Source organism: Variovorax sp. 10N432 (genome assembly GCF_056394465.1).
Map to the genome: position 1 here is coordinate 1 of NZ_JBFTHX010000020.1, position 111,649 is coordinate 111,649.

Below are 111,649 nucleotides of genomic sequence, written 5' to 3' on the forward strand. Positions count from 1 at the left end.
CGGCGGCGCAAGGAGCCGACGGCGGCGCTGCTCGGCATCAGCATGAAGACGCTGTACAACCGGCTCAAGGAGTATCAGTCTTCCTGAACCCGGGCCCGGGCCTCCCGCGCCCGGACCACGGCCTCGAGCACCTTGGCGGTGCTCGCCGGCTTTGTGAGGTGCGCATCGAAGACCTGGGCGCCGTCGTGACGGGTGGCCGCGTCGCCCCATCCGCTGAGGGCGACCAGAGCCATCCGCGCCGCCCAGGCTTGCTCCCGCAGGGCGCGCGCCACGTCGACGCCGTTGATGTCCGGCATGCCGATATCGAGGATCGCCGCATCCGGACGCAGGCGTGCGGCCGTCTCGAGCGCCTGCGTCCCATTCGACACCACCATGGTCTCGTGGCCCGCCAGCTGCAGCAGCCGGCCGAGTGTCCAGCCGGCATCGACGTTGTCGTCGGCCACCAGGATCCGAAGCGGCGTTGGCGACCGCGCCGGTTCCGGCTTCGCGGCTTGGACCGGCTCCGCCACCGGTGCTGCCAGCGGCAGGGTCACGCTGAACCGGCTGCCTCGGCCCAGGCCGTCGCTGAAGGCCTCGATCCGCCCGCCGTGCTGTTCCACGATGCTGCGCACCAGGGCCAGGCCGATGCCGAGCCCTTCGTTGGCGCGGTCCGCCGCGGCGGGGCCCTGGGCATAGAGCTCGAAGATGCGGGCGATGGTTTCGGGCGCCATGCCGACGCCGTTGTCGACCACCGAGATCCGCACCGAATCGGCCTCGGACTGCGCGGTCAGAAGCAGCGCGCCACCCGCGGGCGTGTAGCGCGCCGCGTTGGCGAGCAGGTTCACGAGGGCCTGGCCGATGCGCAAGGGATCGACGTGCACATGGACCGGCGTCGAAGGCAGTTCGATCTTGAGCGTGTGTCCCGCGGCCTCGATCAGCGGGATGGCGGTCTCGACGGCCGCGCCGACGAGGTTCGCGACGGTGACGTCGAGCCGGCGCAGTTCGAGTTGCCCGATCGCCAGGCGAGAGACATCGAGCAGGTCGTCGACAAGCAGTTTCATGCTGCGCACCTGGCGCTGGACCACCTGCGCGGCACGCCGCCGCTCGTCCGCGTTCGCCTGTTCGCCGGTCAGCAGGTCGGAGGCGCTCGCCATGGAGGCCAGCGGATTGCGCAGTTCGTGCGACAGCACGGCGATGAAGCGGTCCTTGGCCGCATCCGCCGATTCGAGCGCGGCCCGCGCTTCCCGCGCCGCGGTCTGGTCGCGCAGGATCTTGACGAAGCCGATCACGCGCCCGCTGCCGTCATGCATGCGCATCAATACGCCGCTGCCCCAGAAGCGGGTGCCGTCCTTGCGTTGGTGATATCGCTCGTCAGCGGCCCGCGCGTTGAAGGTGGCGGTCTCGGCCTCCTGCATCGGCGCATTGGCGGCCCGGTCTTCGGGCGTGAAGATGATGTCGGCCGGAAGGCCCTTGACTTCGGACTCGGCGTAGCCGAGCAGGCGTTCGGCACCGGCATTCCAGCTCGTGATGACCCGGTGGATGTCGGTGGAGAAGATGGCGTAGTCGCGCGCGTTCTCGACCACCAGCCGCAGGTGTTCCTCGCTGCGGCGCAGCGCCTCCTGCGCACGCTTGGCTTCCCCGATGTCGCGCGCGGTCGCCGTGGCGCCGACGACGATGCGGTGGGGATCGACGATCGGCGAGACCGTGAGCGACAGCTCGATCCGGGTCCCGTCCTTCGCGACATACACGGTCTCGAGGTTCTCGACGCTCTGGTTGTGCTTCACGCGCTCGAGGATGCCGAGGCGCTCGAGCGGGTCGCCATCCGGCGCGAGCATCGTGATCGAGCGGCCGACGACCTCTTCGGCCGCATAGCCGAAGATGCGCTGCGCGCCGCTGTTCCAGCTCAGGATCTGGCCTTCGAGCGAGAAGCTGATGATGGCGTCGACCGACGAGGCGACCACCGTCGACAGCCACTGGCTCACCTGCTCGGCCTGCTTGCGCTCGGTGATGTTGATGAACGACAGCACGACACCAGCGATGCGGTCCTCGGTGGTCCGGTAGGGAAGCAGGCGGGCCATGAACCAGCTGCCGTCGTCGCGCCCGACCTCGCGTTCGATGGGAATCAGCTTGTCGAGCACATGGGCCGCGTCGTCGCCCAGCGCGGGGTATTGCAGCTGCGAGGCGAGATCGGACAGCGGGCGGCCGACGTCGCCGGGAATCAGGTTGAACAGGCGCACCGCTGCGGGCGTGTAGCGCGTGATGCGCAAGTCGCGGTCCAGAAACACGGTGGCGATCGCGGTGGCGTTCATGAGGTTCTGCATGTCGCTGTTCGCGTGCGCGAGTTCGTCCACCTTGCACTTGAGTTCGTGGTTGACGGTGGTCAGCTCCTCGTTGATCGACTGCAGCTCTTCGCGGCTGGTCTCCAGTTCTTCGGTGGCCGAGCGCAGCTCCTCGTTGATCGCCTGCAGTTCCTCGTTGCTGGCCTTGAGTTCCTGGGTGGAGTTCTCGTACTGCTCGACCGTGTCCTGCAGGTGGGAGCGCATGCGCTCGAGTTCGTGGTCGAGCTGCTGGACGAGCGGATCGGCATCCACGCGCACCGCCGGCGGCGCATCGGCGTCCGAGGGCGGCCGGGGCGGGGAATCGAAGATGACCAGCGTGAAGTCCAGCCCTCCGTCCCGCACCGGGATCACCCGGAGCGCGATCCGGCGCGCGCTGCCATCGACCGTGACCGCGGTGGGTGGAGACTCGACCGCCAGGCCGGTGCGCGTCGCCTGGTGCAGCGCCGCGCGCAATTCGATGCGCAGGTCGGCCAGAACGAGCCGCAGCAGGTTGCGCGTCGGCTCGCCGGCACCGTACTGCAGGAACCGGCCCGCGCTGGCCGACAGATGGACGATGTCGTCGTTTCGATCGACCAGCAGGGACGGCGCGCAGAGGTGCTCCAGCAGCTTCAGGTGCACGTCGCCCCAGGACGCGTTGCGCCCGTCCGGGCCGGTGCGGCTCGACCCGAGCGCGGCCTGCTGGAAGACATGCCCGGCCACGACCGGGGCTTCGCGCAGGGCACGCCCCACGTCCATCGCGAGGGCCAGGCTGCTGGGCCCAGCCGGCAACGGGATGCCGGCGATCGGGACGTCGCGGCGGGCGTAGATGCGGTGCTTCTTGTCGAGCACGCGGAAATGCGGGTTGCCGTCTTCCACCGATTCGGAGACGCCGAGGAACAGGCGGCCATGAGGCATCAGCGCAAAGCCCAGCACCTCGAACACGCGCGCCTGCGCCAGCGGGTCGAGGTAGATCAGCAGGTTGCGGCAGCTGATCAGGTCCAGCCGCGAGAAGGGCGAATCTCGCAGCAGGTCGTGGGAGGCGAACAGGACCATCTCGCGCACCTCGCGGCGAACGCGATAGCCATCGTGCGACTTGATGAAGTAGCGCCGCAGCCGCTCGGGCGACAGGTCGGCCTCGATGGCCATCGGATAGCGGCCGTCGCGGCCCGCCTGGACGGCGCTCTCGTCGAGGTCCGAAGCGAAGATCTGCAGGGTCGGCGGGGCCTCGAGCGTGCGCGCGTACTCGAGGAGCAGGATCGCGATCGAGTAGGCCTCCTCGCCGGTCGCGCAGGCGGCCACCCAGACGCGCACGACGTCGTTCGGTCCCTTGCCCTCGAACAGCGCCGGAAGGTGGCGATTCAGGGCGTCGAAGCACTCGGCATCACGAAAGAAGTTGGTGACCGAGATCAGCAGGTCCTGCAGCAAAGCCCCGGACTCGCCGGAACGGGTGCGCAGGCAGTCGAGGTACGCCGTCAGGCTGTCGACCCCGTTGACCTGCATGCGGCGCGCGATCCGGCGCACGATGGTGGCGCGCTTGTAGTAGGCGAAGTCGCGGCCGGTGCGTGCGCGCAGGAAGGCCAGGACGTCGCGCAGCGGCGCGTCGTCGGCCTGCGCCGAGGCGGGCGCGACGGCCGGATGCGGGCCCTCTTCCGGCGGCAGGCGCAGGCGCTTCTCGATGCCGTAGTAGTCGAGCAGGCGGGACGAGATCTCGGCGACCGGCAGGATCCAGTCCACCATGCCGGTGGCGATCGCCGCGGCGGGCATGCTGGCATGCTCGGCCTCGGCCGGATCCTGCGCGATGGTAAGGCCGCCGCGTTCCTTGATCCGCTTGATCCCGATGGCGCCGTCGCCGTCGCCCCCCGACAGCACCACCGCGCCGGCATGCGGGCCATGGGTGTCAGCGAGCCCGCGGAAGAACAGGTCGACCGCCACGCGCTTGCCCGGGGCACGGTCGAGGTCGGCCAGCTGCAGATAGCCGTCGGCCGATTTGAGGGCCTTGCCGGGTGGGATGACGTAGACGGTGTCGGGCTGTACCTTCAATGCCTCGTTGACCTGCAGCACGGGCATCGAGGTGCAGCGCTGCAGGATCTCGGCCACCATGCTTTCGCGCTCTGCCGCCAGGTGCAGGACGACCGCGTAGGCGATGCCCGAGTGGGGTGGGAGGCTGCCGAGGAAGGCTTGCAGGGCAGGGATGGCGCCGGCCGAACCACCGATGCCCACCAGCGGCGTCATGGCATAGCCGCGGGTCGGAACGACGTTGTCGATCAGGCTGCCGAGTTCTTCTTCGAGATGGTCCGGGGTCAGGTTCTTCATGGCGTCGGCGGAGCCGGTCACGGCAGTTCCGCGCGAGCCTCATTATGCGATTCGCCGACCGGGCAAAAACAGCGTCCGGATGCAAGGATTGCCGCAAGATCGGCCGGCGCCGCGCGCAACTTGCCGACCCGCGAAAGGGCTGCCGCCAGGCACCGGCCAACGCGCCGAGGATGGCCGGCGGCCGCGGCCTGGAAATCGAACAGGCCCAAGGCTTGCTCTAGCTGCCCCCATGACCACCCCCGACGTCTCGGCCGCCCTCGCTGCGCACTACAGTGCGGCCTGCGCCCTGGGACCGCGGGCGGCGCGGATCGCAAGCAGGTTGCTCGACGACCTGTTCGGCATCCCTGTCGAGTGGCGCTTCTCGTTGCGGGTGGCCTTGGCGCATCGCGAGGCGCAGGGCAACCCCGAGTTGTCCGCGTCGGACCATGCATTGCTGTCGTGGGTTCGGCAGGAAGGCTTCGAGCAGGCCGGAATCCGGGCCGAGACGGACGAGCAGCAGTCCGCGCGCGATTTCGTCCGGCAGGTGATCCATGCCTTGACGGGGCACGGCGACGCCCATGCGCTGCCGCGCGAGCAGGTTCCCAGGATTGCGTCACGTTGACCCAGCCAAGGAGATGACCATGATCCCTCCGCGCGCATCCGAGGCGGCCCCGCGACCGACGCCTTCCGTCGCGGGCTTCGGCAACCTCGTCGATCTGGCGTTGGTCACCGCCACCCACTCGACGGTGGAGGTCTGCGGCCTGTGCAGCACCGCCAACCGGCTCCATTCCAAGGCCTGCAAATGCTGCGGCCATCGCTTCCCGGCCTCCTATGCGTCGGCTCGCCCGGGCGACTCCCGTTGGGCCGCGCGCGTTCTTGGCATCGTCCGGGGCGAGGGCTTCGACGTCGTTGCCTTGTGCCTGGTGATCTATTTGCTGTTGTCGGTCGCCCGCTTCATCCCGGCGGGCTGAGCCGGCCGCTATCGCTGCTGGCCCCAGCGCCGGACCGTCAGGCGCTCCAGGGTCGCGAAGCCGAGCCCTTCCACCAGCAGCCCGATCAGGACCACCATGGCGAGGCCGGCGAACACCCGGTCGGTATAGAGCTCGTTGCGGTTCTGGAAGATGTACCAGCCGAGCCCGCCCTTGCCCGACGAGGCACCGAACACCAGTTCGGCCGCGATCAGCGTGCGCCATGCGAAGGCCCATCCGATCTTCAGCCCCGACAGGATCGCGGGCAATGCGGCCGGCACCAGGATCTGCAGCACGTAGCGCAGGCCGCGCAGGCCATAGTTCCGGCCCGCCATGCGCAAGGTCTCGGGCACCCCCTGGAAGCCGGCATAGGTGTTCAGCGCCAGAGGCCACAGGACCGAATGGATCAGCACGAAGACGAGGCTGCCGCGGCCGAGCCCGAACCACAGCAGCGCCAGCGGCAACAGCGCGATCGCGGGCAGTGGGTTGAACATCGAGGTCAGCGTGTCCAGCAGGTCGCGTCCGAGCTGGGTCGACACCGCGAGGGTGGTCAGGACGAAGGCCAGCAGCACGCCGGCCAGGTAGCCCTGCAGCAGCACGGCAAAGGAAATGCGCACCTTGTCGATCAGCTCGCCGCTCGCGAGCCCGTCCACCAGCGCGCGCGCGGTGGCGCTGAAGGTCGGCAACAGCAGGTCATTGTCCTGCCAGCGCGCCAACAGCTCCCACAGCACGGCGAGCACCGCCAGGATCAGTCCCTTGCGTACCCCGCCTTGCGCCCAGACACGGGTCGCGAAAGGCAGCGCGCGTTCGACCGGCAGCTCGGTGAACGGCTCCAGCCTGCGCTCGTATTCGCCGCGGACCGGCGGATTCAGGAAACCGCTCATGCGACTGCGCCCTCTTCCTCGAACAGCATCCGATGGATGCGCTGCGACGCCGCCTGGAACTCGCTGCCGCCCAGGCTTCCGAGCGTGAAGCCGTGGCTGTTGATCTCGGCACGCATGCGGCCCGGATGGGGCGACAGCAGCGCGATGCGGTTGCCCACCACCAGCGCCTCCTCGATCGAATGGGTGACGAACAGCAGCGTGAAACGCACCTCGTCCCACAGCGCGAGCAGCTCTTCCTGCATCTTGCGGCGCGTGAGCGCGTCCAGGGCGGCGAAGGGCTCGTCCATCAGCAGCACGCGCGGTTGCATCGCCAGCGCGCGGGCGATCGCCACGCGCTGCTTCATGCCGCCGGAGAGCTGGTGCGGATGCACGTCGGCGAACCTGGCCAGCCCCACCTTGTCGAGGTAGTGCAGGGCGCGCTCGGCGGCTTCCTTCCGGCCCAGCGAGCGCGAGGCCAGGAGCGGAAACATCACGTTCTGATGGACCGTCTTCCACGGCGGCAGCTGGTCGAACTCCTGGAACACCACGATCCGGTCGGGCCCCGGCGCGCTCACGCCGCGGCCGTCGAGCCGGATCTCGCCTTCGACCGGCCGGATGAAGCCGCCGATCGCCTTGAGCAGCGTCGACTTGCCGCAGCCCGAAGGGCCGAGCAGCACGAAGCGGTCGGCCTCGTGCAGGTCGAAGCTCACGCGGTGCGTGGCGCGTACCACGCGCTCGCGGGTGCGGTATTCGAGGCTCACGCCGTCGACCTGCAGCAGCGGCGTGCCCACGGCCGCGACCTCCGCGGCGGGCCCGGGCGCCGCGGGCTGCGGCGCGGGCACGGGCCGCGCGAAGGCCGGACCGGCGCGCAGCATCGTCGTCGTCATGCGCTCAGTTCCCCGCCGCGTTCTGGGCGTCGTCGAAGAAGTAGTCCCTCACCGAGGCAGGCTTGTTCTTGATGGCGCCGATCCGGTGCATGAACTCGGCGAGCTGGTAGGTGTTCTGCGGCGTGGTCTTGAACTGGACCTCGGGGTTCTTGATGATCTTGATCAGCAGGTCGCGGTCGATCCTGGCGTTGCTCACCTTGATGTAGATGTCGGCCGCCTTCTCGGGATGGGCCGCGACGAACTGCGCGGCATCGTTCAGCGCCTCGATGAAGGCCTGGTAGGTCTTCGGGTTCTCGGCGCGGAACTTCTCGGTGGCGTACAGCACCGTGGCCGAAGCCGGCCCGCCGAGCACCTGGTAGGAGTCGAGCACGATGTGCGCCTGCGGGTTGCCGGCGAGCTCCTGCTCCTGGAAGGGCGGATTGCCGAAATGGCCGGTGATCTCGGTGCCGCCCTTGATGATCGCCGCGGCTGCATCGGGATGCGGCAGCGCCACGCTGATCTTGTCGAGGCGGGCGAACTCCTTGTCGCCCCACAGCTTGGCCGATGCCAGTTGCAGCACGCGCGACTGCACCGACACGCCTACAGCCGGCAGCGCGATGCGGTCCTTGTCCGTGAAGTCCGCGATGCTCTTCACGGCGGGGTTGTTGCTGACGAGGTAGTACGGGAAGTTGCCGAGCGAGGCCACCCCCTTCACGTTCTGCCGGCCCTTGGTGCGGTCCCAGATCGTGAGCAGCGGACCCACCCCGGCGCCGGCGATCTCGATATTGCCCGAGAGCAGCGCATCGTTCACCGCGGAGCCGCCCGAGAGCTTGACCCACTCCACCTTCGCATCGATGCCGGCGGCCTTGGCGTGTTTCTCGATGAGCTTCTGGTCCTGCGCCACGTTGAGCAGCAGGTAGACGACGCCGAACTGTTCGGCGATGCGGATCTGGCCTTCGGCGCGGGCGGCCAGGCTGCCGGCCAGCAGGCCGAGGCCGGCAAGGACCGCGGCGGTCTTGCGAGTGATGTTCTTCATGGTGCGGATCAGAAAGGCGTGTCGCCCTGGATGGTGGTTCGATAGAGCTTGCGGCGCAGCGCGTCCGGCGTGCCGGCCGCCAGGTGCATGAGCGAGCGGTTGTCCCAGAACACCAGGTCGTGCGGCGCCCACTGGTGGCGGTAGACGAACTCCGGCTTGACGCTGTGGGCGAACAGTTCGCCCAGCAGCGCCTCGCTTTCGTCCTGCGGCAGGCCGACGATGCGGGTCGTGAAATGCTCGCTGACGAAGAGCGCCTTGCGGCCGGTCTCCGGGTGGGTGCGGACCACGGGCTGGATGGCGGGCGCGACCTGGTCGATCTGCGCCTGCGAGAGCTTGGGGCGCCACGGGTTCCTGGCGCGCAGTTCCTCGTACTTGGCGAGATAGCTGTGCTCGGCCTTCAACCCGAGAATGCGCTTCTGCAACGCCGGATCGAGGGCCTCCCACGCCAGGTGCTGGTCGGCGAAGAGCGTGTCGCCGCCTTCGCTCGGCAGTTCCTGCGCATGCAGCAGCGAGCCGAGGCTGGGCTTGTCCTTGTAGGAGATGTCGGAGTGCCAGTAGACGCCCGCGTCGCCGAGCCCGATCGGCTCGCCCTTCTCCTTGATGTTGGAGACGATCAGGATCTCCGGCTGGCCTTGGAGCTGGAACTGGTGAAGCACGTGGATCTCGAGCGGCCCGAAGCGGCGGCTGAAGGCCACGTGGTCCGCCGGCGCCACCCGCTGGTCGCGGAAGACGAGCACGTGGTGGTCGAGGTGGGCGCGGTGGATGCGCGCGAAATCGACCTCGTTGATGGGCTTCGAGATGTCGAGGCCGATGATCTCGGCGCCGACGGGTGCGTCGAAGCGGCGAACCTCGAAAGTCTGGGTGGGTGCCGTGGGGGCTGTTGCGACGGCCATTGGAAGCGACGGGCAAGTGAACAAGTCCGCCACTCTAGGGATCGCGCAAGCAACGGGGAACGACTGATTTCTTGCTTGCTTATGAACAACTCATCTGAAGCGGCGTCCCTGGCCTGGCGGCGCCTCAGATCATTCGCTTATTTGAAATCAACGATTCATTCGTTCGAGATCCAGGGCGGCGATCGCACAATCGGCCGCCGAGTGCCATCGGGCACCACTTTCCTGCTTGCCTGGACGCCATGAATTTCCAACAGTTGCGCTCCGTGCGCGAAGCCGTGCGCTGCGGCTTCAATCTCACCGAAGCAGCCCATGCGCTGCATACCTCGCAGCCGGGCGTCAGCCGCCAGATCCGTGAACTCGAAGACGAACTGGGCGTCGCACTGTTCGCCCGCGTCGGCAAACGGCTGACGGGACTGACGGCCCCCGGGGATCACCTGCTGCCGATCATCGAGCGCATGCTGCTGGAGAGCCACAACCTGCGCCAGGCCGGACTGGAGTTTCTGGCGCAGGACGAAGGCTTGCTGTCCATTGCCGCCACCCATTCGCAGGCCCGCTACGCCTTGCCGGTGGCGGTGCAGGAGTTCAGGGGCAACTTTCCCAATGTGCAGCTTCACCTGCGGCAGGGCTCGCCCAAGCAGGTCGCCCAGATGCTGCTGGACGGCGAGGCCGACGTCGGCATCGCGACCGAGGCACTCAGCGACTATCCGCAACTGGTCGCCCTGCCGAGCTTCCGCTGGACCCATTCGATCATCGCGCCGCCCGGACATCCCTTTCTCGACGGCCCGCTGACCCTGGAGCGGCTGGCGGCCTATCCGCTGGTCACCTACGACAGCGGCTTCACGGGCCGCACGCGCATCGACAAGGCTTTCGCGGCGGCCGGCCTGAAACCCAACCTGGCCATCACCGCCATGGATGCCGATGTCATCAAGACGTACGTGGAACTCGGCCTGGGCATCGGGATCGTCGCCGGCATCGCCTTCGAGACCGAGCGCGACACCCGGTTGCGCGCGGTCGATGCCGGCCGGCTGTTCGGTATCAACCTGACCAAGGTCGCGGTTCGGCGCGGCAGCTACCTGCGCGCCTACGTTTATGCCTTCATCGAAGCCTTCTCCCCCACCCTGTCGCGCGCGGCGGTGGAAGAAGCACTGGGCACCCGTGCGGCCGACGAGGGCGAGGCGGTGCCGGCGTCGGCGATGGAGCAGCTGCTGGCACACGCCCAGCACTGACGCGGCGCCTTGCGAAGTCGATCAGGGCCTCGGCGACGGCCGTCGATCGAGCAGGAACCGTCCGAAGTAGGCAGCCAGGCCGGCATGCGCGTCCAGCGGCAGCACGTTCGCAACGTACTGGTCGGGACGCACGATGACCATCGCACCTTGCGCACGGTCGATGCCGCGGAGATCGAAGATGTCGGGGCCGTGCTTGAGGTCGGGGCAAAAGGCCTTCTCGTAGTCGATGAGACCGAAGCAGCCCTTGCGCGGCAGCAGGATCGACGGGAGCGCCTCCACCTCGAGCTCGAGGTGCCCCTGCTGGAAGACCGCGCGCACGTCGATGACGCTGTCGATGTCGACATCGGTCCCGGTGGGCGTGAAGCGGCGGATCGGCGAGTCCGGCGAATCCGCCAGGAAGGCCATGAGGTCGCGCAGGCGGGTGCCGGCCGCATCGGCGAACGCATAGAGGCGCCAGGCCCCGTCGGCGCGCGCCGCATGGCCGAGCTGGACCGGCTTGGCATCGGCCAAGCGGACGACGGGGCCCGAGTGGAAGCGCATGCCGATCGTGAAACCCTTGGCGAGGTCCTGATGGGTCGACTCGGCCGTCAGCGGGGTCGTTGGCGTGTAGTGCGTCGCGACGCCGGCCGTATAGCGGCCCGACTTGACGAAGTAAGCCTGAAGCTCCTGCGGATCGACGCCGCCGAGTTCCGGATGCTCAGGGTCCCTGGGCGGCGACGCCATGATCTTCGACCACTCCTTGTCGAAGTCGATGAGCCGCTGGGCGATCGCGTGGCGCTCGACGTTGTAGGTGCGCAGCAGTTCAGGGCCGGCACGTCCTTCGAGCACCGATGCAAGCTTCCAGCCCAGGTTGAAGGCGTCCTGCATCGAGACGTTCATGCCCTGGCCGGCCTTCGCGCTGTGGGTGTGGCAGGCATCGCCGGCGATGAAGACCCGCGGCAGGCGCGAGCGAGCCTGGTCCGCGGGGACGTCGTCGAAGCGGTCGGTGACGCGCTGGCCGACCTGGTACACCGCAAACCACACCACCCGCTTGACGTCGAGCGAGTAGGGATGCAGAACGCGCTGGGCGGTGGCGATGACCTTTTCCTGGGTGAAATCCTTGATGGCTTCGCGATGGTTCGGGTCGATGTCGCCGAGGTCGACATAGAGCCGCACCATGTAGCCGCCCTCGCGCGGGATGAGCAGGATATTGCCCTCGTCCGCGGACTGGATGGCGGCCTTGAGCCGGATGTCCGGGAAGTCGGTGACGGCCAGCATGTCGACGACGCCCCAGGCGTGGTTGGCGAAGTCACCCTGCGGCATGGCGCCGATCGATTCGCGCACCCCGCTGCGCGCGCCGTCGCAGCCCACCACGTACTTGGCGCGGACCGTGGTCTCGGAACCCTTGGCCACGTCGCGCAAGGTCACTACGACCGGGTGCTCGCCCTCGGGCTCGACCTTCAGGGTGACGAACTCCAGTCCGTAGTTGGCCTCCAGCCGGGTCGGCGACATGCGCATGTAGTCGAGCAGGTACTGCTGCAGCCGGGCCTGGTTGACGATGAGGTGCGGAAACTCGGACAGGCCGTCCTCGGTGTCCTGGACGCGGCCGGTGCGCTCGATGCGCGTGCGGTCTTTCTTGGACGGCCGCCAGAAGACGGTCTCGTTGACCCAGTAGGCCTCGCGGATGAGCTTCTGCGCCAGGCCGAAGGCCTCGAACATCTCCACCGTGCGGCAGGCGATGCCGTCGGCCTGGCCGACCTTGAGCGGGCCATCGCGGCGCTCGACCAGCCGGGTGCTGACGCTCGGGAAGTTCGACAACTGTGCCGCCAGCAAGGCCCCCGCGGGCCCGCTGCCGACGATGAGGACGTCGACGGTCTCGGGGAGCGCCTCCTTGATGATGTCGGGGTCTCCGGGCGCGTAGCCATTGAGATAGAACTGCATGTTGCCTCCGTGATGACAAGAATACGTTGACCTGCGGCCTGGCTCAGGCGCAGGCGGTGCGGATGAATTCGGGCACGACCACCGCCTTGAGCTTCCCGCTGTCTTCTTTCACGCACAGCGCCCGGGTCTCGCGTCCTTCGCAGATCAGGGTGTCGCCCCGCATCACCCGATGGGTCTGGATGAAGACCTTGCCGCGCCATTCCTCGACGCTGGTGTGAATCCCGATGCGCTCGCCATAGGAGGCCGCCGTGTGGAAACGGGTGTGGATTTCCAGCAGCGGCGCGCCGATGCAGCCCGGCAAGTCCGTCATCGCGCGCCAGGGTGGCAGCCCGCAGGCGGTGAAGTAGTGGTGCGACGCGGCATCCATCCATCGCGAGTAGTTCGGAAAGAAGACAATGCCCGCGGGATCGCAGTCGCCGAACTGCACGTCGACGCCATAGGCGATGGTCTTGGTCATGGGTTTCAAACTGCTCGCTTCGATAGGGATGATTGTTCTTCGCCGTGCACAGGCGCACAGTCGATGTGCCGACACTCGATATAAGGGTTTTCCCTGCATGAAGGCGTTGCGCCCGAGGAGGAACGGATGACCCGCCAGCAACGCGCGCCCGCCATGTCGCTCACGCTCGACGAGTTGCTCGAACAGTCCGCGTGGTTCGTCGAGCTCGACGCGCCCGCGCAGGCGCAGGTTCGCCGCGATGCATCGGAGCGCGCGGTGGCGATGGGCGATTCGCTGGGCCACCACGGCGAGCAGCAGCACGCCTGGTACGGCGTTCTCGAAGGGCTGGTCAAGTGGGCCATCACCGCGCACGATGGGCGGACAGTGTCCCTGGGTGGCCAGTCGGTCGGCAGCTGGTTCGGAGAGGGCACGCTGATCCGCAACACGCCGCGCCAGTCGGACCTGGTGGCGCTGCGCTACAGCAGGGTGGCGCAGATCCCGTTCGACACCTTCGACTGGCTGCGCCGCAACCGACCGACATTCAACGACTTCATCCTGCTGCAGGTGAATGAGCGACTGCACTGGTTCATGGGCAACTACGCGGCGCAGGGCCTGCTGGACACCGACAGTCTGGTGGCCCGCGCACTCATGGGCATGGTGCATCCGCTCGCGAACCCGCGCGGCGAGCGCCATCTTCAGATATCGCAGGAAGAACTCGCCAATCTCGCCGCCGTCTCGCGGCAGAGCTGCAACAGCGCCTTGATGCGATTCAAGAACGCCGGCCTGGTGCGCAGCGAATACGCAGGCATCGTCGTGCTCGACCTTCCCGGCCTGCAACGGCTGGTGCCGTAGCCGACCCAGGGCCCGCACCGCACCTCGGGTTTTCCCTGATTCGAACTGTCGGCCGATCGACTGCGGCAAAACGGGCCGCCCGGAATGATGCGTGCCATGGCATGGCGCCATCACAAGGAGACACGCAATGAACCACGCAGCGTCGGTGGCCCATGGGGTCGCGGACATCCACCCGTCATCGCTCCGATCCGCGGAGGACGGCATCTATCGCAGGATCAGCTGGCGGGTGATGCCGATCGTGCTGGTCGCCTACGTCTTCGCCTTCCTCGACCGCATCAACGTCGGCTACGCCCAGCTCCAGATGAAGCAGGACCTGGCGTTCTCCGATGCGATCTACGGGCTGGGCGCCGGCCTCTTCTTCGTCACCTATCTGCTGTTCGAGGTGCCGAGCAACCTGCTGCTCGAAAAGATCGGTGCCCGCCTGACCTTCCTGCGCATCATGGTGCTGTGGGGCCTGGCCTCCTCGGCCACGGCCTTCGTCACCGAGCCCTGGCAGTTCTACGGCGTGCGGCTGCTGCTGGGCATGTTCGAGGCCGGCTTCTTCCCCGGCATCATCCTGTACCTCACCTACTGGTATCCGAGCCATCGCCGCGGCCGCGTGACCGGGCTGTTCCTCTTCGGCATGCCGATCACCGGCGTTCTCGGCGGGCCGCTGTCGGGAATGATCATGGGCGGCATGGAAGGCATGGCCGGGATGCACGGCTGGCAGTGGCTGTTCATCGTGCAGGGCCTGCCGACCGTCCTGATCGGCTTCCTGCTCTATCGTCTGCTGCCGAACAAGCCGGCGGAGGCCCCCTGGCTGAGCGACGCCGAGAAGGCGCACGTGCAATCGGTGCTCGACGCCGACCACAAAGCCGACGCGAAGTCCGGCCACCGCGGCAAGCTGGCCGCCGCGCTGTCGGACCCGAAGACCTACGTGCTGGCCTTCGTCTATTTCTGCTGCGCCTGCGCGGTCTACACCGTCACCTTCTGGCTGCCGACGATGATCAAGGGCCTGGGCGTTTCCTCGATCGGGGCGATCGGCTGGATCACCGCCATTCCCTATGTCTTCGGCGCGTTCGGCGTGCTGGTGATCAGCCGCAGTTCGGACCGGTTCAAGGAGCGTCGCTGGCATGTCGGCGGAACCCTTGTCGTGGGTGCCGCGGCGCTGTTCGGCACCTCCTTCCTCGGTACGGCCTTCGCGCCGGTGATGCTGCTGCTGTGCTTCGCGGCCTTCTTCATCTTCGGCGGCGGTTCGCTGTTCTGGTCGATTCCGCCGACCTACCTGAGCCGCGATGCGGCCGCCGCCGGCATTGCCGTGATCAGCTCGCTCGGCATCCTGGGGGGCTTCGTGAGTCCCACGGTGATCGGCTGGATCAAGAGCCTCACCGGCAGCATCCAGATGGGCCTGGGCGCCTTGACCGCGCTGGTCATCGTCGGCGGACTCACGATTTTGATCGCCTTGCCGAAGAGCGCGGTGCGCGTCGGCAGCGACGCCTGATTCCCTTCTTCCCTCCCTTCAAGTCCTTTTACCGAGACCCGAGCCATGAGCAAACCCAAAGTCATCGTGACCATCGCCCCGACCGGCGGCATGGCGACCAAGAAGATGAACCCGAACCTGCCGACACAGCCGCAGGAGATCGCCGACGACACCTACCGCTGCTACAACGCCGGCGCCAGCCTGGTGGCGGTGCATGCGCGCCGGCCCGACGACGAGGCGACCTGCGAGCCGTCGATCTACACCCGCATCAACCGGCTGATCCGCGACAAGTGCGACATCATCCTGAACAACTCCACCGGCGGCGGCATCAACGGCGACATGGTGCGCGAACTGCCCAACGGCCTGTGGGAGATCCAGTGGGAGGAGCGCCTGAAGGGCATGCAGGGCGAAGGCGTCGAGATGTGCACGCTCGATGCGCAGACCGTCATCGCCAGCTTCGGCGGCAAGGAAATCCTTGTGGCGACGCCGCCCACGTGGATCCGACAGATCGCAGGGATGATGAAGGAGCGCGGCATCAAGCCCGAGTGGGAGGTGTTCGGCCTGGCGGACATCGTCCAGGACGTCCAGCGCTCGCTCGACGAAGGCCTCGACGACGCGCCTCACTTCATCAACATCGTCATCGGCGCCAACGCCTTCCAGGGCGCCTTGCCCTACACCCCGAAGCTGCTGCAGACCATGGTGGACCACCTGCCGGCGAAGACGGTGTTCAACGTCAGCGCGATCGGCGCGGCGCAGCTGCCGGCGGCGATGAACTCGCTGCTGCTGGGCGGCCATGTGCGTGTCGGGCTCGAGGACAACCTCTACTACGAGCACGGCGTGCTGGCCACCAACGTGCAGCTCGTCGAGCGGCTGGTCCGGCTGATTCGCGAGATGGGCTACGAGCCGGCCACGCCGGCCGAGGCGCGCGAGATCATCGGCCTGCGTCCGCTGCGTTGACGACACCCGGCATCATGAAACCAGAGCACAGCAAGCTGGCGGTGGTCGGCACGGGGGTGATCGGTGCGGGCTGGGCCACGCACTTCCTCGCTCGCGGCTTCGACGTCACGGCGACCGATCCGGCCCCTGGTGCCGAGCAGCGCCTGCGGGGCCTGGTCGACGCCGGCTGGCCCACCGTCGAGGCCCTCGGCCTGGCCGACGGCGCGTCGCGAGACCGGCTGTCTTTCACGACCGATGTGGCGGAAGCCGTCCGGGACGCCACCTTCATCCAGGAGAGCGGCCCCGAAAGGCTGGACGTCAAGCACGAGTTGATCGCGGCCATCGAATCGGCAGCGAAGGCCGATGTCCTCATCGCATCGTCGTCGTCCGGCCTGTCCGCCAGCGAGATCCAGGCGGGCGCCAGGCATCCGGAGCGCATCGTGCTCGGCCACCCCTTCAATCCCACCCACGTCATTCCACTGGTGGAGGTCGGCGGCGGCAAGCTGACGTCGGCCGAGAACGTGGCCAAGGCGATGGCGTTCTACGCGTCGACCGGCAAGAAGCCCATTCGCATCCACAAGGAGGTCAAGGGCCACATCGCCAACCGCCTGCAGGTCGCGCTCTGGCAGGAAGCCATCTCGCTGGTGCAAAGAGGCGTGGCCTCGGTGGAAGACATCGACACCGCGATATCGCACGGTCCCGGGCTGCGATGGGCCCTGCTCGGCCCGTTCATCAACCTGCACGCCTCCGGCGGTCCCGGCGGCATCACCCACCTGCTGCAGCATCTGGGTGCCTCCCAGCGGGAATGGGCACGCGACCTCGGCAAGTATCCGGAAACGGACGACTACATCCAGCAGATTGCGCAGGGCGTCGATGCCGAGCTGGCGGGTCGCGATTTCCCCGGGATGCTCCGCCAGCGCGATGAACTGCTGGTCCAGTTGATCGCGATGAAGGCGGTGCAGGCGCAGATTCCCTAGGGGCGAAAAGGTTTCCACGCAAGCGCCATCGTCGTAGGATGAGACTCGAGCGCCATCGACCGAGCCGGTCGCGTCCACCACGTCGCAAACGGGCTGATCGAAAGCGTTTGGCTATTTCCTGAGGAATGAATGCAAAGCCACTGCGCGCGCCATCCTCAGCATCGGCTGGGCGCAGTTCGGCCAGGTGCGGGCATTCGCCTCATTCGAATCCTGCCCTTCTCAGCCGTCGGTAGAACTCACGGCAATCCTCGATCCGAAAGATTCCGTTCGGCTCGTCTTGCGTGCGCCAGTTGGTCGAGCGCACCCGCATGAGGTCCGGACGCTCTTCGACGCGGTAGAACGTGACGGCGACCAGGTAGGGGCCAGGAAACGTCAGCCTGAAGAACTCATGCTCAATCGTCCGCGCCTCATGGACTTCGAGAATTGGCTTGGGTCGCCAGTGGGCGACCAAGGAACTGGCCATTGCATGGGCGTCGTTCATGCCGGAGGAGCGGGGGTTGCGAACGCGAATATTGCCACGCAGGCGGGAGCAGCGGTGCAGCCCGACGGCGCACTGTTCAAGCTGCCGCAAGGTGGCGATCGATCCCTGATCTCCAACATCGCTACAGCACGGCCTTGTCGGCGGCCGCCACCCTCGCGCTGGCCGCCGGGGCGCTCGGGTCGGCGCCGCCCTGGCCTGCGGACGCGGGCTCGGGCCAGGGCGCCTGCGGTCCGCGCACCGACTCGTAGAAGCGGGCCATCTGCAGCACGCCCAGGTCGTCGAAACGGCGTCCGGCGATCTGCAGGCCGATCGGCAGGCCCGAGGCCGAGTGCCCGCAGTGGATGGATGCCGCCGGCTGGCCGGACTGGTTGAATGGCACCGTGAAATGCGAATCGCGCGTGGACATCTCCGCATCGCTGCCGGTCGACTCCGCAGCGAAGGGCAGCACCGGCGAGACCGGCGCCAGCACGAAGTCATAGGGCCCCGTGGCGGCCGCCGTGGCCGCCTGCATCGACTGCATCCGCGTGAAGGCGCGGAAGCTGTCTTCCGGTGTCAGCGAGGCCGCGAACTCGGCCGCCGCGTGGATGTAGTCCGCCGCCTTCTTCGCCCGCTCGGGTTGCAGGGCGGCCAGGTCGACGCGGCAGCGCATGGTGAAGAAATGCACCAGCCCCAACTGCATCTCGTCCGTGGTCCAGTCCTTCAGCGGCTCGACGATGGCGCCGGCCGCCTCGAAGCAGCGCGCCGCCGCCTGCACCGCGGCGAGGATCTCCGCGTCCACCCGCCAGCCGGAAGCCGACGGTTCGACCCACAGGCCGATGCGCAGTCCGGCGGGCCCGCGCGCCAGGCGCTGCCACGCGATGTCCTGCGGGGGCAGGCCGAGGTAGTCGCGCGGATCGGGACGCGACACGACCTGCATGAGCAGCGCGGCATCGGCCACGGTGCGTGTCATCGGCCCGATCACCCGGGCGGGTGCCGGCGGATCGACCGGCACGCGTCCATGGCTGGGCTTGAGTCCGAACACGCCGCAGAAGCTGGAGGGAATGCGCACCGAGCCGCCAATGTCGGTGCCCAGGTGAAGCGGCCCGTAGCCCGCCGCCGCCGCGGCGCCGGCGCCGGAGCTGGAGCCGCCGGGACTGTGCGCCGTGTTCCAGGGGTTGCGCGTCAGGGGGTGGAAGCTCGACGGCGCGGCGCCCAGGAAGCCGAAGTCCGGCATCGTGGTCTTCGTCACGATCACGGCGCCCGCCTCGCGGACGCGGGCCGCCGCCGGCGCGTCGGCGGCGGCAGGCTTCAGCTCGGTGGCGGCGCTCCCGAGCGGCATGGGCGTACCGCGAGTGGCGATGTTCTCCTTGAGCGTGATCGGCACGCCATCGAGATCGCCTTGCGGCGCGCCCCGTGCCCAGCGCTGCTCGGAAGCCCGGGCGTCCTGCAGCGCGGCCTCGGCGTCGAGTGCGTAGCAGGCGCGGATGCTCGGCTCCCACTGCCCGATGCGGTCGAGCACGGACTGCACGACCTCCACCGGCGACAGGGATCGATCGCGGTAGCGGGCCAGCAGTTCGATGGCGGACAGTTCGAAGAGGCGGGACGAGGACATGAGGGCGGCTCCTTTCTTGCGAAATATCAAGACCGATCGCCACGATAGCGCCCTGGCGCATCGCGATCTTGAGCGATACCGACCCGACGCGCACAATGACCTGACCAACAACGACAGGAGAGTGAGACATGGACAAGCGTTCTTTCCTCGCGTGCGGGCTTCTGGCAGTTCTCGCGACTGCGTGCACCACCACCTCCACCTCCAGCGGCGATCCAGCGGCCAAGCGCAGCAGCATCGACGCCTCGGTCGACAGCGCCATGTCCAAGCTCTATACCCAGGTGCAGGGCTCACGCGAACTGGTCGGCAAGGCCAGGGGCGTGCTGGTGTTCCCCTCGGTGGTTTCGGCCGGGCTGGGCGTTGGCGGCTCCTACGGACAGGGTGCGCTGCGCGTCGGCGGCAAGTCGGTCGGCTACTACAGCACCACCGCCGCCTCGGTCGGCCTGCTGGCCGGGGCCGACTCCAAGGCTGTCTTCCTGCTCTTCATGACCCAGGATGCGCTCGACAAATTCCGCGCGAGCAATGGCTGGACCGCCGGCGCCGATGCCTCGGTCACCATGCTCAAGGTCGGCGCCTCGGCAGGCATCGACACCCAGACCGCTCAACAACCCATCGTGGGCTTCGCCTTGAGCAATGCCGGGCTGATGGCCAACCTGAGTCTCGACGGAACCAAGATCAGCAAGCTCGACCTGTGAGTCCCTGCGCCCCGGGGCGATGGCTGCTGGCGCTGGCGCTGGCGGCCCTGCTGGCTGGATGCTCGCTGCCGCCGCTCGAGGGGCGCAGCGAGTCGCGGGCGTTGTCGGCCGCAGAAGCGCGCGAAACGCCGCTGGGCCGGGCGGTCGGCGACCTGGCGGCGCCGCGTCCGGGACTGACTGGCGTCCATACGCTGGAAGACCCGCGCGAAGCCTTCGCGGCGCGGGTGCAGATGGCGCAACTCGCCGAGCGCACGCTGGACGTGCAGTACTACATCTGGCGCGACGACATCACTGGCCACCTGCTGCTCGAGGCCTTGCGCGCGGCCGCCGATCGCGGGGTGCGCGTGCGCCTGCTGCTGGACGACTACGGCCATGCGGGGCTCGACGAGGAGCTGGCGGCGCTCGACGCGCATCCCGACGTGGAGGTGCGTCTGTTCAATCCCTTCCCGTTCCGTGCATTCAAGCCGCTGGGCTTCATCACCGACTTCTCGCGCGCCAACCGGCGGATGCACAACAAGAGCTTCACGGCCGACAACGCGATCACGATCCTGGGCGGACGCAACGTCGGCGACGAGTATTTCGGCGCCACCGATGGCGTGCTGTTCGCCGACCTCGATGTGTTGGCGATGGGGCCGGCGGTGGCGCAGGTCTCGAGCGCGTTCGACGCCTATTGGGCCAGTGCCTCGTCCTATCCCATCGCCTCTCTGGTGACGCCACCCCCTGCCGAAGTCCTGGCCGCCATCCGGCAGCGGACGGCGCTGGTGGAGCGCTCCGAGCCGGCCGCAACATACAAGCAGGCGGTGCGCGAGCTGCCCTTTTACAGCAGCCTGGTTCGCAAGGACTATTCGCTGGTCTGGGCCCCCGCGCACCTGGTGGTCGACGACCCGTCCAAGGGACTGGCGCTGGCCCAGCCGGAACAGCTGCTGCTGCATCACATGGCCGAGGCGGTCGGGGTGCCGGCGCGCAGCCTCGACCTGGTGTCGCCGTACTTCGTGCCCACCGATGCCGGCACCGACTACTTCGCCGGCCTGGCGCGGGCCGGCGTGCGGGTGCGCATCCTCACCAATTCGCTGGCCGCGACCGACGTCCTGGTGGTGCATTCGGGCTATGCACGCCATCGGCAGCCGCTGCTGGCGGCGGGGGTGGCGCTGTACGAACTCCGGCCCGACCCTCGGGAGCAGGCCGCCAAGGCGGCGCGCCGGGACGAGGGCCCGCGCATGCCCGGCGGATCGGGCAGCTCCGGCTCCAGCCTGCATGCGAAAACCTTCGGCGTGGACATGGAACGCGTCTTCGTCGGTTCTTTCAACTTCGATCCGCGCTCGGCCCGGCTGAACACCGAGCTGGGCCTCGTCATCGACAGCCCGGAGCTTGCCGGCGCGATCGCGCATGTCTTCGAGGTGCGCGCCCCGCGCAGCAGCTGGGAGCTGAGGCTCGACCCCGGGAGCGGGGGCCTGCGCTGGGTGGACGGCAGCGGCCGATCCGTGGCGGTCGAGCCCATGACGAGCTGGTGGCAGCGCGCCGCCGTGCGCTTGCTCGAGCCGCTGCCGATCGACTGGATGCTCTGAGGGCGCAACTTTTTCCGGCGGCAAGGCCTTCAGGAATCGCCGGCGCTGCCGATAGCAGAGGCAGCGCCCGCCTCGAACCCAGGTCTCGAGAGCGTCTTCGATGGCGCGTCGCAAGCTCAACCGGAAAGACCGATGACCGCAACCACTGTGCCTGCAGCCCCGACTCGCAGCGCGACGTCGATGACAGAAGTCTGCACGCCCGAGGAACTGCTGACCCGCCTCGAGGTGCAGGGCCGGATGCCGCTGGTTCGAATCGGGCAGGCGCTGACCTCGCTCGGGATCATCACGGACGCGCAATTGAACGCGGGCCTGGCCGCCCAGCAGCTCGATCGCGCCGTGCCGCTCGGCGAGACACTGGTTCGCATGGGCGCCCTGTCGCGCAGCGACCTGCAATCGGCCCTGGCCCACAAGATGGGCTACCCCCTGGTCGACCTCGACCGGTTCCCGGCCGCGGTGGAGGCGCTCAGGAAAGTCGGCCACGGCGCGGCCCAACGCCTGCAGGTCATGCCGTTGATGGTGTCGAACGGGCGATTGATCGCCGCGCTCGACGATCCGTCGGGTCGCCGTGCCGCCATCGACGAGCTCGAGTTCATCGCCCAGGCGAAGGTGATTCCGGTCCTCGCCCACTGCCGCAATCTGGACCAGGTGCTCAAGAAGGCCTACGAGGCGATCGGCGCGATGGACGCCAAGGCGGCCGCCGACGATCCGTCCAGGCCGATCGAGTTCGACATCGACGCCAGCGAACTGCTCGAGACGCTCGAGAAGGAGGGGCGCGAGCAGACCAGCGAAGAGCTGCCCATCGAGCAGTCGGACAATTCGCTGGTGCGGATGGTGAACCGGATGATCATCGAGGCGCACGCCGAAGGCGTCTCGGACATCCACATCGAGAGCTATCCGGGGCGCGAAAAGATCCGCATCCGCTTTCGCCGCGACGGCCGCCTGTTCACCTATCTCGAGCTGCCGCCGAACTATCGCAATGCCATCATCGCGCGGATCAAGATCATGTGCGACCTCGACATCAGCGAGAAGCGCAAGCCGCAGGACGGCAAGATCATCTTCTCGAAGTTCTCGGCGCAGCATCCGCTGGAGCTTCGCGTGGCGACCATTCCGACCAACAATGGCCTGGAAGACGTGGTGATGCGCCTGCTGGCGTCGGCCAATGCGATCGCCCTGGAAAACCTGGGCCTGTCGCCGCGCAATCTCCAGAAGCTGCGCGAAGCCGTCGAGCGGCCGTACGGACTGGTGCTGTGCGTCGGCCCCACCGGCTCGGGCAAGACGACGACACTGCATTCGGCGCTGATGCACATCAACACCCCTGATCGCAAGATCTGGACCGCCGAGGACCCGGTCGAGATCACGCAGCCCGGGCTGCGGCAGGTCCAGGTGAACCCGCGCATCGACTGGACCTTCGCGAAAGCCCTGCGCGCTTTCCTGCGCGCCGATCCGGACGTGGTGATGGTGGGCGAGATCCGCGACGAGGAAACCGCGAAGATGGCTATCGAGGCTTCGCTCACCGGCCACCTGGTGCTGTCGACGCTGCACACCAACAGCGCCGCCGAGACCGTGACCCGGCTGCTCGACATGGGCCTGGACGCCTTCAACTTCGCCGATTCCCTGCTGGCCATCCAGGCGCAGCGATTGGTGCGCAAGCTCTGTTCGAAGTGCGTGACCAGCCGCCCGGCGACGGCGGCCGAAGTCGACGAACTGCTTTCGGACTATCTGCGCGCCTTCGCGGACGGTCTGGAGCCGCCGTCGCGCGATGCCGTGCTCGCGCATTGGCTGCGCCGCTACGGCCGCGAAGGCCAGCTCGTGAGCTCGATCTGCCCGGGCTGCGAGGCCTGCGGCCAGACCGGCTTCCGCGGACGGATCGGCATCCATGAACTGATGGCGGTGTCGAAGGAGGTGCGCCGCCTGGTGCAGACCCGTTCGCCGCTGGAGACGATCCTCGCGGCAGCGCAGGCCGGCGGAATGCACACCCTGCGCCAGGACGGCATCGAGAAGGTGCTGCAGGGACTGACGACCCTCGGCGAGGTACGGGCGACGAGCAACGCGTGAGGCGCTCGCGGCCTTGGTCGACAGGGATTGTCGGAAATGGCGGACAGCAACGCCGCCGGGCGACGAAAAACTGGCGGCTTCGCGATCTTGGAGGCCCGCCATGGCAGACGACCCGAAGAAGACCGGTCTCGACCGGAAGCTGATCGCCATCGACGAGCCCCACGAAGTGCGCAGCTGGTCCGAAACCCTCGGCTGCACGGCCGAGCAGCTCAAGGAAGCCGTGAAGGCGGTTGGCCACAGCGCGGAAGCCGTGCGGCTGTTCCTCAAGAAGAACTAGAAACGACCGGGCCTGTCGCCTCCGCGCCGCCCGGGGTCGGCGCGATCCACTACAGTCGGTGGTCATGGTTTGGAGGAAACGGGCGCGGGCCCGTGCATGTGGCGATGAAGACAAAGAAACTTCGGATCACCGGCCCCGGAGGGGCCACGTACAGGCTGGGCGACCCCATGCTGGTCCACGACGGAGAGCTGCTGGTCTGCACCCTTGACCCGGTGCCGGTCAGCCCGACCGGGTCCGAGATCCGGGTGGAGCACTTCACGCCGCCGCTGAGCGGTCTGGAGGAGGCCCGGCATCTGGGCCGGCTCGTCTTCCTGGAGATCTGCGCTTTCGTGGTCGAGCACTTCGAGCAGGTGCAGGCGGTGAGTTTTGCCTTCACGCGCCCCGTGACGATGCTGGCCGGCGCCACCCAGCACTCGGCCGATCGGGCCGAGATCATGCATCGCATCGGGATCGAGAACGTCCAGGTCGCGCCCAAGCCGTCCGCCGTGCCCGGGCACTTCGTCGTCACCGGCGTCTGGCTCTATACCGAACGCAACCTCGCGGCGCTGAACGAGGTGCTCGGCGAACTGCGCGCGCTGTACCGGGATCGCCCGATCGGCTCCGACCCCAAGGGCGGTGCCGGCGTGATCAGGCGCCTGATCGCCGGTTGGCGGGCAGAATCATGAGCGCCTGATCCAGGCCGGCCGCGCGCCGGCGAGGACCGCATCCATGAAGCACCCGCTCGTGACGCAGTTCGCCTTGGCGGCGATCGTCGCGGGTGCCGCGGCGGGCTCGGGCGCCCAGGGTCCGCAGGAGGTCCAGGCGATCTATGCGATCAACCGGCAGGCGGTGGTCCTGCTCGAGCAGGGCCGCTACGACGAAGCGGTCGCGGCCGCGAAGAACGCGGTCGCGCAAGCCGAAGCCCGCCTCGGCAAGGACCACCCGGGGTTGGCGGCCGCGCTGTCGAATCTCGGGCTGGCCTATCTCGACGGTGGCCAATACGACCAGGCGGAGGCGCCCTTGCGCCGCGCCGTCGACATCGGCCGCACCGGCTGGGGTGTCGGGCCGGCGGACATGGGGGCCCTGCTCAACAACCTGGGCTTGTTCTACGGCAGGGTGAACCGGCTCGATGACGCCGAGCGGCTCTACAAGCAGGCCCTGGGCCTCGGCGACGGCATCGGAACACCGCAGCTGTTCGTCGCCACCTGGCTCAACAACCTGGCCAACCTCTACATCCGCGAAGGCCGCTTCCAGGACGCCTGGTCGCTGGCCGAAAAGAGCATGGCGCTGCTGCCGGACCGGTCGCGCCGCGACCCCGCGATCGCCGAGACCTTCAGCCTGATGGCATCGCTGAAGGCGCGCGAAGGGGCGTACGACGACGCCCGGAGGCTGCTCGAATGGGCGCTGGAGATCCGGCTGCGCGCCTTCGGCGACAGCCATCCGGTGACGGCGACCTCGCTGCACGGCCTCGGCGTGGTCCTGGAGGAGCGCGGCGAGCACCGGAAGGCCGAAGAACTGATGCTGCGCGCACTGGCGATCCGCGAGCGGCTGCCCGCCGACCATCCCGACCTCGGACGCAGCCTGATCGACCTGGGCGCCCTCTGCCACGCGGCCGGCAAGCCGGACTGCGCGCAGGCCTACTTCGATCGGGCCTTTGCCAACCTGCGGGCGCGGCTCGCGCAGTACTTCGGCTTCATGAGCGAGGACGAGCGCCTGGGCCTGCTCGAAGACACGGACCGGTTCTTCTCGGCCTATTTCGAATTCGTGCTGGCCTATGCGGGACCGCGGCCGGAGCTTGCGGGCGGCATGTACGACGCGGTGCTGGCGCGCAAGGGGATGGTCGCGTTCAGCGTCCGCGCCCTGCTGGCGCGCATCGAACGCGAGGGCGACCCCCAGGCGATCGCGCTGACGGTGCGGTTGCGCGAACGGCGCACCCTGCTGGCGAACCTGCGGCGCCGCGGCACGACGGGCGACGCTGTCGACCGGCTGGCGCGCGAAGGCGCCGACCTGGAGCGGCAGCTGGCAAGACGCTCGGCTGCTTTCGCCGCGCAGGAGGAACGAGGCGCCAGGCCGGCCCGATGGCGGGACGTTCGCGCGGCCCTGAAGGCGCAGGAGGCGGCGGTCGAGTACATCGCCTTCGAGCCACCGCGCGGCAACGACCGCGCCGCGCGCCGGCGCTTTGCCGCGCTGGTGCTGACGCCCGGCGACCGCCCTCCCCGGCTGGTCGCGCTCGGCGATGCCGCCAGCCTGGCCGCACCCATCCGGGACTACCGGCGGCGCGCCGGGCTGGCGCGCGATCCGCCGCCGGCCGGCGAACGCAGCTTCCGCGACGCGTTCTGGACACCGCTCGAGCCCGCGTTGGCGGATGCGAAGCGCATCCACCTGGCCCCGGACGACATCCTGAACCAGGTCGCCTGGGCCACCGTCGGGGACGGCGGCAGCCTGCTCGCCGAAAGGCTGGACCTGCGCCTGCTGTCGAGCACGCGCGACCTGCTCGCGGCCCCTGCGCCCGTGTCGGCGAACGGCGCCGTGCTGATCGGCAACGTGGACTTCGGCAGCGCATCGGGCAAGCCGGCCTTTTCGCCGCTGCCGGGCACGCGCGAGGAGATCGCGGCGCTGTCGCGCCTGTTGGCCGACGCCGGCTGGCAGGTGAAAAGCGTCGAGGGCAAAGCGGCGACCGAGTCCTACCTCAAGGGCGTTCGGCATCCGCGCGTGCTCCATGTGGCCAGCCACGGCTTCTTCGAGCGCCAGGGCGCGCGGCCGGGGACGCCCGAGGACCCGATGCTGCGCTCCGGCCTGGTGCTGGCCGGCGCCAACGAAGGCGCATCGGGCGCGAACGACGACGGCGTGCTGACCGCGCTGGAGGCGTCGATGCTCGATCTGCGCGGCACCGAGCTGGTGGTGCTGAGCGCCTGCGAGACCGGCCTCGGGCGGGTGCTGCAGAGCGAGGGCGTGCTCGGGCTGCGGCGGGCGTTCGAACTGGCCGGCGCGCAGAGCGTGATGATGAGCCTGTGGAAGGTGCCCGACGATGAGACCCGCGTGCTGATGACGCTCTTCTATCGCAAGTGGCTGTCAGGCATGGACAAGCACCTCGCGTTGCGGGATGCTCAGTTGGAACTCCGGCAGATGGTCATCAGGGATCGGGGCCGGGACCGCCCCCAAGCATGGGGCGCTTTCGTTCTCGTGGGACCCTGACGCGAGGAGGCATGACGATGAGACATCCGTTCCTGGCCGCGCTCATGCTGGCCGCCGTGCCGCTGGTGCACGCCCAAACCACGTATACCGACCCCGACGGCCGCTATGCCTTGCAGGTGCCACCCGGCTGGCGGGTCGAGGCGCAGTCCGGGGGCGTGTCGTTCCTCAAGGGTCCCGCCTATGCGAGCGTGATGAAGGTCAGCGGCCGCGGTGCGCCCAAGGGGCTGGTCGAGGCGATCGGGCAGAAGTTCCCGTCGCAGTGGCCGCGCTTCGCCGGCACCAGTTCGGGCGATGCCCTCTTCGGCGGCAAGCCGGGCGCCTACGCCTGGTTCACCGGCGTCAATCCGCGCGGCACCGAGGCCGTGCTCAAGATCGTCGCCGCCGTGGACGGCGAGACCGGCTATGTCCTGATGATTTCCGCGCCGCGCAGCGATTTCGCGACCTACAAGGGCGACCTGGAACAGATCGAGGCCAGCTTCCGCGTCACGGGGGGGCGCCAGTGAAGGGGCCGATCGGCGTGCAGGGGGCGGGCCAAAGGCTGGCATGCTTCGGCCCTGGATGCGGGTCGTCGCATCGCTCCCATCACTTCCAACGGAGAGTCCCATGTCCCTGTTCTCGCTGGCCGGCAAGGTGGCCATCGTCACCGGCTCGTCGCGCGGCATCGGCCGCGCCATCGCCCTGCGCCTGGCCGAGCACGGCGCCCGGGTCGTGATCTCGTCGCGCAAGGCCGACGCCTGCGCCGAGGTGCGCGACGAAATCAACCGTGCCCAGGGCCCGGGTGCGGCCCTGTCCATCCCCGCCAACATCTCGTCCAAGGACGAGCTGAAGCACCTGGTCGACGAGACCACGCGGCAGCTGGGCCGGATCGACATCGTGGTGTGCAACGCGGCATCGAACCCCTACTACGGCCCGCTCGGCGGCATCGAGGACGACCAGTTCCGCAAGATCCTCGAGAACAACGTCATCGCCAACCACTGGCTGATCAATTTCGCCGTGCCGCAGATGATCGAGCGCAGGGACGGTTCGATCATCATCGTCTCGTCGATCGGCGGGCTGCGCGGCTCGCCGGTGATCGGCGCCTACAACGTCTCGAAGGCGGCCGACTTCCAGCTGGCGCGCAACCTGGCCGTCGAATACGGGCCGCACAACGTGCGCGTGAACTGCATCGCGCCCGGCCTGATCAAGACCGACTTCGCGCGCGCTCTCTGGGAAGACCCCGAGACCCTGCGGCGCCGCACCGACAGCACGCCGCTGCGGCGCATCGGCGAGCCCGACGAGATCGCCGGCGCGGCGGTCTTCCTGGCCTCGCAGGCCGGCGCCTTCATGACCGGGCAGAGCCTGGTCATCGACGGTGGCGTGACCTGCTGATGTCCAAGCCATCGCCGTTGGCAAGGTACGCTTCTTGCCAGCGCGAAGTGCCGCATCACTGAACCCACTCCCCTTCACCGGAACACCATGGATCCCGCCATCAACCTGCCGCAAGTCCTCGCCGAAGTCGAGGCCGTCTTCGACGAATACGAGCGCGCGCTCACGAGCAACGACGTGCCCGCGCTCGACCGCCTGTTCTGGGTGTCTCCCCATACCCTGCGCTACGGCGCCGGCGAGAACCTCTATGGTTTCGAGGCGATCCAGGCGTTTCGCCGGGGCCGGCCTGCGAACAACCTCGAGCGCACCATCACGGCCCGCGCGATCACCACCTTCGGGCAGGACTTCGCCGTCGCCAACATCGAGTTCCGCCGCGAAGGCAGCGAGCGCATCGGCCGCCAGAGCCAGACCTGGGTGCGGATGACGGACGGCTGGCGCGTGGTGTCGGCGCACGTGAGCCTGATGTCATGAGCCGTCACCCGGTGAGCGGCGACGACCGCCTCCAGCGCCTGGCCGATGCCCTCGCCGGCGCCCGGCGCAGCGGCCAGGCCCTGCCGATGGCGCCCTGGCTCGGCTGCCTGCGCGATGCCGACGAGGCCTATGCGGTGCAGAACCGCGTGGCGGCCGCGCTCGGCTGGTTCGGCGGCACGCCGCCGCGCTTCTGGAAGTCGGGCGGGCCCTCGCGCCAGGCGGTGCTCACGCATGCCGGCCTGCCGCCGGCGGGCGTGCAGGCCGTGGCGCCGGGGCAGACGGCCTCGCTGCAGGGGCAGCACTTTCACCGTCGCGGCATCGAGGCCGAAGTCGCCCTGCGCACGCGGCGCGACGTGACGGCCGGGGAAGTCGCCGCATGGGCTGCCGGCACGACCCCGCCGGCGCGCGAACTCGTCGACGCGATGACCGTCTCGGTCGAGGTGGTGGACACCCGCTGGGCTGCGCCGGCGCCGGATGCGCCGGACGTCGCATGGCTGAAGCTCGCCGACCAGCAGTCGCACGGCGCGCTGGTGTTCGGCGAATGGCGCGCCTTCGACGAACGCGACTGGTCGCGCCAGCGCTGTGAAATGAGGATCGGAGGCGTGCAGCCCCAGTCGTTCGAGGGCACCCATCCGCTGGGCGACCCGACCTGGCTGCTGCCGTCGTGGCTGGCCCATGCGACGCGCGGCGGCCGCACGGTGCCCGGCGGCACCGTGGTCACCACCGGCAGCTGGAGCGGCCTCGGCGACGCCGTTTCGGGGGATCGCGTGGAAGTACATTTCGCCGACCTCGGCGCGCTCGCCCTGCAGTTCTGAACCGGGCGCCGTCCGGCGCTTCCAGCCCACCGCTCGGCTGCCGCCGCACCCGGCCGACGCCGCATGGCGATCGATTGAGGCATCGTCCGCCTTGTCGTTTGTCGCGCGAGGTGCCCCATGTTCCAGCACGCCCGATCCACGCTGCGCCTCCTGGGCGCGCCGGCCGCCTTGGCCGCTGGCCTGGTCCTGCAGCCGGCCGCCGCCGAGCCGATCTTCAAATGCGGCAAGACCTACACCAACGTGCCCTCCGGCGAGGGGGCGGCGCAGCTGAAATCGCGCGGCTGCGTGCTGGTCGACCCGGACCGGCCGCATGCAGACAAGACGGCAGACATCGCGATCGACGGTTCCCGGCAGATCACGGTGCCGATCGGCCAGGACGGCCGCTTCTGGATCCGTGGCTCGGTCAACGGCTTCCCGGTGCAGTTCGTGATCGACAAGGCATCGACCGTGCAGGCCGGCGTCGCCGTCACCGAGGCCTTCGCCGCCCGCGCCAACCTGATCGGCGGCGCGCCGGCCCATGTCCAGACCAGCGGCGGCATCATGGAAGGAAGGCGGATCGAGGGCGTTCCGATGACCTTCGGTCCGTTCAGGGTGCGGCAGGCGACGGTGGTCGTGGGGTCGCTGGGCGGCAAGTCGCCGGACGCCCTTCTGGGTCAGGAACTGCTGTCGATGTTCGAGGTCACGGCCAACGAGCGCGAGATGACGATCGTGAGCAGAAACGAGTCTGCGCGAGCGCCGTTTCTACCTGTTGACACATCGAAACCCAGAAGGTAGAGTGCCTCTTCACATGAACGAGAAAGCCATGTCTTCCGACCACGTCAAGGCCGAACAAACGATCCAGGAGTGGGGCAATGGCCTGGCGGTGCGACTGACTGCGCCGGTCGCCCGCGCCGCCCGCTTGGCGCGGGGCATGCCCATCACCGTGGAGGTCGTCGAAGGCGGCATTTTTCTGCGCGTTGCTGGCGAGGCCAAGCTGTCGCTCGCGCAGAAACTCAAGGCCTTCGAGCCCTCCAGGCATGGCGGCGAAGCCATGGCCGCAGAGCGTCTTGGCGCCGAATTGTTCTGATGGCAAAGGCGCCATCGTGGGTTCCCGACCGCAGGGACATCATCTGGATCGACTTCAATCCCCAGGTCGGCAGAGAAATGAAGGATCTGCACCCGATGCTGGTGCTTTCTCCCAAGGCATTCAATGATCGAACGAGCCTAGTCATCGGCTTGCCGATGACGACGGCGTCATACAACGACACCAACCCATTCGCCATTCGTTTCAGCGGGCCCAAGAACGTCGACAGCTACGTGCTTGCGCACCAGCCGAAATCCTTCGATTGGCGCTTGCGCAGAGCCAAGGCGCACCCCTGGAAACAGGTGCCGCCTTCGGTCTTCGAAGCGGCTTGCGAAACCTTGAATCAGATCATCGAGATCTGAGCGGCCTTCGCGCGGCCTGGTCCTGGCGGGGACGTCTTCGCCGTCGCCGCATCCAGCAGCAGCGCCGCCATCTCGCGCGCCGCAGCCGCCGCGCTGCCGCCCGTCCCCATCTGGCCGGACACCGAAGCGCCGTCGTAGAGCAGCACCAGCTGGCTCGCCAGGTGGTCGGCATCGGCCGCGCCGGCATCCCGGGCCAGGCCGGTGAACAAGTCCCTCATCCAGTTGCGGGCGTCGTCGCAGGCGCCCTTGACCGGGGTGCCCGGCTTCGACTCCGCCGCCGCCCGGTTGAAGGCGCAGCCGCGATAGCCGGGCGTGGACATGAGTTCTTCCATTGCATCGAAAACGCCCAGCAGCCGGTCGCGCGGGGTCGCGCAGGTCGCCAGCCTGGCGGTGATGCGTGCCTTGCGGGCCGCCTGCCGCGCCTCGAGGTAGGCCCGGATCAGTTCCTCCTTGCTGCCGAAGGTGTCGTAGAGCGAGGCCTTGGCCACGCCCGCGCGCTCGATCACGCGCTCGATGCCGACCGTGTGGATGCTGCCTTCGTAGAAAAGCTCGTCCGCCGCCGCCAGCAGGCGGTCGCGCGCCGAGCGGCGTTCCGGCGCCACCGCTTGTTTCGTTTCCATGGGCTTGACATTACCAGACCGGTCTGTACACTGCAAGCACCAGACAGATCGGTCTGTATGGTTTCTTGAATTCCCGGAGCACGTCCATGACCTCCCTCTGCCCGACCGCCCTCACAGCGCCTGTGCCCACACGCCGCCGCCTCTCGCCGAATGCCGCCTTCCTGCTGCAGGCCTCGATGACGCTGGGCTTTCTCGCGGGATCGAGCGCGCCGACGCCCTTCTATGCGATCTACCAGAAGCAATGGGGCTTCTCGGCCACGATGCTGACCTTGGCCTTCGGGATCTATGCGCTGGCGGTGCTGTCGGCGCTGCTGGTCGGCGGCCGGCTGTCGGACCACGTCGGGCGCCGGCCGATCCTGATCGCCGCCGCCGCGGCGCAGGCCGTGAGCATGCTGGTGTTCGCCACCGCCGACGGGCTGCCCGACCTGCTGCTGGCGCGCGTGGTCCAGGGGCTGTCGGCTGGCGCCGCGATCGCGGCGGCGGGCGCCGGCCTGCTCGACATCGACAAGGGCCGGGGTGCGATCGCGAACTCGGTCGCGCCGATGATGGGCACGGCGGCCGGCGGCCTCGTCGCAGGGCTGATGATCCAGTACCTGCCGGCACCGATGCACCTGGTCTACGCGCTGCTCGGCAGCATCTTCGTGCTGCAGGGCGTCGCGGTGTTCTTCATTGAAGAGACGGCCCCCGTGCGGACGGGCGCATGGGCCTCGCTCAGGCCACGGCTGGCGGTGCCGCTCGCGGTGCGCGGGCCGTTGCTGCTGGCGGCCCCCGCGCTGGTCGCGGTCTGGGCAATGGCCGGCTTCTACGCATCGCTCGGGCCGACGCTGATCCGCAGTTTCGCGGGCACGACCTCGATTCTCCTCGGCGGATTCGCGCTCTTCGTGCTGGCCGGCAGCGGCGCACTGGCGGTGTACCTGATCCGCGAAGCCTCGCCCAGGGCGCTGATGCGGCTCGGCGCCGTCGCCCTGATCGCCGGCATGGCCCTCGTGATGACCGCGATCGCGCAGCATTCGGTGCTGCTGTTCCTGCTCGGCAGCGCGGTCGCGGGGCTGGGCTTCGGAACCGGCTTCCAGGGCGCGCTGCGCAGCGTGGTGCTGCTGATCGCGCCGCAGGAGCGGGCCGGCGTGCTGTCGGTGCTGTTCGTGATCGCCTACCTGGCGATGGGGCTGCCCGCGATGGTGGCGGGGTACGACGTGGCGCACCAGGGCAACATCGTCGTGACGGCCTACGAGTTCGGCAGCGGCGTGGTCCTGCTGGCGCTGCTTGCGCTGTTGGGTACGGCTCGGCGCTGAGGACCGGGGCACCCGGCGCTCTCGTGTGATCCGACGGCGACCGTCGCGCGTATCACCTGCATGACGTCGCACCTCTGCTGGGCCGCCGTGCTGGCCGGCGCCCTTCTGGCAGGCTGCTCGCCTGCGCAAATCGTCAACGGCCTGGTGCCGAGCACCAGCTACCGGCTGGAAACAGGCATGGCCTACGGCCCGCAGCCGCGCCAGCAACTCGACGTCTACCGCCCGCTCGCCGACCGCCCACCCGCGGAAGGCAAGCGTCCGCTGGTCGTCTTTTTCTACGGCGGCAGCTGGACCACTGGCGAGCGGGCCGACTACAGGTTCGTCGGCGAGGCATTGGCGGCACGCGGCGCCGTGGTGGTGATTCCGGACTACCGGCTGTCGCCGCGGGCGACCTACCCCGTGTTCGTCCGCGACAGTGCCACGGCCACCCGATGGGGCATCGACAACGCCGCGCGGCTGGGGGCCGATCCGCGGCAAGTGTTCGTGATGGGCCACAGCGCCGGCGCCTACCTGGCCGCGATGGTGGCGCTGGACGCCCGCTGGCTGCGCGCCGACGGTGGTGATCCGTCGCAACTCGCGGGCTGGATCGGTCTGGCCGGCCCCTACGATTTCCTGCCGATCGGGGATCCGAAGACGCAGGTGGCCTTCAACTGGCCGGAAACGGCACCGGGCTCGCAACCGCTCGCCCATGCCTCCGCCGCTTCGCCGCCGGCGCTGCTGATGGTGGCCACCCACGACCGGTTGGTCGATCCGGCACGCAACACGGGCCGGATGGCCGAACGGCTGCGGACGAGCGGGGTGAAGGTCGAGGTGCGGGCGTTCGATGACCTCGACCACGTCACGTTGATCGGCGCGATGGCAAAGCCGCTCGAATGGATCGGCGGGCCGGTGTTGCCGCCGCTGCTGTCCTTCATCGGCCTGGCGCCCGACCCGCCCGCATCCGGCGAGCCATCAGCCAGCCATAGAGCACCGCATTGAACAGCAGCACGCCCGCCCCCAACCCGATCTGCACCGGGCGCGTCAGGCCTTCGGGATAGATCAGCCCGAGCAGGTAGTGCTCGATGAACCCGCCGCCATAGCCCGCCTCGCCGGCACTGCGGCGCAAGCTGTTCTCGAGCGGCGTCAGCGGACAGATCCAGCCGGCCGACACCACCCAGCCGGCCCAGGCCGCAGCCGGCAGGTGAAGCCATGCGAGGCGCGGCCACCGCCACACACCCAGGCCGCCGAGGACGGCGAACAGGATGAACAGCCCGTGCAACAGCAGCACGGCGTCGGCCAGCAGGCGGGCGATCATTCCCATGGGAGGGAATGCTACCGCCCGCACCATCGTCAGGCCGGCCCTTCCACGAACACATCGGCATGGAAGCCGGCCGCATCGAGGCCGCAGTGCCTGACCGCCATCTCGCGCACCGCATGGACCATGGCCGGCGAACCGCAGGCATAGACCTCGTGCCCCGCGAGGTCGGGGCAGTGTGCGGCCAGCGCCGCATCGACCCGGCCGGTGAACGCTTCATCGCCCTCCTCGGCCGCCCCATCGCTCAACGCGGCGACGAAGCGGAAGTCCGGCCACTGGCGCTGCCACCGTGCCACCGCCGGCCGCAGGTAGAGGCTCTCGGCGTGGCGCGCGCCCCAGATCAGCGTGATCGGCCGCACGACCCGGCGCTTGGCCATGTCGTCGATCAGGGACTTGACCGGCGCGAAGCCTGTGCCGCCGGCGACGAAGACGATCGGACGCGCCGAGGCGCTGTCGAGCGTGACCGCGCCGAAGGGCAGTTCGATTTCCAGCAGATCGCCCTGCTGCAGCCCCGACACGCGGGCGCTGAAGGCGCCGCCCGGCACGTGGCGGATGTGCAGCGTCAGCGCGTCGCTCTCGTGTGGCGCATTGGCCATCGAATAGCAGCGCGTCGTGCCGTTGCCGGCATCGACCTGCAGGTACTGGCCAGCGTGGAACTTCGCGCGCTGCCCGGCCGGCAGGCGCAGCTGCAGCACCGAGACATCCGGCGCAGCAAGCTGATTCCGGAACACCTTGGCCTGGAAGCGCTTGCGCGCCGTCGGGTCGACGCGGTGCCACGAGACCGGCGCGATCGCCAGGTCGGTGCGCGGCGCGCACATGCAGAAGAGCACCTGGTCCGGCAGGCAGGCCTCGTTGCGGATCGATGCGCCGGCCAGGCCCTCGACCTCGCCAGCTTCGACCCGCCCGGCACAGTTGCCGCACACGCCCTTGCGGCATGAATGGGGCAACTCGATGCCGGCGCGCAGGGCGGCATCGAGCACGGATTCGGCGTCGGCACAATCGAATGCAAGGTCGCTGCCGGCAATGGTCACGCGATGGGTCATGGCTTCAGTCTCTGGTGAGCGGTTGTTGCGGCGCACCGGACAGCAGCGCAATGGTTCGCAGCAGTGCCGTGCAGTCGGCGATGCCTCGGCCGGCGATGTCCATCGCACTGCCGTGGCCCACGCTCGACAGGAGCACGTCGGCGCCGATGCTGAGCGCGCTGGCCGCGTTCGGCGCCAGCAGCTTGATCGGGATGTGGCCCTGGTCGTGCAGCATCGCCACGTAGAGATCATGCCGGCGCTGTGCCAGCAGCATGTCGGCTCCGTGGGGGCCGTCGACGCACAGGCCTTCGGTCTGCAGCATGCGCACCGCGGGCTCGACGATGTCGGCATCTTCGGCGCCGAACAGGCCACCTTCGGAGGCATGCGGGTTGATGCCGAAGACGCCGATCGAAGGAGCGGGAACGCCGAGCACGGCGCAGGCCCTCGCACCTGCACGCGCAGCCGCTGCCACCAACTCGGGCGTCAGCCGGCCGAGCGCGCTGCGCACGCTCTCGTGCAGGGTCGCATGCACGATCCGCAGCCCGCCGCCGACCAGCATCAGGAACACCGAATCCTCCGGCACGGTGCAGACGCGCGCGACCAGCGACGGATAGCCGCTGAAGGCGATGCCGGCCCGATGGATCGCGATCTCGTGATGCGGGCAGGCGATCACCGCGTCGGCCTCGCCGCGCCGGCAGGCCTCGATCGCCGCGCTCGCCGATGCCACGGCCGAGGCGCCCGCCGCGGCGTCGATGCGGCCGGGCCGGGCAGCCTCGGCCGGCAGTTGCCCGGCATCGACGATGCGCAGTTCGCCCAGCAGCGCGCTGCAGCCGAGTGCCGCGGCCGTGCGTTCCAGCACGCCGACGGGGCCGTACAGGGTGATGCCGGCGCGTGTTTCGGCCGGCAGTCCCGCCAGGGCCTTGAGCGCGATTTCAGGGCCGATGCCGTTGGGATCGCCGGCCGCCAGCGCCAGGCGGCGCGGCGGCGGATTCGTGCTCGCGTTCACAGCGGCAGCGCGAGCAGCGTGTCGGTCACCGTGCTGTCGCAGATGGCCACGCGCGACTGCAGCAGCAGCAGCAGCCCGTCCCGCCGCACGAAGCGGTCCTGGTAGACGCCGGTGGCGAACACCTCCGTCTGGCCGCTCGCCATGATGCGCGCCACCAGGAAGGGGGTGCGGGCCTCCGCCTGCTCGCCCTCGGACTTCAGCAGCAGCGGCATGCCGAGGATATGGCGATAGCGCTGCCGCTCGTAGATGTTGGCCTCGCGCAGGGCCGCGATGCGGTCTTCGAGCATCGCGCGCGAGTCGGCGTAGACGATGCCGGCGGGCAGGCCCTCGCGCTCGTTCTCGATGTGCGTGATGCGGTAGTCGGCGTCTTCGGCGAAGAAGTCGGGCCACTGCTCGAGTGCATCGCTGTCGATGGCGTCGGCGTAGGCGGCATGGAAGGCGCAGAGCGCCAGCAAGTCGATCATCGTGTTCTTCCTCTGCGGGTCAGGCGCGCATGTGGTGGCGATAGGCCTTCCAGAAGCCGCGTACCGAGGCTTCGGTGGCGCGTCCCTCGCTGGAGACGGTGCTGTCACCGCCCATCTCTACGACCGCGTCGTGGTCGTGGGCGCCGGCGATGCCGCGCTGCACGAAGCCGCCGACCGCACCGTCCTCCATCGAGATGAAGCCGGCCGGTCCGATCAAGTTCGATTGCTTGAGCCGCACCTTGCGCTGCTCGGCCGTGTCGTCGGCGTAGCCCAGGTAGGTCCAGTTGAGCTCGGTGCGCGCCACGCCCTTGGGCAGCACCTGGCGCACCGCGAGGCAGTTCTGGATCTGCTGCAGCACGAAGCCGGGGAAGACCGAGAGGATCTGCAAGGTCACGCCGTCGCCGTACTCGGTGAAGCCGGCCAGCAGGCTCGGGTCCTTGAGGCGATAGCGGTCATTGTCCGAGCGCAGGGCCTGCTCCTTGTACGAGGCGTCCTTCTGGGCTGCCGGGTCGATCATCGAATAGCTCACGTGGTGGCCGCCGCTCTCGTCGACGATCACGCCGCCCTTCTGCGACAGGCGGTTGAGCTCGAAGGTGGTGAAGAACAGGTGCAGCAGGCTCGCGTGGTAGCTGTCCTTGACGTTCTCCACGTACAGCTTCCAGTTGTTCGGCAGCGCCTGCGTGAAGCGGCCGATGACCTCGACCGGCTTGTGCAGCACGCGCTCGATGCGTTGGCAGATCTCGTCGCCGAGGTACTCCTCGATGCCCGGCACGTCCTCGCTGAAGCTGCCGAAGACCAGCCCGCAGAAGGTCGCGATGCGCAGTTTGCGCGGGCCGTGTTCTTCCTTGCAGAAGCCCGCCGGCATGCCGCCCTGCCCCTTCACGCCCTTCTCGAAGGCGATGCCCGTGAGATCGCCCTGGCGGCTGTAGCTCCAGGCGTGGTAGACGCACTGGAAGTTCTCGGCGCGGCCGGACTTCTCGAGCGCGATCAGCGCGCCGCGGTGCGCGCAGCGGTTCTCGAAGGCATAGATCTCGCCGTCGCCGTCGCGCACCACCACCACAGGCGTCTCGCCCGCGAAGGTGGTGCGGTAGCTGCCGCTGTCGGGCAACTCGGCTTCGAGGCACAGGTAGTTCCAGACCTCGCCGCGGAAGATGCGTGCCTGTTCGTCGACGCCGGTCTGCGCGTCGCTGTAGAGCGCGAACGGAATGCGCGTGAGGCCGGGGCCGGCCCAGTGGATCGGTTGAGTGTCTTGCGTCATGGTGTCAGTCCAGGGTGACGTTGGCGTTCTTGATGACCTTGGCCCACTTGGCCGACTCGGCCTGGATGAACTGGCCGGTCCGGGCGCTGTCCCAGCCGCGCGGCTCTGCGCCCTGTTCGGCGAACTGCCGCTTGACATCCGGCAACGCGAGTGCGTCGGCAAAGGCCTTCTGCGTCGCCTGCACCTTGGCGGCGGGCGTGCCCGGCGGCGCCACGAGCGCGAACCAGGTCACGGCGTTCATGGCCGGCAGCTTCTGCTCGGCGAAGGTGGGGACGTCGGGCAGGACCTGCGCGCGCTGCTCGTCGGCGATCGCGAGGATGCGCAGCCTGCCGCTCTGGTGGAACGGCAGCGACGAGCTCAGGTTGTCGAAGAAGACGTCGATCTGTCCGCCGACCAGGTCGACCAGCGCCGGCGCCGTGCCCTTGTACGGGACATGGACCATGTCGGTTCCGGTCAGCTGCATGAACATGCTGGCGGTCAGGTGCGAGGTGGTGCCGTTGCCCTGCGAGCCGTAGCTGAGCTTGCCGGGGTTCGCCTTCAGGTAGGCGATGAGCTCGGGCACGCTGCGGACCGGCAGCTTGGGGTTCACCACCAGCACGTTGGGCACAGTGGCGATCATCGTGACCGGCACCCATTTCGCGGGATCGAAGCTCAGCTTGCGGTAGAGGTGCTGGTTGATCGCGATCGGCGCCGGCGGCGACGCCAGCAGCGTCTCGCCGTCGGGCGGCGCGTTGAAGACCGATTCGGCGCCTATATTGCCGCCGGCACCGGTGCGGTTCTCGATCACGACGCCGGCAGGGAAGCTGTCGCGCAGCTTCGCGGCGACCACGCGCGGAAGGATGTCCGCGGTGCCGCCGGCCGGGAACGGAACCACGATTCTCAGGGGTTTGCCTGGTTGGGCAGCGGCCGCGCCGGCCAGGAAGGCAGCGGCCAGGCAGGCCGCGCCCAGGCGCCGGGCGAAGGGTTTGATCATGTCTCGGTATCTCCGTGTCATTCGTTCATCGGGGGAAGCCCAAGTGTCTTGATACAGCGCAAGGCAAACAAGCTAGATTTGCGCTATGCGCAAAAATGACGTTGGCGGCTCATCCGCCCCAGAGCCCGTGGACAAGAATTTCGTGGCCTCGCTGCAGAAGGGCATGGAGGTCCTGACCTGTTTCGGCCGCCAGCACAACCGCCTCACCGTGTCGGAGGTGGCGCGGCTCACCGGCGGCTCGCCGGCTTCGGCGCGGCGGTCGCTGCTGACCCTGCGCGCCCTCGGCTACCTCGACAGCGACGGCAAGCGCTTCTGGCTGCTGCCCAAGGTGCTGCTGGTCGCGCATGCTTATCTAGCGTCGCGGCCGACGCCGTCGCTGGCGCAGCCGCTGCTCGACGCGCTGTCGGAGCGCACGCGCGAATCCGCATCGCTCGGGACCTTGCTGGAGGACGACGCAATCATCATCGCGCGCTCGACCGCGCGGCGCAGCCTCAGCATCGGTCTGGGCATCGGGTCGCGGCTGCCGGCGTACTGCTCGGCGCTCGGTCGGGTGCTGCTGGCCAGCCTGCCGTCCGGCGAGGCCGAGCGCCGTGTGCGCGCGATGCCGCGTCGCGCACTGACGCCGCGCACGGTGTTCGAGGCCGATGCGGTGCTGGCCTTGGTGGACCGCTGCCGCGACGAAGGCTATGCCGGCAGCGACGGCGAACTCGAACTCGGCGTGCGCTCGATGGCGGTGCCGGTGCTGGACCGCGATGGCGCGACGGTGGCCGGCATGAGCATCGCGGTGCGGTCGGAGCGGATGGAACTCATCGAGTTCCGGGATGCCTTCCTGCCGACGCTGCGAAAGGCGAGCGCCAAGCTGACGGCGCGGCTCTATCCGGGGTGAGTCGGGTGCCGCAGAGAATACTCAATCATGCGCACCCGTCTTCGGCGGGTCCATCCACCAGGTCGTCAGCAACGCAGAGCCCGCAAGCAGACGCTGCGGCAACTCGGCATCGGGGCGCCGCAGGTTGCGCTTGTGAAGCATGTAGTACTGCTTGCCGTAGTACAGGGGAACCACGTAGTGCTGATGCAGCAAGAACCTGTCGAGCAGCCGGACAGCCGTTGCAAGGGATGCGCGGTCAGGGCTCTTGACGATGATGTCGATGAGTTCATCGATCACCGAGTCGCTGATCCCGCTGAGGTTCTGGCTGCCCCGCTCGGCCGCGGACTTCGAGCCCAGGTCGTCGTAGAGCTCGTTGCCGGGACTCGATGAGCCGCCCAGGATCTGAATGGTCATGTCGAAGTCGAAGTCGTCGAGCCTCTTCTTGATCAGGGCGGCATCGCGAAGGCGATACTGCAGCGAGATCCCGAGCTTGCCCAGGTTTCTCGCGTAGGGCGCCAGCACGGGTTCCGAACTGCGGTCAGCGATGTCGATCTCGATCACGAATGGCTTGCCGTCGCCGTCGCGCAGCGCGCCATCCCGGTAGGACCAACCCGCCGCCTTCAGCAGCGCCTGCGCTTCGACCAGGTTGCGTCGCAGCCCCTCGGGCGTGTCACCGGTCGCAGCGGGCCGAGGCAATGGCCCCTGCACGACCTTGAGATAGTCCTGCCTGTGCACGAGCCGCGCGATCAGCGCCTGCTCGTCCGGGCCGAGCTCCGGCCTTGCCATCAGGTCGTCGCTGTTCTGGAAGTAGCTGAGGGTCCGAGCTCTGCGCCCATAGAACAGATGCTGGTTCAGCCAGTCGAAGTCGAAGGCCAGCGCCAGCGCCTGACGCACCCGGATATCGGCGAAGCGGGGCTGGCGCAGGTTCACTGCCAAACCCCGCATGCCCGTGAAGCGGCGGTGCGAAATCTCGGTCTTGACGATTTCGCCGGAGTCGAAACGGCGGCCCTTGTAGCGGCGAATCCAGGCGGTGATCGATGTCTCTTCGAGAGCGTCGAGCGCACCCACCTTGATCGACTCTTCCTCCCCGAGTCGATCCCTGAAGTACTGATAGCTGACCTTGTCGAAGTTGAACATTCCCTTGCGAACCGGAAGATCGGCGGCCCAGTAGTCCGGTCGCCGCCGGTAGGAGATGGACTTGCCCGGATCCACCTTGTCGACGACGTAGGGCCCGCTCGCCACGGGTGGCTCGTCGACGACCTGATCGAAGGGCTTGCCCCGACCCCAGGCTCGGGAGAACACGGGCATTTGCCCGATGATCATGTGCAGCTCTGAATTCCGGCGCTTGAACTCGAAACGAATCCTGCGATCGTCGATCACGACAGCCGCCTTGATGTCGCTCCAATAGGAACGAAAAGTCGGGCCGGCCTGCTGACTCATCAAGGTATCGAAGGAGTGCTTCACGTCCTGCGCCAGCACGGGCGTGTTGTCCGAGAAGCGGGCCTTGGGGTTCAGGCGGAAAGTCACGCTCATCTGGTCAGGGGCGACGAGCACGTCTTCCGCCAGCAGCCCGTAATTCGAGAAAGGCTCGTCTTCGCTGGGCGTCATCAATGAATCGAAGACCAGGCCGTATTCCGCGAACACGAAGCCGTTGGGGCTGTAGCCCATGCCGGCCGGGGGCGTGCCCTTGAGCGTGAACGGATTGAGCTTGTCGAAGCTACCGCTCGCCGACAGCGTCAGGTGTCCGCCCTTGGGCGCGTCGGGATTGACGTAGTCGAAATGCTTGAAGGAGTCCGGGTACTTCGGCTCGTATCCCATGCCCAGCCCCTGCGCCGCCCACACAGGCATCGTCAGGGCAATCCACAATCCGACAAGCCAGATTCGCATCCCGGAATTCTGGCCGAGATCGACACGAAGCCGCCGCCCTGGACCCGCCTTCTCCGGGAAAAGAGAAATTTCTGGCGCAGGGAGGGCGGCAGCTTGCTGCTAGCGCCCGAGGTCCTTCGCGCTGACCCCCGCGATGCCCCAGTTCTCCTTCGGCACGTCGTGCAGCCAGACCCGCACGTTCTCCCTGGGCGCGCCGACCGCCTCGACGATCGCGTGCGTGACCTTTTCGATCAGCGCCCGCTTCTGCTCCTCGCTTCGGCCTTCGATGAGATAGATCTGGGCAAATGGCATGGCTGTCTCCTTCAGGCGAAGCGCAGGCCGACGCTGCCCATGCCCTGCACCCTGAGCGTGACCGAATCGCCGGCCTTCACCGCGACCGCCTCGGTGATGCCGCCCGACAGGATCAGGGTGCCGGCAGGGATCTCCTCGCCGCGTGCGCCGAGGTGATTCGCCAGCATCGCGATTGCCGCCGCCGGATGTCCCAGCACCGCGGCGCCGGCGCCGAAGGCCACCGGCTCGCCGTTCTTCTCCAGCACGATGCCGACCGTGCGCAGGTCGACCTCGGCCGCCGGCCGCGGCCGCCCGCCGACCACGAAGCGCGAGGCGGAGGTGTTGTCGGCGACCACGCTCTTCAGGTCGAACTTGAAGTCGCGGTAGCGGCTGTCGATGACCTCGATGCCGGGCAGCACGAAGTCGGTCGCGGCGAGCACCGCCCCGATGTGGCAGCCCGGCCCCCTGAGCGGCGCGCGAGTGACGAAGGCGATCTCGGGCTCGACCTTGGGATGGATCAACTCGGCCATGCGGCATTCGCCGCCTTCGGGCACCGCGTAGCTGTCGGCCATGAAGCCGAACACCGGCGTGGTCACGCCCATCTGTTTCATCTTGGCGTGCGAGGTCAGGCCGGCCTTGAGCCCGATGATGCGATGGCCACGGGCGATCTTGCGCCGGCGGATCTCGTTCTGGATCGCATAGGCGTCGTCCCAGTCCATCTCGGGATACTCGTCGGTGATCTTCGGCGTGTCCTTGGCGCCGAGTTCGCAGCCCTCCAGGTGCTCGGCCAGCGCGGCGATGGTGTCGAGGTCGAGTTTCATGCGGCCACCTCCTGCGTGGCATTGCGCGCCCGGGCGAGCGTCATCGCCGTGTCCTCGATCATGTCTTCCTGGCCGCCGACCATGCCGCGGCGCCCGAGCTCGACCAGGATCTCGCGCGCCGGCACGCCGTACTTGGCCTCGGCGCGCTTGGCGAACAGCAGGAAGGACGAGTACACGCCCGCGTAGCCCAGGGTCAGCGAGTCGCGGTCGACCCGGATGACATGGTCCATGATCGGAACCACGCGGTCTTCGGCGACGTCCTGGATGCGGAACACATCGACGCCGGTCTCGATGCCCATGCGGTCGCAGACGGCGACGAAGACCTCCATCGGCGTGTTGCCCGCACCGGCGCCGAGCCCGGCGGCCGCGGCGTCGATGCGGTTGGCACCGGCTTCGACCGCAGCGATGGAATTGGCCACGCCCATCGCCAGGTTGTGGTGGCCGTGGAAGCCGAGTTCGGTCGAAGGCTTCAAGGCCGCGCGCACCGCGGCGATGCGCGCCCTCACGTCCTCCGGAAGCATGTGGCCGGCGGAGTCGGTCACGTAGATGCAGTTGGCGCCATAGCTTTCCATCAGCAGTGCCTGGCTCGCCAGCGTCGCGGGACTGGCCATGTGCGCCATCATGAGAAAGCCCACAGTGTCGAGCCCGAGCTTGCGCGCCATCGCGATGTGCTGCTCGGACACGTCGGCCTCGGTGCAATGAGTGGCGACGCGCACTGTGTGCACGCCGATCCCGTGCGCCATGCGCAGGTGGTCGACGGTGCCGATGCCCGGAATCAGCAGGGCCGAGACCTTCGCGTTCTTCATCAGCGGGATCACAGCGCCGAGGTAGTCCTCGTCGCTGTGCGCCGGAAAGCCGTAGTTGACCGAGCTGCCGCCCAGCCCGTCGCCGTGCGTCACCTCGATCAGCGGCACGCCTGCTTCATCGAGGCCGGTGGCGATGTGGCGCATCTGGTCGAGCGTCATCAGGTGGCGCTTGGGATGCATGCCGTCGCGCAGCGTCATGTCGTGGACGGTGATCGTCCTGCCTTTGAGGGTCATGGTGCCTCCTATGCCACAGCGGCTTCGGGTTGATGGTGGCCGGCCAGCATCGACTCGGCGAACAATTCCGCCGTGCGTGCCGCGGCGGCGGTCATGATGTCGAGGTTGCCCGCGTACTTCGGCAGGTAGTCGCCCAGGCCTTCGACTTCGAGGTAGATCGACACGCGCCTGCCTTCGAACACCGGTCCGTTCACCAGCTTGTAGCCCGGCACGTACTTCTGCACCTCGGCGATCATCCGGTGCACCGACGCCGTGATCGCGGCCTGGTCGGGCGCGTCCTCGGTCAGGCAGTGGACGGTGTCGCGCATGATCAGCGGCGGCTCGGCGGGGTTGACGATGATGATCGCCTTGCCCCTGGCGGCGCCGCCGACCTGCTCCACCGCGCCGGCCGTGGTGCGCGTGAACTCGTCGATGTTCCTGCGCGTGCCGGGGCCGACCGAGCGGCTGGCCACGGTGGCGACGATCTCGCCGTAGGCCACGGCCTGCACCTGCGACACGGCGGCCACCATCGGGATCGTGGCCTGGCCGCCGCAGGTGACCATGTTGACGTTCATCGGCGCGTCGCGCAACTGGTCCTTCAGGTTGACCGAGGGCACGCAGAACGGCCCGATCGCCGCCGGCGTGAGGTCGATCATCCGCACGCCGAGCGCATTGAGCTTGCGCGAGTTCTCGGCATGCACGTAGGCGCTGGTGGCGTCGAAGGCGATCCGGATGTCGTCGGCCTCCACGTGCGGCAGCAGGCCGTCGACGCCGTCGGCGGTGGTCTTGAGCCCCATCTCGCGGGCCCGCTGCAACCCGTCGGACGCGGGGTCGATGCCGACCATCCAGACGGGTTCGAGCAGCGGGCTGCGCTGCAGCTTGGCCAGCAGGTCGGTGCCGATGTTGCCGGGCCCGATGAGGGCGCACTTGATCTTCTTCATGGGTGGATGTCCTTCAATGGAAGCGAACCGAGCAGCCGCCCAGGCCGCCGATCGAAACGCGGAAGTTGTCGCCGGCCGCGGCCGGGAACATCGCGGCCAGCGCACCCGACAGCACGACCTCGCCGGCCTTCAGTCCGATGCCGAGCCGGCCGAGCGTGTTGGCGAGCCAGGCGACGGCATTGACCGGCGAGCCGAGGGCGGCGGCGCCGGCGCCGGTGGCGACGATCTCGCCGTTCTTCTCGAGCACCATCCCGCAGGTGCCCAGGTCGATCCGGCGCGGATCGACGGCACTGTCGCCGAGCACGAAGACGCCGCAGGAGGCGTTGTCGGCCACGGTGTCGGCAATCCTGATCTTCCAGTCGCGGATGCGCGAATCGACGATCTCGAAGCAGGGCATGACGCATTCGGTGGCGGCCAGCACGTCGGCGTTGCCGATGCCCGGACCCATCAGGTCGCGCTTCAGGATGAAGGCGATCTCGCCCTCGGCCTTGGGCTGGATCAGGGTCCGCGTGTCGATCGACTCCCCTTCGCCGACGATCATGCCGTCCAGGAGATAGCCGAAGTCGGGCTGGAAGACGCCGAGCATGTTCATCACGGCGCGCGAGGTGACGCCGATCTTCTTGCCGACGATGCGCTCGCCGGCGTCGAGCCGGCGCGCGATCATGCGCTGCTGCACGTGGTAGGCGTCCTCGATGGTGATGGCCTCGTGGCGGCTGGTGAGCGGCTCCACGACCTGGCGGTCGCGCAGCGCGGTGTAGAGTTCGTCGCCGAGCTGGTGGATGAGCGGGGTGTCCATGGTGGGCATCTCGTGTAGATGGGATGAATCAATCGGCCTCGGCGAGGAAATCGCCGACCAGCCGCGCAAAGCGGGCACCGTGCTCGATCTGCGTCCAGTGGCCGCAGCGGCCGAACACGTGCAGCTGGCTGTTCGGAATCCAGTCGGCCAGGGTCAGCGAGGTGGCGAGCGGAATCACCTGGTCCTCGCGGCCGTGGATCACCAGCGTCTCGTGCGGCAACGCGCGGATGGCTGCCTCCGGGCTCGCCATGGCGTCGACCCAGCGCTGGCGCGGCGCCGGGAACATCGCGCCGAAGGATTCCTGGAAGCCTGGCTGGATGCTGGCCTCGTAGCGCAGCTGAGCGAGCTCGTCCGTGACCAGCGCGCGGTCATGGGCGAACACGTCCATGATGCGGCGCATGTTCTCGAACGAGGGCGTGTAGCCCCACACGGCATCCAGCCCCGGCGTGATCGCGAAAGGCACGCCGACGCTGCCCATCAGGACCAGCCGGCGTACCCGGTGCGGCGCGCGGATCGCGAGCGCCAGCGACAGCGCGCCGCCGAACGAGTTGCCCACCACGTCGCCGCGCTCCACGTCCAGCGCATCGAGCAGGTCGATCGCCTGCTGCACCCAGGTGTCCATCGTGTAGGCGATGCCCGGCGGGCGCTCGGTGTAGCCGAAACCCGCCATGTCGGGCGCGATGGCCCGCCGCGTCTGCGCCAGTACCGGCAGCGCCAGCCGCCAGTTGGCCCAGGCGCTGACACCCGGGCCCGAGCCGTGGATGAAGAGCGCCGGCGCGCCCTGCCCCAGGTCGTGAACGTTGGTGTCGAAGGCCCCGGTGCGCACCCGCAGGCCGATCTCCGGATGGCTCATGGCCGTTCGCTCCTCACAGCTTGATGCAGACATTGCGCAACTCGGTATAGAACTCGAGCGAATGGACGCCGCCCTCGCGGCCGATCCCCGAGGCCTTGGCGCCGCCGAAGGCGGTCCGCAGGTCGCGCAGGAACCAGCTGTTGATCCAGCAGATGCCGACCTCCACCTGCCGCGCGACGCGGTGCGCCCGCCCAAGGTTCTCGGTCCACACCGTGGTGGCGAGGCCGTAGTCGGTGGCGTTGGCCAGCGCGATGGCTTCTTCCTCGGTGTCGAAGGGCGCGATGTGGCAGCACGGGCCGAAGATCTCCTCGCGGATGACCGCGGCGCTCTCGGGCAGGCCGGTCCAGATGGTCGGCTGCACCCAGTGGCCTTCGGCCAGCGCGCCGGTCATCTGCGGAACGCCGCCGCCGGTGACCACGGTGGCGCCCTCGTCCCTGGCCTTCTGGTAGTACGACAGCACCTTCTGCTGGTGCTCGCGCGAGATCAGCGGGCCGAGGTTCACGCCGGCTTCTTCGGAGGGCCCGGGCTTCAGCGCATCGGCCCTGGCCTTCAACGCGGCAACGAAGCGGTCGAAGATCGGCCGCTGCACATAGACGCGCTCGGTGCCCAGGCACACCTGGCCGCAGTTCTCGAAGGCCGAGCGCGTGATGCCGGCCACCGCCTTGTCGAAGTCGGCGTCGGCGAACACCAGCCCCGCGTTCTTGCCGCCGAGTTCGAAGGACACCGGCCGCACGCCCTTCGCCGCCGCGGCCATGATGGCCTCGCCGGTGCGCGTCTCGCCGGTGAAGGTGATGCCGTCGACGCCCGGATGCGTGGTCAGGAACTCACCGGCCGACCGCGGCCCAAAGCCGTGCACCACGTTGTAGACGCCGGGCGGGATGCCCACCGCGTTCATTACCTCGCCGAGCAGGGTGGCGGTGGCCGGCGTCTCTTCCGAGGGCTTGACGACCACGGTATTGCCGCAGGCCAGCGCCGGCCCGACCTTCCAGGTCATGAGCAGCAGCGGCAGGTTCCACGGGCAGACCACGCCGATCACGCCCAGCGGCGAGCGGATCGCGTAGTTGAGTGCCTGGCCGCCGTCGGGCGTGGCGGTCTCGAAGGTCTCGGTCGGCACGTTCTTGACGATGTCCGCGAACACCTTGAAGTTGGCGGCGCCGCGCGGGATGTCGATGTGAGAGGCCAGCGAATGCGGCTTGCCGGTGTCGGCCATCTCGGCCTGCAGGAAGTCGTCGAAGCGGCGGTTGATCTCGTCGGCCACGGCGTGCAGCAGCTCGATCCTGCGGCCCACGCTCATGCGACCCCACTCGCCTTGCAGCGCCGCTCGGGCAGCGCGCACGGCGGCGTCGACCTCGGCCGCACCAGCCTCGTGGACGCGGCCGAGCAGCCGGTTGTCGGCCGGCGCGCGGTTGTCGAAGGTCTTCGAGGTGGCGACGAATTCGCCGCCGATGAAGTTGAGGAAATGCTTCACGTCCGGCCCCTCAGGTCACCACCGAAAGGAAGTTCTCGTTGAGCTTGCGGTCGTGATAGAAGATCGCGCGCCCGAGTTCGTCGTCGGTCCAGGTCAGCGGCGGCTTGTCCGGATAGAACACGTAGCCGCCCGAGAAGACCTCGTTGCGGTTGCCGCTCGGGTCGAAGAAGTAGATCGTCTCGCCGCGCGTGATGCCGTGCCGCGTCGGCCCGATGTCCAGCGAGACGCGCTTCTTGGTGATGATGTCGGCCGCCTTCAGCACCTCGCCCCAGTTGTCCAGCAGGAAGGACGCGTGGTGGAACTTGTTCTTCTCCGGGTGGCGGATGAAGGCGATGTCGTGCGGCTTGGTCGAGCAGGTCAGGAAGGCGGCGATCGCCATCCGCTCCGGCCCGGCCACCACGCTCTCGGCCAGGTTGAAGCCCAGCACCTCGGTGAAGAGCTTCATCGTGCCGTCGAGGTCGTCGCCGTACAGCAGGCAGTGATCGAAGCGCGAGGGCGCCATGCCCTTGAGATTGTCGGGGGAGATCTCGGGGTTCTCGTAGGGCATGCCGTTGCCGACCTTCTCCTTCTCGGCGAAGAGCTCGATCGCATGGCCGGTGGGCACCGTGAAGCGGAAGCGCTTGCCGGTCCGCAGGTGCTCGCCGGCGGCGATCCATTGCATGTCGGTCGCCAGGCCGCTGGCCTCGAGGTCGGCCGCCAGCTTCTCGAGCGTGGCGGGGGAGTCGACCCGGAAGCCCATGAAGTCCATGCCGGCCGTGTCGGCCTCGCGCAGCACCACGCTGTGGTGGTCGTGCTCGTCCCAGGCCTTGAAGTAGATGCGGCCTTGCGCATCGCGCGCGGTCTCGATCAGGCCGAGAACGTCGCGGTAGTGCTTGATGGCCGCTTCCAGGTCGAGCACGCGCAATTGAACGTGGCCCGGTCGCAGTACGCCAGTGAGTGCCATGGTGAGTCTCCTTCGGTGGTTGAAGTTCAGGTGGGGGAACGGGTAGCGTCGGCGAGGTGCCGCTCGATGCAGCGCGCCATCCGGGCGACCGCCAGCAGTTGCAGGTCGCTTTGCGGATAGGCGCGGCAGGCCAGCACGTAGCCTTCGGCCTCCTCGTCGGCGCTGATGTGGCTGCGGCTCATGCGCTCGCAGCGCGTGCGGCCGGCTTCGATGCGCACCTTGCAGATGCCGCAGCCGCCGCCGCGGCAGCCGACCGGTATGCCCTTGCGGCCGAGCTGCTCCATGCCGCCGAGCAGGGTCTGGTCGCCGCGGCAGGCATAGCGTTCGCTCGTGTTGCCGATGGCGATCGAGAAGCACGGTGTCGCGGTCATCTCAAAGCGCCTTGAAAAGCGGGCTGCGCGGCGCGGCGGTGGCGGCGTCGGCGGCGGTGAAGAACTTCTCGGTGTAGATGTCGCGCTCGAACAGCCGGCCCTGCATCAGGGTCGCGATGCAGGCCTCGGTCATCGGCGGCGGTCCGCACAGATAGGCCTTGTGGCCGCGGAAGTCGTTCGCGAAGTGCGCCTTCAGCGCCTCGTGGGCGTAGCCGCGTGCGCCGCTCCAATCGGCATCCGGCGCCAGGTCGGACAGCACCGGCACGTAGCTGAAGTTCGGATGGCGTTCCGCGAGCGCCTCGAAGACCTCGCTGAAGTAGAGCTCTTCATGGTTGCGCGCGCCCTGGATCAGGGTGATCGGGAGTTCGCAGCCCTCGTTCAGGAGGTCGAGCACCATGGCCTTGGGGCTCGACAGGCCCGAGCCGCCGGCCACGAAGATCATCGGCAGGCGCGCCGACTTGCGAACGAAGAAGCGGCCGTTCGGCGCCGTGAAGCGCAGCGTCTGGCCGACCTGCAGCTCGTCGTGCAGCCAGCCCGTGGCGCGGCCCTGGGGCACGCGGCGGATGTGCAGCTCGATCAGGTCCTCATGCGGTGCATTGGCGATCGAAAAAGCCCGCTCGCCCTCGACGCCGGGCACATGCAGCATCAGGTACTGGCCGGCCTGGAACGCAGCAGGCTTGGCGGTGCGCAGCCAGAGCCCGCGGATCGTCGGCGTCAGCATTCGGGCCTCGACCAGCTCGGCGTCGAAGTCCTCGAGCGGCAGGAACTGCGCGTCGGGGTCTTCGTCGATCTCGGCCTCGATCACGAGGTCGGCCTGCGCCGTGGCACAGCAGGCGAGGATCTTGCCTTCGTCGCGCTCGAAATCCATCAGCGCGAAGTTGGAGGCCTCGCCGTGCTCGCATTCGCCCTCGAGCACCTGCACCTTGCACGTGCCGCAGACGCCGTGGCCGCAGGCGTGCGGCAGCCAGACGCCGGCGCGCAGGCAGGCGTCCAACACCGTCTGGCCGTCGCGGGCGGCGACGCCTTGTCCGAGCGGCTCGATCATGATCTGGAAGCTCATGGCGTTGGTCCTCGCGGCTTCAGCTGTGCGAGCCCTTGATGCCCTTGAGGCCGGGCACCCGGAAGCGGATCACGGACTTGTGGACCAGGCCGTTGTCGGCCAGCGACTTCGCCGGATCGGGCACGAAGGGCTTGCCCGAGTCGAGCCACTGGGCTTGCCCCCAATCGATCTTCTCGAAGTCGGGATGGCTGCCGTAGACGCCGGGCAGCACCTCGCTCAGGAGCGCGCCGAAGGGCATGGCCGCGGGCAGCGGCAGGCACACGGGCGAGCAGAACAGCAGGTGGTCGTCCCAGCCGATGTAGAGAAGGCGGTTGCCGTGGAAGCGGTCTTCGCTGTCCGCGACGGTGCCGGTGTAGCCGGGGGCGAGTGCAACAACAGACATGGGTTTCTCCTGTGTCGGGTTCGGTGAGCTTCAGGCGACCTTCGGCTGCGCAGGCTGCGCCGACAGGTCCTGGCCGGTCCAGCGCTCCCAGTTCGCCTTGTCCGGCGAGGTGTTGAATTCGCCGTTGTCCGCGCCGTCGTTGATGTGGTAATACTTCAGCACCGCGGCCAGCGGGTCGAAGCCCGGCACCGTCGGGTCGGTGCCCTCGGGGAAGCAGTTGCCCTGGTAGATCTGGTGCACCGGCAGCCAGGCCTGAACGTATTTCTCGGGCTCGTCGTCGAAGATGTCCTTGCAGCCGTCGGAGCAGAAGTGATGCTTCATGCCGTGGTAGCTGCTCTCGCGGTAGCAGATCTTTGTCGGGTCGTCGGGCTCGGTGAAGAACATCGGCACCTGGCAGGTCTGGCACAGCATCGGCAAGGTGTTGTTGAACCAGCGCTTGCCCTGGCGCTCCTGCTCGGCGAGCCACTCGAAGCGCGGGCGATACATCCGGTCGAAGGTCTCGGGGTACTTCTCCGACAGCCAGTCCATTTCTTCGGGCCGCGGCACCCAGACATTGAAGTCGGCAGCGTGGCCGTAGTTGTTGAAGGTGGCCCACGCCTCGTGCGAGAGGCGGCTCTTCTCCTTCGTCGCGACTTCGTGGTACTTGGGCATGCGGATGCCGTAGCGCGCCAGATCCTGGAACAGCGCGCCGCCGTTCTTCTCGAAGTACATCTCCCAGGCCTCGGACCAGCTCATCACGCGCTTGGGCAGCATGTAGTCCATCATCATCGCGACCAGGGTCAGCAGGCGGTAGCCGCGCCAGAACCACTTGTCGACCCACTTCTGCACGATGGGGACGTTGTCCGGGTCCTGCTCCAGGATGAACTTCACGACCTCGAGCCCCAGCGTCATGTGGCGCGACTCGTCGCTCTGGGCCGAGAAGCCGAAGGTCACGGTCGCCATGTCGCCGTTGTAGGCGGCGCCGCTCATGAAGGGCATGAACAGCAGGTTGGTCAGCACGTACTCGAACGAGAACGAGATCGCGGTGATGAACTCGAAGGGCCCGGCGCTCATCGCGTCCTCGAAGTAGCTCTTGGGCACCGAGAGGTACCAGACCCGGTCGTGCATGTGCTGCGGATCGTGCAGCCCGTTGAAGTACTTGTTGAAGTGGCTGATGGTGTGGAACTGCGTCTGCGCATGGCGCAGCTCGTCGATCGACTGCATCTGGCAGGCCACGCGCGCGCCGACGCCGCGCAGCGATCGCCCGGCCATCGCATAGCCGCGGTGCGCCGCGTATTCGAGCGGCGAGACGCCGGTCAGGAACAGCTTCAGCGTGTTCAGGTAGCGCGGGTCGCTGATGTTGAACTGGCCGTTGTTCTGCTGGAAGGCGTCGATGATCGCGTAGAGCTTCTTTTCCTTCTCGCCCTGGAACTTCCAGTAGGCGTCCATCGTGAGGCGGAACGGGTCTTCCCACTGGTCCCAGTCGTGGATCTTGATGCCCTCGAACTTGTCGAAGGGAAAGACATCGTCCATCGACTGGTAGGTGGTGTCCCAGCCGAGGCCGCGGGTCATCATCGCGTAGCGTTCCTTCAGGCCGAGCCGGGCGGCGGGGCGCTTGGTGTTGTCTGCGTGGGTCATGGCGTCGTGTCCTTGAATGCGGTGATGCGGTGATGCAGTGGTGCGGTGCGCTCAGGCGCCCCAATGGAGGATGAATTCGTCGTCGGTCTCTTCGATGCTTCCGGACAGCGAGATCAGGCTCAGGTGGATCTCCTGCAGGTCCCAGCGGCGGCCGACGCGCTCCTCGACCGAGGCCTGGCGGATCACCAGCCGGCCCGGTGCATCGACCTTGACCATCGCCGGGTAGTCGATGGCGGTGGCGCCGGGGTTGTCGGCGAGGATGGCCTCGACGATGGCGCGTGCGGTCTCGCTGGTCTGCAGCGCGATGAAGACCGGCGGGCGGGCGATGTCTGCGGTGGCGGTGGTCATTCGGGTCTCCTGGGTTGTTGTCATCAAGCGGCGATGCCGAGGCGCGCGGCGCGGGCGTCGAGTTCGGCGGCGACGGCCTGCAGCGCTTCAGCGCCGCCGGCGCCCAGCGCCAAGGCCGACAGCGGTCCGAGCGCATCGACGATCTGCTCGCGCCAGGTCCGATACCAGGCTGCGAGCTGCGCCTTGTTGGCCGGCGATTCATCGGCCGCGGTCTTGACCGTGGCGTCGACCCAGCGCAGGTTCTCGTCGAACCAGTCGTTCTGGAACTCGGTCAGCATCGCCAGCGCATTGCCGGTGGCGGCGCTGCGCTCGTTCACGTAGCGCCGGTAGACCAGCGGATACAGCAGGCCGTCGAAGACCAGGTTCTGCGCCACGAAGACCTCGAACCAGTCGCGCGTGACGAACAGGTTTTCCATCAGGCGGCGGACGCCCTGCCAGGCCGGGTGCGAGAGCCAGGCTTCCTTGCCGGCGTCCAGCGCGGCGCCCGAGTTGCCGTCGAGCTGCAGGCCTACGCGCGACAGGTACTGCGCGATGCCCAGCCGGTCCATGGCGGCGAAGATGAAGGGCTGCGTCACCGCGGTGCCGTAGCCGTAGCCGCAGCAGTAGCTGTGGTTCATGTTGGCGCCCCATTCGTAGTGGCGCAGCGGCACCAGCACCTGCTGCAATGATTCGCGGGTGCCGGCGTCGGCCTGGGCCAGCAGCCGGCGCTTCTCGGCGAACTCGAACTGCCGGTCGGCGCCTTCCTGCTGCCGGGCGCGGGTCATCGTGTAGACGCCGTAGTAGAAGTGGCGCGGGTCCTTGAAGCTGTACCAGTCGGCCATCGCGATCGCGGTGCGGCGCTTGTCGTAGAGCTCGTACTCGGGCTGCCACAGCGGCCGGTAGTGGAAGTTGGCGGTCGGCTGCATGTCCAGCGTGGCTTCCTGGTAGCGCGAAGCCGGCTTGTCGCCGAGCCGCCGGGCGACGTGCGAGAAGGTCTGGCGGATCGGCCGGATGTCGGTGGTCTTGATGTCGACTTGCACGGGGTGTCTCCTCGGGTGGGGTTCAGGGTCTAGTGATCGATGCCGGGGGCGCCGTAGCGCCACTTCATGCGCTCGAAGTCGAGCCGGGCGCCCTCCTCGGTCGTCAGGTGGCGTACCTGGTGGCGCTCGCAGAATTCGCGGAACTGATCGAACTGCATGACCAGCTCGACCGCCAGTTCGGGGTCGCCGATGGCGAACTCGAACTCGACGAAGCGCGCGTCACGGGTGCCCGTGACGCGCACGAAGCACGGCTGTCCGGTCATCGCGCTGGCACTGCCGCTGTGCCGGTCCGGCGGGGTTGAAAGGGTCACGTGTTCAATCCATCAAATCCGGGTCGGCAACAGCGCCGCCCCGACCAATAAGGGCAACGCGCGTGCCAGCGCGGCTAAGTGATTGATTTGTATGGACCCGGCCGGTGACCGGGCCGGGTGGTCCGGGTTGTCCCGGATGATGGGGTGATCATTTGCTGCGGTGCAGCGTGATCAAATGGTGAAATCCGCGGGCTCAGGCGCAGGGGCCCGCGGACTCAGGACGCCGGCAGTCCTTCCTTCTTCAACCGGTAGGCCAGCTGCGGCCGCGTGATGCCCAGCAGCCGCGCCGCCTGCGACAGGTTGCCCTTGGCCCGCTGCATGGCCATTTGCATCAGCCGCTGCTCGAGCGATGCGATGTCGATGCTTTCCTCGAGGACGCGCTCGCACAGCGCGTCCAGCGTGCCGCCTTCGGATTGCGTGATCTGGCCGCCGGCACCGAGTTGGCCCTCGACCGGCGCGCCCGAAGGCGAACTCCACAGGTACGCGGCCTCGATGTCGCCATGGTCGGGCGCCAGCAGCACCGCGCGCTCGATCACATTCTCGAGTTCGCGGATGTTGCCCGGCCACGCGTGCTTCATGACCTCGCGCATCGCCTTGTCGGTCAGGCCGCGCAGCTTCTTGCCGTACAGCGTGCTGTACTTCTCGACGAAGCGCCCGACCAGCGCCGGGATGTCGGCCGTGCGCTCGCGCAGCGGCGGAATGGTGATCGGGAAGGTGTTGAGGCGGTAGAAGAGATCGCTCCTGAACTTGCCGGCCTGCATCGCCCGCGGCAGGTCGACGTTGGTCGCCGCGACGATGCGGACATCGACCCGCGTCGCCTGGTCGGCGCCGAGGCGCTCGATCTCGCCGGTCTGCAGCACGCGCAGCAGCTTCACCTGGGTCGCCGGCGGCAGGTCGCCCGCCTCATCGAGAAACAGGGTGCCGCCGTGGGCGCGCTCGAAGCGGCCCGCGCGCGCATGGTGGGCGCCGGTGTAGGCGCCCTTCTCGACCCCGAACAGCTCGGCCTCGATCAGCTCCGCCGGGATCGCGGCGCAGTTGACCGCGATGAAGGGCTGCTTGGCGCGCGGCCCGTTGTCGTGCAGCCAGCGCGCGAACAGCTCCTTGCCGACCCCGGTCTCGCCGAGCAGCAGCACGGTGATGGCGCTCCGGGCGGCCGTCCGCAGCAGGTCGAAGGCCGCGCGAAAGCCCGGCGAGACGCCGACCAGCTTCTGGTCGTATTCGCGGCGCGGCTGCAGGGCGCGCAGGTGTTCGAGCCCGAGGTTGAACTCGATCAGCCGCTCCGCGACGTGGTGCTGCCGGAAGTAGTCGAGGTAGCGCTCGTCCTGCCACTCCTCTGCGACGTGGCCGACGATGCGGCAGCGGCTGTCGCCCATGCTGGTGCACTCGACCTCCTTGAAGACCACCAGCCGGCCCATGAAGGCGCTGGTGTAGCCCGACGCATAGCCGATCTGCGACCAGCATTGCGGATCGTCGCCGTATCCGAAGTCGGCCACGTGGGCCTCGCACTCCCAGGAGTTCTCCCAGACGAACTCGCCGAAGAACTGCTTGTTCTCCAAGTCCATCTCGAGCTTGATCATCTCGACGCTGACGATGCCTTCGATCGAGTGCAGGCGCGGGCCGAGCATGAAGGCGTCTTCGGTGCGCAGGCCGGCGCGCCGCTCCTTGACCGCCAGCTCGCCGTCGCGCTGGCCCGACGCGAAGCCCATGCGCACCAGCAGGCCGCGAGCGCGCTCGACGCCCAGCGAATCCAGCAACTCCTTGCGCAGTTCGGCAAAGGCACGCGCATGCAGCAGCAGCATGCGCTGCTCGTCCAGCCAGATGTGGCCGGAGCCCGCGTTGAAGCGCAGGAGAGAAAGAAGTTCTCCCACGTTGTCTCTCCTTGTATGAAAACCGGTTGCCGATGCAACGCGATGCTATCAGCAGCATCGGCCGGCAGGCGGCCGCGGGAGACTCAGTCGGGCGACTGCGAGACCCGGTCGCGGTACATCTCGCGCAGCCGCGTCTTGAGGAACTTGCCGGTCCCGGTCTTGGGGATCGCGTCGACCCATTCGAAGTCGTCGGGCAACTGGAAACGCGCCAGCTTCGGGCGCAGGAATTCGCGCAGCGCCGGTGCATCGACCTCGGCGCCGGGACGCCGCACCGCCACCACCAGCGGCCGCTCGCCCCACTTGGGGTGGGCGATCGCGACCACCGAGGCCTCGGCCACCGCGGGATGGCCCATGACCAGGTTCTCGAGCTCGACCGAGCTGATCCACTCGCCGCCCGACTTGATCATGTCCTTGCTGCGGTCGACCAGGTGCATGTAGCCGTCGGGGTCGATGGTGCCGATGTCGCCGGTGCGCAGCCAGCCGTCGGCGGTGAACTTGCCCGGGTCGTCCGGCGTCGCGTGGTAGCCGCCCGTGACCCACGGCCCGCGCACCTGCACTTCGCCCGAGGCCTTGCCGTCCCAGGGCTGCAGGCCCGCGGCCTCGTCGACGATGCGCATCTCGACCAGCGGCGTGGCGATGCCCTGCATGGCGCGCAGCGCATGCCGCGCTTCGTCGGGCAGCGCGAGATGCTTGGGCTTGATGACCGGCACGCTGCCGAGCGGCGAGGTCTCGGTCATGCCCCAGCCCTGCACGATGTGCATGTCGTGCGAAGCGAAGTTGGCGATCATCGACGGCGGCACCGCGGCGCCGCCGACCAGCATCCGCATGCCCTTCACGAGGCGGCGCTCGCGGGTCGGCTTCTGCATGGCCTGCCAGATCATCATCCAGATGGTCGGCACGCCGAGCGCCATCGTGACCTGGCCTTCTTCCATCAGGTCGAGCAGGTCGTCGCCGCCGAGGTGGGGGCCGGGCAGGACCTGTCCGGCGCCGACCATCATGGCCGAGAACGGCACGGCCCAGGCGTTGGCGTGGAACATGGGCGTGACCATCATCACCTGGTCGCGCGCCGACAGCGCGAACAGGTCGGGGATGCAGCCGGTGATGGCGTGCAGCACCATCGAGCGGTGCGAATACACGACGCCTTTCGGCCGGCCCGTGGTGCCCGAGGTGTAGCACATGCCGACCGCCTCGTTCTCGTCCTGCTCGGGGTAGCGGTAGCCGGTGGCGTCGCCTTCGATGAAGTCCTCGTAGCTCTGCAGGCCCGCCGGCAAGGCGGCACCGCTGAACGGCACGACGATGACGCGCGGCTGCTGCCTGAGCAGCGGCGACACGCGCTCCCAGACCGGCAGCAGCACGTCGTCGACGATCAGCACGCGGTCGCCGGCATCGTCCATGATGTAGGCGATGTCCTCGGGTGACAGCCGCAGGTTCAGGGTGTGCAGCACCGCGCCCGCGGCCGGGATGCCGAAGTAGCTCTCGAGGTGCCAGGCATGGTTCCAGCTCATGGTGGCGACCGGGTCGCCGCGGGCGATGCCGGCCTTGTCGCGCAGGGCCTGGGCCAGCTGCCGGGCCCGGCGCCGGATCTCGCGGTAGCTGCGACGGTAGGTCGACCTGTCGGGCAGCCGGCCCAGCACCTCTTGGTCGCCGAAATAGGTGCCGGCGCGGTCGAGGATCTGGTTGGTGCTGAGCTGCACCGGCATCATGGTGGACTTCATCGTCTGTCTCCGTCGAGGGGCGCGAACGAACCGGGGCCGGGCCGGATGATAGGGCTGGGCGAGCCCGGCGCGTTCAAGGGATTCCGAGCAGTTCCAGCGCGAGCGCGTGGGTGCGCGAATGCGGGTCGGCGATCTCATGCAGCACGTCCATGTGGTTGCGCCCCGCCACCGTTTCGGCGGCGACGACCACCGGCCCCCAGGCGCTCGCGATCAGCGCGGATTGGCGCCGGAACTCCTCGCTCTCGTCGCCGCCGACCACGATCGCCAGCCTGCCGCGGGCCGGCGCGGGCCACAGTGCCGGGCTGAGGCGCCGTGCCGACGCCGCGCTGAGGCCGATGTCGGCGGCCAGGAAGGGCGCATGCCGCAGCGGCTCCAGTTCGTAGAGGCCCGAGATGGCCAGCGCCGACTTGACCAGATCCGCGGGAAGGTCCGCCGCCACCGCCTGCCAGTCGCAAGCCAGCAGCATCGCCGCCAGATGCCCGCCCGCCGAATGGCCGGCCACCACGATGCGCTCGCGGTCGCCGCCGTGGTCGGCCGCGTGCCGCCAGACCCAGGCCAGCGCCTGCGTCAGCTGCATTGCGATGTGCTCGATGCCGACGGCCGGACACAGGGCGTAGTTGAGCTGCGCGACCATCGCGCCCGCGTCGGCGAAAGGCGGCGCCACGAAGGCCTGGTCGCGCTTGTCGAGGGCGCGCCAGTAGCCTCCGTGGATGTAGACGAGCACCGGCGCTCCCGCGGCGCCGGCGGCCGGCAGGATGTCGAGCCGTTCGCTGGCGTCATCGCCATAGGCCAGGTCGAGCACCCAGCCCGATCGGGCCAGCGCACGGGCAGAAGCATCGGCCCAATGCCGGAGGATCGCGGGATGCTCCGGGATGCCGGCCCGGGCGTTGTATTGGGCATCGAACCATGCGGGCGACGGGCGCGGCATGGCGTTCAACCGCCCTTGGCGGCCAGCGCCGTCGCCCGGGCGCCATTGGCCTTGGCCGGGCGGCGGCGGGCCGGCTTCTGCTCGGCATCGCGCAGCGCGGCGTCGATCAGCGCGTCGGCCATCCACAGGGCGGTGCGCTCCACCTCGCGGTCGCCGAGGCCCCAGATGTCCTTCAGGATCACGTAGGGCTCGATGCCGTAGACCACCGACAGCGCATGGTGCAGCCGGTTGCGCACGGCCGGGCTCATCAACGGCGCCAGCGGCTCGATCGCATGCTCGAGGATGCGCACGCGATGGCCGCGGCGGTAGGGCTCCTCCTCCAGCAGGCCGGCCCGCTCCAGCCCCCACTGTTCCAGCGAGAGCTGGGCGGCGGCGCGCAGTTGCGCCTCGAACTCCTTGAAGCGCGGGAAGGTCTGGAGAAACAGCTCGTGCACGCGGTCGCGGCCGTTCGGGTTGGCCGATGCCAGCTTGCGCACCGGCCCGAGCGAGCTGTCGATCACCGCGGTGACCAGTGCGCTGCGGCTCGGGAAATAGCGGTAGGCCGTGGCCCGCGACACCTTCGAGCGGGCCGCGGCCTCGGCCACCGAAGGGATGTGGCCGCTCTCCTGGATGATCGTCATGGCGGTGTCGAGCAGCAGCCGGAAAGTGGCCGCCTTGACCCCGCGCTCGGGGGGGAGCGGGGGTTCGCTCAGCTTGTGTTTCAGTCTCGCCATCGGGTTTGTACGGGGCTTTGGAGGGCTCGGAATCTATTGTGAACAGCGGATGCCGGATCGTATGATGCAGCGATCCCGATTTGAGACGCAAGTCTCAAACATGACTTCCGAGACTTCGAGGCCGCGGCGCACGCCGTTGGACCCCGGGGCAATATGGAGACAAAGTCGATGCGCCTGGCAAGCTGGAATTGGGGTGGACGCGACCACGTGGGAACGATCTCGCCCGACGGGCGGGAGGCCACGCCCCTGGGCGTGCGCGACCCTTCGCTCGGGGCCTTGCCGCTGATCCGGGCGCTGGCAGCCGGCGAACCGCTGCCGCTGCCGTCGGGCACGCGACTGCCGGTCGAGGTCATCACGCTTCGCGCGCCGCTGCCGCGCCCCTTGCGCAGCCTGTTCTGCGTCGGCCGCAACTACCGCGCCCATGCGGCCGAACTGGCCGGCTCCGTGTTCCGTGCCGCGATGCCCGAGACCGACCCCTGGCCGATCGTCTTCGGCAAGCTCGGCGAATGCGTGGTCGGGCCGCACGACGCGGTCCGCCTGCCCTCCCCCGCCGCCTCGATCCAGATCGACTACGAATCCGAACTCGCTGTGGTCATCGGCCGTGGCGGGCGCGACATCCTGGCGGCCCATGCGATGGACCACGTGTTCGGCTACACGGTGGTCAACGACGTCACGGCGCGCGACGTCCAGATGCGCCACCAGCAGTGGGACCTCGGCAAGAGCTTCGACACCTTCTGCCCCATGGGCCCGTGGATCGTCACCGCCGACGAACTCGACGGCCGTGCCACCCGGGTGCGCGGCTGGGTCAACGGCGCGCTGCGGCAGGACGGCCAGACGCGCGACATGATCTTCGACATCCCGACCCTGATCGAGACCTGCTCGCGCGGCATCACGCTGTACCCGGGCGACGTCATCGCCACCGGCACGCCCTCGGGCGTGGGCATGGGCCTGAAGCCGCCGCAATGGCTGCGCTCCGGCGACGTGGTGCGCATCGAGATCGATGGCCTCGGCGTCATCGAGAACCGGTTCGAGTAGGCCATGGGCTTCCAGCTGATCGACCGCATCGCGGTGGAAGAAGAAGGCGAGGGCCCGGCCATCGTCTGCGTGCACGGGCTCGGCGGCAGCGGCAACACCTACACGCCCCTGATGCCGGCGATGGCGCGGCACCGGGTCATCCGGATCGACCTGCCGGGCAGCGGCCGCTCGCAACGCGCCGAGGGCGCGCTGTCGATCGAGCGCTATGTCGCGACCGTGCTCGACGTCTGCGATCGCCTCAAGGTGGCGCGAGCCCACTGGGTCGGCCATTCGATGGGGACCATCGTCTGCCAGCACATCGCGGCCCTGCATCCGAAGCGGGTCGCGAGCGTGGCGCTGTTCGGACCGCTGATCGCGCCGCCGGACGCTGCGCGCAACGCAATGACCGCGCGTGCCGCCAAGGCGCGCGAAGGCGCGACGGGCATGCAGGAGATCACGCAGGCGCTGCTGCAGGGCGCCATCTCCGCCGACACCCGCCAGCGGCTTCCGGTGGCGGTCGCTTACGTGCGCGAGAGCCTGATGCGCCAGGACGGCGAGGCCTATGCGCGCAGCTGCGAAGCGCTGGCCGGCGCCCAGGCGGCCGCGGTCGAGCAAATCGAGGCGCCGGTGCTGCTGGTGACCGGCGACGAGGACGGCGTGGCGCCGCCGCAAGCCGTGCGCGCAATGGCCGAACGGCTGCACCGTGCCGCCAGCAAGCGGGTCGTGGTGCTGCCGCGCTGCGGCCACTGGACCCCGATCGAACGGCCCGAGGAATGCCAGCGCGAACTGCGCGAGTTTCTCGCGGCGCAGGCCAGGAGCTTCTAGGATGACGCCGAGTATTTGCGGGTCGGGGCGGGCTCACGCCGACGGTGTGCTCTGCTCCGCTCATGTCCCCCGGCCTTCGGCCTCCTCCTTTACTTCGCTGCGCAGAGCACACCATCGGCGTGAGCCGTCACGGCCGTCGTTCATCGGCTGGAACGACCTCCTGTTGCCCTCGGCACGCGCCCCGGCAACCGCAAGCGCCCCTGCAACAGCGTGCAAAAGAGCAAGCAACAGCCAGGTAGGAGACTGACCATGGCCGACGTCCTTTTCACCAACGTGCGGATCTTCGACGGCGGCGGCGAGGCGCCTTTCAGCGGCGACGTGCTGGTGCAGGGCAACCGCATCGCGCGGGTCGTCAAGACCGGCTACGGCGCGCGCCCGGCGCCGGTGTCCGGTGCGCAGGTGATCGACGGTGCCGGCGCCTTCCTGATGCCCGGCATGGTCGAGGCCCATACGCATTTTTCGTGGAACGACCAGCCCAGCCTCGATGCCATCCAGCGCATGCCGCCGGAGGAGCACATCCTGTGGTGCGCCGAGGTCGCCAAGCGCTACCTCGACATGGGCTGGACCAGCTGCGTCGGCGCCGCCACCGCCAAGCCGCGGCTCGACGTCGTGATCCGCAACGCGATCAACGACGGCACCATCGTCGGCCCGCGCTACCTCGCGGCCAGCCAGGAGATCACCGTGCCCGGCGGCCTGGGCGACACCACGCGGCCGCACTTGCCGCAGCCCGAGTTCGCCTTCGGCGCGATCGTCAGCGGCGCCGAGGAGATGCGCCGCTGCGTGCGCATGTTCGCCAAGTACGGCGTCGACTCCGTGAAGATCAACCTCTCGGGCGAGTCGATCACCGGCATGCCGAGCGAGATGAGCCAGTTCACCGAAGAAGAGATCACGGTCTGCGTGCAGGAGGCCAAGGCCTGGGGCAAGCGCGTCGCCGCGCATGCGCGCTCCACCTGGTCGATCAAGCAGTGCGTCAAGCAAGGCATCGAGGTGATCTACCACGCCAGCTTCACCGACACCGAGGCGCTCGACATGCTCGAGGCCCACAAGACCGAGCACTTCATCGCGCCGGGGCTGGCCTGGCTCATCAACACCTCCCATCACGCGAGCCAGTGGGGCCTGACACCCGAGGTGACGAAGAAAATGGGCTACCACCGCGAGCTCGAGGCGGCGGTCGAGAGCATGCGCGCGCTGCGCAAGCGCGGCGTGCGCATCCTGCCCGGCGGCGACTACGGCTTCGCCTGGACGCCCCACGGCACCAACGCCAAGGACCTCGAATACTTCGTCAAGTACGTCGGCATGAGCACCATGGAGGCCCTGCTGTCGGCCACCGCCTGGGGCGGTCCGATGATGCGCATGGGCAAGGTGCTCGGCTACATCCGCGAAGGCTACCTGGCCGACATCCTGCTCATCGACGGCGATCCGCTGGCCGACATCACGGTGCTGCAGGACAAGGCCCGCATCCTGGCCGTCATGAAGGACGGCGAGTTCCACCGCGCGCCGCCGCTGCGCTCGGCGCGCACCACGCGCTGGGCCACGGCCTGACAGGAGAAGCACATGGCCGATGTCGTCTTCACCAACGTCCGCATCCTCGACGGCACGGGGCAGAACCCCTACACCGGCAGCGTGCTGGTGCGCGGCAACCGGATCCGCCAGGTCGGCCGCAGCACCGCGCCGATCGCGCCCGGAGGCGCCACCGTGATCGACGGCGCCGGCGCCACGCTGATGCCCGGCATGTGCGAGGCCCACACCCACTTCTCGTGGAACGATGCCGCGACGCTGGCCGAAATCCAGACCTTGCCGCTGGAGGAGCACGTGCTGTGGTGCGCCAAGGTCGCCAGGCGCTACCTCGAGGCCGGCTTCACCTCGTGCGTCGGCGCCGCCTGCGCCAAGCCGCGGCTCGACGTCGTGATCCGCAACGCGATCAATGCCGGCCAGATCCCGGGGCCGCGCTATCTCGCGGCCAGCCAGGAGATCACCGTGGTCGGCGGCCTTGGCGACGAGACCCTGCCCCACCTGCCCTTCCCCGAGTTCAGCTTCGGCGTCAACATCTCGGGCCCGGAGGAGATGCGCAAGGCGGTGCGGCTGTTCCTCAAGTACGGTGTCGACTCGGTCAAGCTCAATCTGTCGGGCGACAACTTCACGCCCCAGTCGCCGTCCGAGACCACCTGGATGATGGACGAGGAGGTCGAGGCCGCGATGCGCGAGGTGCGCATCCGCGGCAAGCGCGGCATCGCCCATGCGCGTTCGTCCGAGAGCGTCAAGCAGGCGCTGCGTCACGGCATCGACCTGATCTACCACGCCAGCTTCGTCGACGACGAGGCGATCGACATGCTCGAGGCCGCCAAGGACCGGGTCTTCGTCGCGCCTGGCATCGCGATCCTGTACGCCATGCTGTACGAGGCCGAGCCCTACGGCGTCACGCACGAGATGGCGGTCGGCATGGGCTACGAGACCGAATGGGAAGCCGCGATCGTCTCGCTGGCCAAGATGCACAAGCGCGGCATCCGCGTGCTGCCGGGCGGCGACTACGGCTTCGCCTTCACGCCGCACTGCCAGAACGCGCGCGATCTCGAGTTCTTCGTCAAGTACCTGGGCTTCACGCCGATGGAAGCGATCCGCTCGACCACGCTCTACGGCGGCCAGATCATGATGCGACCCGACGAACTCGGCTGCATCAAGGACGGCTACCTGGCCGACCTGCTGCTGGTCGACGGCGATCCGTTGGCCAACCTGTCGATCCTCCGCGACCCGAAGCGGATCCTCGCCGTGATGAAGGACGGCGAGTTCGCCAAGGCGCCCGAGATCGCTTCGCGACGGGCCTGGGAGCGTGCCGCATGAGCCGAAAGAGCCTGGCGCTCTGGCTGCTCTTCGGGCTGCCGATCGCGGTGTTCGTGGTCTGGGCGATCGCCGACAACTACACGCTTTTCTTCAAGACCCTGCTCAACGGAATGACCCTGGCGTCGCTCTATTTCCTGGTCGCCAGTGGCTTCACGCTGGTCTTCGGCCTGATGCGCAACGTCAACCTGGCGCACGGCTCGCTCTACCTCTTCGGCGCCTATGTGGGATGGTTCGTCGGCGAACGCACCGGCTCCTGGGCGCTGGCGGTCATCGCCGGCTTCCTCGCCGCGGCGCTGATGGGCCTCTTGATGCAGGTGCTGGTGTTCCGCCACATGCAAGGCCAGGACCTGCGGCAGACGCTGGTCACGATCGGCCTGTCGATCGTGCTGGCCGACCTGATGCTGTGGGTCTGGGGCGCCGAGATCTACACCTTCGATCCGCCCTCGTGGATCTACGGCTCGACCACCCTGCCGCTGGTCGCCAAGTTCCCGACCTATCGCCTCTTCGTGCTGTTCGCCTCGATCGTGATCGGCGTCGGACTCTGGCTGCTGCTGGCGCGCACGCGGATCGGCATGATGATCCGCGCCGGCGTCGACGACCGCGCGATGCTGGCCGCTTCGGGTGTCAACGTGCAGCGGGTCTTCGCGCTCACCTTCGCGATCGGTGCCGGACTGGCCGGGCTGGCAGGCGTGGTCGGCGGTACGGCGCTGTCGATCTCGCCCGGCGAGGACACGCGCTACCTGCTGGCCTCGCTGGTGGTGGTGATCGTGGGCGGCATGGGCAGCGTCGTGGGGGCCGCGATCGGCGCACTGCTGATCGGCCTGGCCGAGCAGTTCGGGCTGGCCTATGCGCCGACCTACAGCGTGGTTTTCACCTTCGTGATCATGGTGGTGGCGCTGGCCTTCAAGCCGCGCGGGCTGATGGGGAAGAGCCAGTGAGCGCGGCACGCTGGCGGCGGGCGATGAACGGGTCGGCCGCGGCGGCTCGCGGCGGCCGCGGCTCGGGGGTGGTACCGGTGCCGTCCCTGCCCCGTGGCGCCGGTGCCGCGGCGCCCGAAGCCGCCGTGGCCTGGTGGCGCCGGGCGCTGTCGGCGATCCGGCTGCGCCACCTTCTGGTGCTGGTGTTCGTGGTCGGCTACCCCTTCGTGGCCACGCCCTTCTTCACCTTCCAGATCGGCGCCCAGTCGCTGGCGCTGGGCCTGATCGCACTGTCGCTGACCTTTCTTGGCGGCTACGGCGGCATGGTGTCGCTGGCCCAGATGACGGTCGCCGGCTTCGCCGCCTACATGCTGGCGATCTTCGGCAGCAGCAGCAACGTCGCGATCAGCCTGGGCTGGCCCTGGTGGCTCGCGCTCCTCGTCGCGGTCGCGCTGGCCACCGTGGTGGCGGCGGGCATCGGCTGGCTGTCGGTGCGCACCGAGGGCATCTACACGATCATGATCACGCTGGCCGTGGGCGTGGCCTTCTTCTACCTCGCGCAGCAGAACTACACGGTCTTCAACGGCTTCCAGGGCTTCAGCCGGATCGCGCCGCCGACCGTTTTCGGCCTCGACCTGCACGAGCCGATGCCCTTCTATTTCCTGGTGCTGGCCTGCGCGCTGGCGGGCTACTTCTTCGTCAAGCACCTGATCCGCGCGCCCTTCGGCATCGCGCTGCAGGGCATCCGCGACAACCCGCGCCGCATGCAGGCGCTGGGCTTCGACGTCACGGCGCACCGGGTCGCCGCCTATGCGGTGGCGGGCTTCCTGGCGGCGGTCGGCGGCGTGCTGATGGTCTGGTACAACGGCCGCATCTCGCCCGGCACCGTGGGTGTCGGCGCGATGATCAACATCCTCATCATCGCCGTGCTCGGCGGCATGAAGCATCCGATCGGCGCCTTCGTCGGCGCGATCGTGTTCGTGCTGCTGCAGAACTTCGCCATCGACCTGGTCGACCGCGAGCGCTTCAATCTCGTGATCGGCGGGGTCTTCCTCGCGATCGTGCTGTTTTCCCCGGACGGTTTGCTGGGCCTCTGGCAGGGCCTGCGCCATCGTCTGGGCGCCTCTTTCACCCCCCGCGGCCGTGGCCGCATTCATCGATGAAAAGAAGGAGCGAGACATGAGCAGAGGCAAGAAAGTGTTCGGGCGCAGCATCGTGGCTGCCGCAGTGATGGTCACGATGGGCGGCCTCGCGCAAGCCCAGGAGACCTTGAAGATCGGGCTGCTGGCTTCGCTGGAGGGGCCGTTCGCGGCGCCCGGCCAGGACGGCATGCGCGGCGCCGACCTGGCGCTGAAGGAAAAGAACGGCATGGCCGGGGGCAAGAAGATCGAGTTCGTCAAGGTGTCGTCCGACGCCACGCCGGACAAGGCGGTCAACTCGACGCGCAAGGCGGTCGAGCAGGACAAGGTCCAGATCATGATCGGCCCGCTGTCGGGCGATGAAGGCATCGCGGTCAAGAACTACGCCAAGACGCAGCCCAACATCACCTTCATCAACGGGTCCTCGGGCGCGCAGGCGGCGACGCTGGGCGACCCGGCGCCCAATTTCTACCGCTTCAACACCGAAGGCGCGCAGTGGATGGTGGGGCTGGGCGAACACGCGCTCTCCAAGGGCTACAAGAAGACCTTCCTGATCGCCGAGGACTACGGCTTCCCGTACTCGCAGGTGCAGGGCTTCATGGCCAGCTACTGCGCCAAGGGCGGAAAGGTGGTCGACAAGGCCTGGGTGCCGCTGGGCACCAAGGACTACGCCTCGGTGATCGCCAAGATCCCGAAGGACGTCGATGCGCTGGTGGTGGTCCTGGGCGGCTCCGACGCGGTCAACTTCCTCACGCAGTACGAGCAGGCCGGCGGCGACAAGCCGATGGTCGGCGGCTCGATCACGGTCGACCAGACGGTGCTGAACTTCAAGGGCAAGCGGCGCGAATCGCTGCTCGGCACCGCCTCGGCCGGCCCGATGGCCGACTCGATCGACACACCCGAGTGGAAGAAGTTCGTGGCCGACTACAAGGCCAACTTCAAGGACGGCTTCCCGAGCCCGTCGCTGTTCGCCTACCTGTACTACATCAACACCAAGGCCGCGCTCGACGGCCTCGATGCGGTCAAGGGCGACCTGTCGAACGGCCAGAAGGCCTACCGCGAGGCGCTGCAGAAGACCAACTTCAAGGGCCCGGCCGGCGACGTCAAGATCGATGCCAACCGCAACGGCGTCGGCACCACCTACATCACCGAAGTGACCAAGGCGCCCGACGGCTCGTTCTACAACAAGGTCGTGAAGTCGGTGCCGAACATCACGCAGACGCTGGGCCTGCCCGAGGCGGAGTTCAAGAAGATGGGCCTCGGGACGCGCGACGTGCCGGACTGCAGGACCTGAACCGGCATGGCCACGATCACCCCGCTCAGGCCGGCCGCATCGCGCGTCGGCGCGGCTGCCGGCGGCGCCGCGCAGCTGCTCTCGGGCGATGCGCTGCGGCTGGACGGGGTGACGCGTGCCTTCGGTGCGCTGCGCGCGGTCGACGACGTGTCGCTGACCGTCGCGGCCGGGCAGAAGTACGCGATCCTCGGCTCCAACGGGGCCGGCAAGACCACGCTCTTCAACGCCGTCACCGGCGACTTCCCGCCGACCGCGGGACGCATCCATTTCTTCGGCGAGGACATCACGGAGCTGGCGCCGCAGGACCGCATCCGCAAGGGGCTGCGGCGCACCTACCAGTCCTCGCTGCTGTTTCGAGACCTGACGGTCCGCGACAACCTGTTCCTGGCGGTGCGCGGCGTGGCCAGCGGCCGCTTCAGCTTCCTGCGGGCGCGCGCCGGCCATGCCTCGACCCGCGCCACCCGCGACCTGCTCGACCGCGCGCGCCTGAGCCACATCGCCGACGAGCGCGTGGCCAACCTGGCCCACGGGCAGCAGCGCCAGCTCGAGATCGGCATGGCACTGGCCGGCGCGCCGCGCCTGATCCTGTTCGACGAGCCGGCGGCCGGGCTGTCGCCGGTCGAGCGGCGCGAACTGGTCGCCCTGCTGGCTTCGCTGCCGGCCCACATGAGCTTCGTGCTGATCGAGCACGACCTCGACATCGCGCTGCGCGTGGTCGACCGGGTCACCGTGATGCACAACGGCCGGGTGCTGCGCACCGGGACGCCGGCCGAGATCGAGAACGATGCGCAGGTGCAGGCGATCTACATGGGGAGCAGGCACTGATGGCATGGTTTCGCAGCGACCGGGATCCCGGCCCGGCCGGCACCGGGCCGACCCTGGCGATCGACGGTCTCGACGTGTACTACGGCCGCGCCCATGCGCTGCAGGGTGTCGCCTTGACGCTGGAGCGCGGCGTGCTGGGCATCGTCGGGCGCAACGGGATGGGCAAGACCACGCTGTGCAACGCGATCACCGGGCTGGTGCCGGCACGCGGCAGCATCCGCCTGGCCGGCGAGCAGATCCTCGGCCTGGCGCCCAACGAGATCACGAAGCGCGGCATCGCCTACGTGCCGCAGGGGCGCCGGGTGTGGCCGTCGCTGTCGGTCGACGAGACCTTGCGCCTGGTGGCCGGCCGCCGGCGCGAGGTCGACCGCGTCTATGCCATGTTCCCGCGGCTGGCCGAACGGCGCGGCCATGGCGGCGCCCAGCTGTCGGGCGGCGAGCAGCAGATGCTGGCGATCGGGCGTGCGCTGCTGCTGAACCCGAAGCTGCTGGTGATGGACGAGCCCACCGAAGGCCTGGCGCCGGTGATCGTCGAGCAGGTGGCGCAGGCGCTGCGCGAGCTGGCGGCCGAGGGCCGCATCGCGGTGCTGCTGATCGAGCAGAACCTCGGCGTCGCCATCTCGGTGGCCGATCGCATCGGCCTGATGGTCAACGGCCGCATCACCAGGGAGATGCCGGCGGCCGAGCTGGCGGCCGACCGCGAACTGCAGGAGCGGCTGCTCGGCGTGCGCTCCGGCGGCGAGGGCGACGACTTCGAAGACCCGCTGGCCGCCCCGGCTGACGACAGTCCCCCGCCGACCCAGGTCTTCACCGTCCGCCGCGCCCACGGTGACGGCGCCCCGTCGCTCGACGACCTGGCGCCCAGCACGGTGCGCGGCTTCACGCGCTGGAACGCCGGCGGCACCGCCGCGCCGGTGGCCGACATCGTGCGCCTGGTGGCGCCCGCGCCGGAACCCGCCCCGCCGCAGCCGGCGGCCACGTCGCCGCGCGTGTTCGAGTTCCCGGTCGCGGCCAGCAGCGAACGCTCGGCCTATGTCGCGGGCACCTTCGACACCAAGGGCCGCGAGCTGTCCTTCCTGCGCCAGTGCATCGAGAAGCTGGGCCTGCGCGTGGTCACGGTCGACCTGTCGACCTCCGGCAAGCCCTCGCCCGCCAGCGTGCATCCGCGCGAGGTGGCGCGACATCATCCGCAGGGCGAATCGGCGGTGTTCAGCAACGACCGGGGCAGCGCCACCGCGGCGATGGCGCTGGCCTTCGAAGCCTTCCTCGCCACCCGCCGCGACCTGGGGGGCATCATCTCGGCCGGCGGTTCCGGCGGCACCTCGATGGCGACCCAGGGCATGCGCGCACTGCCGATCGGCGTGCCGAAGATGATGGTCTCGACCATGGCCAGCGGCGACACCCGTCCCTATGTCGGCCCCAGCGACATCTGCATGATGTATTCGGTCACCGACGTGCAGGGCATCCACCGCATCAGCGAGCGGGTGCTGGCCAATGCGGCCCATGCGCTGGCCGGCATGATCGCGCATCCGCCGGTCGAGTCGACCGTGACCAAGGCGGCGATCGGGCTGACGATGTTCGGCGTCACCACGCCCTGCGTGCAGGCCGTGACCCATCGCCTCGAAGAAGCCTACGACTGCCTGGTGTTTCACGCCACCGGGGTCGGCGGGCAGTCGATGGAGAAGCTGGCCGAGTCGGGCCTGATCGCCGGCGTGATCGATGTCTCGACCACCGAGATCGCCGACGAGATCGTCGGCGGCGTGCTGTCGGCCGGCCCCACCCGGCTCGACGTCTTCGCGCGCCATGCACTGCCCTACGTCGGCTCCTGCGGCGCGCTCGACATGGTCAACTTCGGCGCCTGGGACACGGTGCCGGAGCGCTTCAAGGGCCGCCGGCTCTACCGCCACAACCCGACCGTGACCCTGATGCGGACCTCGGCCGAAGAATGCCGCGCGATCGGCGAGTTCATCGCCGCCAAGCTCAATGCGATGCGCGGGCCGGTGCGCTTCCTGATCCCCGAGGGCGGCGTCTCGGCGATCGACCGGCCCGGCCAGCCGTTCCACGACCCCGAGGCCGACCAACAGCTGTTCGCGAGCATCGAGCGGGCGTTCCGCAGCGGCCCCGACCGCCAGCTGCAGCGCCTGCCGCTGCACATCAACGACGAGGCCTTCGCCGAGGCCCTGGTGGCGGCCTGGCACGCGGTGTCGCGCACGCCGGCCGACGCCCGGCGCGCCTGAACTCACGAGGAGGAACCGCCCATGCCCCGCATCTCCCGCTCGACCCTGCTGGCCGGCCTGCGCGCCAAGATCGAGGCCGGCCGGCCGATCATCGGCGGCGGCGCCGGCACCGGCCTGTCGGCCAAGTGCGAGGAAGCCGGCGGCATCGACCTGATCGTGATCTACAACTCGGGCCGCTACCGCATGGCCGGGCGCGGCTCGCTGGCGGGGCTGCTGGCCTACGGCAACGCCAACGAGATCGTCTGCGAGATGGCGCGCGAGGTGCTGCCGGTGGTCCGGCACACGCCGGTGCTGGCCGGTGTGAACGGCACCGACCCGTTCATGATTCCCGACGAGTTCCTGGCCCGGCTGGTGTCGCTGGGCTTTTCGGGGGTGCAGAACTTCCCGACCGTCGGGCTGATCGACGGCGTCTTCCGGGCCAACCTCGAAGAGACCGGCATGGGCTACGGGCTCGAGGTCGAGCTGATCGCCCGCGCCCGGGCGCTCGACCTGCTGACCACCCCCTACGTGTTCTGCGAGGCCGATGCGCGGGCCATGGCGGCGGCCGGTGCCGACATCGTGGTGTGCCACCTCGGCCTCACGACCGGTGGCGCGATCGGCGCCGGCACCGCGCTCACGCTGGCCGACTGCGTGCCGCGGATCAATGCCTGGGCGGCGGCGGCGCAGGCGGTCAACCCCGAAGTGATCGTGTTGTGCCACGGCGGGCCTATCGCCACCCCCGAGGACGCGCAGTACGTGCTCGCGCGCTGCCCGGCCTGCCACGGCTTCTATGGCGCGAGCTCGATGGAGCGGCTGCCGACCGAGGTGGCCCTCACCGAGACCACGCGACGGTTCGTTGGAATTACGAGATAACAGGAGATCAGATCCATGTCAGGCGCTCAATTCGGAAGTTTCATCCTCGCGCTGATCGTCGTCGCGATCGTCGTGGCGATCGCGGTCTGGCTGCTGCACTGGCTCTACCTGCGCAGCTCCAAGGAGCGGTCCTTCGTGCGCACCGGCCTTGGCGGCCAGAAGGTGGTGCTGGGCGGCGGCGCCTTCGTGCTGCCGATCGTGCACGACGTGATCCCGGTCAACATGAACACGCTGCGGCTGGAGGTCAGCCGAGGCCGCGACAAGGCGCTGATCACCAAGGACCGCATGCGCGTCGACGTCATGGCCGAGTTCTACGTCCGCGTGGCGACCAGCGAGGAGGCGGTGGCGGCGGCGGCGCAGACGCTCGGCCTGCGGACGCTGGAGCCCGACCAGCTGCGCGAACTGGTCGAAGGCAAGTTCGTCGACGCCCTGCGCACCGCGGCGGCCGAGATGACGATGGAGGAACTGCACGAGCGGCGCGGCGCCTACGTCAAGCGCGTGCGCGACGCGGTCGCCGAAGACCTGACCAAGAACGGCCTCGAGCTCGAGGCCGCCTCGCTGACCCAGCTCGACCAGACCGGCATGGAGTTCTTCAACCCGAGCAATGCCTTCGACGCCGAGGGCCTGACCCGCCTCACCGAGCAGATCGAGCACCGCAAGAAGCAGCGCAACGATGTCGAACAAGACACGCTGATCGCGATCCGCAACAAGAACCTCGAGGCCGAGAAGCTGTCGCTCGACATCGACCGCGAGGGCGAGCATGCGCGCCTGGCGCAGCAGCGCGAGCTGGAGATCGCGCGCGCCCGCCAGCGCGCCGAGGTGTCGGCCGAGCGGGCCCAGCGCGAGCAGGATGCCGAAGCGGCGCAGATCGCGGCCAAGCAGAGCATCGACCAGGCCCGCATCCGCTCCGAGCAGACGCTGGAGGAAGACCGTATCGGCAAGGAGCGCGCGATCCAGGGCGCCGAGATCGAACGGCGCATGTCGCTCGAACTGGCCGAGCAGCAGCGCGCGATCTCGGTCGCGCGCGAGAGCAAGGCCCAGAGCGAGGCCCAGGCCGAGGCCGAGATCGCCCGGGCGCTGGCGGTGTCGGCCGAAGAAAAGGTGTTCACCGCGCGCGAGGTCGAGATGGCCGAGCGCAAGAAGGCGATCGACCTGATCGGCGCCCAGCAGGTGGCCGAACGCGACGCCCTGCGCCTGACCTCGGCGGCGCAGGCCGAGAGCGATGCCAGCGCCGCCCGCGGCGCCGCGGTGCGGGCCCAGGCCGAGGCCGATGCAGACGCCGACAAGATCCGTTCGATGGCGATGCGGGTGCGCGCCGAGATCGAGGCCGAGGCGGCGCGCATGATGAACGAGTCGCACAACATGCTGTCGCCCGAGGCGCGGATGTCGGCGCTGCGCATGAAGCTGGTCGAGAAGGCCGAGGCGATCATCCGCGAATCGGTGCGGCCGCTGGAGCGCATCGAGGGCATCAAGATCCTGCATGTCGACGGGCTCGGCGGCTCGGGCGGCGATGGGGTGCGCAATGGCGAAGGCGGCGGCTTCGCCGACGGCCTGGTCAACTCGGCGCTGCGCTTCCGGGCCCAGGCGCCGCTGGTCGACCAGCTGCTGCGCGAGATCGGCATCGAGGGCGGCGACATCCAGCGCTTGGTCGGCGATGCCAGCGGCGCCCACGCCGCCCTGCCCTCGGCCGCGCCGAAGGAATAGCGCATGGTCAACGTCTACGTGTCCAGCGTGATCGATGCCAGCGCCGACAGCGTCTGGACGCGGGTGCGCGACTTCAACGGCATGCCGCAATGGCATCCGGCCATCGCCGACAGCCGGATCGAGAACGGCCAGCCGGCCGACCGCGTCGGCTGCATCCGGCACTTCCACCTGAAGGACGGCGGCATGATCCGCGAGCGGCTGCTGGCGCTCTCCGACTACGACTACAGCTGCACCTACGAGATCCTCGAAAGCCCGATGGGCGTCGCCAACTACACCGCCACGCTCAAGCTCACGCCGGTGACCGATGGCGGGCGCTGCTTTGCCGAGTGGAGCGCCGAGTTCGACTGCGACCCCGGCCGCGAAGGCGAGCTGGTTCGTTCGATCGGCGAAGGCGTGTTCCAGGCCGGCTTCGACGCCCTGAAGCGGCGCTCGCTGCGCTGACACGCGCCATGCTGCAGAAGGTCGTCCGCTCCGCGATCATCGATGCGCCCATCGAGCGCGTCTGGGCCGTGCTGCGCGACTTCAACAGCCATGACCAGTGGCACAGCGCGATCGAATCCAGCCACATCGAGGGCGGCGAGCGCAGCGACCAGGTCGGCTGCGTGCGCAATTTCACCTTGAAGGACGGCCACCACATCCGCGAGCAGTTGCTGACCTTGTCCGACCGCGAGCACCAGAGCACCTACTGCATCGTCGAGGCCAGCCTGCCGCTGCAGCGCTATGTCGCGACCGTGACGCTGAAGCCGGTGACCGATGGCAACCGGACCTTCTGGCACTGGACGTCGAGCTTCGCGACGCCGCCGGGCATGGAGCACGAACTGCGCGACACCGTGGCGCAGGGCGTCTACGAGACCGGCTTCGAGGACCTGCGCCGCTACCTGCGGGGCGGCGCGGACCAACGCTCGCGCGGCGCCGGCCCGATGCCGACGGCGCTGCCGGTGCCGACTCGCCGCATCGGGGTCGCGCGCCATGGCGGCCCTGATGTGCTGTGGCCGCAGAACGCCGAGGCCGCTGCGCCCGGCGCCGGCGAAGTGCGCATCCGCCAGCGTGCGGTCGGCGTCAATTTCATCGATGTCTACCTGCGGCGCGGCTGGGTGCCTACGATGTTCCCGGTGTCCGAGGGCGCGCCGGGCGTGCCGGGCATGGAGGCCGCGGGCGGCGTGCTCGATGTCGGCCCGCAGGTCTCCGGCTTCCTGCCCGGGGACCGCGTCGCCTACCTCGGTCCGGTGCCGGGCGCCTACTGCGGCGTGCGCAGCGTGCCGGCCGACTGGGTGGTGCGGCTGCCGCCAGAGATCGAGGACGAGACGGCGGCTGCCCTGCTCCTGAAGGGCATCACGGCCGACTACCTGCTGCACGACCTCGGCCATGTGCAGCGCGGCACCCGGCTGCTGGTGCACGCGGCGGCCGGTGGGGTCGGCCTGCTGGTCTGCGCCTGGGCGCGCCGTCTCGGTGCCGTGGTGATCGGCACGGTGTCGAGCGAGGACAAGGCCCGGGTGGCGCGCGAGCATGGCTGCGAGCATGTGATCGTGACCCGCGACTACCGCTTCGCGGAAGCGGTGCAGCGTGTCTGCGGCGGCGCCGACGTGGTGATCGACGGCCTGGGCGACGCCGCCCGCGACGAAAACCTGGCGGCCCTGGCGCGCCGCGGGCACTGGATCAGCCTCGGCCAGGCCAGCGGGCCGCTGGCGCCGCTGGCGCCGGATGCGCTGGTGGCCAAGTCGCTGAGCTTCTCGCGCCCGGTGGTGTTCGACTACGTGGCCACTCAGGCCCAACTCGCCGAGCGCGCGCAGCGGGTCTGGCAGGCGCTCGCCGACGGCGCGATCCGCCTGCCGCCGATCGAACGCTTCCCGCTCGACGCGGCGGCCGAGGCGCACGCCCGGCTCGAAGCTCGTGCCAGCATCGGCGCGCTGGTGCTGCTGCCCTGAACACTCGAACGAAGGAGTCAACGCGATGATCGTCGGCATGAACCACTTCACCGTGACCGCGGAGGACGAGCAACAGACGCTGGCCTTCTACACCGGCCTGCTCGGGCTGCGCGTCGGCCACCGGCCGGACCTGGGCTTTCCGGGCGCCTGGCTCTATGGCGACGGGCCGCAGGCGGTGCTGCACCTGTACTTCGGCAGGCCGGTGCCGGCCCAGCGCACCGGCGTCATCGACCACATGGCGTTCACGGCGCAGGACCTGCGCGCGGTCAAGGCGCGCTTCGACCAGAGCGGCGTTGCCTACGAGCTGCGCCAGCAGGCCGGCGCGGGCACGTGGCAGCTGTTCTGCCACGACCCGAACGGGGCCAAGGTCGAGCTGGATTTCGATCCGTCGGAGACCCTCTAGGCCTTGCCGCCGCCCGCAGACGCCGCGATCAACTGGCGGATGGCGTCGGACATGCCCGGGGTCGCAGGGTCCCAGCTGTGGCGGGGCCCGACCAGGATGCCGCCATCCACCACCAGGTGGGTTCCCGTGACGAACGCGGCATCCTCGCTGGCCAGAAAGGCCACGGCGCCGGCGATGTCCTCGGGCGTCCCGCCCCGTGCCACCGGCTGGGCCCGGTCGGCGATGCCGGCGAGCATGCCGTTGACCTGTTCCTTCAGCCGGGGCAGATCGCGTTCACGTCGGTCCGCTTGAAGACGATGCGTCCTTCGGACTGTGCCGTAAGCGCCTCGCCGCCGGCGGCATCGATGTCGGCGGCGATGACCTGCGCCCCTTCCGCGGCCAGGCGAAGCGCGCTCGCCCTGCCGATGCCCGAGGCCGCGCCCGTGACAACCGCTGTCTTGCCGTTGAATCTCATCTTGCACGCTCCGTCTGATTGGACCCCGGCGCCGGGCGCTCGTCGATCTCGGTCAGGGCCGCCAGCGCCGCGTCGAAGTCGAAGGCGGCGGCGGCGCGCGCGGCGCGCTGCAGGGCCGGCCCCCACGGCGTGCCGCGGGCGCGCGCGGCGAGCGGGTCGGCCAACTCGGCGGCCGCGCTGTCGTCGGCCTCCAGCAGCGTGCGCAGCCGCCGCACCAGGCCGGCCAGTTCAGGTGTCGCGGTCGCTGCCTCCGGCACCGCCCCACCGGTGCTGTCTTCGCCAGCGGCCGCCAGGCCCGCGAGCACGCCCGCCAGCGCCTGCTCGACCGTGTGCAGCCACGGGGCCAGGACTGCGGGGTCCCGGCCTTCCAGGCTGGCCTGCTCGAGCGCGCCGGCGGCCGCCTGCACGTCCCGCGCGCCAATGTTGCCGGCGGTTGCCTTCAAGGTGTGGGCGGCGCGGGTGGCGGCCTCCGGGTCCGCGGACTGGAGCGCGGCGCGGAAACGGTCGCCGAAGTCCGCCTGGCCGGCGGCGAAGCGCCGCAGCAGCCGCCGGTACAGGCCCGGATCCCCGCCGCTGGTGGCGAGGCCTCGGTCGACGTCGATGCCGGCCAGCGCCGGCAGGCTGGACGGCGGAATGGGCGCAGCCTCTGTGGGCGGCGCCGCCGGCGCGCCGCTACGCGGCCGGATCCAGCGCGCCATCGTGACGAACATCGACCGCAGATCCAGCGGCTTGGCGATGCGGTCGTCCATGCCGGCGGCGCGTTCGCGCGTGCTCGCGCCTTCCATCACGTTGGCGGTCATCGCGATCACGGGCAGCCGCGCCCAGCGCGGGTCGGCGCGGATCGCCCGGGTCGCCGCGTAGCCGTCCATCACCGGCATCTGGCAGTCCATCAGCACGCCGTCGAAGCGGTCGTCGCGAGCCAGCAGGTCGAGCGCCTCGCGGCCGTTGCCCGCCACCGCGAACGCGATCCCGGCCCGCTGCAGCAGCTCGCCGGCCAGTTCCTGGTTCAGGTCGTTGTCCTCGACCAGCAGCACCCGGGCGCCACGCAGCGCGGCAAGGGCGCTTTCGTGGTCGTGGCCCGGTTCGGCCACCGCCTCGTCGAGCGCGACGCTGCGGCCCAGCGCCTCGGCGATCGCACGCAGCAGGCCGGCGGCCGTCACCGGCTTGGTCAGCACCGACTGGAGCCGGACATGGCGCTGCTCGGCGGCGGCGAGGGCGTCCTCGCGGCCGAAGGCGGTCACCATGATGATCGACGGCATGTCGCGCTGCAGCCGGTCGTGCAGGCGGGCGGCGGTCTCGACGCCGTCCATCACCGGCATCTTCCAGTCCATCAGCACGACGTCGTAAGGCAGGCCGCGCAGCTGGCCCGAGCGCGCCATCTCGAGCGCCTGCTCGCCGTCGCGGGCGACGTCGGCCTCCAGGCCATGCTGCTGCGCCATGCCGGCCAGGATCTCGCGCGCCGCGGCGTTGTCGTCCACCACCAGGGCGCGCACGCCGAGCAGCAGCTCGCGCCGCACCGGCTGGCGCGGCGCCGGGCGGGCCTGGACACCGAAGCGGGCATGGAACTGAAAGGTGGAGCCGACGCCCGGCGTGCTGTCGACCCAGATGCGGCCGTCCATCAGCGCGACCAGATCCTTGCAGATCGCCAGCCCCAGGCCGGTGCCGCCATAGCGGCGCGTGATCGAGCTGTCGGCCTGGCTGAACGACCGGAACAGCTGGCCGCACTGCGCGGCGTCGATGCCGATGCCGGTGTCGCGTACCGCAAAGTGCAGCTCGACCCCGTCGGCCTCGCGCGCGGCCAGGCGCACCGCGACGACGACCTCGCCGCGCTCGGTGAACTTGACCGCATTGCTGGCCAGGTTCACGAGCACCTGGCCGAGCCGCAGCGGGTCGCCGACCAGTGCGGTCGGCACCTCGGGATCGATCGTGAACAACAGCTCCAGCGCCTTGTCCTCGGCCTTCATGCCGACCACGCTCGCCAGCTGGTCCATCACGTCCTCGAGCCGGAAGTCGGTGCGCTCGAGGCTGAGCTTGCCGGCCTCGATCTTCGAGAAGTCGAGGATGTCGTTGATGATGCCCAGCAGGTTCTCCGCCGCGCGGTGCACCTTCTCGACGTAGTTGCGCTGGCGCGGCTCCATCGCGGTCTGCAGCGCCAGGTGCGACATGCCGATGATGGCGTTCATCGGCGTGCGGATCTCGTGGCTCATGTTGGCGAGGAAGTCGCTCTTGGCCCGGGTGGCTTCCTCGGCGATCTCCTTGGCCTCGCGCATCGCGGTCTCGGCGGCCTTGCGCTCGGTGATGTCGATCAGCCAGCCCATCGTGCCATCCCGGCCCTCGTGGGTCATGCGCACGAAGGTGGCGAGATAGTCGCGCAGCGCACCGCCCGCGGCCAGCAGGCGCAGCTCGATGTCGTGCACGAAGCCTTCGGCGGCGATGCGTTCGAGCAGGGCGTCGCGTTGGGCCCGCTCGGCGTAGATGTCGCCGCCGTCGGCGCCCTTGTCGAGGCCGAAGGCCTGCTGGAACTTCGGGTTGGCATAGTGGAACTGGCCACCCGTGGCAAAGGCGATCGCTATCGGGCTGCGCTCGAGGATGTTCTGGAGCTCCACGCGCTGCTCGGCCAGCACCGCCTCGGTGCGGCGGCGCTCGGTGATGTCACGCACCGATGCGCAGACGAAGCCCGTGCGCTCGGGTGAGGCCGGCAGCTGCGCGAGGCTGATCTCGACGGCGAACTCGCTGCCATCGGCACGCCGGCCGCGCAGGTCGACCTCGCCACCGCCCATCTGGCGCGGCCGTCCGTCGCGCAGGTAGCCGGCACGCAGGCCGGCATGGACTGGGCGCGAGGACGCGGGAACCAGTACTTCCACCGGCTGGCCGACCAGGGATCCGTCCGGGTAGCCGAACATCCGCGCCAGCTGCGCGTTGGCGATCGCGATCCGGCCGTCGGCATCGATCACCAGCATGCCGTCGGGGGCCGACTCGATGATGCCGCGGTACCAGGCTTCGGTGGCCTCGAGGCGGCGGCGCTGGGCGTCGAGTTCGGCCGCCTGGGCCTCGAGGCGCAGCGCCTGCTCGCGGGTCGCGTCGAGCAGGTGCCGGGTACTGGCGCTTCGCTGCGCGATCTCCAGGCTCATCGCGAGCGTCGGCAGCGCCGCGTCGAGCAGCGCGAGGGCTTGCCCGTCGAAGGCGCCGAAGCCGGCGAACTCGAGCACGCCGAGCAGCCGATCGCCGCGCTGCAGCGGCACCAGCAGCAGCGCGCGCGCGTCGGCGCTCCCCAGGCTGGAGCCCAGGCGGGCGTAGCCGGCCGGCGCGTCGGCGATGCGCAGCATGCGGCGCTCGAGCGCACATTGCCCGACCAGGCCGGCGCCGAAGGGGATGGTGGCCGGCGCGGGCGCGTCCGGGTCGAGCGCATAGCCGACCAGCAGCTGCAGGCGGGCCGCCTCGTCGTCGGCCAGGTAGAAGCTCGCCCGCCCGGCGCCCATCGCCGGTGCGACCCGCGACAGGAATCGCCGGCCCAGCTCGGCCGGATCGCCCGCGGTCTGCAGCGCCGTCGACAGCTCGGCGACCTCGGTCTTCACGCGGCTCTGCCAGGCGATCTCGCGGGCGCCGGCCTGCAGCGTGTCGATCGTGCGCGCCAGGTCGCCGACGTCGTTGTCGTAGCCGGTGTAGGGGACCACCGCATCGAAGCGGCCGGCCGTCAGCGACTCGACATGGTGGCGCAGCCGGGCCGCGGGACGGCGGATCGAGCGGATGGTCAGCCACGCGGCCACGATGCCGAGCAGCGTGGTCGACAAGACCAGCAGCACGATGGTCTGCGTGCTGCGCCGGGCATGCTCGCTGGCCTGCGTGGCCAGCTGCGCCGCGTCGGCCTGCTTCAGCGTGGCGACGCCCTCGAGCTCGGCCGCGGCCGCATCCGCGGTGGCGAGCAGTTCGTCGCGCTGCACGGCCTCGGCGAGCTCGACGAACCGCCCCTCGCGCACCAGCACCAGCAGGTCGTCGAGCTGGTGGCGGTACAGAAGGTAGTGCCGGTCGAACGCCTGCAGCCGTTCGAGACCGTCGCGGCCCGGTGTTCGCCGCCGCAGGTCGGCCACGGTCTTGTCGAGCTCGGTCTGCGCTTCGGTCATCAGGCCGAGCGCCTTCTGCTGGCCCGTGCGGTCGGCCGCCAGCGCAAGCTGGCGCAGCGCCCGTCCCAGGCGTACCAGCTGGACCTGGCCCTCCTTGGCGTCCATCGAGGCCTGCATGTCGACGTGGTAGACGTGGTCGAGGCGCTCGGCCGTCGAACGGGTCGCGTACAGCCCGTAGGCGCCGACGACGAACACCGCCACCGCCAGCGGCAGCAGCGAGACCACCAGCAGGAAGCCGAGCGACCGGCGCTCGAGCCGTTCCCGCAGCGCCCCCATCCATCGGCTGTCGCGCGATCCGTCGGCCGCCTCCCGCATGCCGGTCAGATCCGGATCGTCTCGGCGATCGACTCGAGCTGCGCCGCCTTGGCCGCGAGATCCGCCTCGCTGTCGCGCAAGCGCTCGGCGATCGTCCGGAACTGCTCGGCGATGGCGAGGAAGGCATCGACGACATCGGGGTCGAAATGCGTGCCGCGGCCGTCGCGCATGATCCCGACCGCCTGCTCGTGCGGCATGCCTTCCTTGTAGACGCGCCGGCTGATCAGCGCGTCGTACACGTCCGCGACCGCCATCAGCCGGGCCGAGATCGGGATCTCGTCCCCCCGCAGGCCCTGCGGGTAGCCGCTGCCGTCCCATTTCTCCTGGTGGCCATAGGCGATCTCCTTCGCGCAGACCAGGAACTCGACCGTCGTGCCGAGCCGGGCCTCGGCGCCGGCGATCGCGTCGCGGCCGATCGTGGTGTGGGTCTTCATGACCTCGAAGTCCTCCGGCGTGAGCCGGCCGGGGTGGAGCAGGATGCGGTCGGGGATGCCGATCTTCCCGATGTCGTGCAGCGGCGCCGACTTGTAGAGCGTCTCGATCTGGCGCGGCGACAGGTAGTGCGCGAAGCGCGGATGCCCCGCCAGCTGCTCGGCCAGCGCCTTCACGTACTGCTGGGTGCGGCGGATGTGGTTGCCGGTCTCGTTGTCGCGCGCCTCGGCGAGCGAGGCCATCATCGTGATCGTCACGTCCTGCACGGCGGCCAGTTCGCGCGTGCGGCGGGCGACCTCCTGCTCGAGGTAGGCATTGCGATCGTGCAGGAAGTCCGCCGCGGCCTTGAGCTGCAGCTGGTTGCGCACCCGCTGCAGGCAGATGGCCGGCTTGATCGGCTTGGTGATGTAGTCGACCGCGCCGAGCTCGAGGCCCATCCGCTCGTCGTCGGCGCCGTCGAGCGCGCTGAGGAAGATCACCGGGACCCGCTCGGTGCGCGCCGAGGCCTTGATCGCGATGCAGACGTCGTAGCCGCTCATGCCGGGCATCATGATGTCGAGCAGCACCAGGTCGGGCAGCGGCGCTGCCTCCAGAACACGCAGGGCCTTCTCGCCGCTGTTCGCGACCTTGACGCGGAACTCGTCGCGCAGCAGCTCGGACATCAGCGCCAGGTTGTCGGGTGTGTCGTCGACGACCAGAATCGTCGGCTTGTCGATCAGCGTATCGGCCGTCATGGACTTCGATGCTCCTGCGAAGTGGCGATGCGCGCCCATGGTGCCAGCATCCGCCCGCTTCGTCGAGGCAGCGCCCGATGCGTGCATGGCGCGGTTGCGCGTCCGGTCGCGCTAAAGTCGGCCTCATGAACCGGCTTTCACTCCTGTCCTTCGCCATCGCGCTCGCGGGCTGCGGCGCGCCGTCCAACGAAGTCGTCCGCATGAAGGACGGCGTCCTGCGGGCCACCACCACCGCCGAGGCGGCCGCGTACTGCCAGAAGGACCGCACGAGCCTGCGGGTGGTCGGCAAGGCGCCGGCCGAAAGCGGCGTGCTGTTCGTCTGCGATCGCTGAGCGCGGGCCTGCCCGCGCGCGGGGCGAGACAAAAGACCTCGAAACCGGGATGATGCGGGCGGCCCGGTCGCCACCCCATCGAACGAAGGAGTCCCCATGTTCGGCTTGACCCCGCTCGGCCTCGTCCACACCGCCATCAGCCTGGTGGCGCTGGCGGCCGGCCTCGCGTCCCTGCTGCGCTTCGGCGAGATCGCCGCCCGGCATCCGCTCGGGCGCACCTACGTCTGGGCCACGGTGCTGACCTGCCTCACGGGCTTCGGCATCTTCAGGCACGGCGGCTTCGGCGCCCCGCATGCGCTGGGCATCCTGACGCTGCTCGTGCTGGCGCTGGCGGCGCTGGCCGGCGGCGGCAAGTTCGGCCGCGCTTCGCGCGCGATCGAGATCATCGCCTACTCGACCACGCTGTTCTTCCACATGATTCCCGGGCTCACCGAAACCTTTACCCGTCTGCCGCAGGGCGCACCCTGGTTCAGCGGGCCGGACGACCCGGGCCTGCAGAAGGCGGTGGGCGTGTGCTTCGTGCTGCTGGTGATCGGCTGCGTGCTGCAGCTGCGCGGCCTGGCGAAGCGGGCGCCGGCGGGGCTGCCCGGTGGCGTCGGCGGCTAAGGCGTCGCGTAGCGCTTCTGCGCGGCGGCGAACAGGCGGGTGCGCAGCAGCTGCACCGCCTGGCCCCGGCGCTGGCTCTCGACCGAAGCCGTTGCGCTGGTCGCAATCACCAGATCCAGCGGCGGATGGACCCAGATCGTCTGGCCGCCGTAGCCGCTGGCCATGAAAGTGCGCCGCGGCGCCTCGGTCGGCAGCACCCACCACAGGTAGCCATAGGGCATCGACACCGGCGGCCCGCCCGCGTTCTGCGGCTGGGTGGCGGCCATGACGTAGGACTCGGGCACCAGCGCCCTGCCATCCCAGGCGCCCTTCTGCAGGAACAGCTGGCCGAGCCTGGCCATGTCTTCGGTGCGCAGGTGCAGGCCRCGCCGGTACGAAGGCTCCTGCATCGCGAGCGGCGTGACGAGTTCGCGCCTGGCATAGTCGGCCAGCGGCATGCCGGTCGCTTTTTCGAGCAGCGCCGCCAGCACCGGGACCAGGGCGTTGTCGTAGGCGAAGCGCTGACCGGGGGCGCTGCCGAGCGGGCGGGCCCAGGCGTCCTGCGGCCGGCCGGGTGCCGCCGTGCCCGTCGGGTCGTCGATGGCGAAGCCCGCCGTCATGGTCAGCAGGTGCCGCAGCGTGATCGCGGCGGCGCGCGGGTCGGCGTTCAGCGGCGCCCACTCGGGCATCAGCGCCAGCACCGGCTGGTCCAGGCTCGCGAGACGGCCCTGCGCCAGCGCGATCCCGACCAGTGCCGACAAGGCGCTCTTGGCCACCGACTGCACGTCGTGCAGGGTGTCTGCGCGGCCGTCGCGATGATAGGCATAGACGACGCGCCCCTTCAGCAGCACGACCGCCGCCTGCACGTCCGGAAGGCGCACCGAGATGGCCTGGTCCATGCCCTGGAAGGCTTCGGCGTCGAGCGCCTGCTCGGCGGGCGAGGAGTCGCGCAACTGGGCGGCGCCCAGGGCCGGCGCGAGCAGGGCCAGCATCGGAATGATCAGGCGTGCGAGGCGCTTCATGGAGTCTCCTTCTTTCGGGGAGCCGTGACGCGGGCCGGCAGCCGCCCCCTTCGCTCCAGTCCCTCGCGCAGCATGAACTCGACCTGCGCATTCGCGCTGCGCAACTCTTGCGCGGCGAGCCGCTCGATCTCGGCCCACAGCACCGGATCGATGCGCAACGGAAAGGACTTCTTGCCTGGGCTGGCCATCGGACGAACGCGCCGCTGCGGCTCAGGTATAGAGCGTGCCGGTGTTGATCACGGGTTGGGCGTCGTTGTCCGAGCACAGCACGACCAGCAGGTTCGACACCATCGCCGCCTTGCGCTCGTCGTCCAGGGTCACGAGGTTGCGTTCGGACAGGCCCTTGAGTGCCGCCTCGACCATGCCCACCGCGCCCGCCACGATCTGGTGCCGGGCGCTGACGATGGCCGTCGCCTGCTGGCGCCGCAGCATCACCTGGGCGATCTCGGGCGCGTAGGCCAGGTGCGTGAGCTTGGCGTCGAGCACCTCGACCCCGGCGCTGGCGAAGCGCTGGTTGAGTTCTGCCTTCAGGGCATCCGCCACCACGTCGAGTCCGGCCCGCAGCGTGGTCTCGTCGCCTTCGAGGTCCTCGCCGCTGTCGTAGGCATAGAGCGTGGCCAGGTGGCGGATCGCGGCCTCGGCCTGGATGCTCACGAACTTCGTGTAGTCGTCGATCTCGAACACCGCCTGGGCCGTGTCGTGCACGCGCCAGACCACCGCGGCGCCGATCTCCACCGGGTTGCCGCGCTTGTCATTGACCTTCAGCGGCGGCGTGTTGAGGTTGCGTGCGCGCAGCGAGATCTTCTGGCCGCTCAGCAGCGGGTTGGTCCAGCGCAGGCCCTCGGAGCGGTCGGTGCCCTTGTATTCGCCAAACAGCGTGAAGATGATGCCTTCGTTCGGCTTGAGCATGTAGAAGCCCGGCACCAGCGCCGCGCCGGCCAGCACCAGCACCACGCCCACCGCCGGATGGGCCAGGTGGCGGACGAACACCAGCGCACCGAATGCGAACAGCAGCAGCGCGGCCAGTGCCATGGCATAGCCGCTGATGGACTGGTAGCGGCGTTCGCTGCGGACGACGCGCGCATGGACGGGGGCTTCGGTCATTCGGTCTCCTCCAGAAAAGTGATATCACTTTAATATCTGTGGGAAGTGAAGTCAACGGCCCTGCTCGGCCGTCGTTCCGGGCGGCGGGAGCGCCGGCGCGGCCGTGGGTGAGTCGCGCCGGGTCAGCTTGCCATCGACGGTAGCGCCGGCGTCCATGCGCAGCTGCAGGTAGTCGATGTTGCCCGTGACATGCGCGTTCGCCTGCAGTTCGACGAAGTGGTCCGCCACCACGTCGCCAATGATCTTTCCGTTGATCACGATGTCGTGCCCGTGGACGTTGCCCGTGACCGAGCCGCGATCGCTCAGCACCAGCAGCGTCTCGCTGCCGGCCTTGCCGCTGATGTTGCCCTGCACGTGGCCGTCGAGGCGCAGGCCCTCGCTGAACTCGAGGTTGCCGGAGAGTTGGACATCGTGCGCGATCAGGGTCGCGAATTTCGCTTGGCGGATGCCTGTCGATTTCTTCTTGCCGAACATGGACGATTCTTCACTGGGAGATGGGATGGAGGGACGGCTCAGCGCCGCTTCGCGCCCTGCCCGCGCAGGAAGCTCAGTTCGGTGCGCAGGCGGGTGACTTCGGCGGCGGCCTCGTCGGCGGTCTTTTGCAGGGCGAGGCGCGCGGATTCTTCCTGTGCCAGCGCGAGGCGGGTGCGTGCCAGCTCGGCCTGCACGAGGTCTTCGGAGGGCGGCGGCGCCACGCAGGGCGGGGGCGCCGCGGCACCCTGCCGTGCCTGCCAGGTCGCGGCCGCTGCGCCGACCGCCAGGCAGGACGCGCAGGCAAGGGCCCCTATGGCCGCACGGGCCGAAAGGGAGCGCACCGGGCGTGGTGCATAGCCGCCTGTCGCGAGTCGGTCGGTACGGGCGCCGCCGCGCCGATATTCAGTCATGGGAATTCGCTGCAAACAGGCTCAGGTAGTTGGCGGGATCGATCTGCTCGCCGCCCTCGAGCACCTCGAAGTGCAGGTGCGGCCCGGTCGAGCGGCCGGTCGAACCGACGTCGGCGATATGCTGCCGCGGCAGCACCAGGTCGCCCTCGCGGGCGATCAGGCGCGAGGCATGGCCGTAGCGGGTCACCAGGTTGTTGCCATGCGCGATCTCGATCATGTTGCCGTAGCCGGCCTTCTGGCCGGAGAAGCTCACGCGTCCGCCGGCGGTGGCCAGGATCGGCGTGCCCGTCGGCGCGGCGAGGTCGATGCCCGAATGAAAGCTCAGGCGATGGTCGAATGGGTCGAGGCGGTTGCCGAAGGGCGAACCGGGCCGGGCGCCATCGACCGGCGAGCGCCCCGGCAGCGCGGCCCAGGCGACCGCCTGCGTGATGGCTTCCTGCTCGAGCCGCGTCAGTGTCCGGACCATGCAGTCGAGCTCGCGGCGCGTGCTTTCGATTTGCGCCGGCACCCGCTCGGCCCTGGCGCCGGCGCAAGCCCGCGGCGGCAACGCGGGGCCGCCCGCGGCGGAGCCGGGGTCGGCGTTCGCATCCAGGGGCGCGAGCCGGGCGGCGACCTTCGACGCCTGGAGGCGTGCCTGCAGACGGCGCAGCTCGCTCACATGGTCGGCCAGCCGCGCCATGCGTGGCTCGATCTGGGCCACCGACGCGTTCAGCCTGCCAAGCTCGTCGACCACGTACGCGCGTTCGGCACCGGTGGCGGTGTGGCGGTTGGCCGCCTCGCGCTCCGCCCAGTGCATGCCGATCGCGGTGCCGGTCGCGAGCGCGATGGCCGACGCGGCCGCGGTGCATGCGATCGCCATCACGGCGGCCGTTCGGCGCGTGACGAAACGGATTGATCCGTTGCTGAAGTGGTGGCGGGCACCGAAAAGAAATGAAGGGTGTACGCGCATAGGGATAGGGTTCGAGGCCGCGGGCCATCGAAAAGGCGCCACACCGTTCGCCTGATGACGAATCTGCGGCGCGGGCGCATGGATTTTCCCGGCGCGCCCGTGTTCGGCACAGGGGAATGGTCTCAAAGTCATGGCAATGCGTCTGAAAACCCGGGGTGACCAGGAGAAAGTGCCCTGCGCCCAGGCAAGGCACCGCCCCCCGACTGCGGATTGCTAAAATCCCTTCCCATGCCCCGTTGGCTCGTCTCCGCTGTCCTCGCATTCGTGCTCTGCTGCCTCGGCTTCTCGGCCGCGGCCCAGGGGTACGCGGGAGCGCGCCAGCACGGCTGCGACGCCGCGGCCTCGGCCCAGGCGTTCGAACAAGTGCTCTCGAAGGCCTTCGATGCCGGCGCGCCGAGCGAGCCGGGTGACGAATCCCCCGGCAACGACGAGCAGCGCCACGACTGCAGCGAGATCCTGATCGGTCTCCCCGGTCTCTTCGTCCCGATGACGATGTCGGAGCCCGCGGCACCACCGCCGCCGGCCCTGGGTGCCTCGGCCTTCCTCGAGCACCCCAAGCGGCCACCCCGCGCCTAGGCCCTTCACGCCCCAGGCCCGCTGCGCGCGCGGAAGCGCCTCGTTTCCTCGCACGCCAGCACTCCGCAGCAAGACGTTTCGCACGTCGGCCTGCACCCCCCGGCGGCGCCATGGCGCCCCAAATCAGAAAGAATCACCGATGCGTCTCACCACCAAAGGCCGCTTCGCAGTCACCGCCATGATCGACGTGGCGCTCAACGGCCGCACTGGCCCGGTCAACCTGTCCTCCATCCACCAGCGCCAGCGGATTTCGCTGTCCTACCTCGAGCAGCTGTTCGGCAAGCTGCGCCGCCAGGGGCTGGTCGAATCGACCCGCGGGCCGGGCGGCGGCTATTCGCTCGGGCGCCAGGCGTCGGCCATCAACGTGGCCGAAATCATCCTGTCGATCGAAGACGAAACCGAACTCAAGAACCGCGCCCAGCGCCCGGACGCGCCGGGCGCCGTGCACCGCTGCACCACCGACGAGCTGTGGGAATCGGTCAACCGCCGCGCGGTCGAGTTCCTGGAGTCGATCACGCTGCAAAGCCTGGTCGACGAGCAGATCAGCAAAGGGGTGCGGGCGGCCCGCAAGAACAGCGTGCCGGTGCTCCCGGGCCGGGTCAAGTCGCCGCCGGTGAATGCGCCGAACTCGGTGTTCGCGATGGGCGCACTGCTGGCCAAGCGCTGAGCCCTTCGCCGCCCGGGGCCGAGGCTTGAAAAATCAGGTCCCGGCGGCGAACCTGGCCAGCGCGATCAGGCCTGCCACCAGCAGCAGCACCAGCACCAGCGCAATGGCGATGGTCGGTATCGCGCCGGCCTGGTCGACCCGCTCGTCGGCGTCGGCCCGCCGGCCGCCCAGGCCGATGAAACCCCACAGGACGGCGCGCAGATAGCGAAGAAACTTGGACATGGGTCAGTGTGGCCCATCGCCGCGCCCGGGTAAAGAAGCAGATCGCGCCGATTCGACCGTGGCAGATGCGGCGGCGCCGCTGTATCTGCGCCTTCCAGCCTTCCAGCCTTCCATTTACGCTTTCTTTACGCCCCCTCGCCCACTCTGTTCCCCGTCTTTACGCCCGTCTCCCGACACTGACTGCCTGTTTCGTATGCAGGAGAGTGATCGATGGACATCGTCTGGATAGCCGCCCTGGCGGCGATGTGGGCCGCGACCGCGGCCATGGTGTGGGGGCTGGGCCGGCTCGAGGCGCCCCGGGGAGAGCGCTCATGATCGGCCTCGAAGTGCTTTACGGCTTTGCCGGGCTGATCGCGATCGCGCTGTTCGCCTACCTGGTCTTCGCCCTCATCTGCGCCGAGGAGTTCTGATGGACACCCCGGCCTGGGGCCTGCTGGCCCTCTTCCTGACCGTGCTGGGCCTGCTGGCCTGGCCGCTCGGCCGCTACCTGGCACTGCTGTGCAACGGTGCGCTGCCGCGCTGGATGCAGCGCGTCGAAATGCCGCTGTTCCGGCTGGCGGGGACCTCGCCCGGCCAACCGATGCACTGGCGCCCCTATGCGCTGGCGCTGCTGGCCTTCAACGCCATCGGCGCGCTGGCGCTCTACGGCCTGCAGCGGCTGCAGGCGGTGCTGCCGCTGGATCCCGCGGGCATGGTGGCGGTGTCGCCGGATTCTTCGTTCAACACCGCGGTCAGCTTCGTCTCGAACACCAACTGGCAAGGCTATGCCGGCGAGTCGACGATGAGCTACCTGACGCAGATGCTCGGCCTCACGGTGCAGAACTTCTTCTCGGCCGCCACCGGCATCGCGGTGGCCTTCGCGCTGGCCCGCGGCTTCGCGGCGCGCAGCACCGACGGCCGCGGCGTGGTCGGCAACTTCTGGGTCGACCTCACCCGCATCACGCTGTGGCTGCTGCTGCCGCTGTCGTTCGTGCTGGCGGTTTTCTTCTCGGCCCAGGGCGTGATCCAGAACTTCGACGCCTACAAGACCGTCGCCACGGTCGAGGCCACCGCCTACCAGACACCGAAGCTCGACGCGGTGGGCCAACCGCTGAAGGACGCAGCGGGCAACCCGGTGCTGGAGGACGCCCGCACGACGACCCAGACGCTGGCGATGGGCCCGGTCGCCTCGCAGGAGGCGATCAAGATGCTCGGCACCAACGGGGGCGGCTTCTTCAACGCCAATTCGGCGCATCCCTACGAGAACCCGACGGCGCTCGCCAACTTCGCCCAGATGCTGGCGATCTTCCTGATCCCGGCCGCGTTGTGCTTCGCCTTCGGGCGGGTGGTGGGCGACCTGCGCCAAGGCTGGGCGGTGCTGGCGGCCATGACCGTGCTGTTCGTCGCGGCGGTGGTCGTGGTGATTCCGGCCGAGCAGGCAGGCAACCCGCTCTTCGGCGCCCTCGGCGTCGACCAGGCCGCCAGCGCGCTGCAGGCCGGCGGCAACATGGAGGGCAAGGAACTGCGCTTCGGCATCACGGCCTCTGCCCTCTTCGCCGCCGTCACCACGGCGGCCTCGTGCGGCGCGGTGAACGCCATGCACGATGCCTTCACGCCGCTCGGCGGCATGGTGCCGATGGTGCTGATGCAGCTCGGCGAGGTGGTCTTCGGCGGCGTCGGCACCGGGCTCTACAGCATGCTGGTGTTCGCGATCCTGGCGGTCTTCATCGCCGGCCTGATGATCGGCCGCACGCCGGAGTACCTCGGCAAGAAGATCGAGGTGCACGAGATGAAGCTGACCTCGATCGCGATCCTGGTGACGCCGATCCTGGTGCTGGCGGGCAYCGCGGTGGCGGTGATCGCCGACGCCGGCAAGGCCGGCATCGCGAACCCGGGCGCCCATGGCTTCTCCGAGATCCTCTATGCGCTGACCTCGGCCGGGAACAACAACGGCAGCGCCTTCGCCGGCCTGTCGGCCAACACGCCCTTCTACAACGCGCTGCTGGCGGTGGCGATGTGGTTCGGCCGCTTCGCGGTGATCGTGCCGGTGCTGGCGATCGCCGGCGCCCTGGCGGCCAAGAAGCGGCTGCCGGTCACGGCCGGAACGATGCCCACGCACGGCCCGCTGTTCGTCACCCTGCTGGTGGGCACCGTGCTGCTGGTGGGACTCCTGAACTACGTGCCGGCGCTGGCCCTCGGGCCGGTGGTCGAGCACCTGATGCTGTGGGCGAAGTGAGGCCCCGACCATGATCAAGACATCCATTCCCGCGTCGATGTTCGACGCCTCGCTGGTCCGTCCCGCCCTGTGGGCCGCCATCACCAAGCTCAGCCCGCGGGTCCAGTGGCGCAATCCGGTGATGTTCATCGTCTACATCGGCAGCATCCTGACCACGCTGCTGTGGCTGCACGCACTCGGCTTCGAGGGCGACGGCGGCATGCCGCCGGGCTTCGTGCTCGCGGTGTCGGTCTGGCTCTGGTTCACCGTGCTGTTCGCCAATTTCGCCGAGGCGCTGGCCGAGGGCCGCAGCAAGGCCCAGGCCGCCTCCCTGCGCGGCCTGCGCAAGGACACCTGGGCCAAGAAGCTGACCCAGCCCTTCCACGGCGCCACCTTCCTGCCCGAGCAGGCGCCCAACCTGCGCCGCGGCGACGTGGTGCTGGTCGAGACCGGCGACGTGATCCCGCTCGACGGCGAGGTGATCGAGGGCGTGGCCTCGGTCGACGAGAGCGCGATCACCGGCGAATCGGCGCCGGTGGTGCGCGAGTCGGGCGGCGACTTCTCGGCCGTCACCGGAGGCACCCGGGTGCTGTCGGACTGGCTGGTGGTGCGCATCGCGGTGAACCCGGGCGAGTCCTTCCTCGATCGCATGATCGGCATGGTGGAAGCAGCCAAGCGCCAGAAGACGCCGAACGAGATCGCGCTCACGATCCTGCTGGTGGCGCTGACGCTGGTGTTCCTGGTGGTCACCGCCACCCTGCTGCCTTTCTCGCAGTTCAGCGTCTCGGCGGCGGGTGCCGGCACGGTGGTGTCGCTGACGGCACTGGTGGCGCTGCTGGTGTGCCTGATCCCGACCACCATCGGCGGCCTGCTGTCGGCCGTCGGCGTGGCCGGCATGAGCCGCATGATGCAGGCCAACGTGATCGCCACCTCGGGCCGCGCGGTCGAGGCCGCGGGCGACGTCGACGTGCTGCTGCTCGACAAGACCGGCACCATCACGCACGGCAACCGCCAGGCCAGTGCCTTCCTGACGGCGCCGGGCGTGTCGCAAGCGAAGTTGGCGCGTGCCGCAGTCCTCGCGTCGCTGGCCGACGAGACACCCGAAGGCCGCAGCATCGTCGAGTTGGCCCGTCGGGGCGGCGTCGACGACAAGGGGGTCGAAGGTGCGCACTTCGTGCCTTTCACGGCGCAGACCCGGATGAGCGGCGTCAACCTGCCGCCTGCGCCGAACAGCCTGGACGCCGACGCGATCGTCTTGCGCAAGGGCGCGGTCGATGCGGTGCGCCGGCATGTCGAGGCGCTCGGCGGCACGGTGCCCGGCGCACTGCTGCAGGCCGCCGATCAGGTGGCGCGGCGCGGCAGCACGCCGCTGGCGGTGGCCGAAGGCGCCCGCGTGCTCGGCATCGTCGAGCTCAAGGACATCGTCAAGACCGGCATCAAGGACCGCTTCGCCGAACTGCGCCGCATGGGCATCAAGACCGTGATGATCACCGGCGACAACAAGCTCACCGCGGCGGCGATCGCGGCCGAGGCCGGGGTCGACGACTTCCTGGCCGAGGCCACGCCCGAGGACAAGCTGGCGCTGATCCGCCGCTACCAGGCCGAGGGCCGGCTGGTCGCGATGACCGGCGACGGCACCAACGACGCACCGGCGCTGGCGCAGGCCGATGTCGCGGTGGCGATGGGCAGCGGCACCCAGGCCGCCAAGGAGGCCGGCAACATGGTCGACCTCGACTCCAACCCGACCAAGCTGCTGGAGGTGGTCGAGACCGGCAAGGCGCTCCTGATGACCCGCGGCTCGCTGACCACCTTTTCGATCGCCAACGACGTGGCGAAGTACTTCGCGATCATCCCGGCGATCTTCGTCTCGACCTACCCGCAGCTCGGGGCGCTGAACCTGATGCGGCTGGCGAGCCCGTCGTCGGCGATCCTGTCGGCGGTGATCTTCAATGCGCTGGTGATCGTGTTCCTGATCCCGCTGGCGCTCAAGGGCGTGCGCTACCGCCCGGTCGGCGCGGCCGCCCTGCTGCGCCGGAACCTCGCGATCTACGGCCTCGGCGGCCTGGTCGTTCCCTTCATCGGCATCAAATTCATCGACTGGCTGCTGGTTGCAGCCGGACTGGTCTGAAAGCATCACCATGGCCAACATCCTTCGTCCCGCGCTGGTCCTGTTCGCGCTGCTCGGTGCGCTCACCGGCATCGTCTATCCGCTGGCCGTGACCGGCGTCGCGCAGGCCGTGTTTCCGGCCCAGGCCGGCGGCAGCCTGGTGCTGCGCGACGGCGCGCCGGTCGGCTCGACGCTGATCGGCCAGAACTTCAGCGACCCGGCCCACTTCTGGGGCCGGCCGTCGGCCACGGCGCCGATGCCCTACAACGCGGCCGCCTCGGGCGGCGCCAACCAGGGGCCGCTGAATCCGGCGCTGGTCGACGCCGTCAAGGCACGTGTCGAAGCGCTGCGCGCGGCCGATCCGGGCAACACCGTGCCAGTGCCGGTCGACCTGGTGACGACCTCGGCGAGCGGGCTCGATCCGCACATCAGCCCGGCCGCCGCGCACTACCAGGCGCCGCGCGTGGCAAGGCAGCGGCAGCTGCCGCTCGAAGTTGTCGAGCGACTGATCGACGCCCACACCGAAGCCCCGCAGTGGCGCCTGCTCGGCGAGCCGCGCGTCAACGTGCTGGCGCTCAACCTGGCACTCGACCTGCAACCCGCGCCGTGATGGCGAGCGCAGCGGCCGATGGGATAACCTTCGACGCCCTGCCCGCTCCATGATCGACGACACCCGCCCCGACCCCGATGCCCTGATTGCCCAGTTGCGGGCGGACGAGCAGCGCGCCCAGCGCGGCAGGCTGCGCATCTACTTCGGCGCCAGCGCCGGTGTCGGCAAGACCTGGGCCATGCTGAGCGCGGCGCAGCGCGAACGGGCCGCCGGGCGGGATGTGCTGATCGGGGTGGTCGAGACCCACGGCCGCAGCGAAACCGCGGCCCTGCTGGCGGGGCTCGAATCGCTGCCCTTGCGCGAGGTCGCCTACCGCGGCCGCACGCTCGGCGAGTTCGACCTCGACGCCGCGCTGGCGCGCAAGCCGGCGCTGCTGCTGGTCGACGAACTTGCGCACACCAACGCGCCCGGCTCGCGCCATGCCAAGCGCTGGCAGGACGTGCAGGAGCTGCTCGCCGCCGGCGTCGAGGTCTGGTCGGCGCTCAATGTCCAGCACCTGGAGAGCCTGAACGGCACGGTCGGCGCCATCACCGGCGTGCGGGTGCACGAGACCGTGCCCGACAGCGTGCTCGACGATGCCGACGAGGTGGTGCTGGTCGACGTCACGCCCGACGAGCTGACGTCGCGGCTGGCGGCCGGCAAGGTCTACCTGCCGCAGCAGGCCGAGCGCGCGGCGCAGAACTTCTTCCGCAAGGGCAACCTCATCGCGCTGCGCGAGATCGCCCTGCGGCGCACCGCCGAGCATGTGGAAGACGACGTGCGCGGCTGGCGGGTCGAGCAGTCGGGCCCGCAGGGGGATGCCGGTCCGCCGGCCTGGAACACCTCGGGCGCCATCCTCGCCTGCGTCGGTCCGCACGAAGGCGCGGGACAGACCGTGCGCACCGCCGCCCGCCTGGCGGGCCAACTGAACGTGCGCTGGCACGCGGCCTATGTGGAGACGCCCCGGCTCCAGCGGCTCGCCGCCGCCGAGCGCGACCGCATCCTGGCCGTGCTCAAGCTGGCCGAGGAGCTCGGCGCGCAGACCGCGGTGCTGACCGGCGTCGACATCGCGCAGGCGCTGGCCGCGCAAGCACAGCGGCTCAACTGCGCCACGCTGGTGGTCGGCCGCGCCGAGCCGGCCGGTGGCTGGGCGCGCTGGTGGCCCGGGGCCATGCTGGTGCGCGAGCTGGCGCGCCACGCCCCGGCCGTCGACATCGTCGAAGTCGCGCCCGCCGACAGTTCGCGCCGACTGGCCAAGCTCCGTCCGGTCCCGCGGGCCGACGGCGAGCCGCACGAGGAAGCCGGCTCGGCGCAGGCGCGGTGGCCGGGCTACGCCTGGACGGTGGCTGTCGGCGCCGCCATCACGCTGCTGGCCACGCCGCTGGCCAACGTGCTGGAGCTGACCAACATCGTCATGCTGTTCCTGCTCGGCGTGGTGGGCGTGGCGATGCGCTTCGGCCGCGGGCCGGCCGCCTTGTCGGCGCTGCTCAACGTGGCGGCCTTCGACTTCTTCTTCGTCTCGCCGCGCCTGTCGCTGGCGGTCAGCGACGTCCAGTACCTCGTGACCTTCGCCGTGATGCTCGTGGTCGGCCTGCTGGTGGGCCAGCTGACCGCCGGTCTGCGCTTCGCCGCCGGTGTGTCGACCAGCCGCGAGCGCCGCGCGCGCTCTCTGTTCGAACTCACCCGCGAGCTGTCGGCGGCGCTCGAGAGCGCGCAGGTGGTCGCGCTCGGCGCAGCCGCGGTGCAAGGCCATTTCGGCGGCCGGGCGGTGGTGCTGGTGACCGACGCCAACGACCGGCTGCTGATGCCCGTGCCGGCGCCGCCGGGCTTCGATGCCAGCGTCGCGGACTGGTGCTTTCGGCACGGACAGCCGGCCGGGCTGGGGACCGCCACGCTGGCCGCCCAGCCCTGGCACTACGTGCCGCTGCAGGCGCCGATGCGGGTGCGCGGCGTGCTCGCGCTGGCACCGGCGCAGCCGCGCTGGCTGCTGATTCCCGAGCAGGCCCAGCAGCTCGACACGCTGGCGCGCCAGATCGCGATCGCGCTGGAACGGGTGCACTACGTGGAGGTGGCGCAGCAGGCGGTGGTCGAGATGGAGTCCGAGCGCCTGCGCAATGCGCTGCTGGGGGCGATCTCGCACGACGTTCGCACCCCGCTGACTGCCCTCATCGCGTTGGCCGAGTCCCTGCAGGCGTTGCCCGAGGGCGCGGATGCACGGCAGGCGGCGCGTGCGATCGTCGCCCAGGCGCACCAGCTGCACGCGCTGGTCAGCAACCTGCTGGACATGGCGCGGCTCGAAAGCGGCATCGCGGGAGGCGCCGTCAACCTGCGCCGGGACTGGCAGTCGGTCGAGGAAGTGGTCGGATCGGCGATCCGATCGGCGATCCGATCGGCGCGGCCGGCGCTGGGCGACATGCCGGTCCGGACCGAGCTCCCGGCGGACCTGCCGCTGGTCGAGTTCGACGCGGTGCTGATCGAGCGCGTGCTGGTCAACCTGCTCGAAAACGCGGCCAAGTACGGCGCACCGCCGATCGTGGTCGGCGCACAGGCGACCGAGCGGGCGCTGGTGCTGCGGGTGCGCGACCACGGGGCCGGCCTGCCCGCCGGGCTGCAGGGGCGGGAGACGACCCTGTTCGACAAGTTCACGCGCGGCCAGGCTGAATCGGCGACGCCCGGGGTCGGGCTCGGCCTGGCGATCTGCAAGGCGGTGGTCAGCGCCCACGGCGGCGAGATCGAGGCGGCCAATGCGGTCGGCGGCGGGGCAGAATTCACGGTCACGCTGCCGCGCCGCGAGCCGCCCGAACCGATTGAACTTCCACCCTGAAACATGCCTGTGCCCGTTGCCATCGTGATCGAGGACGAGCCGCAGATCCGCCGCTTCGTGTGCGGCGCGCTGGAGGCCGAGGGCTGGCAGGTGCACGAGGCCGGCACCCTGCGCGATGGGCTGGCGGCGGCCGGCACGCGGCAGCCCGACCTGCTGGTGCTTGACCTCGGGCTGCCGGACGGCGACGGTGTCTCGCTGATCCGCGACGTGCGCGGCTGGTCGGCGGTGCCGATCATCGTGCTCTCGGCACGCACCGACGAAGCCGACAAGATCGCCGCGCTCGATGCCGGCGCCGACGACTACCTCACCAAGCCCTTCGGCACCGGCGAACTGCTGGCCCGGGTGCGCGCCAACCTGCGCCGGCCACGGGCGGCCGCGGGCGGCGAAGAGCCCGAGGCCGTGTTCCGCTTCGGCGAGGTCGAGGTCGATCGCAGTGCGCGGCTGGTGCGGCGGGCCGGCTCAGAGGTGCACCTGACACCGACGGAGTACCGCCTGCTGTCGGTGCTGGTGGCCAATGCCGGGCGGGTTCTGACCCAGCGGCAACTGCTGCGCGAGGTATGGGGACCGTCGCATGGCGAGCAGAGCCACTACCTGCGGATCTACATGGGGCACCTGCGGCAGAAGCTGGAGCAGGACCCCGCGCAGCCGAAGCACCTGATCACCGAGATCGCGGTGGGGTACAGGCTCGTGGTGTGAAGACGGCAGGGCGAAGCGATGTGTTCTCTTATGATATACCGCACCATGGACAGGCCGCCCGGCACTCGGTATGCTGCCGCTCCATCCATGCCCCACACCATCGCCGTCTCCCGTGAAGCGTCCCTGCCCTGGCTGAAGAATCCGGTCGAAGCCCACCGGCAGTGGCGTTCGACCTTGAGTTGGAAGAAGGACGTCGGCAGCGACGACGCACCGCTCTACACCGCGCACAGCAACAGGCTCTACCAGTCGTTCTGGGGCAAGTTCTGCCGCTGGCTGGCCGGCCGCTCGCTGCGGCTCGACGAGGTGCGGCAGGCCCATGTCGAATCCTTCCTGGACAGCTTGCGCGGCCGGGCCGATGCGCCCGCCAGCGTGCGCACCATGCGCACCTACCTGGCGGAGATCCATCGCGTGTTCACGCACCTGCAAGCCATCGGCGTGGTGGCGGCCAATCCCGCATCCGTGGTGCTCGAACGCAAGCGGCGCCAACCCGAGACCCGCTTCGCCACCGATCCCCCGTTGCCGCCCGGCCCGAGCTTCCTCGCGGCCTACGAGCGAATGGCCGTGCGTTTGTTCGAGGAGGAATCGGACCAGCTTCCCGATGGCTGGACGCCAGCACGTAACCTGGCCCTGCGCCTGGTGGTGGCGGAGTGCGGCCTGAAGCTGTCCGAAGTCTGCAAGCTGATCCCGCGCAACATCACGCTGCGGCCCGACGGCAGCGTGGTGGTCCGCGCCCCGGGACACCGCCAGGTCGAGGCCCGCGTGCTGGTCGGCCGCGCCCCGCTGGCGAAGGCGCTGCAACGGTGGCTGGCGATCCGAAGCACGCTGCGGGTGGTGCGCACCCGTCGCGAGCGCGAAGAAAACGCGCGCAACTCCAATCGACTGTTCCTCGGGCAGGCCGACATGGTGCAATCGACCGAACTGGTCGGCGGCGGGCTCGGCGCCGCCTGCAGCCCGGTGGCGCCCGACCTGGCCGAGCGCGTCGTGACGAGTTGTGTCAAGCGCACCCTCGAATCGCTGGGCCACGAGGCCGCCTTCCATGGGCCGCAGCTGGTGCGCAATGCCTATGCCGCGCGGCTGATCGCGCGCGGCATGAGCGATGCGGAGGTCTCCGACCAGCTCGGGATGAAAACGACTTTCACCGCAAGGGCCATCCGCGAGAAGGTGGCGCCGGTGTTGGAGTCCGCGCCATAGGACCGGAAACGAAGAAGCCCGGCGAGTCGCCCCGCCGGGCCTGGGTTCTCGCACGTGCTGCGTTTGCCTTCGAGAGGCTGCACTGCCTACGTGAGAGGCGCACCGGAGAACCTGGGTGAAATATGGTGCAGCGCGCTGTGCGTTTCTGTCGGACGCGACCGCGTCTTGGAGACCAGCGCGTTCATTCAAGGCTTGACCCGCGGCGGGTCGCCGCATGGCGAGGTCGCGGGGCGGGCCGAGGCGCCGGCGTGCGGTAGGCAGCCGCCGACGGGAGTCGGACAGCGCGGCGCCAGGTTGGCGGACTCCTCCTGCCCTCGAAACTTCGGCGGCGGGGCCACAATTCACGCGTCCACTTTCCAGATTCAAGGATTTCAGAAGGAGACACCATGCCGATGGAGTTTCTTCGCCAAGTCGCCGAACAGAAGCTGCCGTTTACGGTCTATGCACCCTCGGACATCGACAAGCTGCGCGTGCTTCGTGCCGCGGGCCTGGTCACCGCTTTCATTCCACCGGCCGAGGAGATGCGCTCCGGCGCGGAAATGCAGAAGGCGGCCCAGGTGCTGGCGATCACGGCCAAGGGCATCGCGGCGCTGCACGGGGAGCTCGACGACACGGATCTGCTGGCGCCCAGCGGCCCCGAAGACGCGGGCAGCGCGAGATACCTGTAGCGTCCACGAGCCGGACTGCCATCATGTCGACGCGCTTTTCACCGCAGCGATTCGCGGCCGCGGTCTGCATCGGAGGCCTGCTCGCCGGGTGCATGACCGCTCCGACTCGGCAGGAGTCGACTGCACAGCCCGCCGCGCCGCAAGCGACCCAGCCGGCGCCCCCGCCAGGGCCCCCCGCAACGAAACCAGGCCTCGACCGCAGCGGCAGCAAGCAGGTCGGCAAGGCGTCCTTCTATGCCGACAAGTTCAGCGGCCGCAAGATGGCGGACGGCAGCCGGATGGACCCGCGCGACGACAACGCCGCCAGCAAGACGCTGCCGCTCGGCACCACCGCGAAGGTGACCAACTTGGAGACCGGTCGCAGCGCGGTGGTCACCATCCAGGATCGCGGCCCCTACGTGAAGGGCCGCATCGTCGACCTCTCCCCGGCCACCGCGCGCGAGATCGGCATCTCGCGGGAAAACGGCGTGGCACAGGTCGAAGTCACACCGCTGTCGATACCACAGCCCGACGGGAAGAAGCCCGCCAGCGACGCCGGCCGATGAGCGCCGCCGCGCCGATCAGCCGTACACCGGCTCGCCGAGGTTGAGCATCAGCCGGTTGGCCCAGGCAAAGATCGCGACCGCGTGGAGGGTGTCGAGGATCTCGAGGTTCGTGAGCCCGGCGGCGCGCACCGCCTGCAGCTGGGCCGCGCCGAATCCCGCCGGGTCGCGGGTGAGTGCGATCGCCAGCCGGACGATCGCGCGCTCGCGCGCCGTGGTGCCCGCGGTCTCCGGCTCTTCGAAGACCTGCGCGATGACGTCGTTGCGCCGCGCCAGCTGCTCGAAGCGCTGCGCATGCACCGAGGCGCAGTAGACGCACCCGTTGACACGCGAGACCACCGCGCTCGCCAGCTCGCGCTCGGCGCGCGACAGGCCGCCGGGCGCGTACATGATCGCGTTGAACACCGTGGCCCGCTCCTGCAGGATGCGCGGCTGCAGCACCAGCAGCAGGTAGTAGTCGGAGCTGCGCGCCTTCGGATGGCTGCTGTCGAGGACGCGCACCTGCTCGGGCGATGCCTGCGTCAGGTCGAGGGTCGGCAGCCAGGCCTTCCAGCCCAGCGTCTCGCTGGTGTAGCCGTTGATGCGCAGCGGCTCGCCGGGCGGCGGCAGGTTCGCCGGATGCACGAACGGCGCCGGGTCTTCGTCCGCGGCCGGCGCCGCGCCGTCGCCGCCGAGTTCGGCCAGCGCCCGCAGGCCCGCGACCACCCGCACCTGGTAGGCCACGAAGGCGATCAGCTGGGCCAGCGCCACGACCTCCGGCGTCGACAGTCCGGCCGCCGGCAGCTTCAGCAGCGCCTCGCGGTCGCCTTCGACCGGATGATCGGTCAGTGTGCGGGCGAAGCGCAGCACGGCCTGCAGGCGAGGGTCCTGGCCCAGCGCTTCGGGCGCCGCGCCGTCCGCCGCGGCCTGCTGCGCCGGGCTCAGCGGCGCCAGGGCATCGAGCCGCGCGCGGTAGTGCGCGTGCAGCGCATCGCTGCCCGCACTGCGCGCGATGGCGTCGGCGACAAGCAGCCGCTCCACCAGCGGCGAGCCCGAGAGCTCGGGTTCGAACAGGGCCTCGTAGCTGCCTTGCGTTGCGGCCACCACCTTGTGGCGCTGGTGGCGCAACGCATGCGTGGCGCTGCCTGCCGCGAGCGGCACGGAGGCGTCGACCAGGTCGACGGAAGGATTCGAATCGGTCATGGGCTTGTGTCTCCAGGGGATGCGATGCGCGCGGCCACGGCCTGCTGCAGGAAGCGCAGAACGCCCTGCCAGGAAGCCTCGTCCGCATGCGCGTTGTGGGCGGGCGTGCCGCCCGAAGTGCTGCGGCGGCCCGACACCGGGTGGGCATAGGCTAGCTGCGTGGTCGGCACGAAGGGGAACAGGATCGAGTGGCCCGCGCCCTCGAAGTCCAGGTGCGCCACCGCATGCGGGTGCCCGAACTGCGCCAGCCGCTCGGTCACCATGCGGCCGTAGAGGCTCGACGGCCAGGAGCCGTCGTCGGTGGCCGACAGCACCATCACCGGGCCACGGATCTTTTCCACCGGGATGCGCGCGCGTTCTACTGCTTCCGGATCCTGCAGCGCCGTCAGCAGCGCATCGGCATGGCGGCGCGGCTCGGGGCCTTGGTCCCAGGGCGCCCAGGTCGCGGTGCGGTTGTTCTCCCACACATGCGGCAGCGGGCGGCCACGAAAGATCCAGGCCGGGCCTTCGCGGCCGAGCGCCGGATCGCAGGCGTTCTGCGCGCAGTGCACCACGGCGCCGGGCACATAGCCGATCACGGCCGACACCGACGCCGGGAACAGCGTGCCGAGCAGCAGCACCAGTTCGCCGCCGCGCGACTGGCCGCTGAGGGCGACGAAGCCCTGCAGCGGCTTCAGCGTGCGGTGCATCCAGGCCAGCGCCGTCTCGAAGTACTCGAGCCGGGTGGCCGAGATGTAGTCCGACAGGCCCGGCGCCTTGAAGTAGCCGAGCGCGAATGCCGCGTAGCCATGCGAGGCATACAGCGCGGCACGCGGCTCGTTGATGCCGCCGCCCGAGCCGTTGAGGATCATCACGGCGGGATGCGGACCGGGCCCGGCGGGCAGGAACAGCGTGCCGACCAGGCCCTCTTCGCGAACCTCGCGGCGCGTCACGCCTGCCGCGGCCAGGCGCTGCACGAAGCCGCCGCGCACCGGTCGGGCGTCGCCGTCGCGCCGCGCGAGGATGTCGGTTGCGAGCGCCGCCGCCGGCTCGGCGTCGAAAAGCTCGCGCGCACCGGCCGTGTCCGGCACCTGGGCCCAGACCAGGCCCATCGCCGACACGCCCTGGTAGCTGCCCGCGACCGGCGCGTCGCGCCAGAGATCGACCGTGCCTTCGGCATCGGCGACGAAACGCGCCGCCGCGCGCCAAGGCACGCCCGCCCCGCGCAGCGTGCAGCTGGCGACCTCGACCTGCTCGCCCGGCGCCAGGCCGTCGAGCGCGATCCGCCGCGGCACGTCGATCAGCGCGTCTTCGGGCGTGATGCTGGGCCTCATGCGCCGGCCTTCACTTGACTTGCGTAACCTGCATCGCGGTCGTGCGGTCGCTCAGCAGCGGCACGACCTTCAGGCCCTTCTTCGCGGCCCAGATGTTCTGGTAGTGGTAGAGCGGGATCTGGCCCACGTCGTCGGTCACCAGCTTGGCGGCATGGCGGAAGATGGCTTCGCGGCGCTTGGCGTCGAACTCGACGGTGGCTGCATCCAGCGCCTTGTCGACCGCCTCGTTGCTGTAGCCGCCCCAGTTGTTCGAGCCGCGTCCGCGCTTGGCGTCGGGCGTTGCCAGGGTCTGCAGCAGGCCGTAGCCGGCCTCGCCGGTGCCGTTGCCCCAGGCGATCACGCTGACCGCGTAGTCGTTCTTGGTCGCCCGGCTCGAATACACCGACCAGGGCACCACCTCGACCTTGGTCTTCACGCCGATGCGGCTCCAGAACTGCGCCACCGCCTGCACCGTCTCGGGCGCCTGCGGATAGCGGTCGCCCGGCACGTGGATCGCGATCTGGAAGCCCTGCGGGAAGCCCGCCTCGGCCAGCAGCTTCTTGGCCTGCTCGATGTTGTAGGGGATTGCGGGCACCTCGGGGTTGTAGCCGAAGCTGCCCTTGGGCATCCACTGGTTGGCCTCGGTCACGGTGCCCTGCAGGATGCGGTCGACGATCGCCTTGCGGTTGATGGCCAGGGACAGCGCCTGGCGAACCCTGACGTCGAGCAGCGGGTTCTTCTCGAGCGGCTTGCCCGCGTTGTCGGTGATGAACTCGTTCGGCCCGGCCTTGAAGTTCGGCTGCAGCAGCAGCACGCGCAGGCCAGGGTAGGTGTAGACGCTGACCTTCGGGTCCTTGCGCAGCTTCTCCACGTCGGTCACCGCGACCTTGTCGATCACGTCGACGTCGCCGGCCAGCAGTGCCGCCGTGCGTGCCGCGCCGTTGCTGATGAAGCGGTAGTTGACCTTCTCCCACAGCGGCTTCGGACCGTAGTAGCCGGGATTGCGCTCGAACACCGTGCGGTCGCCGGGCACGTAGGAGATGAACTTGTAGGGGCCCGAGCCGACCACGGCGCGGCCGGCGTTGTAGTCCTCGGTCCTGGACTTCTCGCCCACATGCTTGCTCACGACGTAGATCGACGCGATGTCCAGCGGCAGCATCGGGTTGGGCGTGTTGGTCTTGACGATCAGCGTGGCCGGGTCCTTGGCAGTGACCGACTCGACCGTGCGCAGCGCGCCCGAATAAGAAGCCACGCTGCCCGGCACGCTGCGTGCGCGCTGGAACGAGAACACGATGTCGTCGGCCGTGAAGGGCGTGCCGTCCTGCCACTTGATGTCGGTGCGCAGCTTGAATTCCCAGGTCTTGTCGTCGAGCGCCTTCCAGCTCGATGCCAGTGCGGGCTCCAGCTTGCCGCCGTCGCGCGAATTGATGATCGAGTCCCAGAAATGCAGCGCCAGCGAACGGTCGCCCGCATGGTTGTTGAGCTCCGGGTCGACCGATGAGATCGGGTCGGCGAAGCCGATGGACAGCGTCTGGGCGGACGCGGCGACGCCGCTGGCGAGCAGGGCGGCGGCAACGATGGGAAGCAGGCGGTTCATGTGGATACCCTCAGGAAGGACAAGTGAAGCAGGGACTCAGTGGGCGTCGTGCAGATGGCACGCGCTCGCGTGATGGATGGCGATGCCGCGCAGCCGCGGCGTCTCGGTGCGGCAGCGCGGCATCGCCTGCGGACAGCGTGGATGGAAGTGGCAGCCCGACGGCGGCGCGATCGGGCTCGGGATCTCGCCGCGGATCGCGCTGAAGCGCGCGCCGCGCGCCTCGATGCTCGGGATCTCGGCCAGCAGCGCCTGGGTGTAGGGATGCGCGGGCCGCGCGAACAGCTCGGCCACCGGCGCGCTCTCGACCACCCGGCCGAGATACATCACGGCCACGCGGTCGCACAGGTGCTCGATCACGCCGAGGTCATGGCTGATGAACAGATAGGCCAGGCCCAGCTGGTCGCGCAGGTCCATGAAGAGGTTCAGGATCTGGGCCTGGATCGACACGTCCAGCGCCGCCACCGCCTCGTCGCTCACCAGCATCGACGGCTGGACCGCCAGCGCGCGGGCGATGCCGATGCGCTGGCGCTGGCCGCCGCTGAACTGGTGCGGGTAGCGGTGGCGCAGCGCAGGGTCGAGCCCGGCGCGCTGCAACTGGGCGCAGACGTAGTCGTCCAGCCCGGCGGCGTCGGTCAGGCCATGCAGCAAGGCGGCCTCGCCGACGATGCGCGAGACGCGCAGCCGCGGGTTCAGGCTCGCATACGGGTCCTGGAACACCATCTGGATGCGCAGCCGCGCGGCCAGCTGCTCGGCCGGCGTGAAGTCCGCGGCCGGCGTGCCGCCCACGATCACCTCGCCTTCGGTGGGCCTGAGCAGGCCGGCCGCGATGCGGCCCAGGGTCGACTTGCCGCAGCCGGATTCGCCGACCAGACCGACCACTTCGCCGGGCCGCACCGACAGGTCGACGCCGTCGACCGCATGCGTGACGACCGGCGGCCGGTTCCAGCCGACGCTGCGCAGCGCGCGCCCGACCACACCGGGCGGCGGCGTCGCGCCGAAGCGCTGCGCGACCTGCCGCAGCGCGATCAGCGGTGGCGCCTGGTCGTTGGCCGCCGGCGCCCGCGGCGCCGCTGGCAGGCGCGGCGCTGCCGGCGCCGCCGGCCTGCCCTGCTGCGGATGGAAGCAGCGCACCTGGTGCCAGGGTGCCTCGTGGCGCGGCCGCGAGATCTCCGGGCGTGCTTCGCAGGCCGCGTCCGCATGGGGGCAGCGCGGCGCGAAGGCGCAGCCGACCGGCATGTTCAGCAGGCTTGGCGTCATGCCCTGGATCTGCCGCAGCCGCGCGCCGCGCGCGTTGGCGCCGGGCAGGCTGTCGATCAGGCCGCGGGTGTACGGATGGCGGGGATGGTCGAGCACGTCGTCCACCGTGCCGTGTTCGACGATGCGCCCCGCGTACATCACGGCGATCTCGTCGGCCAGGCCGGCCACCACCGACAGGTCGTGGCTGATCCAGATCAGCGAAGTGCCGGTGTCGCGCACCAGCTTCTGCACTTCGGAGAGGATCTGCGCCTGGATCGTCACGTCCAGCGCCGTGGTCGGCTCGTCCGCGATGATCAGGTCGGGGCCGTGCAGCATCGCGATGGCGATCGCCACCCGCTGGCGCATGCCGCCCGAGAGCTGGTGCGGGTAGGCGCGCAGCCGCTCGTCCGGGCTCGGGATGCCCATCCGCCCCAGCGTGTCGCGGGCATGGCGGCGCGCCTCCTCCGCCGAGACCCGCCGGTGCGCCTGCACCGCCTCGATCATCTGCGTGTCGACCCGCAGCACCGGGTTGAGCGTGGCCATCGGGTCCTGGAAGATCATCGCGATGCGGTTGCCCCGCAGCGCGCGCCGTTCGCCGGTCGCCAGCTGGGTCAGGTCGCGGCCCTGGAACAACACCTGGCCGCCCTCCACCCGGCCCGGCGGATCGACCAGGCCCAAGATCGAGAAGCCGGTCACCGACTTGCCGGAGCCCGACTCGCCGACCAGCCCCAGCACCTTGCCGCGGCCCAGCGTGAACGACACGCCGTCGACCACCGGCAGCACGCCGGCGCGGGTGTGGAAGCGCGTCTGCAGGTTGCGCACTTCCAGCGTCGGCACTTCGAGTTCGGGCGCGAGAACGGCGCTCATTTCTGCAACCTCGGGTTGAGCACGTCGCGCAGCTGGTCGCCCACCAGGTTGATAGCGACGATGGCGGCCAACAGGGCGACGCCGGGAAAGAAGCTGATCCAGTACTCGTTCGACAACAGGTACTGGTAGCCGTTGGAGATCAGCAGGCCGAGCGAGGGCTCGGTGATCGGCACACCCAGCCCCAGGAACGACAGCGTCGCTTCCAGCGTGATGGCGCGCGCGATCTGCAGCGCGCCGATGACCAGCAGCGGCGGCAGGCAGTTCGGCAGGATGTGGCCGGTGAGGATGCGCCAGCGCGGAATGCCCTGCCCTTGCGCCGCATCGACGTACTCGCGCCGCGCCTCGACCAGGGCCTGGCCCCGTGCGGTGCGCGCGTAGTAGGCCCATTCGAGCAGCACCAGCGTCAGCATGACGTTGCCCACGCCCTTGCCGACGTAGGCCAGGATCATCAGCGCCATCAGGATGGTCGGGAACGACAGCAGCAGGTCGACCAGCCGCATCAGCAGCGCGTCGACCTTGCCGCCCGCGTAAGCGGCCACGAGTCCGACCAGCGTGCCGATCACCGCCGCGATCAGTGCCGAGCCGACGCCGACCGTCAGGCTGATGCGCAGCCCGTAGATGATGGCCGAGTACAGGTCCCTGCCCTGCCCGTCGGTGCCGAGCCAGTAGGTGTAGCCGCCCTCGCTGCTGCGCGAACCGGGCGGCAGGCGGGCGTCGAGCACGTCCAGCTGCAGCAGGTCGTAGGGGTTCTGCGGCGTGATCCAGGGCGCTAGCAGCGCGGCCAGCACCACGATGCCCAGCACCACCAGGCCACCCACCGCGATGCGCGAGTGCAGGAAGTCGGCGGCGACCCGCCACCAGATCGAGCGCTCGTCGTAGGTCTTTGCCATGCTCACGCCGCTCATCGGGCGCCTTCCAGCCGCACCCGCGGATCGAGCAGCTTGTAGAGCAGGTCCACGATCAGGTTGAGCGTCACGAAGATCACGACCACCACCATCAGGTAGGCCACCACCACCGGCCGGTCGAGCGAGTTGATGCTGTCGAGGATCAGCTTGCCGGCCCCCGGCCAGGCGAAGATGGTCTCGGTGACCACCGCGTAGGCGATGGTCGCGCCCAGCTCCAGCCCGAGCACCGTGACCAGCGGGATCATGGTGTTGCGCATGACGTGCATCAGCATCACGCGGGTCGGCGACAGGCCCTTGGCGCGCGCGAACTTCACGAAATCCTGCGGCAGCACCTCGCGCACGCCGGCGCGCGTGAGCCGCAGCACCAGCGAGATCTTGAACAGCGCGAGATTGAAGGCCGGCAGCAGCAGGTGCTGCAGCCCGTCGAGCGTGAGCCAGGACCACTGGACGCCGAACAGCGCACGGGTCTCGCCGCGCCCGCTGGCGGGCAGCCAGCCCAGCTGCACGCTGAACACCATGATCAGCATCAGCGCCACCCAGAAGGCCGGCAGCGAGAAGCCGACGATGCTGGTGGCCATCAGCGTGCGCGACACCGGGTGCTCCGGCTTCATGCCCGCGAACAGCCCCAGCGGCACGCCGACCACGATCGCCATCAGCAGCGCCGCGAAGGCCAGCTCCATGGTCGCGGGCAGGCGCTGCAGGATCAGGCGCACCGCGTCCTCCTGGTAGACGAAGCTGCGACCCAGGCTGCCGTGCAGCGCGCCGTCCACGAAGGCCAGGTACTGGCGCCACAGCGGCTGGTCGAGCCCGAGCCGCGCGATGGCGGCGAGCCGTTCCTGCTGGTTCATGTCCTCGCCGATCAGGATGTCGATCGGGTTGCCGATGGCGTGCAGGCCGATGAAGACGATCAGCGTCATCGCCACCACCACGAGCAGCGCCTGCAGCAGCCGGCGCAGCAGCCAGCCGGTCACCGAACGACCTCGGGGTCGGCGGCTTCGACGTACGGCGGCAGCACCGAGGGCGTCCATTCGTCGCCATCGAGCTCAGGCTCGGCATAGCGTTGCATGGCGGCGAAGTGCAGCTCGGCGTCCTCGCTCAGCAGCTTGGCCGCGAGGCCGCGCGCAAGCCGCTGTGCACCGTCGGTGATCTGCGGGATGTCGCCGGCCGCGGCGCCGTGCGAGAGCGAGGCGGCGTAGTTGAAGCAGTGCACGCGCTCCAGGCCCGGGCAGGCGCCCGGCGTCTTCGGCTGGAACTCGAACAGCGGGCCGAGGTCGGGCGACTCGGCCAGTTCGGTGTCGGCCGTGCCCTCGGGCGGTGCGAAGCGGTCCTGCCAGACCCGCACCTGCGGCGCGAAGGCGGCGAACTCGGGACGCAGCGCCCAGTCGGTGCGGAAGCCGGTGCTGAAGACCACGAAGTCGACCGCCAGCGGGCCCCGGCTGGTGTCGAGCCGCAGCGCGCCGTCGGCCCGCCGGACGGCGCCGAGCACCGAGGTGCCGAGCTGGAAATGGGCCGCGGCATGGCGCGACACGCGCAGCGTGCTGCCGTGCGGCGGCGGCACCTGCTGGACGTTGATGTAGTGGCGCATGCGCCATTTCCATTCGTCGGGCAGCTGCCAGAAGCCATGCACCATCCCCGGGCTGCCCGCGCCCTTGCCCTTGTTGACCCGCGGCAGGTCGGCGCGCCGGATCAGCAGGTCGACCCGCCCGGCACCGGCTTCGAGCGCCGAGGCGGCGGCGTCCATCGCCGAGGCGCCGCCGCCGACGACCGCGACCCGCCGGCCCCGCAGGCTTTCTGCGTCCCAGAGATCGGACGAATGGGCCCATCGATCGCGCGGCAGCGCGGCCGCCCAGTCGGGCACCCAGGCGCCGCCCAGGCCGTCGCGGCCGGTGGCGAGCACCACGTGGCGCGCCTGGAGGGTGTAGGCCTTGCCATCGGCCGTGCCGTCCAGCAGGTCGAGCTGCACCACGCCGTCGGCGCGCGGCAGCACCGCCCGCACCTGCTGTTCGTTGCGCACGTCGAGGCCCAGCACGCTGCGATACCAACGCAGGTACTCGGCCCACTGCAGGCGCGGGATCTTGTCGAGCGCGTCCCAGGCCGCCAGCCCGAACTGGGCCTCGAACCAGGCGCGGAAGGTCAGCGCCGGCAGGCCCAGCGCAGGGCCGGTGAGTTCCTTGGGCGAGCGCAGCGTCTCCATGCGCGCGGTCGTGGCCCAGGGGCCTTCGAAGCCGGCCGGCGAACGGTCGTAGATGCGGGCGCGCAGGCCCAGGTGCGTGAGCGTGGCCAGCAGGGCCAGGCCCGCCATGCCGCCGCCGACGATGGCCACGTCCAGCGGCGCCTCGCCCGGCCCGTTCTTCACGGGCACCCAGGGCTTGGCGGGCAGGCCGAGCCAGGCCAGGTCCTGGCGCAGGCGTGCCTCGAGCGCCGCCAGCCCGGCGGGCGCTTCGGCGATCGGTGGTGGGAGCTTGGCCTTCATCGCGGATGCTTTCAGAAAGAGGTGTCGTCGCCGGACGGCCGCGCAGCGTCGCCATAGACGCTCTGCAACAGGGCCGCATGGGCGGAGGGGTCGTGGCGCACGAAATGCGGCAGCGCGCTGGCGGCTTCGAGCAGCGCGTCGATCAACGCCCGCACGGGCGGCGTGACCGGCCGGGCCTGGGGCGTGACCACGCCGAAGATGAAAGGGATGTCGGTGTCCAGCGGCCGCACCGCCAGGCCCTCCATCGGGGCGCCGCGGGCGGTCAGCGGCTCCAGCACCGCCACGCCGAGGCCGGCCCGCGCGAGTGCTTGGGCGTTGACCGAGGAGTTGGTCTCGATCAGCGCGGACTGCTGCGTCGGCGGGTGGCCGGCGCGCGCCAGAGTGGCGTCGAGCCGACGGCGCAGGCGAAAGGGATTGCTCATCGTGATGAGCCGGCGCTGCGCCAGCGCCGCCAGCGGCACCACCGCGTGGGCGGCCAGCGGATCGTGTTGCGGCAGCACGGCCACGCAGGGCATCTCGCCGATCCAGTGCACGTCGAGGCCGCGATGCTCCAGCGGCAGGCTGCTGGCGCCAAGCTGGACCGCGCCGCTGAGCACCGCATGGACGACCTGTTCGGGCGAGGCGCTGCGCAGCTGGATCGGCGCGGCGCCGGCCTGCGCTTCCAGCCGCTGCAAGGCCTGCGGCAGCAGTCCGACCGCCAGCGCGGAGGTGGCGGCCAGCACCAGGGGCTGCGCGTTGCCGCGCGCGATCTCGGCGGCGCGAAGGTGGATCTGCTGGAGGCCGCCCAAGGCGCGCTCCACGTCTTCATACAGCAGGAAGCCCTGCTCGCTGGGCGTCACGCGAGGACCATGGCGGGTGAACAAGGCATAGCCGATCTCGGCTTCGAGTTCCTGCACCAGCCTGGACACCGCCGGCTGCGAGCGCGCCAGCAGCCGGGCGGCGCCCGTGACGCTGCCGGTCGACATGACGGCGGCAAAAGCCTCAAGCTGGCGCAGTTCCATGGGTTTGACTATCCATATTGATAATCATCAGGCATTTATCATGCCATTTACAAATACTTCCTTTCCATAAGCTTAGAGGGAACTGTCTTAGTTGCCGTGAGAGTCGGGAAAATGTCGATGATCCGCCAAAAGCTCAGCACAGATGGCTGGGGCCGAGTCCGCTCTTTCCCTTGTGGGCGGCGAACATCGGCTGCATGCCGAAGGCCTTGGCGATCTCGGCCACGCGCTGGCCCAGCACGCCTTCGCCCACGATGCCGAGCCACGCGCCGGCCAGGTCGCGGATCGGGTGGTCGAAATAGCAGAACTGGCCCGACTCCTGCCACCGCCCCGCCAGCACGGATTCGCGGTAGGCGACCACGTTGCGCCGCAGCGCGAGGATCAGCGCGAAGGTGTGCTCCGGCACGGTGTTGACCGCGTAGCCGCGGATGTTCGCCACCGCGACGCCGCGCGCCGCGCAGGCCGCCTTGTCGACGCAGTCGGTGCCGGTCGCGGCCACCGCCACCAGCCGCAGCGCGGGCAGGCGGTCCAGTGTCGCGGCCGTGATCGGCACCTTGTTGGTGATGGCGATGGTTGCGCCTTGCAGTCGGCCGGCCACTTCGTCGGCGGCGGTGCGTTGGTGCTCGACCAGTTCATGGTCGAAGGCCGGGCGGCGCAGCCGGATCTGCGGCGCGATCGTTGCGCGGTCGAGAAAGACGATGCGTTGCGTGGGGAGGCTCAGGGTTGGATCTTCGACAGGCGCTTCGCCTCGGCGGCGACGGCCGTGGGCGTGATGCCGAACAGTTCGTACAAGGCATCGGCCGGGCCCGACGCGCCGAAGCCCGTCATGCCGACGAAGCCGCCGCGCTCACCGAGGTAGCGGTCCCAGCCGAAACGCACCGCCGCCTCCACCGCCACCCGCACGCCGCCCGGCGGCAGCACGGCGGCCCGGTAGCTGGCGTCCTGGGCGTCGAAGCGCTCGCAGCAGGGCATCGACACGACCGCGGTCGGGATGCCTTCGGCCTGCAGCTGCAGGCGCGCCTGCAGCGCGACCGCCACTTCGGAGCCGGTCGCCAGCAAGGTGACGGCGCGCGCCCCGCCCTCGGCTTCCGCCAGGACATAGGCGCCCCGGCGCGAGAGGTTGTCGTCGCTCGGATGTCGCCGCACGGTCGGCAGGGCCTGCCGTGCGAACACGAGCGTCGTCGGGCCGCTGCGCTGTTCGAGCGCGATCTCCCAGCATTCGGCGGCTTCGACCGCATCGGCCGGCCGCAGCACCAGCATGTTGGGCATGGCCCGCAGCGAGGCCAGGATCTCCACCGGCTGGTGGGTCGGCCCGTTCTTGCCGACCCCGATCGAGTCGTGGCTGAACACGAACTTCACCGGCAGCCCCATCAGCGCAGCCATCCGCATCGCCGGGCGCTCGTAGTCGGCGAAGGCGAGGTAGGTCACGGCCAGCGGGATCACGCCGCCGTGCGCCGCCATGCCGTTGGCCATGGCGCCCATCAGGTGCTCGCGCACCCCGCAGTGCACGTAGGCGCCCGCGCGGTGGTCGGCCGTGAAGGCCTCGAGCCGGCGCTTGTGGCTGGTCGGCGCCTCGAGGTCGGCGCAGCCCACCATCCGTTCGGGCAGCACCTCGGTCAGCAGGTCGTTGATCTCGGCCGAGATCATGATGCCCCCCGGCGGCTCTTCGCGGTCGACCGCGCGGCGCTTGCAGGCCTGCAGCACCTCGCGCCATCCCGCGGGCAGTTCGCCCGCCATCACCCGATCAAACTCGGCGCGCCGGTCGGCGTTCAGGGCCGCATGGCGCTCCTGCCAGGCCTGGTGCGCGCCGCGGCCGCGCTCGCCGGCGGCACGCCACGGGCCCAGCACCTCCGGGGGAATCTCGAACGGTGCATGGGGCCAGTCGAGCTCGCGACGCGCGATCTCGGCGTCCTCGGGATGCAGCCGCCCGCTGTGGCCGCCGCGCTGGCCCTGCAGCCGTGCGATGCCGCGGGCGATCACGGTGCGGCAGGCGATCAGCGAAGGCCGGGGGTCCGACTTCGCGGCCGCCAGTGCCGCCGACACGGCGTCGATGTCATGCCCGTCGACCTCGACCACGTGCCAGTCGGCGACCCTGAAGCGCGCTGCCACGTCCTCGCTGATCGACAGCGCCGTGCTGCCGTCGTCGGTGATGCGGTTGTCGTCCCACAGCAGCACCAGCTTGCCGAGCTTCAGATGCCCGGCCAGCGAGATCATTTCCTGGCCCACCCCTTCCTGCAGGCAGCCGTCGCCGACGAAGGCATAGGTGTGGTGGTCGACGAGTCCATCGCCGAAGCGCGCGTTCAGGTAGGCCTCGGCCACCGCCATGCCGAAGGCGTTCGCGATGCCCTGGCCCAGCGGCCCGGTCGTCACCTCGATGCCGCTGGCGGGGTCGATCTCGGGGTGGCCTTCGCAATGCGCGCCCAGTTCACGGAAACGCCGGATCTCCTCGATCGGGAACTGCGCGTAGCCGGTCAGGTGGAGCAGCGCATAGAGCAGCATCGACCCGTGGCCGTTGGAGAGAACCACCCGGTCGCGGTCGGGCCAGGTCGGGTCGGCGGGCAGGAACTTCAGGTGCCGCGTATAGAGGGCCGTCGCGATTTCGGCCATGCCCAGCGGCACGCCCTGGTGGCCCTCGGTGGCGCGCACGATGGCGTCGATGGCGAGGAAGCGGCTCGCGTTGGCGAGCGGCGCGGTGGCGGGCTGGTCGGGCTGGTCGGGCTGGGCCATGGCGAGGACCTCAGGCAAGGACGCCGGTGTTCTGTTCCAGCAGGGCCCAGGCCTCGTCGCCGAACTTGGCGCGCCAGTCCTTGTAGAAGCTGGTCTTGCCGAGGGCGGCCTTGAAGACCTTCTTGTCGACCTCGA

Annotated in this window: 108 protein-coding genes and 3 pseudogenes (1 of these 111 cut by a window edge); 52 read left to right on the forward strand and 59 right to left on the reverse strand. The window is 69.5% G+C overall.

Features of this window, described 5'->3' with window-relative positions; all coding sequences use genetic code 11:
* On the forward strand, positions 1–87 hold an 87-nt coding region (locus AC1DF3_RS22045; protein WP_478140904.1), incomplete at its 5' end, for a helix-turn-helix domain-containing protein.
* On the opposite strand, the gene AC1DF3_RS22050 is transcribed toward AC1DF3_RS22045, so the two are convergent.
* Positions 75–4,631, reverse strand: a complete 4,557-nt coding sequence (locus AC1DF3_RS22050) for a PAS domain S-box protein (protein WP_478140842.1) — start codon at positions 4,629–4,631, stop codon at positions 75–77. The two genes, AC1DF3_RS22045 and AC1DF3_RS22050, sit on opposite strands and share 13 nt — an antisense overlap.
* Before the next feature lie 208 nt (positions 4,632–4,839).
* Between AC1DF3_RS22050 and AC1DF3_RS22055 the strand changes: the two genes are divergently transcribed.
* Together AC1DF3_RS22055 and AC1DF3_RS22060 are read left to right on the forward strand one after the other, a co-directional pair.
* Positions 4,840–5,211 carry a hypothetical protein gene (locus AC1DF3_RS22055; protein ID WP_286536858.1) on the forward strand — a complete coding sequence of 124 codons (372 nt, stop codon included), beginning with the start codon at positions 4,840–4,842 and terminating at the stop codon, positions 5,209–5,211.
* A 19-nt stretch (positions 5,212–5,230) separates the two neighbouring features.
* Positions 5,231–5,560 carry a hypothetical protein gene (locus AC1DF3_RS22060; protein WP_286536857.1) on the forward strand — a complete coding sequence of 110 codons (330 nt, stop codon included), beginning with the start codon at positions 5,231–5,233 and terminating at the stop codon, positions 5,558–5,560.
* An 8-nt stretch (positions 5,561–5,568) separates the two neighbouring features.
* Here the strand turns inward: AC1DF3_RS22060 and AC1DF3_RS22065 are convergent, their stop codons facing one another.
* The 4 genes from AC1DF3_RS22065 to AC1DF3_RS22080 are packed head-to-tail and all read right to left on the reverse strand — an operon-like array spanning position 5,569 to position 9,215.
* The gene (locus tag AC1DF3_RS22065; protein WP_301812926.1) at positions 5,569–6,441 is read right to left on the reverse strand and encodes an ABC transporter permease; all 873 of its coding nucleotides are present in this window, start codon (positions 6,439–6,441) and stop codon (positions 5,569–5,571) included.
* Positions 6,438–7,295 (reverse strand): ABC transporter ATP-binding protein, encoded by an 858-nt coding sequence (locus tag AC1DF3_RS22070; RefSeq protein ID WP_478140905.1) that lies wholly within the window; start codon positions 7,293–7,295, stop codon positions 6,438–6,440. Before AC1DF3_RS22070 ends, AC1DF3_RS22065 begins: the two co-directional genes overlap by 4 nt.
* A gap of 16 nt (positions 7,296–7,311) precedes the next feature.
* Positions 7,312–8,322: an ABC transporter substrate-binding protein gene (locus AC1DF3_RS22075; protein ID WP_478140843.1), complete on the reverse strand. Its 1,011-nt coding sequence runs from the start codon at positions 8,320–8,322 to the stop codon at positions 7,312–7,314.
* 8 nt (positions 8,323–8,330) lie between these two features.
* Positions 8,331–9,215 (reverse strand): TauD/TfdA dioxygenase family protein, encoded by an 885-nt coding sequence (locus tag AC1DF3_RS22080; RefSeq protein WP_478140844.1) that lies wholly within the window; start codon positions 9,213–9,215, stop codon positions 8,331–8,333.
* Between the two features lie 239 nt (positions 9,216–9,454).
* Between AC1DF3_RS22080 and AC1DF3_RS22085 the strand changes: the two genes are divergently transcribed.
* Entirely contained in the window at positions 9,455–10,441 is a 987-nt protein-coding gene (locus AC1DF3_RS22085) for a CysB family HTH-type transcriptional regulator (protein WP_286536852.1), read from the forward strand.
* Positions 10,442–10,462: 21 nt separating this feature from the next.
* On the opposite strand, the gene AC1DF3_RS22090 is transcribed toward AC1DF3_RS22085, so the two are convergent.
* Both AC1DF3_RS22090 and AC1DF3_RS22095 read right to left on the reverse strand, forming a co-directional pair.
* Positions 10,463–12,361, reverse strand: a complete 1,899-nt coding sequence (locus AC1DF3_RS22090) for an FAD-binding monooxygenase (RefSeq protein ID WP_478140845.1) — start codon at positions 12,359–12,361, stop codon at positions 10,463–10,465.
* Positions 12,362–12,404: 43 nt separating this feature from the next.
* Positions 12,405–12,818, reverse strand: a complete 414-nt coding sequence (locus AC1DF3_RS22095; protein ID WP_286536850.1) for an acyl-CoA thioesterase — start codon at positions 12,816–12,818, stop codon at positions 12,405–12,407.
* A gap of 126 nt (positions 12,819–12,944) precedes the next feature.
* On the opposite strand from AC1DF3_RS22095, the gene AC1DF3_RS22100 reads away from it, so the two are divergent.
* The 4 genes from AC1DF3_RS22100 (at position 12,945) to AC1DF3_RS22115 (ending at position 17,021) form a co-directional block, all read left to right on the forward strand.
* On the forward strand, positions 12,945–13,649 hold the full coding sequence (locus tag AC1DF3_RS22100; RefSeq protein WP_286536849.1) for a Crp/Fnr family transcriptional regulator: 705 nt from the start codon (positions 12,945–12,947) through the stop codon (positions 13,647–13,649).
* A gap of 127 nt (positions 13,650–13,776) precedes the next feature.
* Entirely contained in the window at positions 13,777–15,129 is a 1,353-nt protein-coding gene (locus AC1DF3_RS22105; protein WP_478140846.1) for an MFS transporter, read from the forward strand.
* Between the two features lie 45 nt (positions 15,130–15,174).
* Entirely contained in the window at positions 15,175–16,065 is an 891-nt protein-coding gene (locus tag AC1DF3_RS22110; protein ID WP_478140847.1) for a beta-keto acid cleavage family enzyme, read from the forward strand.
* A gap of 14 nt (positions 16,066–16,079) precedes the next feature.
* A complete protein-coding gene (locus AC1DF3_RS22115; protein WP_478140848.1) occupies positions 16,080–17,021 on the forward strand; it encodes a 3-hydroxyacyl-CoA dehydrogenase NAD-binding domain-containing protein in 942 nt (313 codons plus the stop codon).
* Between the two features lie 199 nt (positions 17,022–17,220).
* Here AC1DF3_RS22115 and AC1DF3_RS22120 read toward each other — a convergent pair whose 3' ends face one another.
* Positions 17,221–17,592: a hypothetical protein gene (locus AC1DF3_RS22120; RefSeq protein ID WP_478140849.1), complete on the reverse strand. Its 372-nt coding sequence runs from the start codon at positions 17,590–17,592 to the stop codon at positions 17,221–17,223.
* 31 nt (positions 17,593–17,623) lie between these two features.
* Positions 17,624–19,093, reverse strand: a complete 1,470-nt coding sequence (locus AC1DF3_RS22125) for an amidase (protein ID WP_478140850.1) — start codon at positions 19,091–19,093, stop codon at positions 17,624–17,626.
* A 128-nt stretch (positions 19,094–19,221) separates the two neighbouring features.
* Between AC1DF3_RS22125 and AC1DF3_RS22130 the strand changes: the two genes are divergently transcribed.
* The 13 genes from AC1DF3_RS22130 to AC1DF3_RS22190 all read left to right on the forward strand — a co-directional run bounded on the left by AC1DF3_RS22130 (position 19,222) and on the right by AC1DF3_RS22190 (position 30,932).
* On the forward strand, positions 19,222–19,785 hold the full coding sequence (locus tag AC1DF3_RS22130; RefSeq protein ID WP_478140851.1) for a BPSL1445 family SYLF domain-containing lipoprotein: 564 nt from the start codon (positions 19,222–19,224) through the stop codon (positions 19,783–19,785).
* Complete coding sequence (locus AC1DF3_RS22135; protein WP_478140852.1) at positions 19,782–21,350, forward strand: phospholipase D family protein; 1,569 nt, start codon at positions 19,782–19,784, stop codon at positions 21,348–21,350. The genes AC1DF3_RS22130 and AC1DF3_RS22135 overlap by 4 nt, the downstream gene beginning before the upstream one ends.
* Positions 21,351–21,482: 132 nt before the next feature.
* Entirely contained in the window at positions 21,483–23,405 is a 1,923-nt protein-coding gene (locus AC1DF3_RS22140; RefSeq protein WP_478140853.1) for a GspE/PulE family protein, read from the forward strand.
* 100 nt (positions 23,406–23,505) lie between these two features.
* Positions 23,506–23,682 (forward strand): DUF3606 domain-containing protein, encoded by a 177-nt coding sequence (locus AC1DF3_RS22145; protein WP_478140854.1) that lies wholly within the window; start codon positions 23,506–23,508, stop codon positions 23,680–23,682.
* 104 nt (positions 23,683–23,786) lie between these two features.
* Complete coding sequence (locus AC1DF3_RS22150; RefSeq protein WP_478140855.1) at positions 23,787–24,347, forward strand: hypothetical protein; 561 nt, start codon at positions 23,787–23,789, stop codon at positions 24,345–24,347.
* 43 nt (positions 24,348–24,390) lie between these two features.
* Complete coding sequence (locus tag AC1DF3_RS22155; protein ID WP_478140856.1) at positions 24,391–26,856, forward strand: CHAT domain-containing protein; 2,466 nt, start codon at positions 24,391–24,393, stop codon at positions 26,854–26,856.
* Between the two features lie 17 nt (positions 26,857–26,873).
* Entirely contained in the window at positions 26,874–27,359 is a 486-nt protein-coding gene (locus tag AC1DF3_RS22160) for a hypothetical protein (RefSeq protein WP_478140857.1), read from the forward strand.
* A gap of 100 nt (positions 27,360–27,459) precedes the next feature.
* The gene (locus AC1DF3_RS22165; protein WP_286536837.1) at positions 27,460–28,224 is read left to right on the forward strand and encodes an SDR family NAD(P)-dependent oxidoreductase; all 765 of its coding nucleotides are present in this window, start codon (positions 27,460–27,462) and stop codon (positions 28,222–28,224) included.
* Between the two features lie 87 nt (positions 28,225–28,311).
* On the forward strand, positions 28,312–28,692 hold the full coding sequence (gene hpxZ / locus AC1DF3_RS22170; protein WP_286536836.1) for an oxalurate catabolism protein HpxZ: 381 nt from the start codon (positions 28,312–28,314) through the stop codon (positions 28,690–28,692).
* Positions 28,689–29,507 carry a fumarylacetoacetate hydrolase family protein gene (locus AC1DF3_RS22175; protein ID WP_478140858.1) on the forward strand — a complete coding sequence of 273 codons (819 nt, stop codon included), beginning with the start codon at positions 28,689–28,691 and terminating at the stop codon, positions 29,505–29,507. Before hpxZ ends, AC1DF3_RS22175 begins: the two co-directional genes overlap by 4 nt.
* A gap of 117 nt (positions 29,508–29,624) precedes the next feature.
* Complete coding sequence (locus tag AC1DF3_RS22180; RefSeq protein WP_478140859.1) at positions 29,625–30,281, forward strand: retropepsin-like aspartic protease family protein; 657 nt, start codon at positions 29,625–29,627, stop codon at positions 30,279–30,281.
* 13 nt (positions 30,282–30,294) lie between these two features.
* A complete protein-coding gene (locus AC1DF3_RS22185; protein ID WP_286536833.1) occupies positions 30,295–30,573 on the forward strand; it encodes an AbrB/MazE/SpoVT family DNA-binding domain-containing protein in 279 nt (92 codons plus the stop codon).
* Entirely contained in the window at positions 30,573–30,932 is a 360-nt protein-coding gene (locus AC1DF3_RS22190) for a type II toxin-antitoxin system PemK/MazF family toxin (RefSeq protein WP_286536832.1), read from the forward strand. Before AC1DF3_RS22185 ends, AC1DF3_RS22190 begins: the two co-directional genes overlap by 1 nt.
* Here AC1DF3_RS22190 and AC1DF3_RS22195 read toward each other — a convergent pair.
* Positions 30,914–31,552 carry a TetR/AcrR family transcriptional regulator gene (locus tag AC1DF3_RS22195; protein WP_286536831.1) on the reverse strand — a complete coding sequence of 213 codons (639 nt, stop codon included), beginning with the start codon at positions 31,550–31,552 and terminating at the stop codon, positions 30,914–30,916. The genes AC1DF3_RS22190 and AC1DF3_RS22195 overlap by 19 nt on opposite strands.
* 86 nt (positions 31,553–31,638) lie before the next feature.
* Here AC1DF3_RS22195 and AC1DF3_RS22200 point away from each other — a divergent pair, with 86 nt between their 5' ends.
* On the forward strand, positions 31,639–32,844 hold the full coding sequence (locus tag AC1DF3_RS22200; protein ID WP_286536830.1) for an MFS transporter: 1,206 nt from the start codon (positions 31,639–31,641) through the stop codon (positions 32,842–32,844).
* Between the two features lie 60 nt (positions 32,845–32,904).
* The gene (locus AC1DF3_RS22205) at positions 32,905–33,822 is read left to right on the forward strand and encodes an alpha/beta hydrolase (protein WP_286536829.1); all 918 of its coding nucleotides are present in this window, start codon (positions 32,905–32,907) and stop codon (positions 33,820–33,822) included.
* On the opposite strand, the gene AC1DF3_RS22210 is transcribed toward AC1DF3_RS22205, so the two are convergent.
* Genes AC1DF3_RS22210 through AC1DF3_RS22235 form a run of 6 tightly spaced genes read right to left on the reverse strand, consistent with a single transcriptional unit; the run spans position 33,755 to position 38,861 of the window.
* A complete protein-coding gene (locus AC1DF3_RS22210; RefSeq protein WP_286536904.1) occupies positions 33,755–34,138 on the reverse strand; it encodes a DUF2784 domain-containing protein in 384 nt (127 codons plus the stop codon). The two genes, AC1DF3_RS22205 and AC1DF3_RS22210, sit on opposite strands and share 68 nt — an antisense overlap.
* Before the next feature lie 35 nt (positions 34,139–34,173).
* Positions 34,174–35,181 carry a 2Fe-2S iron-sulfur cluster-binding protein gene (locus AC1DF3_RS22215; protein WP_478140860.1) on the reverse strand — a complete coding sequence of 336 codons (1,008 nt, stop codon included), beginning with the start codon at positions 35,179–35,181 and terminating at the stop codon, positions 34,174–34,176.
* A 4-nt stretch (positions 35,182–35,185) separates the two neighbouring features.
* Complete coding sequence (locus AC1DF3_RS22220; RefSeq protein WP_478140861.1) at positions 35,186–36,166, reverse strand: PdxA family dehydrogenase; 981 nt, start codon at positions 36,164–36,166, stop codon at positions 35,186–35,188.
* Entirely contained in the window at positions 36,163–36,630 is a 468-nt protein-coding gene (locus AC1DF3_RS22225; protein WP_478140862.1) for an aromatic-ring-hydroxylating dioxygenase subunit beta, read from the reverse strand. The genes AC1DF3_RS22220 and AC1DF3_RS22225 overlap by 4 nt, the downstream gene beginning before the upstream one ends.
* A 19-nt stretch (positions 36,631–36,649) precedes the next feature.
* The gene (locus AC1DF3_RS22230; protein ID WP_478140863.1) at positions 36,650–37,888 is read right to left on the reverse strand and encodes a Rieske 2Fe-2S domain-containing protein; all 1,239 of its coding nucleotides are present in this window, start codon (positions 37,886–37,888) and stop codon (positions 36,650–36,652) included.
* 4 nt (positions 37,889–37,892) lie between these two features.
* Complete coding sequence (locus tag AC1DF3_RS22235; RefSeq protein WP_286536824.1) at positions 37,893–38,861, reverse strand: Bug family tripartite tricarboxylate transporter substrate binding protein; 969 nt, start codon at positions 38,859–38,861, stop codon at positions 37,893–37,895.
* Between the two features lie 127 nt (positions 38,862–38,988).
* Here AC1DF3_RS22235 and AC1DF3_RS22240 point away from each other — a divergent pair, with 127 nt between their 5' ends.
* The gene (locus AC1DF3_RS22240) at positions 38,989–39,747 is read left to right on the forward strand and encodes an IclR family transcriptional regulator domain-containing protein (protein WP_286536823.1); all 759 of its coding nucleotides are present in this window, start codon (positions 38,989–38,991) and stop codon (positions 39,745–39,747) included.
* A gap of 21 nt (positions 39,748–39,768) precedes the next feature.
* On the opposite strand, the gene AC1DF3_RS22245 is transcribed toward AC1DF3_RS22240, so the two are convergent.
* The 20 genes from AC1DF3_RS22245 to AC1DF3_RS22340 form a co-directional block, all read right to left on the reverse strand.
* Positions 39,769–41,592 (reverse strand): extracellular solute-binding protein, encoded by a 1,824-nt coding sequence (locus AC1DF3_RS22245; RefSeq protein ID WP_478140864.1) that lies wholly within the window; start codon positions 41,590–41,592, stop codon positions 39,769–39,771.
* 120 nt (positions 41,593–41,712) lie between these two features.
* Positions 41,713–41,904 (reverse strand): 2-hydroxymuconate tautomerase, encoded by a 192-nt coding sequence (locus AC1DF3_RS22250; RefSeq protein WP_286536821.1) that lies wholly within the window; start codon positions 41,902–41,904, stop codon positions 41,713–41,715.
* Between the two features lie 11 nt (positions 41,905–41,915).
* The gene (gene dmpH / locus AC1DF3_RS22255) at positions 41,916–42,704 is read right to left on the reverse strand and encodes a 2-oxo-3-hexenedioate decarboxylase (protein WP_478140865.1); all 789 of its coding nucleotides are present in this window, start codon (positions 42,702–42,704) and stop codon (positions 41,916–41,918) included.
* Positions 42,701–43,744 carry a 4-hydroxy-2-oxovalerate aldolase gene (gene dmpG, locus AC1DF3_RS22260; protein ID WP_478140866.1) on the reverse strand — a complete coding sequence of 348 codons (1,044 nt, stop codon included), beginning with the start codon at positions 43,742–43,744 and terminating at the stop codon, positions 42,701–42,703. The genes dmpH and dmpG overlap by 4 nt, the downstream gene beginning before the upstream one ends.
* Positions 43,745–43,752: 8 nt before the next feature.
* Positions 43,753–44,664, reverse strand: a complete 912-nt coding sequence (locus AC1DF3_RS22265) for an acetaldehyde dehydrogenase (acetylating) (RefSeq protein WP_478140867.1) — start codon at positions 44,662–44,664, stop codon at positions 43,753–43,755.
* A 13-nt stretch (positions 44,665–44,677) separates the two neighbouring features.
* On the reverse strand, positions 44,678–45,460 hold the full coding sequence (gene dmpE, locus AC1DF3_RS22270; RefSeq protein ID WP_478140868.1) for a 2-oxopent-4-enoate hydratase: 783 nt from the start codon (positions 45,458–45,460) through the stop codon (positions 44,678–44,680).
* Positions 45,461–45,488: 28 nt separating this feature from the next.
* A complete protein-coding gene (locus tag AC1DF3_RS22275; RefSeq protein WP_478140869.1) occupies positions 45,489–46,313 on the reverse strand; it encodes an alpha/beta fold hydrolase in 825 nt (274 codons plus the stop codon).
* A 13-nt stretch (positions 46,314–46,326) separates the two neighbouring features.
* On the reverse strand, positions 46,327–47,781 hold the full coding sequence (locus tag AC1DF3_RS22280; RefSeq protein WP_478140870.1) for a 2-hydroxymuconic semialdehyde dehydrogenase: 1,455 nt from the start codon (positions 47,779–47,781) through the stop codon (positions 46,327–46,329).
* 10 nt (positions 47,782–47,791) lie between these two features.
* A complete protein-coding gene (locus AC1DF3_RS22285; RefSeq protein ID WP_478140871.1) occupies positions 47,792–48,724 on the reverse strand; it encodes a catechol 2,3-dioxygenase in 933 nt (310 codons plus the stop codon).
* Between the two features lie 26 nt (positions 48,725–48,750).
* Complete coding sequence (locus AC1DF3_RS22290) at positions 48,751–49,095, reverse strand: 2Fe-2S iron-sulfur cluster binding domain-containing protein (protein WP_286373634.1); 345 nt, start codon at positions 49,093–49,095, stop codon at positions 48,751–48,753.
* 1 nt (position 49,096) lies between these two features.
* A complete protein-coding gene (locus AC1DF3_RS22295) occupies positions 49,097–50,155 on the reverse strand; it encodes an NADH:ubiquinone reductase (Na(+)-transporting) subunit F (protein WP_286536813.1) in 1,059 nt (352 codons plus the stop codon).
* A 19-nt stretch (positions 50,156–50,174) separates the two neighbouring features.
* Positions 50,175–50,537, reverse strand: coding sequence for a phenol hydroxylase subunit P4 (locus tag AC1DF3_RS22300; RefSeq protein WP_286373636.1), 363 nt, complete (start codon positions 50,535–50,537; stop codon positions 50,175–50,177).
* A 30-nt stretch (positions 50,538–50,567) separates the two neighbouring features.
* Positions 50,568–52,154: an aromatic/alkene/methane monooxygenase hydroxylase/oxygenase subunit alpha gene (locus AC1DF3_RS22305; RefSeq protein WP_301812887.1), complete on the reverse strand. Its 1,587-nt coding sequence runs from the start codon at positions 52,152–52,154 to the stop codon at positions 50,568–50,570.
* A 51-nt stretch (positions 52,155–52,205) separates the two neighbouring features.
* Positions 52,206–52,502: an MmoB/DmpM family protein gene (locus AC1DF3_RS22310; RefSeq protein WP_286373638.1), complete on the reverse strand. Its 297-nt coding sequence runs from the start codon at positions 52,500–52,502 to the stop codon at positions 52,206–52,208.
* A 23-nt stretch (positions 52,503–52,525) separates the two neighbouring features.
* Positions 52,526–53,521: an aromatic/alkene monooxygenase hydroxylase subunit beta gene (locus tag AC1DF3_RS22315; protein ID WP_478140872.1), complete on the reverse strand. Its 996-nt coding sequence runs from the start codon at positions 53,519–53,521 to the stop codon at positions 52,526–52,528.
* A 29-nt stretch (positions 53,522–53,550) separates the two neighbouring features.
* Positions 53,551–53,832, reverse strand: a complete 282-nt coding sequence (locus AC1DF3_RS22320; protein ID WP_478140873.1) for a phenol hydroxylase subunit — start codon at positions 53,830–53,832, stop codon at positions 53,551–53,553.
* 215 nt (positions 53,833–54,047) lie between these two features.
* A complete protein-coding gene (locus AC1DF3_RS22325; protein ID WP_286536809.1) occupies positions 54,048–55,700 on the reverse strand; it encodes a sigma-54-dependent Fis family transcriptional regulator in 1,653 nt (550 codons plus the stop codon).
* A gap of 83 nt (positions 55,701–55,783) precedes the next feature.
* Positions 55,784–57,415: a long-chain fatty acid--CoA ligase gene (locus AC1DF3_RS22330; RefSeq protein WP_478140874.1), complete on the reverse strand. Its 1,632-nt coding sequence runs from the start codon at positions 57,413–57,415 to the stop codon at positions 55,784–55,786.
* A 73-nt stretch (positions 57,416–57,488) separates the two neighbouring features.
* Positions 57,489–58,343, reverse strand: coding sequence for an alpha/beta hydrolase (locus AC1DF3_RS22335; RefSeq protein ID WP_478140875.1), 855 nt, complete (start codon positions 58,341–58,343; stop codon positions 57,489–57,491).
* A 5-nt stretch (positions 58,344–58,348) separates the two neighbouring features.
* Positions 58,349–59,056 carry a TetR/AcrR family transcriptional regulator gene (locus AC1DF3_RS22340; RefSeq protein WP_286373071.1) on the reverse strand — a complete coding sequence of 236 codons (708 nt, stop codon included), beginning with the start codon at positions 59,054–59,056 and terminating at the stop codon, positions 58,349–58,351.
* A gap of 168 nt (positions 59,057–59,224) precedes the next feature.
* Here AC1DF3_RS22340 and AC1DF3_RS22345 point away from each other — a divergent pair, with 168 nt between their 5' ends.
* From AC1DF3_RS22345 to AC1DF3_RS22415, 15 genes and pseudogenes are all read left to right on the forward strand, one after another.
* A complete protein-coding gene (locus tag AC1DF3_RS22345; RefSeq protein ID WP_478140876.1) occupies positions 59,225–60,091 on the forward strand; it encodes a fumarylacetoacetate hydrolase family protein in 867 nt (288 codons plus the stop codon).
* Positions 60,092–60,094: 3 nt separating this feature from the next.
* Positions 60,095–60,895: an alpha/beta fold hydrolase gene (locus AC1DF3_RS22350; RefSeq protein WP_478140877.1), complete on the forward strand. Its 801-nt coding sequence runs from the start codon at positions 60,095–60,097 to the stop codon at positions 60,893–60,895.
* A 249-nt stretch (positions 60,896–61,144) separates the two neighbouring features.
* Positions 61,145–62,437 carry a metal-dependent hydrolase family protein gene (locus AC1DF3_RS22355; RefSeq protein WP_478140878.1) on the forward strand — a complete coding sequence of 431 codons (1,293 nt, stop codon included), beginning with the start codon at positions 61,145–61,147 and terminating at the stop codon, positions 62,435–62,437.
* A 12-nt stretch (positions 62,438–62,449) separates the two neighbouring features.
* Entirely contained in the window at positions 62,450–63,733 is a 1,284-nt protein-coding gene (locus AC1DF3_RS22360; protein WP_286536803.1) for a metal-dependent hydrolase family protein, read from the forward strand.
* Complete coding sequence (locus AC1DF3_RS22365; protein ID WP_478140879.1) at positions 63,730–64,671, forward strand: branched-chain amino acid ABC transporter permease; 942 nt, start codon at positions 63,730–63,732, stop codon at positions 64,669–64,671. Before AC1DF3_RS22360 ends, AC1DF3_RS22365 begins: the two co-directional genes overlap by 4 nt.
* Before the next feature lie 23 nt (positions 64,672–64,694).
* On the forward strand, positions 64,695–65,813 hold the full coding sequence (locus AC1DF3_RS22370; RefSeq protein ID WP_478140880.1) for a branched-chain amino acid ABC transporter permease: 1,119 nt from the start codon (positions 64,695–64,697) through the stop codon (positions 65,811–65,813).
* Positions 65,814–65,829: 16 nt separating this feature from the next.
* Positions 65,830–67,083, forward strand: coding sequence for an ABC transporter substrate-binding protein (locus tag AC1DF3_RS22375; protein ID WP_301812876.1), 1,254 nt, complete (start codon positions 65,830–65,832; stop codon positions 67,081–67,083).
* A 6-nt stretch (positions 67,084–67,089) separates the two neighbouring features.
* Positions 67,090–67,908 carry an ABC transporter ATP-binding protein gene (locus AC1DF3_RS22380; protein WP_478140881.1) on the forward strand — a complete coding sequence of 273 codons (819 nt, stop codon included), beginning with the start codon at positions 67,090–67,092 and terminating at the stop codon, positions 67,906–67,908.
* Positions 67,908–68,405, forward strand: a pseudogene (locus AC1DF3_RS22385) (ABC transporter ATP-binding protein); the annotation flags it as partial. The gene AC1DF3_RS22380 and the pseudogene AC1DF3_RS22385, both read left to right, overlap by 1 nt.
* Positions 68,406–68,897: 492 nt before the next feature.
* Complete coding sequence (locus AC1DF3_RS22390) at positions 68,898–70,145, forward strand: Tm-1-like ATP-binding domain-containing protein (protein ID WP_286536903.1); 1,248 nt, start codon at positions 68,898–68,900, stop codon at positions 70,143–70,145.
* A gap of 21 nt (positions 70,146–70,166) precedes the next feature.
* A complete protein-coding gene (locus tag AC1DF3_RS22395) occupies positions 70,167–70,997 on the forward strand; it encodes a phosphoenolpyruvate hydrolase family protein (protein WP_478140882.1) in 831 nt (276 codons plus the stop codon).
* 15 nt (positions 70,998–71,012) lie between these two features.
* Positions 71,013–72,701 carry a flotillin family protein gene (locus tag AC1DF3_RS22400; RefSeq protein WP_286536797.1) on the forward strand — a complete coding sequence of 563 codons (1,689 nt, stop codon included), beginning with the start codon at positions 71,013–71,015 and terminating at the stop codon, positions 72,699–72,701.
* A gap of 3 nt (positions 72,702–72,704) precedes the next feature.
* The gene (locus tag AC1DF3_RS22405) at positions 72,705–73,142 is read left to right on the forward strand and encodes an SRPBCC family protein (RefSeq protein ID WP_286536796.1); all 438 of its coding nucleotides are present in this window, start codon (positions 72,705–72,707) and stop codon (positions 73,140–73,142) included.
* Between the two features lie 8 nt (positions 73,143–73,150).
* Positions 73,151–74,626 carry an SRPBCC family protein gene (locus AC1DF3_RS22410; protein WP_478140883.1) on the forward strand — a complete coding sequence of 492 codons (1,476 nt, stop codon included), beginning with the start codon at positions 73,151–73,153 and terminating at the stop codon, positions 74,624–74,626.
* A 25-nt stretch (positions 74,627–74,651) separates the two neighbouring features.
* Positions 74,652–75,029: a VOC family protein gene (locus tag AC1DF3_RS22415; RefSeq protein ID WP_286536794.1), complete on the forward strand. Its 378-nt coding sequence runs from the start codon at positions 74,652–74,654 to the stop codon at positions 75,027–75,029.
* On the opposite strand, the gene AC1DF3_RS22420 is transcribed toward AC1DF3_RS22415, so the two are convergent.
* The 4 genes from AC1DF3_RS22420 to AC1DF3_RS22435 are packed head-to-tail and all read right to left on the reverse strand — an operon-like array spanning position 75,026 to position 81,085.
* On the reverse strand, positions 75,026–75,265 hold the full coding sequence (locus AC1DF3_RS22420) for an SDR family oxidoreductase (RefSeq protein ID WP_353506731.1): 240 nt from the start codon (positions 75,263–75,265) through the stop codon (positions 75,026–75,028). The two genes, AC1DF3_RS22415 and AC1DF3_RS22420, sit on opposite strands and share 4 nt — an antisense overlap.
* 17 nt (positions 75,266–75,282) lie before the next feature.
* On the reverse strand, positions 75,283–75,483 hold the full coding sequence (locus AC1DF3_RS22425) for an SDR family NAD(P)-dependent oxidoreductase (protein ID WP_286536793.1): 201 nt from the start codon (positions 75,481–75,483) through the stop codon (positions 75,283–75,285).
* Complete coding sequence (locus tag AC1DF3_RS22430; protein ID WP_478140884.1) at positions 75,480–79,919, reverse strand: response regulator; 4,440 nt, start codon at positions 79,917–79,919, stop codon at positions 75,480–75,482. The genes AC1DF3_RS22425 and AC1DF3_RS22430 overlap by 4 nt, the downstream gene beginning before the upstream one ends.
* Before the next feature lie 5 nt (positions 79,920–79,924).
* Positions 79,925–81,085 (reverse strand): response regulator, encoded by a 1,161-nt coding sequence (locus tag AC1DF3_RS22435; RefSeq protein WP_286536791.1) that lies wholly within the window; start codon positions 81,083–81,085, stop codon positions 79,925–79,927.
* A 125-nt stretch (positions 81,086–81,210) separates the two neighbouring features.
* On the opposite strand from AC1DF3_RS22435, the gene AC1DF3_RS22440 reads away from it, so the two are divergent.
* Together AC1DF3_RS22440 and AC1DF3_RS22445 are read left to right on the forward strand one after the other, a co-directional pair.
* A complete protein-coding gene (locus AC1DF3_RS22440) occupies positions 81,211–81,417 on the forward strand; it encodes a hypothetical protein (RefSeq protein WP_286536790.1) in 207 nt (68 codons plus the stop codon).
* Positions 81,418–81,513: 96 nt separating this feature from the next.
* Positions 81,514–82,023 (forward strand): hypothetical protein, encoded by a 510-nt coding sequence (locus AC1DF3_RS22445; RefSeq protein WP_286536789.1) that lies wholly within the window; start codon positions 81,514–81,516, stop codon positions 82,021–82,023.
* Here the strand turns inward: AC1DF3_RS22445 and AC1DF3_RS22450 are convergent.
* The 6 genes from AC1DF3_RS22450 to AC1DF3_RS22475 are packed head-to-tail and all read right to left on the reverse strand — an operon-like array spanning position 82,020 to position 85,871.
* Entirely contained in the window at positions 82,020–83,024 is a 1,005-nt protein-coding gene (locus AC1DF3_RS22450) for a serine hydrolase domain-containing protein (protein ID WP_286536788.1), read from the reverse strand. The two genes, AC1DF3_RS22445 and AC1DF3_RS22450, sit on opposite strands and share 4 nt — an antisense overlap.
* A complete protein-coding gene (locus AC1DF3_RS22455; RefSeq protein ID WP_286536787.1) occupies positions 83,021–83,212 on the reverse strand; it encodes a type II toxin-antitoxin system antitoxin in 192 nt (63 codons plus the stop codon). Before AC1DF3_RS22455 ends, AC1DF3_RS22450 begins: the two co-directional genes overlap by 4 nt.
* A gap of 22 nt (positions 83,213–83,234) precedes the next feature.
* Positions 83,235–84,128, reverse strand: coding sequence for an SPFH domain-containing protein (locus tag AC1DF3_RS22460; protein WP_286536786.1), 894 nt, complete (start codon positions 84,126–84,128; stop codon positions 83,235–83,237).
* A gap of 51 nt (positions 84,129–84,179) precedes the next feature.
* A complete protein-coding gene (locus tag AC1DF3_RS22465; RefSeq protein WP_286536785.1) occupies positions 84,180–84,602 on the reverse strand; it encodes a bactofilin family protein in 423 nt (140 codons plus the stop codon).
* Positions 84,603–84,640: 38 nt separating this feature from the next.
* Positions 84,641–85,012: a hypothetical protein gene (locus AC1DF3_RS22470; protein WP_286536784.1), complete on the reverse strand. Its 372-nt coding sequence runs from the start codon at positions 85,010–85,012 to the stop codon at positions 84,641–84,643.
* Complete coding sequence (locus tag AC1DF3_RS22475) at positions 85,005–85,871, reverse strand: M23 family metallopeptidase (RefSeq protein WP_478140885.1); 867 nt, start codon at positions 85,869–85,871, stop codon at positions 85,005–85,007. The genes AC1DF3_RS22470 and AC1DF3_RS22475 overlap by 8 nt, the downstream gene beginning before the upstream one ends.
* A gap of 318 nt (positions 85,872–86,189) precedes the next feature.
* Here AC1DF3_RS22475 and AC1DF3_RS22480 point away from each other — a divergent pair, with 318 nt between their 5' ends.
* Both AC1DF3_RS22480 and AC1DF3_RS22485 read left to right on the forward strand, forming a co-directional pair.
* Positions 86,190–86,537 carry a hypothetical protein gene (locus AC1DF3_RS22480; RefSeq protein WP_286536782.1) on the forward strand — a complete coding sequence of 116 codons (348 nt, stop codon included), beginning with the start codon at positions 86,190–86,192 and terminating at the stop codon, positions 86,535–86,537.
* Positions 86,538–86,676: 139 nt separating this feature from the next.
* Positions 86,677–87,204 (forward strand): Rrf2 family transcriptional regulator, encoded by a 528-nt coding sequence (locus tag AC1DF3_RS22485; RefSeq protein ID WP_286536781.1) that lies wholly within the window; start codon positions 86,677–86,679, stop codon positions 87,202–87,204.
* A gap of 33 nt (positions 87,205–87,237) precedes the next feature.
* Here the strand turns inward: AC1DF3_RS22485 and AC1DF3_RS22490 are convergent, their stop codons facing one another.
* Positions 87,238–87,426, reverse strand: a complete 189-nt coding sequence (locus AC1DF3_RS22490) for a DUF2970 domain-containing protein (protein ID WP_286536780.1) — start codon at positions 87,424–87,426, stop codon at positions 87,238–87,240.
* A gap of 311 nt (positions 87,427–87,737) precedes the next feature.
* Here AC1DF3_RS22490 and kdpF point away from each other — a divergent pair, with 311 nt between their 5' ends.
* The 9 genes from kdpF to AC1DF3_RS22535 all read left to right on the forward strand — a co-directional run bounded on the left by kdpF (position 87,738) and on the right by AC1DF3_RS22535 (position 98,240).
* Entirely contained in the window at positions 87,738–87,836 is a 99-nt protein-coding gene (gene kdpF, locus AC1DF3_RS22495) for a K(+)-transporting ATPase subunit F (RefSeq protein WP_286508843.1), read from the forward strand.
* Positions 87,836–89,641, forward strand: coding sequence for a potassium-transporting ATPase subunit KdpA (gene kdpA / locus AC1DF3_RS22500; RefSeq protein ID WP_478140886.1), 1,806 nt, complete (start codon positions 87,836–87,838; stop codon positions 89,639–89,641). The genes kdpF and kdpA overlap by 1 nt, the downstream gene beginning before the upstream one ends.
* A gap of 10 nt (positions 89,642–89,651) precedes the next feature.
* Positions 89,652–91,748, forward strand: coding sequence for a potassium-transporting ATPase subunit KdpB (kdpB, locus tag AC1DF3_RS22505; protein WP_301812861.1), 2,097 nt, complete (start codon positions 89,652–89,654; stop codon positions 91,746–91,748).
* Between the two features lie 10 nt (positions 91,749–91,758).
* Positions 91,759–92,337 carry a potassium-transporting ATPase subunit KdpC gene (gene kdpC, locus AC1DF3_RS22510; protein ID WP_301812860.1) on the forward strand — a complete coding sequence of 193 codons (579 nt, stop codon included), beginning with the start codon at positions 91,759–91,761 and terminating at the stop codon, positions 92,335–92,337.
* Between the two features lie 49 nt (positions 92,338–92,386).
* The gene (locus AC1DF3_RS22515) at positions 92,387–95,140 is read left to right on the forward strand and encodes a DUF4118 domain-containing protein (protein ID WP_478140887.1); all 2,754 of its coding nucleotides are present in this window, start codon (positions 92,387–92,389) and stop codon (positions 95,138–95,140) included.
* A gap of 3 nt (positions 95,141–95,143) precedes the next feature.
* Entirely contained in the window at positions 95,144–95,836 is a 693-nt protein-coding gene (kdpE, locus tag AC1DF3_RS22520; protein ID WP_478140888.1) for a two-component system response regulator KdpE, read from the forward strand.
* An 87-nt stretch (positions 95,837–95,923) separates the two neighbouring features.
* A complete protein-coding gene (locus AC1DF3_RS22525) occupies positions 95,924–97,027 on the forward strand; it encodes a site-specific integrase (RefSeq protein ID WP_478140889.1) in 1,104 nt (367 codons plus the stop codon).
* A gap of 386 nt (positions 97,028–97,413) precedes the next feature.
* Positions 97,414–97,695, forward strand: coding sequence for a hypothetical protein (locus tag AC1DF3_RS22530; RefSeq protein WP_286536773.1), 282 nt, complete (start codon positions 97,414–97,416; stop codon positions 97,693–97,695).
* A gap of 92 nt (positions 97,696–97,787) precedes the next feature.
* Entirely contained in the window at positions 97,788–98,240 is a 453-nt protein-coding gene (locus tag AC1DF3_RS22535) for a septal ring lytic transglycosylase RlpA family protein (protein WP_478140890.1), read from the forward strand.
* Positions 98,241–98,255: 15 nt separating this feature from the next.
* Here AC1DF3_RS22535 and AC1DF3_RS22540 read toward each other — a convergent pair whose 3' ends face one another.
* The 12 genes and pseudogenes from AC1DF3_RS22540 to AC1DF3_RS22595 all read right to left on the reverse strand — a co-directional run.
* Entirely contained in the window at positions 98,256–99,419 is a 1,164-nt protein-coding gene (locus AC1DF3_RS22540; protein ID WP_478140891.1) for a CMD domain protein, read from the reverse strand.
* Positions 99,416–100,732: an acyl-CoA thioesterase/bile acid-CoA:amino acid N-acyltransferase family protein gene (locus AC1DF3_RS22545; RefSeq protein WP_478140892.1), complete on the reverse strand. Its 1,317-nt coding sequence runs from the start codon at positions 100,730–100,732 to the stop codon at positions 99,416–99,418. Before AC1DF3_RS22545 ends, AC1DF3_RS22540 begins: the two co-directional genes overlap by 4 nt.
* Before the next feature lie 10 nt (positions 100,733–100,742).
* Positions 100,743–102,308: an ABC transporter substrate-binding protein gene (locus AC1DF3_RS22550; protein ID WP_478140893.1), complete on the reverse strand. Its 1,566-nt coding sequence runs from the start codon at positions 102,306–102,308 to the stop codon at positions 100,743–100,745.
* Between the two features lie 36 nt (positions 102,309–102,344).
* Entirely contained in the window at positions 102,345–103,385 is a 1,041-nt protein-coding gene (locus AC1DF3_RS22555; RefSeq protein ID WP_286536902.1) for an ABC transporter ATP-binding protein, read from the reverse strand.
* Between the two features lie 30 nt (positions 103,386–103,415).
* Positions 103,416–104,411, reverse strand: a pseudogene (locus AC1DF3_RS22560) (ABC transporter ATP-binding protein); the annotation flags it as partial.
* Positions 104,408–105,316 carry an ABC transporter permease gene (locus AC1DF3_RS22565; protein ID WP_436411623.1) on the reverse strand — a complete coding sequence of 303 codons (909 nt, stop codon included), beginning with the start codon at positions 105,314–105,316 and terminating at the stop codon, positions 104,408–104,410. The gene AC1DF3_RS22565 and the pseudogene AC1DF3_RS22560, both read right to left, overlap by 4 nt.
* Positions 105,313–106,287: an ABC transporter permease gene (locus AC1DF3_RS22570; protein ID WP_286529266.1), complete on the reverse strand. Its 975-nt coding sequence runs from the start codon at positions 106,285–106,287 to the stop codon at positions 105,313–105,315. Before AC1DF3_RS22570 ends, AC1DF3_RS22565 begins: the two co-directional genes overlap by 4 nt.
* Positions 106,284–107,789 (reverse strand): SidA/IucD/PvdA family monooxygenase, encoded by a 1,506-nt coding sequence (locus AC1DF3_RS22575; RefSeq protein WP_478140894.1) that lies wholly within the window; start codon positions 107,787–107,789, stop codon positions 106,284–106,286. The genes AC1DF3_RS22570 and AC1DF3_RS22575 overlap by 4 nt, the downstream gene beginning before the upstream one ends.
* Before the next feature lie 11 nt (positions 107,790–107,800).
* Positions 107,801–108,790 (reverse strand): LysR family transcriptional regulator, encoded by a 990-nt coding sequence (locus AC1DF3_RS22580; RefSeq protein WP_478140895.1) that lies wholly within the window; start codon positions 108,788–108,790, stop codon positions 107,801–107,803.
* A 148-nt stretch (positions 108,791–108,938) separates the two neighbouring features.
* Positions 108,939–109,508, reverse strand: a pseudogene (locus AC1DF3_RS22585) (NAD(P)-dependent oxidoreductase); the annotation flags it as partial.
* The gene (tkt, locus tag AC1DF3_RS22590) at positions 109,505–111,514 is read right to left on the reverse strand and encodes a transketolase (RefSeq protein WP_478140906.1); all 2,010 of its coding nucleotides are present in this window, start codon (positions 111,512–111,514) and stop codon (positions 109,505–109,507) included. The pseudogene AC1DF3_RS22585 and the gene tkt, both read right to left, overlap by 4 nt.
* Positions 111,515–111,524: 10 nt before the next feature.
* Positions 111,525–111,649 carry the final stretch of a TRAP transporter substrate-binding protein gene (locus AC1DF3_RS22595; protein WP_478140896.1) on the reverse strand. The gene runs 907 nt beyond the window's last position, so 125 of the gene's 1,032 nt are visible here — the last part of the coding sequence; the start codon falls outside the window, past its right edge; it ends in the stop codon at positions 111,525–111,527.

Coding starts and splice junctions, on each gene's coding strand:
- AC1DF3_RS22070 (WP_478140905.1), bottom strand. CDS start 7,295: ATGCTGCGCGCCGGTCCGGCCTTCGCGCGGCCCGTGCCCGCGCCGCAG.
- AC1DF3_RS22145 (WP_478140854.1), top strand. CDS start 23,506: ATGGCAGACGACCCGAAGAAGACCGGTCTCGACCGGAAGCTGATCGCC.
- AC1DF3_RS22565 (WP_436411623.1), bottom strand. CDS start 105,316: ATGAGCGGCGTGAGCATGGCAAAGACCTACGACGAGCGCTCGATCTGG.
- AC1DF3_RS22400 (WP_286536797.1), top strand. CDS start 71,013: ATGTCAGGCGCTCAATTCGGAAGTTTCATCCTCGCGCTGATCGTCGTC.
- AC1DF3_RS22095 (WP_286536850.1), bottom strand. CDS start 12,818: ATGACCAAGACCATCGCCTATGGCGTCGACGTGCAGTTCGGCGACTGC.
- AC1DF3_RS22185 (WP_286536833.1), top strand. CDS start 30,295: ATGAACGAGAAAGCCATGTCTTCCGACCACGTCAAGGCCGAACAAACG.
- AC1DF3_RS22525 (WP_478140889.1), top strand. CDS start 95,924: ATGCCCCACACCATCGCCGTCTCCCGTGAAGCGTCCCTGCCCTGGCTG.
- AC1DF3_RS22210 (WP_286536904.1), bottom strand. CDS start 34,138: ATGATCGCCCGCCTGCTGGCCGACGCCGTGCTGCTGTTGCACGGGCTG.
- AC1DF3_RS22515 (WP_478140887.1), top strand. CDS start 92,387: ATGATCGACGACACCCGCCCCGACCCCGATGCCCTGATTGCCCAGTTG.
- AC1DF3_RS22410 (WP_478140883.1), top strand. CDS start 73,151: ATGCTGCAGAAGGTCGTCCGCTCCGCGATCATCGATGCGCCCATCGAG.
- AC1DF3_RS22430 (WP_478140884.1), bottom strand. CDS start 79,919: ATGCGGGAGGCGGCCGACGGATCGCGCGACAGCCGATGGATGGGGGCG.
- AC1DF3_RS22530 (WP_286536773.1), top strand. CDS start 97,414: ATGCCGATGGAGTTTCTTCGCCAAGTCGCCGAACAGAAGCTGCCGTTT.
- AC1DF3_RS22105 (WP_478140846.1), top strand. CDS start 13,777: ATGAACCACGCAGCGTCGGTGGCCCATGGGGTCGCGGACATCCACCCG.
- AC1DF3_RS22100 (WP_286536849.1), top strand. CDS start 12,945: ATGACCCGCCAGCAACGCGCGCCCGCCATGTCGCTCACGCTCGACGAG.
- AC1DF3_RS22370 (WP_478140880.1), top strand. CDS start 64,695: ATGAACGGGTCGGCCGCGGCGGCTCGCGGCGGCCGCGGCTCGGGGGTG.
- AC1DF3_RS22490 (WP_286536780.1), bottom strand. CDS start 87,426: ATGTCCAAGTTTCTTCGCTATCTGCGCGCCGTCCTGTGGGGTTTCATC.
- AC1DF3_RS22480 (WP_286536782.1), top strand. CDS start 86,190: ATGCCCCGTTGGCTCGTCTCCGCTGTCCTCGCATTCGTGCTCTGCTGC.
- AC1DF3_RS22175 (WP_478140858.1), top strand. CDS start 28,689: ATGAGCCGTCACCCGGTGAGCGGCGACGACCGCCTCCAGCGCCTGGCC.
- AC1DF3_RS22465 (WP_286536785.1), bottom strand. CDS start 84,602: ATGTTCGGCAAGAAGAAATCGACAGGCATCCGCCAAGCGAAATTCGCG.
- AC1DF3_RS22345 (WP_478140876.1), top strand. CDS start 59,225: ATGCGCCTGGCAAGCTGGAATTGGGGTGGACGCGACCACGTGGGAACG.
- AC1DF3_RS22140 (WP_478140853.1), top strand. CDS start 21,483: ATGACCGCAACCACTGTGCCTGCAGCCCCGACTCGCAGCGCGACGTCG.
- AC1DF3_RS22535 (WP_478140890.1), top strand. CDS start 97,788: ATGACCGCTCCGACTCGGCAGGAGTCGACTGCACAGCCCGCCGCGCCG.
- AC1DF3_RS22420 (WP_353506731.1), bottom strand. CDS start 75,265: ATGCTCGCCGGCATCGCCGACCGGGCCCAGCCGGTGGCACGGGGCGGG.
- AC1DF3_RS22290 (WP_286373634.1), bottom strand. CDS start 49,095: ATGACCGCGACACCGTGCTTCTCGATCGCCATCGGCAACACGAGCGAA.
- AC1DF3_RS22425 (WP_286536793.1), bottom strand. CDS start 75,483: ATGAGATTCAACGGCAAGACAGCGGTTGTCACGGGCGCGGCCTCGGGC.
- AC1DF3_RS22150 (WP_478140855.1), top strand. CDS start 23,787: ATGAAGACAAAGAAACTTCGGATCACCGGCCCCGGAGGGGCCACGTAC.
- AC1DF3_RS22285 (WP_478140871.1), bottom strand. CDS start 48,724: ATGGCACTCACTGGCGTACTGCGACCGGGCCACGTTCAATTGCGCGTG.
- AC1DF3_RS22455 (WP_286536787.1), bottom strand. CDS start 83,212: ATGGCCAGCCCAGGCAAGAAGTCCTTTCCGTTGCGCATCGATCCGGTG.
- AC1DF3_RS22265 (WP_478140867.1), bottom strand. CDS start 44,664: ATGAAGAAGATCAAGTGCGCCCTCATCGGGCCCGGCAACATCGGCACC.
- AC1DF3_RS22235 (WP_286536824.1), bottom strand. CDS start 38,861: ATGATCAAACCCTTCGCCCGGCGCCTGGGCGCGGCCTGCCTGGCCGCT.
- AC1DF3_RS22575 (WP_478140894.1), bottom strand. CDS start 107,789: ATGAAGGCCAAGCTCCCACCACCGATCGCCGAAGCGCCCGCCGGGCTG.
- AC1DF3_RS22540 (WP_478140891.1), bottom strand. CDS start 99,419: ATGACCGATTCGAATCCTTCCGTCGACCTGGTCGACGCCTCCGTGCCG.
- AC1DF3_RS22330 (WP_478140874.1), bottom strand. CDS start 57,415: ATGAAGTCCACCATGATGCCGGTGCAGCTCAGCACCAACCAGATCCTC.
- AC1DF3_RS22080 (WP_478140844.1), bottom strand. CDS start 9,215: ATGGCCGTCGCAACAGCCCCCACGGCACCCACCCAGACTTTCGAGGTT.
- AC1DF3_RS22460 (WP_286536786.1), bottom strand. CDS start 84,128: ATGACCGAAGCCCCCGTCCATGCGCGCGTCGTCCGCAGCGAACGCCGC.
- AC1DF3_RS22475 (WP_478140885.1), bottom strand. CDS start 85,871: ATGGCGATCGCATGCACCGCGGCCGCGTCGGCCATCGCGCTCGCGACC.
- AC1DF3_RS22075 (WP_478140843.1), bottom strand. CDS start 8,322: ATGAAGAACATCACTCGCAAGACCGCCGCGGTCCTTGCCGGCCTCGGC.
- AC1DF3_RS22155 (WP_478140856.1), top strand. CDS start 24,391: ATGAAGCACCCGCTCGTGACGCAGTTCGCCTTGGCGGCGATCGTCGCG.
- AC1DF3_RS22200 (WP_286536830.1), top strand. CDS start 31,639: ATGACCTCCCTCTGCCCGACCGCCCTCACAGCGCCTGTGCCCACACGC.
- kdpE (WP_478140888.1), top strand. CDS start 95,144: ATGCCTGTGCCCGTTGCCATCGTGATCGAGGACGAGCCGCAGATCCGC.
- AC1DF3_RS22550 (WP_478140893.1), bottom strand. CDS start 102,308: ATGAACCGCCTGCTTCCCATCGTTGCCGCCGCCCTGCTCGCCAGCGGC.
- AC1DF3_RS22415 (WP_286536794.1), top strand. CDS start 74,652: ATGATCGTCGGCATGAACCACTTCACCGTGACCGCGGAGGACGAGCAA.
- AC1DF3_RS22305 (WP_301812887.1), bottom strand. CDS start 52,154: ATGACCCACGCAGACAACACCAAGCGCCCCGCCGCCCGGCTCGGCCTG.
- AC1DF3_RS22130 (WP_478140851.1), top strand. CDS start 19,222: ATGGACAAGCGTTCTTTCCTCGCGTGCGGGCTTCTGGCAGTTCTCGCG.
- AC1DF3_RS22375 (WP_301812876.1), top strand. CDS start 65,830: ATGAGCAGAGGCAAGAAAGTGTTCGGGCGCAGCATCGTGGCTGCCGCA.
- AC1DF3_RS22160 (WP_478140857.1), top strand. CDS start 26,874: ATGAGACATCCGTTCCTGGCCGCGCTCATGCTGGCCGCCGTGCCGCTG.
- kdpB (WP_301812861.1), top strand. CDS start 89,652: ATGATCAAGACATCCATTCCCGCGTCGATGTTCGACGCCTCGCTGGTC.
- AC1DF3_RS22485 (WP_286536781.1), top strand. CDS start 86,677: ATGCGTCTCACCACCAAAGGCCGCTTCGCAGTCACCGCCATGATCGAC.
- AC1DF3_RS22545 (WP_478140892.1), bottom strand. CDS start 100,732: ATGAGGCCCAGCATCACGCCCGAAGACGCGCTGATCGACGTGCCGCGG.
- dmpE (WP_478140868.1), bottom strand. CDS start 45,460: ATGGACACCCCGCTCATCCACCAGCTCGGCGACGAACTCTACACCGCG.
- AC1DF3_RS22340 (WP_286373071.1), bottom strand. CDS start 59,056: ATGGCGAGACTGAAACACAAGCTGAGCGAACCCCCGCTCCCCCCCGAG.
- AC1DF3_RS22365 (WP_478140879.1), top strand. CDS start 63,730: ATGAGCCGAAAGAGCCTGGCGCTCTGGCTGCTCTTCGGGCTGCCGATC.
- AC1DF3_RS22250 (WP_286536821.1), bottom strand. CDS start 41,904: ATGCCATTTGCCCAGATCTATCTCATCGAAGGCCGAAGCGAGGAGCAG.
- AC1DF3_RS22360 (WP_286536803.1), top strand. CDS start 62,450: ATGGCCGATGTCGTCTTCACCAACGTCCGCATCCTCGACGGCACGGGG.
- AC1DF3_RS22225 (WP_478140862.1), bottom strand. CDS start 36,630: ATGATCGACTTGCTGGCGCTCTGCGCCTTCCATGCCGCCTACGCCGAC.
- AC1DF3_RS22195 (WP_286536831.1), bottom strand. CDS start 31,552: ATGGAAACGAAACAAGCGGTGGCGCCGGAACGCCGCTCGGCGCGCGAC.
- tkt (WP_478140906.1), bottom strand. CDS start 111,514: ATGGCCCAGCCCGACCAGCCCGACCAGCCCGCCACCGCGCCGCTCGCC.
- AC1DF3_RS22580 (WP_478140895.1), bottom strand. CDS start 108,790: ATGGAACTGCGCCAGCTTGAGGCTTTTGCCGCCGTCATGTCGACCGGC.
- AC1DF3_RS22335 (WP_478140875.1), bottom strand. CDS start 58,343: ATGCCGCGCCCGTCGCCCGCATGGTTCGATGCCCAATACAACGCCCGG.
- AC1DF3_RS22295 (WP_286536813.1), bottom strand. CDS start 50,155: ATGAGCTTCCAGATCATGATCGAGCCGCTCGGACAAGGCGTCGCCGCC.
- dmpH (WP_478140865.1), bottom strand. CDS start 42,704: ATGAAACTCGACCTCGACACCATCGCCGCGCTGGCCGAGCACCTGGAG.
- AC1DF3_RS22355 (WP_478140878.1), top strand. CDS start 61,145: ATGGCCGACGTCCTTTTCACCAACGTGCGGATCTTCGACGGCGGCGGC.
- AC1DF3_RS22445 (WP_286536789.1), top strand. CDS start 81,514: ATGTTCGGCTTGACCCCGCTCGGCCTCGTCCACACCGCCATCAGCCTG.
- kdpC (WP_301812860.1), top strand. CDS start 91,759: ATGGCCAACATCCTTCGTCCCGCGCTGGTCCTGTTCGCGCTGCTCGGT.
- hpxZ (WP_286536836.1), top strand. CDS start 28,312: ATGGATCCCGCCATCAACCTGCCGCAAGTCCTCGCCGAAGTCGAGGCC.
- AC1DF3_RS22110 (WP_478140847.1), top strand. CDS start 15,175: ATGAGCAAACCCAAAGTCATCGTGACCATCGCCCCGACCGGCGGCATG.
- AC1DF3_RS22310 (WP_286373638.1), bottom strand. CDS start 52,502: ATGACCACCGCCACCGCAGACATCGCCCGCCCGCCGGTCTTCATCGCG.
- AC1DF3_RS22055 (WP_286536858.1), top strand. CDS start 4,840: ATGACCACCCCCGACGTCTCGGCCGCCCTCGCTGCGCACTACAGTGCG.
- AC1DF3_RS22380 (WP_478140881.1), top strand. CDS start 67,090: ATGGCCACGATCACCCCGCTCAGGCCGGCCGCATCGCGCGTCGGCGCG.
- AC1DF3_RS22085 (WP_286536852.1), top strand. CDS start 9,455: ATGAATTTCCAACAGTTGCGCTCCGTGCGCGAAGCCGTGCGCTGCGGC.
- AC1DF3_RS22300 (WP_286373636.1), bottom strand. CDS start 50,537: ATGTCTGTTGTTGCACTCGCCCCCGGCTACACCGGCACCGTCGCGGAC.
- AC1DF3_RS22165 (WP_286536837.1), top strand. CDS start 27,460: ATGTCCCTGTTCTCGCTGGCCGGCAAGGTGGCCATCGTCACCGGCTCG.
- AC1DF3_RS22435 (WP_286536791.1), bottom strand. CDS start 81,085: ATGACGGCCGATACGCTGATCGACAAGCCGACGATTCTGGTCGTCGAC.
- AC1DF3_RS22065 (WP_301812926.1), bottom strand. CDS start 6,441: ATGAGCGGTTTCCTGAATCCGCCGGTCCGCGGCGAATACGAGCGCAGG.
- AC1DF3_RS22350 (WP_478140877.1), top strand. CDS start 60,095: ATGGGCTTCCAGCTGATCGACCGCATCGCGGTGGAAGAAGAAGGCGAG.
- AC1DF3_RS22090 (WP_478140845.1), bottom strand. CDS start 12,361: ATGCAGTTCTATCTCAATGGCTACGCGCCCGGAGACCCCGACATCATC.
- AC1DF3_RS22215 (WP_478140860.1), bottom strand. CDS start 35,181: ATGACCCATCGCGTGACCATTGCCGGCAGCGACCTTGCATTCGATTGT.
- AC1DF3_RS22405 (WP_286536796.1), top strand. CDS start 72,705: ATGGTCAACGTCTACGTGTCCAGCGTGATCGATGCCAGCGCCGACAGC.
- AC1DF3_RS22470 (WP_286536784.1), bottom strand. CDS start 85,012: ATGACTGAATATCGGCGCGGCGGCGCCCGTACCGACCGACTCGCGACA.
- AC1DF3_RS22125 (WP_478140850.1), bottom strand. CDS start 19,093: ATGTCCTCGTCCCGCCTCTTCGAACTGTCCGCCATCGAACTGCTGGCC.
- AC1DF3_RS22440 (WP_286536790.1), top strand. CDS start 81,211: ATGAACCGGCTTTCACTCCTGTCCTTCGCCATCGCGCTCGCGGGCTGC.
- AC1DF3_RS22275 (WP_478140869.1), bottom strand. CDS start 46,313: ATGAGCCATCCGGAGATCGGCCTGCGGGTGCGCACCGGGGCCTTCGAC.
- dmpG (WP_478140866.1), bottom strand. CDS start 43,744: ATGACCCTCAAAGGCAGGACGATCACCGTCCACGACATGACGCTGCGC.
- AC1DF3_RS22395 (WP_478140882.1), top strand. CDS start 70,167: ATGCCCCGCATCTCCCGCTCGACCCTGCTGGCCGGCCTGCGCGCCAAG.
- AC1DF3_RS22190 (WP_286536832.1), top strand. CDS start 30,573: ATGGCAAAGGCGCCATCGTGGGTTCCCGACCGCAGGGACATCATCTGG.
- AC1DF3_RS22230 (WP_478140863.1), bottom strand. CDS start 37,888: ATGACGCAAGACACTCAACCGATCCACTGGGCCGGCCCCGGCCTCACG.
- AC1DF3_RS22060 (WP_286536857.1), top strand. CDS start 5,231: ATGATCCCTCCGCGCGCATCCGAGGCGGCCCCGCGACCGACGCCTTCC.
- kdpF (WP_286508843.1), top strand. CDS start 87,738: ATGATCGGCCTCGAAGTGCTTTACGGCTTTGCCGGGCTGATCGCGATC.
- AC1DF3_RS22180 (WP_478140859.1), top strand. CDS start 29,625: ATGTTCCAGCACGCCCGATCCACGCTGCGCCTCCTGGGCGCGCCGGCC.
- AC1DF3_RS22115 (WP_478140848.1), top strand. CDS start 16,080: ATGAAACCAGAGCACAGCAAGCTGGCGGTGGTCGGCACGGGGGTGATC.
- AC1DF3_RS22205 (WP_286536829.1), top strand. CDS start 32,905: ATGACGTCGCACCTCTGCTGGGCCGCCGTGCTGGCCGGCGCCCTTCTG.